We start from the raw sequence: 115,343 nt of genomic DNA on the forward strand, positions 1-115,343 counted from the left end.
TTGGGATCACCGACGCTGGTGGTGGTGATGGTATTGTACTGGCTGTCCCAGTTTTTCCGGTACCAGAGCTCGTAATCACCGGGCAGGAGGCTCGCGGTCCAGGTGGGGCCATTGAGCATGTAGCCGCTGCCGCTGTAGTTGAAGTAGGCGACGGAATGGAGGGCGCCGGTGTCCTTCGATTTGAGGTAGAAGGTCGCGCCGGCGTAGTAGCTCGTCGCGGGGAGCGGTTGTCCCTCGAGGGTGATCGTGCCCGAGACCTTGGCCATCGGGACATCGATGTTCAGCGTGTTGGCCCCGGGCGTGATGGTGACGTTTCCGCTCAAACGACGCATGCCGTTCGGGTTGGGATCACCGACGCTGGTGGTGGTGACGGTGTTGTACTGGCTGTCCCAGTTTTTGCGATACCAGAGCTCGTAATCACCGGGCAGGAGGCTCGCGGTCCAGGTGGGACCATTGAGCATGTAGCCGCTGCCGCTGTAGTTGAAGTAGGCGACGGAATGGAGCGCGCCGGAATCCTTCGCTTTGAGATAGAACGTGGCGCCGGCGTAATAACTCGTCGCGGGGAGCGGCTGTCCGCCGAGCGTGATGTTGCCCGAGACCGTGGCCGTCGGGACATCGATGTTCAGCGTGTTCGCCCCGGCGGCAATCGTCACGCTCTTGCTCAGGATGCGCATGCCGTTCGGATTGGGATCGCCGACGCTGGTGGTGGTGACGGTGTCGTACTGGCTGTCCCAGTTTTTGCGGTACCAGAGCTCGTAATCACCGGGCAGGAGGCTCGCGGTCCAGGTGGGGCCATTGAGCATGTAGCCGCTGCCGCTGTAGTTGAAGTAGGCGACGGAGTGGAGCGCGCCAGTGTCCTTCGCTTTGAGGTAGAACGTGGCGCCGGCGTAATAGCTCGTCGCGGGGAGCGGCTGTCCGCCGAGCGTGATGTTGCCCGAGACCGTGGCCGTCGGAACATCGATGTTCAGCGTGTTCGCCCCGGGGGCGATGGTGACGTTCTTGTTCAGGATCCGCATGCCGTTCGGATTGGGATCGCCGACGCTGGTGGCGGTGACCGTGTCGTACTGGCTGTCCCAGTTCTTGCGGTACCAGAGTTCGTAATCGCCGGGCAGGAGGCTCGCGGTCCAGGTGGGGCCATTGAGCATGTAGCCGCTGCCGCTGTAGTTGAAGTAGGCGACGGCATGGAGCGCGCCGGTGTCCTTCGCTTTGAGGTAGAACGTGGCGCCGGCGTAGTAGCTCGTCGCGGGGAGCGGCTGTCCGCCGAGCGTGATCGTGCCCGAGACCGTGGACCTCGGGACGTCGATGTTCAGCGTGTTCGCGCCTGCGCCGAGGACGAGGTTCGTCTGGAGGATCCGCATGCCGTTCGGATTGGGATCGCCGTCGCTGGTCGCTGAGACCGTATCGTACTGGCTGTCCCAGTTCTTTCGGTACCAGAGGTCGTAGACGCCGGGCAGGAAGCTCGCGGTCCAGGTGGGACCATTGAGCATGTAGCCGCTGCCGCTGTAGTTGAAATACGCCACGGAATGTTGCGCGCCCGTATCCCGGGCCTTGAGATAGAACGTGGCGCCGGCGTAGTAGCTCGTCGCGGGGAGCGGCTGGCCCGCGAGCGTGATCGTGCCGGAGACGGTGCCGACCGGGACGTCGATGCCGCTGGGCATCGGCGTGGTCGTCGCGCAATCGAGGTTCCCCGCGCAGCTCGCGGTCGCCGCGCCCTTGCAGAGGCCGGCGGCGTCGCAGGTGTCGCCTTGTGTGCAGGCGATGCCGTCGTTGCAGGAGCTCCCCGCGGGCTTCGGGATCAGCGGGAAGCCCTGCGTGGCCTCATTGCATGCGCCGTAGGAGGCGCAGGGGCCGGGCGCGGGCGGCGCCACGGGGACGTTCGTGTGGATGCAGCCGTTCGCGTCCGCGCTCGGGTTCGAGGGCGCGCAGCTCTCGGTGCCCGTGCAATAAAGGTTGTCGTTGCAGAGAGCGTTCGTCGCCGTGTGCTTGGGCGCGCCGTTCTGGCAGACGTCGGCGGTGCAGGAGATGCCGTCGTCGGGGATGATCGTGTTGTCGACCGTGTTCGCGCAGCCCGTGAGCGCATTGCAGGTGTCCACGGTGCAGGGGTTCGCGTCGTTGCACGTCACGGTCGTGCCGCCCGTGCAAGTGCCGGCCTGGCAGGTTTGTCCGGTCAAGCAGAGCGTGGTGGAGCAAGCCGAGCCGTTCGGCAGCGTCGTGTAGGTGCACGCGCCGTTGACGACGGTGTCGGTGGTGCAGGGGTTTCCGTCATTGCAGGCGGGCGTGTAACATTCGGCCACGCCGCCGTCGTTCTTGCACGCCTGGTTCAGCGCGAGGCAGGGGTTCGGCTTGCAAGGATCGTCGGTGCAGCCGCCCTGGCCGTCGTCGTGATAGCCGGGATCACAACCGCAGACCGCGAGCGAGCCGTTCGGCGTGCACACGGTCTCGTGAGGCTCGACGCACGGGTTCGGCAAGCAGGGGTCTTGCGTGCAGCCGCCCATGCCGTCGGGGTGATACCCGGCATTCGTGTCGCACTCCGCGCACGCGTCGCCGACATACCCCGCATCGCACGTGCATACGACGATACCGCCGGCGTCCGAGCAGGCGCCATGCCCGCTGCAGCTCGCGGGCGCGCAGACCTCGTCGACGACGCAGAGGCCGCCCTCGTCGTGATATCCGGGATCGCAGCCGCACACCGGCATTCCGCTCGGCGCGCTGCAGACGGTCTGGTGTGGGTCTTTGCAGGGGTTCGGCAAGCAAGGATCCTGCGTGCAGCCGCCCGCGCCGTCGGGGTGGTACCCCATCGCGTCGTCGCACGTCCCGCAGTTCGGCGGAGCCCAGCCCGGGTCACAGGTGCAGCTCAGGTTGCCGCCTCCCGCGTCGATGCAGGTGCCGTGTCCGCCGCAGGTCGTGGGCATGCACGTCGCGTCGGGCACGCAGAACCCGTTTTCCTCGTGGGTCCCGGCGCCGCAGCCGCACACGATCATGCCGCCTTCCACCGAACACGCGGGTTTGTCGGAGGAGCATGGGTTCGGCTCGCAAGGGGTATTCGTGCAGCCGCCCTGGCCGTCGGGGATGTACCCGCCTTGCGTGTCACAGTCCTCGCAATGGTCGCCCGCGAAGCCGGGATCGCAGGTGCAGACCGGCGTGCCGCTCGTCGCGTCGCAGGATCCGTGTCCGCCGCAGGTGGTGGGCGTGCAGGTGGTATCCGGGACGCACGCGCCACTCTCGTCGTGATGGCCCGGATCACACTGGCACGTGGCCACGCCGCCCTCGTCTTTGCACTGCGTGCGAAGAGGATCGGTGCACGGGTTCGGCGTGCATGGATCGGAGGTGCAGCCGCCGAGTCCATCGGGGTGCTGCGCGGGCGGACATTCGCCGCCGGCGTCGGTGCCGGCGTCCACGGTGGACGGGGGGGTCGGCGGCGTGTCGTCGCCGCAGCCGGCGGAGAACGTGACGAGGAAGAGGACCCCGAGCAGGGTCCCGAATGATCCCGAGCGTTTCATGAATTCGCCTCGAACGGGGAGGGAGGGACGTGCGGGCGGGATGGTACGGAAACGTCGGGTTCCGTTCAACCGCTTCGTCCGCGTTTCCGCGAGGCGAGCCGGCGCGGAAGAGGCGCCGGGAGAAAAGCGGCAGCTCCGCGCTGCGGGAGGGGCGCCGCGCGGAGCCGCAAAGGTTCGTCGATCAGGGCGCCGTGTAGGTCACGGAGATCTGATACTGGCCCCAGTTGTATCCGCGCACCGCGATGAACGCCTGGGTTTCGCCGGGCGGAACGGTCAGGCTGCAGGCCTCGTTCGGGCCGGTCTTGTACGGGCGGCACGTCCATTGACCGGGCGCGGGCTGCGCGCCGAAACGCACGTAGAGATCGGGGTCGCCCTTGCCGGTCATCGTGACGTCGAACGTCGTCCCTTCCAGCACGGAGACCGGGGCGAGCTGCACGACCTGCGCCTTGTTCACGGTGCCGTTGAAGCTCTTCGTGGACGGCGTGCCGCCGCCCGGAGCCGGGGGATTGCCGGGGTCGCTGGGATCGCCGGGGTCGCCGGGCTCCGGGGCCGGCGCGCCGCCGGGCGCGCCATACAGGGAGACCACGCCCTGCTTGTCCATCGCGGTGAGCGACAGGGTCTTGTCGCCCGTTCCATTGCATTGCGGGTAATGCATGACGGACTTGGAGTCGTAGGGGGTGAGCGCGCGCCACTCGTTGTCCTCGAAGCACGTGCCGGCCTCCGGGCGGGTGTGCTCGTGGCGGAAGCCGAGGGTGTGGCCGAGCTCGTGCCGCAGGATGCCGGTGAGCGTCGTCGGCCCGTTGTTGCCGAACGCGCCGCTGTCGATGAGCACGTTGCGGCTGCTGCGGCCGTCGCCGGGGAAGAACGCGCGCGCGAGGTACTGGCCGTTCGAATTCGTGGGACGCACGTCGAAGAGGACGTTCCCGTTCTGCGCGTTGCAGCTCCCATCCTGGGCGGACACGTGCTTGTATTTCACGTTCGCCACGGCCTCCCAGGCGGCCGTCGCGTCCTTCATGGCCTGGACCGCGGTGTCGTACCGAGTGCCGAAGGTCGTGCTCACGCAGTAGGTGAGGTCGAGCTTCTGCGTGTCGTTCCACTTCGCGTCCTGGCCGCCCGCGCGGTGGACGATGAGCGCGCCCTTCTGGACGTACGTCTCGTAAAACTCCTCCAGCTTCTTGATGTCGTCGACGGGCGTGTCGCCGTCGACGATGTAGATGCCCGTGTCAGGCTCACGATACGTAACGGCCTCGAATGCCTCGAAGCTCTCATACGTGTCGGCCACGGCTTCGTCGCCGCTCGGTGCTCCCACGCACCCGGCGCCGAGCGCGCCGGAGACGAGGGCGAAAGCAACCACGGATCGGCCCACGAGGCCGAGCTTCTTCGTACCAGCGCTCATCGTAATTCCTCCATGGCCCCCGCACCCGGGGTCGAGCCATCGGGGCATTGAATGTGGAAGTCGCAAGGAAGCAGGATCCGAGCTCGTGCGTCAATCCAAGCGCACGATTTCACCGGCCTGGGTGCCGATGCCAACGAAATTCCATTGAGCACCCCATGGTTCGTCGAAATCGTGTAGATCCCTGATAATGCGTAGAAGGCAGAAGGATCGTTGCCGGGTCCACGCCTCGGCGGTGCATGGTCCGGGTTTGCTTGATGTGCGTCTCGACAAACGCGCGACCGACGCGAGAATCATTGCGTCGGGTCACGACAAAGCAATCGTGAAGGTTTCCTCGGGCAGGATCCCCGATCGCCGCCGCGGGTGATGGCGAGCTTGCAGGGGCCGCGGAGGGAGGCTAGGGAAGGGCGCATGAAGCCCTGGTCCGTGATGCAGAGCCGTCCGATCGTCGAGCGTCGATGGCTCACCGTGCACGAGCAACGCATCGCCCTGCCGCATGGCGGCGAGATCTACGAGTTTCACGTGATCGAGGCGCCCGACTGGGCCTCGGTGCTGGCGGTGACGGAGGAAGGGCAGGTGGTGTTCGTCGATCAGTACCGGCACGGCGCGGCGCGCGTGAGCCGGGAGCTACCCGCAGGCGTGATCGACGCGGGCGAGACGGCCGAGCAGGCTGCGCGGCGCGAGCTCGAGGAGGAGACGGGGTTCGTCGCCGAGACGTGGCAGCCGCTCCTCTCGACGAACACGGAGCCGAGCCGGCACACGAATCGCGCCCATTTCTTTTTCGCCGCCGGCGCGCGCCGGGCCTCTGCGCAGCGGATGGATCCCACCGAGAACATTCACGTGGCGCTGATGGAGCCGAAGGAGATCGTGCCCGCGATCGAGCGCGGGCAGATCATCCACGGCGTGCACGTGGGCGCGATTCTGCTCGCGGTGCGGCGCGGGCTCTTGTCGCTCGATTGAGAGGAGGGGAGAGGGGCCGGATCACGCCGAAGGGAGCGTGATCCGGCGGGGGAGGGTCACTTCGCGAGGCAGGCGTCGAACTCGGTCTTGCAGACCTCCGTCGGATTCTGGCCCGGGCCGAGCCTGAAGAGGCAACGCAGGGCGGCGGACATCTCCTTCGCGACCGCGGCGTCGGAGTTCGTCACGCATTGCGTCATCGCCTCGAGGCCGCCCATGCCCGAGCCGAGGGCTTGCTGCACGCACGAGAAGGACTCGGCGCACGTCGCCTTGCCATTGCCCACCCACTCGGCGCCGAGGTAGTTCGGCTGGTTGGGGGTGGCGGGCTCGGCGAGGCAGTTCGCGGTCGCCGCTTCGGCCGGGTAATACGAGCCGATGAGCATGCACATCTCGTCGGTCGAGCGCGGCCCTTGGTAGACGTCGCGCATCTCGCCGTTCGAGTAGTCGCAATGATAATCGAACCACGAGCCGGCCTTGACCTCGAGGCCCGCGCCGAAATCCTTGACCGGGACCTTTTCCCACTCGGTGTTCGTGTAGAAGGGCTCCGCTTGTCCCACGAGCGACGCGGAATAGTCGACGCCACGCGCGTGCATGTGGGACTGCACGTTCACGATCGTGATGTCCTTGTGCACCGGACAGCGCATGCGCGCGCGGCCCTCGCCCATGGGACCGACGTGGATGAAGGGGTTGTAGAGGAAGAGGACGTCGCCCTCCGTCTTCACCTCCGCCTCGGGGACCGAGTAGAGGTTGATCCGGACCTCGGGCTCGATGACGTTCATCGTGGCGTTGATGTAATGCGCGTTCATGAGGAGCACCGCGCCGGGGCGCACCTTCATGGCCACCCCCTCGGGGAACTTCAAGAAGGCCTCGCCGTCGCCGTTCTGCGAGCCCCCGATGAGCTTCTCCACGGCCCAGCCATTCGTGGCGCCGTCGGAGCAGTCGAACACGCCGCTCGTGTCGACGACCGTGCCGTCTTCCTTCTTGGTCGGAATGTCCTCGTAGGTCGTCTGGTAGAGCAAGAAGTGGTGGCTGCCCTTCGTGAAGCGGACCTCGTCACGGTTGACGTAGAGCCCCTCGGCGGGCGCCTTCACGAACATGCAATGCTCGCCCTCGGTGCCGGGGTCGAGCTGCGTCACCATCTTGAACTGGATGCCCTTGCCCGCTTCCGGGGGCGCGAGCAGCTCTTCCTGCCCGGGCTGCCCGGGCTCGGCGGGCTCCGAGCCCCCACAGCCCACGAGGGCCGGCAGGGCGAGGGTGAGGGACGAGATGGCGGTCCTGAATAAGAAGTCGCGAAGATTCATGGCTGTCCGTGTTAGTGACCGGCGGTCACAAAGTCAACTCCCGGAACGCGAAGAATTGTTGCCCGAGACGGTGCTTGCCATCTGTGGCCGGTCGCGGTAAAAAGTTCATCGGTACTCGCAACATCGTACGTGGGCGTGGGGAGGGGCGACATGTCGGACCCGACGAGTGCGCTGCTCGGGCAGCTTCCTCCGGTGGTGGAGCTGCGCGACATTGGTTTGTCCTTCACGTTGCCCCGCGGCAAGAACCTCAGCCGGACGTGGATCCGCGAGCTCCGGACCGAGCTCGCGAGCCGCGTGCGGCTCAGGATCGCGCAGGATCGGCTGACCTTGCGCTGTGATCCGCCGATCGTGATCGACGCATTGTGGCCCGCGAAGAACATGCTGTTCGGGGGCGCGGACGTGCGGTTTTCGGACGCGCGCATCGAGGCGTGGGTCTCCCCGATCGACGGCCCCGGCGAGGGGCTCCTGGATTTCACGGGCGAGGCCAAAAAGCAGATCGTGGAGATCATCGCCGCGGGCCTCTCCGGCACGAAGATGGCGAGCCCAGGGTACGATCCCATGCGGGACGAGGCCGCGCTCGCGACGCTCGAGGCGATCGCCGACAATTTCCGCAAAGCGCCCTCGAGCGGCGCGTCGGACGTCTCCATCGCGGATCTCGGCGATCCCGCGGCCGAGGCGACGCTCGCGTTACGCGAGCCGTTCGTGCACGAACAGAACGGGACGGGGCTCTCGGTCGCGGCCGGCGGGGCGATCCACGTGGAAATCAAGGGGAGCGGAAACCTCGCGCGGATCGCCGCCGGGAGCTCGAACGCGGAGCGCGTCCGCGCCGCGAACCTGCAATCGATCACGATCACGAGCGAGGCGCTCTCGGTCGTCCAAAGCGGGAGCCCCCTCGTGGAGCTCGGGCACATTCGTATCGATCGTGGCGGCGTCGTGACGCTGTCGCGGCTCAGGTTGCGCGGGACACTCGAGGAGGTCGCGGGGCTCGAATCGCTGGTGCGCGTGGTCGCGGGGGTCGTGCGTTTCGCCGGGTACGAGGTGGCGCTCGACGCGGGGATCGCGCTCGCAGCCAAGGATCCGGCGTCCGAGGCTTCGATCGTCCCCGGGCTCGTGCGCGGCAAGATCGAGGAGGTGCTGGCCGAGGGCGTTCGGCGGCTCGTGCACGAGCACGCGGAGGTGATCCCGGGGCTCGATCTGCGGGACGTCCTCGCGGTCTGAGCGCTCCGGAATGTTTCGTGCGACCGGGGGGATGGTGTAGGCTTTCCCCTGAATGCAAGCGCGCCGCGCCTCGGCTCTGACGTTCCTCGGGCTCGTGCTCGCGGCGGCGTGGTTTTCGAGCGGCGCGTCGGGGGCGCCGGGGCGCCCCGTTCCCCTCGCGAGCGCGATGCCGCGGCCCGCGTCGCCGCCCGTGTCCGTCGAAGCGCCGCGCGCAGCGGAGATGCCGCGCGCGACCGTCGCTTTCGTGGGCGACGTGTCGATGGCGGGCGGGGTCGGGGCGGTGATCAAGAAAGGTCAGGAGCCGGCCTTTCCTTTCGCGCACGTGGCGGAGCGGCTGCGATCGTACGATCTTCTCGTGGGGAACCTCGAATGCGTGGTCACGTCGCAGGGGGAGGCCACGATTCCCGAGCCGCTGGTGGCGCCGCTTTCGGCGCCGCGCCTGCTCCTCACCGCGGGCTTCGATATGGTGTCGGTGGCGAACAACCACACGCTCGACATGTCGGAGGCGGGGTATTTCGAGATGCTCGAGCGCCTCGATTCCGCGGGTTTGGGCCATTTCGGGACGACGCAGGCGAGCCCCGCGCGTGAGGCGTTCGTGGTGCGCGAGGTCGCCGGGGTGCGAATCGCGCTGATCGGTCACGTGGATCGCGGCGGGCCCCGGTCGCAGCAGGACGTGGCGCGGGCGCGGGAGCGCGCCGACGTGGTGATCGTGTTCGTGCACTGGGGGATCGAATACGCGCTCACGCCCTCGAAATACCAGCGCGAGGCGAGCCGCGCGCTCATCGACGCCGGGGCGGACGCGGTCATCGCGGCGCACGCCCATGTGGTGCAGCCGGCGGAGCGATATCGCGGGCGGCTCATCGCGCACGGGATCGGGAATTTCGTGTTTTCGGGGATGACGCGGCCGGGGAGCCGCACAGGGACGCTCGTGGAGCTCGACGTGACCCGGGAAGGGATCACCGGGCATCGATTCGTGCGGGTCGCGATCGACGATCGAGGCGCGCCGCGTTTCGTGGGGGAGCCGAGCGAGGAGCCGTCGCTCGATCCGCCGGGTCCGCGGCCGCTGCCGCCGATGGCCGGAGAGTAGGCGTTACGTTCGCCGCCTGAGCCGCGCCGCGAATGCGAGGGCGCCGAGGATGGACAGGACAAACCCGGAGGCATCCGCGCGTCCGGGCGCGCCCATCGTGCACGCGCCGCTGGAAGGTTTGTCCAGCGTCGATTCGCCGCCCTCGCCACCTTCGCCGCCTTCGCCCCAATCGCCGCCGCCCGCGCCGCCGCCGCCCGACGACGAGCTCGCGCCGCCAGGGACGACGGGTTGCGGGTCGTCCACGAGATAAAGCGCGCCACGAAGGAAAAGCACGGGCCGCGGGCGGAGCGGCGTTCCCTCGACGAGGGCAACCACCTCGGCCGCGGGGCGCACGGATGCTTTGCCGAGGTCGAAGCGCCAGGTCGCCGCGGCGCCCGGCGAGACGAGCCGGCGCACGCCGCCGTCGACGAGCCAGGTTTGTCCGGTGCCGTCGTCGGCCTGGACGAGCTCGGGTTTGTCCGGGATATCCGGACCGTCCGGGAGGAGGTCGGCGTCCGCGGCGGGCAGGGGCAAGAGGTCCCAGAAGGAAGAGAATCGCCAGGCGTCGTACGTGGGGGCGCCGACGACCTTTCGCCGCACGCCGGATTGCGCGGCCGGCGGGCACTGGAGCGTGCGGGGGCTATTGCCGAGCACCGGATTGCCCTCGCCGCCGGTGTCGATGCCGTAGGCGTAGACGTCGCGGGCATTGCCATCGTGCAGGGCGAGCGGGGAGGGGGCGAAGAAGCCGTGCTCGCACGAGCCGATCGCAGCGCAGAGGTCGTCGCGGTGGACGTTCGCGCGGACGGCAATGGCAGGCGCGCCGGGGGTGCCCGCGGGGACGCCGTAATAGACGTGGACGTCGATCGGCTGGTTCGGGACGTCGGGATCCTGGGCCCAGCCCGCGATGGCATCGCATCCCGCGCTGTCGAGGTATCCCGTGGGCTGGGCGGCGACCGCCGCCCGCGGGGCGAGGAGGGAGCACGCGAGGAGCGACGCCGCGGCGCCGAGGGTTTGGAAAGACGAACGGTGATGGGAACGCAATGGCACGCGGCTCATACGAGGATGTCGCCGAAGGCTTCGGAGGTTTCCCCGCCGTTCCAGCCGAAGCTCGGCGTCTCCAGGCCGACGCCGCGCAGCATGGTGACGTGCGCCTTGCTGTAATTGCCGCCGGGGTCGCGGACGTGGACGTTGCGGCGGATCTTGCCATTGGCGCCGCCCGCGAGGACGCAGGGCATCTCGGCGACGCTGTGCTGGTAGCCCTCGCCGTATTCGGAGAGGCCAAAGACGAGCGCGCGATCGAGCAGCGTGCCGCCCGTCGGCTCGACGACGGCCTGGAGCCGGCCGAGGAACGCCGCGAAGGCCTGCATTTGATACATGATGCCCGCGCGCGCGTGCTCCCAGGTGCCCTCGTGGACCGTGGCGTGGAAATCGTTGGGCACGCCGAGGTTCGAGAAGACGTGGGTGGTCGCGGGGGAGCTCAACATGAACGAGAAGACACGCGTCATGTTGCAGGCGAGCGCCGAGGCGAGGAGCGAGCCCATGATCTCGGTCTTCGCGAGGAGGTCCTCGTTCGGGGCGGGTTTGCCCGGGGGCGCGCAAGCCTCGCCCGAGAAGTCGAGGCGGTTCTTGACGGCATTCAGGTGTTCGAGGTGCGCCTCGATGCGTTGCTTGTCGGCCGCGCCGACGCGGCTGGAGAGGCTCTTCGCGTCCTCCATGACCGCGTCGAGCAGGAGCGCGCGGCGCTTCAATCCGGCCGTGTCCGCCGCCACGCCGAACAGGAGATCATAGAGCTGGCCGGGATCGAGGATCGGCGGGTTCAGGTCGTCGGGGCCATTGTACGAGATCGCGTTCCAGTGGCCGTAATCGTGGAAGCGCGCGGTGCTCGCGCCGAGGATGAGGGAGCGGAAGCGCGGGCTCTCCGGGCCATAAAAAGCCGGGTGTTTCGCGACGTACTGGTCGAGCGTGGGGCGGAGCGCGGTGAGCGTGTGCGAGGGGTGATCGAATCCCTCGGGGCGTACACGATCGCCGGTCATCGAGACCATGAAGCCACGCATATGGCCGTCGCTCTGGCCCGGCGGGGTATCCGGCACGGCCGTGTGCGGGGTCAATCCCGTGACGACGCTCGGCTGGAAGGGCGCGAGGGGCGCGAGGAGCTCGCTCGGCGCGTAATCTTTGCCGGTCGTGGAGGGCGTCCAGAGGTCGGGGTGGCCAGCCTGGGGCGCGCCGTGGCCGTCGTGCCAGGGCAAACCGCCGCCCCAGAAGAAGATGCCGAAGATCGGCCCGGTCGACGCGGCCTCGGCGCCGCGCGCGCCGAGCATCGCTTCGAGGGTGGGCAAAGCGAGGGCGACGGCCGTGCCGCCCACGGCGCCCCGGAGAAAGGTTCGTCGGGAAAGGGGCGTGGTCTTCACGGGCTCTCCTCTTCGCCGATGTAACGGAACGCGTCGTGCGTGACGAGCTCGATCAAGAGGGTGCGGAAATCGAAGGATGCGCCGGCGAAGCGCGAGGCGAGGTCTTCGAGCGCGAGGCGCTCGCCCTTCGTCTCGATGCGGCCCTGCGCATGGCGATAAAGCTGCTGGACCATGCAACGGCCGACGCGGGGCTCGGTCTCGAGGACCGTCGCGAGCTCGCGCGCGTTCGCGAGGGGTTTGCCGTCGAGGTCGCCAGAGGAGTCGATCGGCAGGTTGCCCTCGAAGACGGTGCGGTAATACCCCGACGAGTCGAAATGCTCGAAGAGGAAGCCGGGCGGGTCCATGAAGGTGTGGCACGCGGCGCAGGCGGGGTTCGTGCGGTGCGCCTCCATTTGCTCGCGGACGGTTTTCGGCTCGCCCATCGGCGGATCGAGGGTCGTGTCGACGCCCGGGGGCGGAGCCGGGACCTCGAGGCAAAAGACACGCTCGCGGACGTATTTGCCACGCGCCGTGGGCGAGGTGCGGGTCTCGTGGGCATTCATGGTGAGGAACGCGCCGAGCGTGAGGATGCCCGCGCGCGGGCCATCCGCGGGCAGCTCCACCGGGACGAACGTGTCCACGGTCGCGCCGGGCGCCTCGATGCCGTACAGCGCCGCGAGGTCCGCATTCACGAAGGTCTTGCGGGTGCTGAAGATGCTGCGCGCGTCGCCGCGGCTCTCGAAGACGACGTCCTCGACGAGCATCTCGACCTCGCGGCGCATGGCGTCCTTGATGGTGGGCGTGAAGTACGGATACGCCGCCGGATCGCGCTGGATGCCGTCGAGGCGGCCGAGGTCGAGGTATTGCCGGAAAAACGCCTGCATGGCCGAGCGCGCGCGGGGATCGTCGAGCAGGCGCTCGGCCGCCGCGGCGATGCCCTCGGGTTTGTCGAGCTCGCCCTTTTCGGCGGCGTCGAGGAGCGCGTCGTCCGGGCCCTGGTTCCAGAGGAGGAACGAGAGGCGCGTGGCCATTTCGTAGCCCGTGAGCTTGCGCCGTTCAGGGGAAGCGTCGTCGGGCGCGCCGACCTCGACGCGATAAAGGAAATGCGGGGACTGGACGAGGCCCGAGACCGCGAGGCGCAGGCCCTCCCACGCGCTCGGATCCGCGAGCGTCTGCGAGACGGAGACCCAGCGGGAGACCTCCTCGTTCGTGAGCGGGCGCCGGAAGACGCGGCGGCCGAAGCGACGCAGGAATCCTTCGACGCAGGAATCGCCGGGCGCGGCGGGTTCGCAGCCGACGAAGGCCGCGCGCCGGGCCGGGTCGGCGAACGCGTGACGCGTGATGGCGTCGGCGGACTCCTCGTACTGCTGGACGCCGAACTCGGAGAGCGTCGTGCTGGATGCGCCGATGTTGTAGAAGAGGAACGGCTTCGTGTCGTCCTCGAGCGGCGCCTTGGGCATGCTCGCGCCGAACAGCTCGACGAGCGTATTGCGGTACTGCGCGGCCGTGAGGCGGGGGAGCGCGGGCGCGGCGAGGACGAGCGACTCTTGCTCGGTCGTGTCCTCGTCCGCGTCGCCGATGACGCCGACGCATGCGGTGAGCGAAGCGCCGAAGACGGCGATTGCGGCGGAAAACCCGAGCCACCGCGCTCGGGATCGCCCAGGATGCGGACGTCTTTGGACCATGGCCTTCCGCGAAGGGTACAGCGGAGCCGGCGGGCAGGGAAGAGACAAGGGAGGGCCTTTGTCCAGGCTCCCGGGCACAGGTACGCTCCGGATGAAGAAGTCCCGCGGGGCAGGAGGGACCTCCCGCGCGGCGCGGATTCGCGTATGGTGGCCAAGTGGTTTCCGTTCCCGTGACGTTCTTCTACCGGCCAGAGCGGCCCGTGGCGTTCGTTTCGCTCTGCGGGGAATGGTCGGCGTTTCGCCCGACGCCCATGGCGCGGCGCGACGGCGGGTCGTTCGAGGCGACGATCGAGGCGGCGATCGGGGTGTACGAGTACAAGCTGCACGTCGAGGGCGCGCGCTGGGAGCTCGATCCGGACAATCCGCGGACGCGGGCGCGGGGCGGGCTGCGGAACAACGTGCTCGTGGTGGGCGGCGCGGAGGAGCCGATCCTGCACGCGCCGGTGAGCCCGTTCGTGGCCGTGGAGGAGGACGGGCGGCTTTGCATTCGCGCGGCGCTGCGTCGTGGGCGCGGAGAGGGCCTCGTCGTGCGGTGGGACGAGGGTGCAGGGGCGCGCGAAGAGGCGATGCGGGTCGCGGCGGAGGAGGACGAGCACGTCGTGTTCGAGGCGCGGCTGCCGGCGTCGGCGCGGCGTGTTTCGTACGTGTTTCGATTGGAATCGGGGCGGCTCGTCGGGCGCGCGGGCGGGGCGGGACAATGGTTTTCGATTTCGCGGCCGGAGGCGCCGAGGGGCGCGGGGCGGAGCGAGGGCGCGGCGGGCATTTCGATCGAGGGGAATGCGGGGCCGGAAGCGTCCAGTGATGCGTTTCGCGCGGGGCGCGTGGTCGCGCCGCTCCCGGTGCGGCTTTACGTCACCGTGACCGAGCGGTGCAACCTGCGTTGCGCCCATTGCATCACGGATGCGCCGGAGAAGACGCGGAGCGGGAGCGCACGGACGATGCAGCCGTGGCTGCTCGACGCGCTGCGGGAGCCGTTCGCCGCGGCCGATTACGTGGGCTTCGTGCACGGCGGCGAGGCGATCGTGGCGCCGATCTTCCCGGAGGTGCTCGCGACGATCCAGAGGGCGCGCGCAGGTCGTCCGGGCCGCACGGACGTGCATTTGCTGTCGAATGGAATGATGCTCGACGAGGCGCGGTTCGACGCGCTCTGTGATCTCGGTCTGACGAGCCTCTCGATTTCGCTCGACGGCGCGACGCCGGCGACGAGCGACGGGCTCCGGATCGGCGGGCGGTTCGCGACGATCGTGAAGAACGTCGAGGGCATGCTGCGGCGCCGCGCGGCGCGCGGGGTCGACGTGCGGATCGGGATCTCGGCGGTCGTGACGGCTTCCAACGTGGACGAGTTGCCCGCGCTCGGGAGGCTTTCGGCTTCGCTCGGGGTCGATTGGCTGAAGGTCGAGGAGGTTTTTCCGTGCACGCCGCGGGCGCAGGTCGAATGGATCGATCCGCGGGGCGAGCGGATCTCGCGCGCCGTCCGTGAGCTCGGCTCGATCCTCGCGCCCACGGGGGTCGTGCTCGTGGACCATCTCGATCCCCGCGGCGATTGTCCTTGTGTCGCCGGCGACGACCCCGCGTTGCGTGGTTTCCGCGCGGCCGACGATTTTGCGAATCGCGCACGCTTCCTGACGTGTCGCATGGAATGGGAGCAGGCGTGCATCGACCCGGACGGCACGGTGCATCCCGTGGCGTACGAGGCGCCCGCGATCGGCTCCGTCGCGTCTTCGTCGTTCGTTTCGATCTGGAACGGAGAGGTGATGCAGGACCTGCGTCGCGTGGCGCTTTCCAGGACCCCCGCGCCGATTCGGTGCGCGTGTCCCGAGGTGGCTTGCGCCCCGGCGGCGCGGCGTGCAACGATCGGCCCATGAAGCGCTTTTCACCTTTCTATGGGCTCGTCTTCGTTTCTTTCCTCGTGGCGGCCGCGGGCTGCTCCGACGACGAAGGATCCGGCGACAGCGGGGGCAACACGAATGCCGGCGAGCCGGCCTCGATGCAAGGGATCACCGAGGCCCACAACGCGGCGCGCGCGTCCGTCGATCCGCCGGCCCCGGAGCCGCTGCCGCCCCTCGTCTGGTCGCCGGAGCTCGCCGCCGTCGCGCAGGCGTACGCGGAGAACTGCGTATGGGAGCACAGCTCGAACGACTACGGCGAGAACCTCTACGCCAGCTCCAATAGCTCGACCGCGGAGAAGGTCGTCTCGAACTGGGTGTCCGAGAAGGCCGATTACATCTACGAGTCGAACGAGTGTTCGGCCGTGTGCGGCCATTACACCCAGGTGGTCTGGGCGAAGACGACGAAGCTCGGCTGCGGCATGGCGAAATGCAGCAAGGGCTCGCCGCTCGGCGGGGGAGACTGGGAGTTCTGGGTCTGCAACTACGATCCGCCCGGGAACTTCATCGGGCAGAAGCCGTATTGATCAGGTCGCGGCGAGGACACGGGCGAAATCGAGGCCCGTGATCACGCCGACGAGCTCGCCGTTCTCGAGCACGAGCACGCGGCGCGCGCGCGACTCGAAGGCGTGCGCCGCCGCGCGGTAGAGCGGCGTCTTCACGTGCTGCGTGAGGATGCCGTAGTTCATCACGTCCTCGACCTTCGTCGAGGGATCGAGGCTGCGCGCCGCGAGGGCCTCGACCTGCGTGAAGACGCCGACCGGATGGCGATATTCGTCGACGATCACGAGGCCCGTCACGTGCGCGCGATCGAGCCGCGAGGTCGCCTCGGCAATCGTGGCCGTGAGGGGGAGCGAGATCACGGGCTTCGTCATCACGTCGCCGATCGATCCTTCGAGGCGGAGCGCGCGCACGGAGGAGAGCACCTCCTCGATGCTGAAGACGCCGACGAGCTTGCCCGCCTCTTCGACGTACACGCGATGCACGCGTTCGTCGGCCATGACACGCGCGGCCGCCGTCACGGGCGCGTTCGGCGAGACCGTGATGACGCCCTTGTGCATGTGATCCGAGACGGGCTCGGTGGGCAGGTCGATCGGCTGGATGCCCGCGAGCGAGGCCGGTTGCAGGCGGCCGATGCGCAGGAGGTCCGTGAGCGAGACGACGCCGATCGCCTTGCCCGTTTCATCGACGACGGGCGCCGACGAGATGCGTCGCGACGCGAGCAAGAGGTAAGCCTCATCCACGAGCGTGTCGGGCGTGACCGACAGCACGGGGGATTTCATCAGCGTCGAGACGAGAAGGGGCGTGGTCATGTGGGCGGCGCCTGGCAAGACGTTTGCCAAGTCATATACATGGCGCACGTCCCGCTTGTCGAGCCCCTTCGTGCAACCTTTGCGTGATGCGTGCAACGGTTGCGTTTCGCCGGCGGCGCCGAGGCCATCGAGGTCGCGCGGCGGTCGTGCCACGATCTTCATCGATTTCATCGCGGAGGAGTCGATCGAGGAGGTCTCCGCCTGCAACTTCCGCCTCACGCCGATGCTCATCTTGAAGGACGACGACTCCTGATCTCGAAAAGGTGTGTCCCGGTACCGCCCGGCGCCCAACAAAGCTTGACGAAACCCCGGGAATCTCGAACCGTCAGAGATTCGCCGCATCCCCGACCAGTCAATCGGGAACATTCTTACTGCGAATTCGCCGACGAACGCGTAACGTAGATAATCCTGGTGTGCTCTGCTATGCGGACCAGGGCGCCGCGTAACATATGGCAATGCCGCTGTGGGCTTCGGCACCACGGTGGCATTCAGGAGGAATGCCTTTGGAACGCGTTCGGGTCCTCGTCATCGATGACGACGCAGCTTTCGGTTTGGCCGCGGCTCGACAGCTGGAAGAAGCTGGATTCGCGGCGCGCTTCCACCGCGGACCGTTCGGTTGCCTGCAGGCCATTCGCGACATGCGATGTGATGCCGTCGTGCTCGACGTCAATATGCCGACGCTCGACGGGCCGCTCGTGCTACGGATGATCCGCGACGCGGTCGGAATGGGGACGACCCGCGTGCTCCTGTGCAGTAACATGGAGGCAGAGCCGCTCGCGCGGCTCGCGGCGATATCGGGCGCGCACGGCTCGTTGACGAAACGAGCCATCGATGCGGAGCTCGTACCGAGCATCCGCGCGATGCTCGGCACGACGCTCGCGAGATCGGCCCAAGCCGCGAGGCGAGCTCGAGAGCGGTCGGAGGATCGGACGCATGGCAGGGTCGAGGACCTGGACAGTAGGTAAGCAATTCGGCGCGGCCATCGCGCTTCCCCTGGTTTTTCTGGTTCTCATCGGTTCGTACGCCTATACGACCACGCAGCATCTGCTCGTGGCCACGGGCGCCGTCGCGCATACACGTGAGGTCCTGACCGCGCTCAGCCATACGCTCTCCGCATTCCAGGATCTGGAGACGGGTCAGCGTGGCTACATCATCACGGGCAACGAGACATTTCTCGAGCCGTACCAAAAGGCGAGCCAGGACGTCGACGCAGACGTCGCCGAGGTCGCGCGCCTGACCGGCGACAACCAGCGGCAGCAGCAGCGTCTCGGGGACTTCGCGCCGCTCGTGGAGCGGCAGAAACGTTATTTCGCGGGCACCATCGAGCTCCGCAGGCGCGAAGGGGTCGAGGCGGCGGTGAAGGTGGTCTCGACCGGCGACGGCAAACGCACGATGGACACCATTCGCCGGCACGTCGACGAGATGATCAACGAAGAGCAGGCGCTCCTGCTCACGCGGACCGCCGCGGTGGACGAGCTCGTGCGTTCGTTTTCAGCCGTGCTCGTGGGCGCGTGTCTCCTCGCATTCCTCGTGGTGAGCGGCGTGGGCGCGGGCCTCGGCCGGTCGCTGAGCCGAAGGATCGGGGCCGCCGCCGCGCGCATGCGCTTGGCCGCCCGCGAGCTCGAGGCCGCGGCGACCCAACAAGCGAGCTCGACGAACGAGCAGGTCGCGACCTCGCAGCAGGTGTCGGTGACGATCCGCGAGCTCACTGTCACGTCGCGTCAGATCGCCGAGAGCGCCGTCCAGGTGAGTCGTCTCGCCGAGGACACGTCCTCGGCCGCGCGGGGCGGTGACGAGACCGTGACGGCGGCGCGCGAGACCGTCGAGGGGACGCGCAAGCGGGTCGATCAGGTCGTCACGCACATGGTGGGCTTGAATCAGCGATCGCAGGAGATCGGGGGCATCGTGGACATCATCCGCGAGCTGGCCGAGCAGACGAACATCCTCGCCATCAACGCGACGATCGAGGCCGTGGGCGCGGGTGACGCGGGGCGGCGCTTCGGCGTGGTCGCGGACGAGATCCGGAAGCTCGCCGATCGCGTGGCCGGCGCGGCGCGGAACATCCAGCACCTGGTCGAGCAGGTGCGAGGCGCGACGAACGCGACCGTCATGGCCACGGAGGACGGCGCGAAGTCGGTGGAGGCGAGCACGCGCAGGTTCACGGACGTGGGCACGAGCTTCGAGCGCATCCGCACGTACGTGGTGGACACGGCGCGGTCGTCGCGCGAGATCGAGGCGAGCACGCGGCACCAGACGACGGCGATGGAGCAGGTGAACCAGGCGATGCTGTCCGTCTCGGAGGCGGCGCGCGAGGTGCAAACGAGCGCGAAGCAGACGCTGCAGACGGCCTCGGAGCTGTCGAACGTGTCCGAGGAGCTTCTGCGCCTCGTGCACGCGGACGAGGGCAGCCGGAGAGCGCTCGCGGAAGCTTAGCGAAGGCGGCGGAGGAGCTGATCTTCGTAGAGCGAGGGCGGGTCGAGCGTGTCGCCCTCGTCGAGGGCCTCGACCCAATCGACGGGCATCGTGCCTTCACCCATCGGCAGCGGCGACTCGGTGGTGACGAAGAGGCCCTCGGTCCCGATGACGTACCCCGTGCCGAACTGGAGCGAGCGGAGCGCGCCCTTGCCGCGGCTGTTCCAGAGCACGTTCTCGGTGCCCGTGTGCCCGGCGCCGGTGCTCTCGTCGCCGCGGTTCACGATGGAGAAGCCATCGTCGAAGGTCGAGGCGTCGATGAGGTTCGCGGTCGCGAGCGAGTGGTGGAACTCGGACAAACCCGTGAAGCCCGAGGCGTTCATGTCGGTGAGCGACTTGCCGTTGCGGCTCTGGATGCGCAGAAAGACGCAGCCCGTCGTACCGAAGCCCCAGTTCTGGATGAAGTTGTGCCGGCCGCCGTCGCCCTCGCTGTCCGCGACGAGGATCTCGTTCGAGCGCCGGATCTCCAGGAGATAGCCATTGCCGCCGCCGCCGCGGTTCTGGGCGAGGCCGAGCGAGACGCGCTCGACGGTGACGCGCGTGGCCTCTTCGAGGAGGATGCCGCCCGAGGCGAGGTGCGCGCCGCTGCCCGGTCCCTCGGCGGGCGCCGCGGGCGAGGGGAACGAGGCGACGTCCTTGATCCAGCAGTCGACGACGCGCCGGAGGTCGATCGCGTGCACCTGCGACTCGGCCCAGGCCTCGGCCCAGGAGACGGCGTTCGACACACCGAGCGACTCGACGCCGCACTCGCGGACGAGCCCCGTGACGCGGCGCAGACTCGCCCCGTCGCGGAGCTTCGCCGGATACCGGAGCGGCACGTCGAGCGTGATCCGGTGCGGCGTCTGGGCCTTGTCGACGGCGACGACGGTGCGGCGGAAGAAGGGCTGCCACGTGTCGTTGAAGGCCGTCCACGTGCCCGTCATGCCGTGCTCCTCGATGAAGGCGGGCGTGATGGAGAAGCCGAGGAGGACGTCGTCGCCGGGCGCGAGATCCTCGGCGTTTTCTACCTCGACGACGTCGGCGCGCGAGCTCGCGTCTGCGGCGAGCGGGAGCTCGAGGTTCGGCTCGGCCTTGCCCACGAAGGCGAGGTGCGCGTCGTAGCTCATGCCCGCCGATCGCGTGAAGTGGAGCCGCGACTTCGTGGGGCCCGCGCCGCGCAGGACGACGCCCGACGCGGCCACGACGAGCTTGTCGTCGATCCGATAAAGGCCCTCGGGGAACGTGACGATCCCGCCGCCTTGGGCCGCGGCCTCGTCGATGGCGGCTTGCACGGCCAGGGTCGCGTCGGTCTGTCCGGTGGGATCGGCGCCGCGCGTGACGACGTCGAAGGTCGGCGCGGCCGCGGGCGCGCCGGGCGGGGCTTCGGCGTGGTGGTAGCCCGCGTACGAGAAGTCGTGGAGGAAGTGGCCCTCGGCGTCCGTGAAGGAGGGCGCCCAGTCCTCGGGGTAGAGGGCGCTGCGAAAGGAGGACGGGCCGGCGTCGCTGCCCGCGTCGGGCGCGGGCGGCGCGGCGGCTCCGGGGGGCTCGTCGCTGCACGCGGCGAGGCAGGGGAGCAAGGCGAGCAAGCCGAGGAGCGGGCGCATGGACGCCCAGGATAGATCAGGACGCCGGGACGAACGCGCCCGCGATGGAGGCGGCGATCGCGACCGTGACGGGGATGGTGAAGTTATCGTCGAGGCGCGAGGAGACGAGCTCGGCGATCGCGCCCGCGGCTGCGCCGGCCGTGGCGATGAGCAGCATCGCGGGGAGCGGCAGGCCGTGGAAGGCGAGCGTCGCGAGCGCGGCGAGCGTGCCGACGGCGAAGAAGCCGAGCGTGCCTTCGAGCGAGCGGTTCGCGAGGATCTTCGTGCGCCCGATGCGCCGGCCGATGAAGCCCGCTGCCGGGTCGGCGAGGCCGAGGACCACGACCCCGAGCTCTGCCGCCTGGAAGGGCGCGAAGATCGACAGGCCGACGAGGGCCGTGAGGTACCAGGTGGACGAGTTGACCCGGTGCCGCTCCATCGGGTGGGCGACGCGCGAGAAGAACCGCATGAGCCGCTCGTTGACGGCCGGGCTCAGGCGCCTTGCGATTTCGCAGGACCAGGCCCACGTGGCCAGCGATGCGCTCGCGGCGATCAGCCAACCGCGGCTCGGCACGATGCGGAGCATGACGAGCGCGAGCAATGCCGAAGCGATGTGGAAGAGGCTGCGCGTCCAGTTTTCGGGCCGGGTGGGCGGCGCGGGCGCCGGCGCGGGCACCGAGGGAAAGGGTACCGCGGGAAGCTCGATGTCGAGCGCGGTCGGATCGACGGTGGACTTGGACAAGGCAAACGAAGGCTACCCGCCACCCTCGCCCACGAGTTTCAGCTTTCTGTCATTTCGGTGAGGGTGAACCCACGAATGGTTCAGGCGCCTCGCGCGAGTCGACGCACGGCGTCAATGGTGGCGATCGGAATTTTGCTGCTCGACGACACGGAAGACGGGGCGTCCTCGACCAGCCTGCGCATCATGACTTCGGCCACGGTGCCCGGCTCGATCGTGCGAGGCATGACCAGCGCGGAGGCGACGGCCGAATTGCGCTTCGCCGCCGCCACGGGGGGCCACGTGGCCGAGGGTGAATCGTCGAGCACGATCATCGGCACGCCGTTCGGTTGCTTCGAGCGGAGGAGGCCGAGCACACGGAGGAAACATCGCCGGTCGACCACGGCGCCGTCGACGTTCGCGCCTTCGAGGTCGAGGAACTGCGCGGCCTGGTCGACGCTCTCCAGCGCGACGACGTCGCAGCCGTGACCGATGCGCAGGACCTTCTCGAGCGCGTCGCGCAAACCGGGGTCGGCGTCGACGACGAGCACACGCCAGGCGCGCGGGGCCGACTCCGTCTGCGTGTTGCCGGTGAGGACGTGGGCGCGGCTTATCAGGAAGGATTTCGAGTGGGGTTTGCCCACGAAATCGTCGGCGCCCACGCCGAGGCCACGCAGTCGCGAGCCGAACCGCGCGTCGCTGGAGAGGAGCATGACGGGCAGGCGCTCGAGTGCCGGATCACGACGGATTTCGCGCAGAAGGTCGATCCCGTCCCCGTCGGGCAGGAGTAGGTCGAGGATGGCGAGGTGGAACGGGTCGCGCTCGCGGTACTGCGCGAACGCGCGGCGCGCGGCGTCCAGCGTGGGTACGGGCGTGACGCGGAAACCAGCCTCGCGGAGCTCCGCAGCGATGACCATGCGAACCGTGGTGCTGTCATCGACGAGAAGGACGTGCGGAGCCATTGACGCTGACCTCCCGGGGAATCGTACCCCAGCAAGCAGCCTACATGGTTTTTGACCCTTGCATAGTCTGTCTTGACACGTCTACGAAACAATGCGCAGGAAACCTACGCCATTCCATTGACAATCCCGTCGGGTAACCCCCTCATGCGCCGAAATGCTGCTGATTTGTGGCCCATGCTAGTGCGATGAAGCATGTCCCCGTCAGAAATTCGTCATCCGTAATGGCGGATGATCAGCCGAGCGGCGCCCAGGGCTTCGGCTGATAGAAGAGGTTCGGCTTGAGCATGACGTCGGGGTGGTGGTCTTCATCCATGTGGAACACCGACGTCGCGCTGCCGCCGATGGGCGGGACGATCCAGCTCCAGCGCATGTGCACGCAGCGGCCCTGGCCTTGTTCGGTCTGGGCAAACTGCACGAAATCCTCGGCCGCCGTGTGGTGGTCGACGATCTTGACGCCCGCGCGCTCGAACGAGTGAACGACGGCTCGCACGAGCTCGACCTGCGCGCGGTCGCGCCAGAGCGAGGAGGCGCGCTGCGTGTCGAGGCCGAGCCGCTCGGCGATCGCGGGCAGCATGTTGTAGCGATAGGGATCGCTGAAGTTGCGCGCGCCGATCTCGGTCGCCATGTACCAGCCGTTGAAAGGCGCGGCCGGGTACCTCACGCCGCCGATGTCGAGCAAGAGCTCGGAGACGGCCGGAAGCGCGTACCAGCGGAGCCCGAGCGAGGCGAACCACGGCAGATCGGGGTGCACGAGCGGCACCTCGCGCACGACGCGCCGAGGGATCTCCATCCAGCGCGGCTCGCGGCCGGGCAGTTGCAAGATGAGCGGGAGCAGGTCGAAGCGCGTGCGCGGCCCGCCTTTCCAGCCGAGCCCGAGCGCCTTCGTGGTGAGCTCGACATTCGCCGGATCGCCGGTGACGGTGCCGTCCGGGTTCGGGTAGCCCGCATATCGCAGGAGCTGACCGTTCCAGATGCGAGGACCCACGCCGGCGCGATTCGCCGGGGCGAGCACGGTCATCATGGCGCGCAGATTGCCGCCGTGCGTGGCGAGCTCGATGTGCTCGACGAGGGCCGAGAGGATCTCGTCCTCGTCCGTGAGATGGCGCATGTCGCGCACTTCGAGCCCGTTCCAGAAGAGGCGACCGATGCAACGGGTGGAGTTGCGCCAGGCGAGCTTCGCGCCGAAAGAGAGCTCGTCGTAGGTCTGGACGTAGGAGCCTGAGCGTTCGAGCTCGGCGGAGACCTGGGCCCATCGCACCTCGAAGGCCCGTGGCGCACCTTTCTCCCGGTAAAACTGGGCGAGATAGGCCCGCGCCTCCTCGGCGACGCCCGTGTCCTGCCCCGCGACGATCGGTGGAATGACGCCGATCCCGTCCTCCCGGTGGGTGCCGTGCGCGAAAGGACAAACGCCGTCCGTGCGTGATTTCGAGGAAGGCGCCGGCGTGGACGGGGGCGGCGGCGGGACGCTCGGCGGCGTCGAGGGAGGCGGCGCGGCGGGGTGCGCGGAGGAGCCCGGCGTATAGGAGATGTTGACGTCCGGCGGGGGTTTCGGCAGCAGGCTCACGGGAAAGGAAGGCGGCAGATGCAGCGGCGGCACGTGCACGGAGGGGGGCACGAGGGTCGCGGGCGCGAGCAAGGAGGGCCTGCGGCCAGGCTGCGCGACGACGACGCTGCCCGCGATGAACTCCTCGATGTGGAGGTGCGTATCGAGCACGCCCTGTTCGAGCAGGAGCTGGCTCATCGCGCGGAGGTAGGGGATCGGGCCGCAGAGGAACCATTCGGCGTCGGGATGGGCGTCGACGAGCGACGCGACCTCGGCGGCGCCGAGCCGGCCCCAGACCTCGGTGAAACGAATACGCGCCGTGACGTTCGGGCACGTGGCGGCGAGCGCGTGCAGCTCGTCGGCATAAGGCGCCGAGGCGGGGCTGTGCGCCGAGTAATCGACGTGCACGCGGCGCGAGCCTCCCTTCTCGCGGAGCGCGCGGCACGCGGCGATCGCGGGCGTCACGCCGATGCCGGCGACGAGATACACGACCGGGCGATCGTTCGGCGGCATCGTGAAATGGCCGCCGGGCGCGGAGACGCGGATGAGCGCGTCGTCGGGGCGGCGCTCGAAGAGCCAGGTGGAGAACACGCCGCCCGGGAGCCGCTTGACCGTGATCTCGTAATGGCCGCTCGAGGTGGGCGCCGAGAGCGTATAGGGCCGCTCGATGAAGCGGCCGTCGACCTCGGCCTGGATCACGATGTGCTGGCCCGGCTCGGCGGGCAGGACCTCGCCGTCGCGGGGGACGAGGCGGAAGGCGCGCACGCCCGGACAAACGTCGATGGCGGAGACGATCTCGGCCGAGGTCCAGGCGCTCTTGCCGAGCATGTCGGCGATGCGGGGCAGGCACGCGCCGCACGCGCTGCCGGCGCGGGTGCGGTCGCGGATGGCCTCGGGTGTATTGCAGCCGGCGAGGATGGCGCGGCGGAGGTCGCGCCGGCGCACGCGCATGCAGGTGCAGACGATCTCGTCGTCGGGGCGGAGCGAGGGCGGCGATTCGAGGTCGATGGAGCCCGTCTCGGTGAACGCGGCGCATTGCCACGGCGAAAGCGAGCCGCCTTCGAGGGCGAGCGCGAAGAGTTTTGGCAGATCGACCCAATCGCCGCGGGCGGTGAACGAGAGGATGCGGCCATCGTCGGGCGTGACCACGATTTCGCGTTCGAGGCCGCGGCGCGCGTCGACGAACCGATATTTGCCGCGCTCGTCGGGCGGACCCTCGAGCCCTGGCTCGCTGACGGCGAGGTGGTGCAGCTCCTCGCCCGGGACGTGGGAGGCGACGGCGTGGCGGCCGCGGGGCAGGTGATACAGCGACGTGATGCAGGGTTTGCCCAGGAACCGGCCCGCGAAGATGGTGACGAATCCGCGGTGGGGCAGCTCGTACACGCTCTCCAGGCTGTCGAAATACTCCCGCAGCTCGGCCGAGCGTTCGAGGATCGCGAGGAATCGATCGCCGGGGACGCGGAAGGCCGTGACGGGTTCGTCGGCGAGGGCGGTGGCCGCGCGGGCCTCGCGGCGCAGGAGGCCCCGCTCGCCGACGCAATGGCCGGCCTCGATGCGCGAAAGGAGCTGGGGGCGCCCGCCTTTCTCGGCATAGATGCCGACGGCCCCCGAGATGACGACGTATACGGCGTCGGCAGGCTCGCCTTGATAAAAAAGCGCCTCGCCGCGCTCGTACGTGACGAGCGTGGCGCCGAGGCCGTCTTGTTCGGGGCCCTCGGACCCGCCGAGGTCTTTCAGCGCTCGAAACAGGCTCGATTGCTGCACGAGCCGGTCGCGGAGCTGCTCCTCGCCGAGGCGCACGAGGGCCTCGCGGCGAGGGTGATCGGCCGGCAGGGCATTGCGGAAATCCTGGGCGGCGATGCGGGCCACGGCGACGGGGCCCGTCGCGCGCACGGTGGCCGCCCTTCGCCCGCCCGCCCGGCCGAGCAGGGCTTGCTCGCCGAAGAGCGCGCCGGGTTCGAGGCGCGCCAGCCGGATCACGCCGCCGCCCGGCCGCGCGCCGAAGACCTGGCAAATACCCTCGACAAGGACGAAGGCCGCGTCCCCGATTTCACCCTCCCGCACGATCTGTGCGCCGGATTCGTACCGCTGGACCACGATCCGCTCGAGCAGGGCGTTCGTCGCGTCCTGCCCGAGGCCTTCGAGCAGGCCGGCCTCGCGGATCAAGCCTTCGACTTCGTGGCTCATTATCGCGTCCCTTACCATCCATGCGCGCGGCCTCGCAAGACCGCCGAAAATGTGGGACAACACCGCGCCTTCGCGCGTCGCGAGTGTGTCCTGTTCGCGCGATCTCGATGACCTCATGTCCGAACCCAACGTTCATCTCCTCGGCCCGTTCCACGTCCCCGGCCTTTCGGCGCGCCACGTGCGCGTGTACGTCCCGCCGCGACGCACGCCGGGCAAGCCGCCCGTGCTCTACCTTTTCGACGGGCAGAACCTCTTTCACGACGAACCCTCGTTCGCCGGCGGCTGGCACCTGCACGACGTCGGGGCGCGGCTCGCGGCCCGCGGCGAGCGCGTGCCCGTGATCGTGGGCATCGACCACGGCGGGCACGAGCGCATCGAGGAGCTCTCGCCGTTCCCCACGAAAAGTGGCCCCGGGAGGCTCGAGCTTTTGCTCGACTGGATGCGCGAAGGGCTCGGGCCCCAGATCGAACATCATTTCGGCGTATCCACGGATCCGGCCGACACGGGCGTCGGCGGCTCCTCGATGGGCGGCCTCGCCGCGCTTTACGTGCACCTCCGCGCGCCCGATCGGTTCGGCCTGGCGATGAGCATGTCGCCTTCTCTCCAGATCGGGCAGGGCGCGATCTTCGACTGGATCGATTCGCAGCCGCGACCGCGCGTCTCGCGCATTTACCTCGACGCAGGCGCGCTCGAGGCGGGCGGCGGCCTCTTGCGGGCGGCCGAGCGCCTCGCGCACAGGCTCGTCCAGCGCGGCTACGATCCCCATTCGCTCAAGTTCGTCGCGGCAAAGCGCGGCGCCCACAACGAAAAGCACTGGCGGCGGCGGGCGCCCGGCGCGATTCGATTCCTCTTCGGCCGGAAGTGGCGCCGCTGATCGTATTTCCCCTTGCCGGAGGTGCCTTTCGCCGGTATCGGAGAGCCTCATGCGCTCCGCCTGCTTCGCCTCCATCCTCGTCGTCCTTGCCTTCGCGTCGCCCGCGTTTGCCCAGGCCATCCCGGGCCCGCCCGATGCGCCCGCGGCGCCGCCCGGCGCCCCGCCCACGCCGGGGCAGGACCCGGCGTCGCCCAAGGTGCCCGAGGCCGCCGAGCCCACGGCGCCGCCGTCCGGCATGGCCAAACCCGAAGAGCCGCCGCCTCCCGCGCCGCCGCCCGCGGCGGAGCCGGCCAAGGAGCCCGCGCAGGCGCCGGGGAAAGGCACGCCGCGCATTCACATCGAGGCGGATCGGCCGGGGGTGAAGCTCCTGCGCATCTCGGGGGTGGTCTCGGACCGGGCGGGCGAGGGGATCTTCGTGCGCACGGCGTGCGAGGCGCCTTGCGACCGCATCGTGGACGGGCGCAAGAATCAGGTCTTTTTCTTCGGCGCCGACGGAATGGTGCCGTCGCGAGGGTTTCTCCTGTCGAACGTGGGCGGCGACGTCGTGGCGCACGTCGACGGCGGGAGCTTCTTCGGCAGGCAGCTCGGGTTTCTTTTCGGCGGCTTCGGCGGCGCGGCCGTCCTCGGCGGCGTGATCATGCTGGGCATTGGGTACAGCGCCGACGGCGCGACGCTGAACAACGAGGGAAAGGTGACCCAGGGGGAAAACAGAGCGCTCACGACGGGCGGCTTCTTCACGCTCGGCGCGGGCGCGTTCATGGTGGCCACGGGGATCACGCTCGTCCTCTTGAACAAGACGGACATCAAGCTCGTGCAAGCGACGCCGAAATCGGCGGGCGTGCGGCTTCAAATGGGGCGCATCGTGTTCTGAGCGGGTGACGCCACGGGGGGGACGTGGAACATCTGATCGAGACGTACGGGTACGTCGCCGTGCTGATCGGCACGTTCTTCGAGGGGGAGACCGTGGCGATCCTCGGGGGCTTCGCGGCCCACCAGGGGCATCTCCGGTATTTGCTGGTCGTGCTGATGGCGTTCGTCGGGTCCGTCCTCGGGGACCAGTCCGCGTACTTGCTCGGCAGGCGTTATGGGCGATCCTTCGTCGATCGGCGTCCGAAGCTCGCGCCGCACATCGCGCGGGCGACGTCGCTCCTGGAGCGGCACCCGGTCTTGTTCATGTTCGGGTTCCGCTTCCTTTATGGTCTTCGCAACGTGGCGCCGGTCGCGATCGCCCTGAGCCGCATTTCGATGGCCCGTTTCCTCGTGCTGAACGTGCTCTCGGCGGCGGTGTGGGCCGTGCTCGTCACGGGGCTCGGGTATCTGTTCGGGCAGGGGGTCGAGGCGGCGTGGGGAAAGCTCCACGCGTGGGACGAGCGGCTGGCGATGGGCGCGGTGCTCGCGGCGATCTCGGTGTTCGGGTTCAATCTGCTGCGGGAGCGGGTGCAGAGGCGGCAGACGGCTTCGCGGGGGCGCTGAGGCGGGGCGGGAAGCGCAGGGCGAGGTAGACGACGCTGAAGAGCGCGAAGGCGAAGACGGGGAGGTTGCGGGAGAGGTAGGTGGGGGCGTACGCCGTGCCATAGGCGTCGCCGTAGAAGCTAGCGATCGTGAGCCGCGTGAAATTGTCGAATGCGACGAGCGTCGAGCCGACGAGGCTCAGCCATACGAAGAACGGCCACCTCTTCCATAGGCTCGCCACGAAGGCGCAGCCCAGCAAAACCACCACCAGCGCTTGGACGAGGAGCTCGGAGCATGAATGCGGGCACGGGTCATCCTCTGTCAAGTGTATCCAGAAGTCGGGCGCAATATCGATCGCGATGGCCGCGGCGACGAGGAGGACGCCGCCTTGAAGCAGGCGAAGCGCGAGGGGGACGGGCGCTCGGCCCGAACATTCGGGAACATCCGGCGGGTACCTGCGGGAGAGGTAGACCAGGATCGACGTCGAGAGCGTGACGCTCAGAAGATTCCAGGCATGATATTCCAGATGATTGCTCGAATAAAAATACGAACTTGGTAGAGCCCTCTCCAGAAAAAAACAGAGCGCGCCAAATGCACTGATGGCTCGGTTGACGATGACGAGCAAAACGAAGGTACGAAAGTGGCCGCGCCACCCCGCCACGCACGCGCCCCCGATGAGCGGCAGCAGGACGAGGTGGTAAAGCATGTGGAAGGGGGGGACCGGGTCCCATGCATCAGGCATTCGCCAGGTGCGGACCACGGAATAGACCCCGAGCGGGACGAAGACCGTGAAGAGCCGGCGCAGCCAGAGGAGGTCCCTCGGCGGTGATGTCCGGTTGTGATGGGTCATGAGCTTACCCCTGAAAAATGTGAGCAGGAAAGCCTAACGGCCTCCCGATCAGGTTGAAACCACTTTAGAACGCCCGATCGGCCTCCCTGCGTCCCCTTTCAGGCTCGCTCCGGAGACCTCCCGGCCTCCCGGGAACGCCCTCGAAGCTGCGCCACCCACCCGATCGGCCTCCTCGCGCCCCTTGCGGAGGCTTCCAGCAGACCGATCGGCCTCCGCGGCCGCCCTTCACCCGTTCCCGGCAGACCCCCCGGCCTCTTCGACCGCGCTTCCACCCGAAGGCCGCTTCTGCGTCGCCTCTCGGAACGCGTCGATCGGCCGCAGCGCCGTCCGGGCCCGCGCGATTGTCGCCGGCTCGTCTCGCTCCACCGTGGCGAGCACCTTCGTCGCGTAATCGACGAGCTCTTCCCCCATGGCGCGCACGTGCTCGCCGAGATCCTCGGTCAGCGTCGCTTCGCGCTGGAGCAGACCCGCGACCATTTTCCCATAAGCGACGTGCTGCGTCCGCACGTTGTCGAGGAACTCCTTGCCCGCGATCCGGTCGATATCGGTCGCGAATCCCTCGCCGTCGATGCGCCGGAGCACGGACTCCGCGATGGCATATTGCTCCGGGTAGGACTCCGTCAGGAACGAGAGGCCGCCCTCGCCGAACAGATTCGCGAGGATCTCGCTCGCGCGTCGCGCGTCCGGATACGTGGCCTCGGGCAGCAGCGCATAGGACTGGAGCCGCCCGCGCAGCGCGCTCCATGAATTGTCGCCCGCACGGTCGATGGGCCGCGAATCCTCGTCCGTTCCCTTGCCGAGCGCCTTCTTGCGCGCCGTATGCGCGACCTGCGCGGCCTCGGCCGTCTCGACGAGCCGCTTGGCGGCCTTTTTCACGGAGGAAGGCATACCCGCCGGGCACGCCTCCGCGAGGACGCGGGACAAGGTGATACCCCCCTCGACGGTCATGATCGGGGCGCGGGCGTAAAGAGCGGGATCCAGGGAGGAGGATTGGGACATGTGAGCCCGCTTAACACGGATGGCGGGCAGGGGGAAGGGGGTCAGAACGTCACGCCGAGCCCGAACGTCCCGAGGATCTGGATCGCGCCTTCCTTGTCGTAAAACGTCACCCCCACGCTCGGGAAGCGTGGATCCTTCGACTCCGCAATCACCGTGACCGGATCGGCCAGCGCCACGCCGATGCCGATGCCGCCGGACAGCGAGAATCCGCCGTCGCGCGAGAAGACCGTGGTGTTGCCGATCATGCCGCCCAGGATCATCGAGCTGACGTTTTGCGTTTTCGACACGTTCGTGAGCTGCGGGTGCGTCACCGTCGCGTCGAAGCTCTCGTAGCCGACGTGGCCCTTCAGCCAGAAGCCGCGCAGCGCCTTGCCCTCGAAATACACGCCGATGTCGCCGGCGAGGGCCCAGCCGCTCGCGTCGAGGTTTTCCGTCGGCGAACCCCAGATCCACGTCGGCGAGATCTGCAGCGCGATCGGGCCCCAGACGGCCACCTCCGCCTCGAAGCTCAGGCGCCGGAAGAGCAAATCGAACGGGTTCACGCGGGCCGACCAGCGACAACATTTCGGGGGCGGCGGCGGAGGCGGCGGCGTCGGGCCCGTGCCCGCGCCCGCGGCGTTCGGGTACCCGGCCGGCGGCGGATACCCTTGCGGATAGCCCTGCGGATAGCCTTGCGGGTACCCCTGCGGGTACCCTTGCTGCGGATATCCTGGTTGCTGTTGGGGATACCCCGGCTGCTGCTGCGGGTAGCCGGGTTGCTGCTGCGGGTAGCCGGGCTGCTGTTGGGGATATCCCGGTTGCTGCTGCGGGTAGCCCGGTTGCTGCTGCGGGTAGCCCGGCTGTTGCTGCGGATACCCCTGCGGATATTGTTGCGGATATCCCGGTTGCTGCTGCGGGTAGCCCGGCTGTTGCTGCGGATACCCTTGGGGATATTGCGGCGGATATCCCGGTTGCTGCGGAGGATACCCCGGCTGCTGCGGCGGGTAGCCCGGCTGCTGCGGCGGCGTGCCCTGCGGCGGTTGTCCTTGCTGCGGCGCGCCCTGCTGCGGCGCTTGTCCTTGCTGCGGCGCTTGTCCTTGCTGCGGCGGCGTGCCCTGCTGCGGCGGTTGCGCCTGCTGCGGCGGAGCTGTCGGGAGCGCGGTCGGGGCCGGCGCGGTGGGGGCGGGCTGCTGCGCCGACGCGGCCGCGGTCACGCTGAGCGCCGTTGCGACCGTCGCGAGCAAGATCCAGGGCGAAGAACGAAGTGCCATCGTCTGCGAATGTACCGGAGCCGCGCCCCGCGCGCCACGACACAAGCACCGCTCCAGCGCGTTCGGGTCGAATCCCTCCGCCGCCTGGGCTACCCTCGCCACCCCCATGAGCGTCAGCGTCGCCGAAGACCGCCCTCTGTCCCGCGTGGAGCCGAGCCACGCAGACCTCGACCGCGCCCTCGCCGAGCTCGGCGACAGCGCCCGCGCCTTCGCGCGTTTGCCCCCGCGGGACAAGGCCCGGCTCCTCCGCGAGGAGGTGCTGCCCCGCGTCGAGGCCTCCGCCCTGCGAATGGTCCAGGCGAGCTGCCACGAAAAAGGCATCGACGCCGCCGCCCCCATCGCCGGCGAGGAGTGGCTCGCCGGCCCCTGCACCATCGCGAGCAACGTCGCCGCGCTCGCCGACGCCCTCGACCAGATCGCCACGCGCGGCGCGCCCCGCCTGCCGTTCCGCGCCGTCCGCGAAGAGGACGGCCGCACGAAGGTCCGCGTCTTCCCCATGCGAGGCTCGGACGGCGCGCTGCTCTCCGGGTTCACCTGCGACGTGCACCTCGAGCGAGGCGTGCGCCGCGCCGATGTCCGCGCCGAGCAAGCCACGTTTTACCGGCAAGCGGATCCCGAGGGCGGCGTCTCCCTCGTGCTCGGGGCCGGCAACGTCGCGAGCATCGGGCCGATGGATACGCTGCACACCCTCTTCAACGAGGGTCGTGTCGTCGTCCTGAAGACGAGCCCGGTCAACGCCTACCTCGGCCCGATCCTCGAGGACATGCTCGCGCCCTTGATCTCGCGCGGGTTCGTGCGGATCGTGCACGGCGGGCCGGAGGTCGGCAGCTACCTCGCGTCGCACCGGCTGGTCTCGCACGTGCACATCACGGGCTCGCAGCACACGCACGACATCATCGTGTGGGGCAAACCCGGCTCGGAGCAGGACACGCGGCGCGCGGCGAACGATCCCGTGCTGAAGAAGCCGATCACCTCGGAGCTCGGCAACGTGAGCCCCGTCGTCGTCGTGCCCTACCTCTACGCCGAGGACGAGCTCTGGTTCCAGGCGCGCAGCGTCGCGACGCAGATCGTCAACAACGCCTCGTTCAACTGCAACGCCGCGAAGATGCTCGTCCTCGCCCGCGGCTGGGCGCAGCGCGATCTGTTCCTCGACAAACTCCAGCAGGCCCTCGGCGAGGTGCGCCCGCGGAAGGCGTATTACCCGGGCGCGGAGCAGCGCCACGCCTCGCTCGTGAAGGGGCACGACCGCGTGCGGTTCATCGGCGAGGCGAGCGCCGGCACGTTGCCCTGGACGATGATCACCGACCTCGACGCCGCGGATCCGCGCGAGCCCCTCTTCTCCACCGAGCCCTTCTGCGGCATCGTCAGCGAGGTCTCGGTCGGCTCCGACGACCCCGCCGAGTTCCTCGCGGCCGCGACGCGATTCTGCAACGACACCCTCTGGGGCACGCTCTCCGCGTCGATCGTTTGTCCAAGCATTCTGGAGGAAGATCCCGTCGTCGGCGCCGCGCTCGAGCGCGCCATCGACGAGCTCCGTTATGGCGCCGTCGCCGTGAATCACTGGCCCGGGCTCGTGTACGGGACCGTCACGGCCCCGTGGGGCGGTCATCCGAGCGTGACGCTCGCCGACGTGAAGAGCGGCATCGGCTTCGTTCACAACACGGTGATGCTCGGGCGTATCGAGAAGGCCGTCCTCCGCGGTCCGCTCAAGACGTTCCCGCGGCCGCCCTTCTTCTACGATCACCGCAACATGGCCGTCACGGCGGAGCGGCTGCTCCGGTATTACGCCCGGCCCGGATGGGGGCGTCTCCCGGCCGTCGCAATGGCAGCGCTGCGCGGTTGACGCGTTCCCGTCACGCACGATTTCTCCCAGGTTGGTCTTGACCCGGGCCGACCCCAGGGCTCTGATGGATCTCGGACCCGCCTGCGTTTTGCATGACGATGCACCGAGATCCCAGCGCCGAGCGTTTCTTCCGGTTCCAGTCCGCTCCTTGCATCGAGGTCGATTTCGACGGAGCGATCGTGGCCGCGAACCCGGCGTTTTGTCAGGTCGCCGGGCGGAGCCAGGACGAGCTCCAGGCGGCGGGCCTCGCCGCGCTCTTCGCGCCCGACGCCCGCGCGGAGGTATCGGGGGCGCTCACGCGCGGGGCGGCGCGGGATGTCGTCACGTTCGATTTGCCACTCGTGCGACCGGAGGGGGAGCTTCGCTGGCTCGAATGGCGCGGCGTCACCTTCCCCGAGCATCGGGTTTTTCGCATTGTCGCGCACGACGTGACCGCGCTCTGGCGCGCGGAGGCGGAGGCGCGGGAGCGAGAGCGGTTCCTCGGCACGCTCCTCGGCAACCTCCCGGGGATGGCCTACCGGTGTCGAAACGATCTGCATTGGAGCATGGAGTTCGTGAGCGCGGGCTGCGAGGCCGTCTGCGGGTACGGCGTCGACGAGATGGTCGACAATGCGACGATCTCCTGGGGCAACCTGATCCACGCGGAGGACCGGGGCGGCGTCTGGGAAGACGTGCAGGCCGCGCTCGACGCGGGCGCGCACTACCATCTCAAGTACCGGATCCGCACGAAATCGGGCGAGGAGCGGTGGGTGGAGGAGCAGGGGCGGGGCGTGTTCGACGCGTCGGGCGTGCTCCTCGCGCTCGAAGGGTTCGTCACGGATGTGACCGTGCGCATGCTGGCGAAGCGGGAGCTCGAGGACAAGCTCCGCGTGATCGCCGAGCAAAAGGAGCAGATCCAGCACCTCTCGCTGCCGATCATCGAGGTCTGGGACGGCGTGATCACGCTCCCCGTGGTGGGTATGCTCGACGATCCGCGCGCCGAGCGGATCATGCAGGGATTGCTCGATACCGTGGTGCGGACGCAGAGCCAGCAGGTGATCATCGATCTCACGGCCGTGGAGGAGGTCGACGGGGCCGTGGCCGAGCACATCGTGCGGATCCTGCGGGCCGTGCAGCTCCTCGGCGCCGAGGGCGCGCTCTCGGGCATTCAGCCGAAGGTGGCGCAGGCGCTCGTCTCGCTTTCGGCCGACCTCGGCGGCGCGCGCACGTGGCCGGACCTGCGCGCCGCGCTCCGCGCCAGCATGCGCGTGCCGGCGCGGAGTGCGGGCGCGAAGCGGTAACGAGCATCGTCAGCGCCCGCGATCGATCCGCACCCGCACCGTCGGAATGAAATGGCGCGACACGTCGCGCCCCGTGGTGAACGCGCCCGGCCGCTGGACGAGGATATTCGTGTACTGGACGCGGGCGAGCTGCGCGTAGGAGCCTCCCGGGCAATCGATTTCGGGGATGTGATCCTGGAGGCGCAGCGTGAGCGTCGTGCGCACGTTGCCGTCGAAATCGGCGCGCGCGAAGAGCTCGTCGTCGACCGCGATGATCGCGAGGCGCTGGCCGCGCGGTCCGCCGAGGGGCTGGCCGCGGTGATCGACGCAGACGAACGTGGCCAGCGCGCGGGCCGATCCGATGTAGCCGACCTCGGAGCGCTGAGGCAGGAAGATCTCGGAGATATCGAGCGAGAGGTCGCCGAGCTCGTCGATCGTCGCGTCGTCGATGGACAGGTTCATGGCTGCCGCCTGGCCGGCGCCGAGCGCGACGGCGGCGCCCGAGAGCACGGCGAGGGCCGCTCCCAGCGTACGTTTCATGATGCTTCCCCCTTGTCGAATGGAACGGAACCCCTGTTCCGTCCGGTGGCATTGCCCATCCGGCCATGCAAGAGGGCGGCCGTCCGCGCGGCCCGGGCAGATTCGAGGGAAACGCGAGAATCGCGGAATCAGCGACCGGAGAACGCCGGTTTTCTTTTCTCGCCGGCGGCGCGGAGACCTTCGCCGAGATCCTCGCTCGCGTAACTGACGGCCTGCTCGTAGGCCTCGAGGTCGAGGGCCTTGGCGAGCGCGCCGCGGTCGATGCCGAGGGAGCGCCTGAGCGCGCGCACCACGAGCGGGGCCGATTCGGCGATCTGGGCGGCGAGCTCGGCGGCGCGGGGGCGCACGCGATCGCCGGGGAGCGCTTCGAGGGCCATGCCCCAGGCCGCGGCGTCGCGGCCCGTGAAGCGGCGGCCGGTGAGCAGGAGCTCCGCGGCGCGCTCGGCGCCCACGCGGCGCGGCAGGAGGTACGTCGCGCCCATGCCGGGGTGCAGGCCGAGCGACGCGAAATTCACCGCGAGCCGGCTGTCCTCGTCGACGATCACGAGGTCGGCCGCGAGCGCGACGCAGAGCCCCGCGCCGATCGCCGGCCCTCGTACGGCCGCGACCACGGGCACGTCGAGCTCCGTGATCGACAGATACCGGTGGTAAAACCCGAGCATGAAGGCCCGCGCCTCCGCGAAGCTCGCGGCGCGCAGGCGCTCCAGCATGGAGAGGTCGCCGCCCGCGGAGAACGCGTCTCCCGCGCCCGCGAGCACGACGGCGCGGATGGAGGCGTCACGCGCGATCTCGCGCACGCGCGCGGCGAGCGCGTCCCCGAGCTCGGGGCTCATGGCGTTTTTTCGGCGTGCGTCGTCGAGGACGAGCGTGGCGACGGCGCCGTCGCGTTCGAGGTGGACGTCAGGCATGCGAGCCCTCTAACACGATAGAACATGCACCTGGTGTGCAAAAAACTACTTGCACTCGGAGTGCAGATAGGTAGAGTCGTCCTCGTGATGCACGCCAAGGAGCCCGCCGCGCAGACGCAGGCCGATGGGCGCCACGCGCGGGCCGAGCGCACGCGTGAGGCGATCGTGGAGGCTCTGCTCGCGCTGCTCGGGGAGGGGGTCCTGCGGCCTTCGGCCGAGCAAATCGCCGAGCGCGCGGGGGTGTCGCGGCGGGCGATCTGGAACCATTTCACCGACCTCGACGATCTGCTCGCGTGCGCGGCGCGGCGGCGGATGGAGACGGTCATGCCGCTCTGGCCGAAGCTCCCGCGAGACGGGACGGCGGCGGATCGGGCGCGGGCCGTCGCCGAGGGGGTGGGTCGGTTCCACGAGCACGTCGCGCCCGTGCGCCGCGCGGCCGTGCTGTTCGCGCCCGACGTGGCGTTCCTCGCGGGGCAGCTCCGCGAGGCGGCGCGCATGCACAGGGCCGCCATTCGCGCGGTGTTCGAGGCCGAGATCGAGGCGGCGTCCGAGGAGACGCGGGCGGTCTTGCTCGCGGGGCTCGCGGCGGCGGCGAGTTTTTCGATGTGGGAGGAGCTCCGGAGGAACCAGGAGCTCTCGGTGGACGAGGCTACCCGCGCCGTGCGGATCGAGCTCGAGGGAATGCTCGAGCGCGCGGCGGGGAATCAGGAGCGGTGAAGGAGGAGAACATGCTTGCTTTCGACGGTGTTCGGATCGCGTGTGTGCTCGTTTCGCTCGGTGCTCTGGCGGGCTGCACGAATGGCGGGAGCAGCGGCGGCCCAGGCACGCCCGCGGCGGGGGGACCGACCTACCATCGCGACATCAAGCCGCTCGTGGATACGAAATGCGGCAATTGCCACGCCGAGGGCGGCGTCGGCCCGTTCGCGCTCACGACGTACGAGGAGGTGCACGCGATGCGCGGCGCCGTCGAGGCCGCCGTCGTGGCGAAGACGATGCCGCCCTGGCCCGCGGACAACGATTGCAACGAGTACCTCGGCAACAGGTCGCTCACGGACGAGCAGATCGACACGATCTCGCGCTGGATCGCGGACGGGGCGCCCGAGGGCAACCCGGCGGACGCGCCGGTGGAGGTCGAGGATACCGCGCAGACGCTCTCCCGCGTCGACCTCGAATTGCCCATCCCCGAGGCGTACACGCCGAAGGTCTCGCCCGACGATTACCATTGCTTCTTCGTCGACTGGCCCGCGGACGAGACGACGTACATCACGGGCATGGGCGTCGAGCCGGGGGAGAGGTCGATCGTCCATCACGTGATCGCGTTCGTGGCGAAACCCGACAAGCTCGCGGATTTCCAGGCGCTCGACGATGCCGAGCCGGGCGTTGGCTGGACCTGCTACGGCGGCCCCGGCGGCGGTCCTTCGTCGGCGGGCTGGGTCGGCGCGTGGGTGCCCGGCAGCGTCGGCGCCGATTACCCGGCGGGCACGGGCATCGAGATTCCCCCGGGCTCGAAGCTCATCGTGCAGATGCATTACAACACCTCGGCGGCGGCGGCGGTGCCGGATCGGACGAAGCTCCTCGTGCGTACGGACAAGACCGTGGAGAAGAAGGCCGCGATCATGCCGTTCACGAAGATCTCCTGGGTCACGCAGCAGACCATGACGATCCCCGCGCACACGAGCGACGTCATGCACGAGTTCATGGCCGATCCGTCGGGGTACGTGAACATCGCCACGGGCGGCGCCCTGCCGTCGAACACGCCCGTCAACATCTACACGGGCGGCTTGCACATGCACACGCGCGGCAAGAGCGCCTCGCTCCGGGTCGTGCGGGGCGACGCGGAGGAGTGCCTGGTCGATATCCCGTCCTGGAATTTCCACTGGCAGGGGTCGTATGCGTTGAAGGCGCCCACTCGCTTCGAGCCGGGCGATCAACTTCATCTGAAGTGCACCTGGGACAACACCGAGATGTACGACATAAATTGGGGCGAGGGGACGAACGACGAGATGTGTCTCGGAACGGTCTACGTCAGCGAGTGACCGCACCCGGACGCGCGATGCCCTACGGGGAGCTACGGCGATCGCAGGCTCCCTGATCATCCCGAGCAGAAGACGGCCGCCATTGCCGGATGGTTCCGACCTCGGGGATCTCTATTCATTCGCTTGACTCCAAACGATTCTAAGGGATCCTCGAAGGGTTCGCGGCGTGCTTCGCGCCTAACTTCCGCCGCGAAATGGATTGTCACCTGGGGCCTCGAAGGGTGCTCGAGGTTCCACACAGGAGTCACGCCATGGGTTTTGCGAAGCTCGGGATGGTGTCGGTCGCTTGCTGTCTTTTTGCGATCGGCTGCGTGGCCGATCCCGACGACATCATGTCGATCGAATTCACCGGTTCGCAGTCGTTGAGCGCGGAAGACAACCCCGAGCTGCCCGAGCCGCCGACCATCCCGGCCGATGCGCGGTGCGGAAACAACCTCCAGAAGGTGCTCGTCTGCCACGTCCCGCAGGGCAATCCCGGCAATGCGCATACCATCTGTATCGGAGAGCCTGCCGTGGCACATCACCTGGCCAACCACGAAGGTGACAGCATTGGCCTCTGTCCAGGGGAGGAGCCGGGCGAAGAATACCCCGAGTACCCCGAGTACCCCCCGAAGCCGTAGCTCGGCGCGAGGTGGGCTTCGGCAGGGGGCACGTCGGCGCGTGACGCTCGCGGCTTCCGCGGCTCGCGGCGTGCCCCCTCGCCGACGCCATATATCCTAGCAAAAACATTCTTGTTTTCAAGTCTTGCTGGAACCGGGCCTAACCCGTAGTTTCCGCCGCGCCGGTGACCTTTTCGTCATCAGGCGGGAGGGAGCATGGAAGGTACGGGCGAAGGGCCCTTTTCCAGCGGACCCGGGCCTGTCGTCGCCGAGGAGCTTCGCCTCCTCGCGCGGACCCACGAGGCCCTCGCAGAGGCGCGAGGCCCTCGCCGCGGCGCACGGCCGGACGGGGAGGGCCTGCGCGCGCTCCGGGACGAATGGAACACGGCCGGCGAGGAGGACCGGCCCGCATTGCTCGCGCAAATGCACGAGGAGCGGGCTCGGCTGGAGAGGGCGCGCGAGGATCGTTTTCCGGATCCGGCGGCGCCTTATTTCGCGCATCTGCGCGTTCGTGTGGCAGGCCGCGTGCGGGACGTCATGCTCGGCACGGCTCCGCTGCTCGACGGCAAGCGCGGCGTCACCATCGTGGAATGGCGGAAATCGCCGATCGCCGAGGTGTTTTTCTCGTGCGAGGAGGGGGAGGACTACGAGATCGAGGTGGACGGCCGCGTCATCGAGGGCAAGGTCGAGGAGCGGCGGCTGCTCACGTTCGAGGGCGGCGCGCTCGCGAGCATCACCGTCCCGGGCGGCGTGCTGCGGCGCGAGGGCGATACGTGGCGCTTCGAGCCGGGCGCGTGGGCTCCGCGGCTCGTCGATCCCACGTCCCCGCGGCGGACGCCGGAGACGCGCAATCCGTTCATCACGCTCGACGCCGAACAGCAGGCCCTGGTCAATCGGGAGTCTCGCGCGCCGCTGCTCGTGCTCGGCTCGGCCGGCTCGGGGAAAACCACGGTGGCGCTCCACCGCGTGGCCGCGCTGCGCAAGCGTTTTCCGGACGTCTTTCCGGCCAAACGTATGCTCGTGCTCGTCCCCGAGCCGGGGCTCCGTCGTCTGTCCGAGCGGATCCTCGAAGGACTCGCGGTGGAGGGCGTCCTCGTCCGCACGTTCGAGGACTGGATCCGCGCCGAGGCGCGCCGCGTGTTCTCGTGGCTCCCGCACCGTGAGCCGCCGGATCCGCCGTTCGCCGCGTGCCGCTTGAAACGTCACCCGGCGCTCTTCGCGGCGATCGAGCGGCTGATCGACGAGGACACGGGCGCCATTGCGCGCAAGCTCGATCGTCTGCTCGGCTTCCGCGGCGCGCTGCGGAAGGCGCTCGAAGCGCGGAACGAGCCGATCCTGTGGGACCGGCTGCGGGCGATCGAGGCGGGTTTGGGGAAAGAAACGCCCGGCGAGAAGGGGCGGCTCCTCTGCGAGGCGCTCGCCGAGGAGCAGGACAAACTCGCGCGGGTGCGAGGCGATCACCGGAGGCTCGTGGGGGATCGGGCGTTGCTCGCGCGTGTGGTGGATGCGTCGGACGGCGATCTGCCGGCGGGGATCGTGGAGCAGGTCGCGGCGCACACGAAGCAGCAGCTCGCAATGACGAGCGAGGAGGCGTATGCGCATGTGGACGCGGACAGGCTCGCCACGCTCGACGGGCGGACGCTCGACGCCGGCACGCCCGAGGAGACGTCGGATACGGTGGACGTGGAGGATTATGCGATCCTCTTCGAATTGCTCCACCGCCGGACGGGCGCGAGCGCGACGAAGGCCGGGGCGCTGTCCCGGTACGCGCATATCGTGCTCGACGAGGCCCAGGAGCTCGCGCCGATCGAGCTCCGCGTGATTGGACGCGCGCTCGATCCCGAGGGCAGCGTGACCGTGGCCGGGGACGCGGCGCAACGAATCGATCGGTCGGGCCATTTCCGCTCGTGGGAGGCCGTGATGGCGGCGCTCTCCGTGCGGAGCGAGCCGGCGTTTCTGGAGACGTCGTACCGTTCGCCGCGGCCCGTCGTGGAGTTTGCCCACGTCATCCTCGGCGCGGACGCGCCCGCCGAGGTCCCGCATGCGCCGCGGGAGGGCGCGGACGTGCTGCGGACGATCGTGCCGGGCGAGGGGCACGCCGCGGCGGTCCTTTGCGAGGCGCTCCGGCAGTTGCGCGCCGACGATCCGTATGCGTCGGTGGCGATCATCGCCCGCGACGAGCCTTCCGCGCGGGCCGTGCACGAGGCCGTCTCCCGGGGCATGCCGTGCCGCCTCGTGCGGGACGGAGATTTTTCGTTCGGGCCAGGGATCGAGGTGACGGAGGTGGCCGAGGTGAAAGGCCTCGAGTTCGATTACGTGATCGTGCCGGACGCGAGCGCGAAAATTTGGCCAGACGCCCCGGATCATCGGCGCGCGCTCCATGTGGCCGTGACGCGCGCGATGCGGCGGGTGTGGATCGTGTCGCCCGGGGAGCCTTCGCCGATCCTGCCTCAGTGAAGGACGGGCGGCGCGACGGCGGGCTCTTCGGCGGCGCCGAGCCGGAGGTTCATCTGGAATCGGATCGGCCCGAGCACGACCTCGGGGGGCGGGACGCGGAGGAGGTGCTTTTCGAGCTCGTCGAGGCTCCCTGCCGCGTCCTCCGGCCGGACGCCGAAGCGGAATGAGGTCGTGCCGTCCGGCCGCACCTCGCATTGGATGTACATGTCGCCTGCGGTCTCGTCGTCCTCGAAGAAGGACGTGACCTCGTCGAGCAGCGCTTTCGTGTAGGTGGCGAGCGGCTCGGACTCGACGCGCCGTTCCATCACTTCGGAAACCGTCAAGAACGCCAGGTTCTTCACGAGCGGTGGCCCGTCCGCCGTCATTGGCTCGTCGCTCGGGCCGAAGGCCGCCCATCCCCCGGGCATGTGGGATTCGAGCGGATCGGCGAAATCCGGGTCGAGCTCGGGCGCCCAGACAATCGAGAGATCCATCTTCTCCTTGTCCGTCGCGCGCACGGAAAAGGACTCGCCGGCCGCGAGCGCCTTCCGCATTTGCTTCCACGTCTCGTCGCGCAGGAGAACCGCGAACCCGTCCTCGATCGTGGCGGCGCCATCTTCCGCTTGCTGGGGCACGAAGGCGAGGAAGTTCGCGGCGACGCACGATCCCGAGACGTTGGGCTTCCCGATGGCGGACGGCGCCGTTTGTCCAGGCACCCATTCGAAGCAAGCATCGGCGCTCGGATCCGGACCGACGAGCAGGGCCATCGGCGTCTCCGGGGGCAAGGTCTCGATCGCCTTGAGCGCCCTCGCCGCGCCTGGCCTGAGCTGCAGCACGATCCCACTCTCGCCGAGGGTGACCGTCTGATCGACCAGGCCGCCGGGCCCCTCGCGCTCCGTCCGCGACGCCGGCCGGCTGAGGCGACGCACCGAGGCGCCCATGACGCGTAGCCTCGGGAGCTTCGTCAGAAAGCTATCTTCCATCGTCTCCGGTGAGCAGAGCGCGGGACGGTCGCGGTCGACCCACGGGGCCGTGGGGAAATACCGATATCGTTTGCCCAGCGTCGTCATCAGCCGGACCACGCCGAACTCGCTGGCCACCGCTTGCTCCTCGCCCGTGACGATGAGGGCGGTGAGCGAGGGGGCCGGGATCCGGATGCCCGGGTAGATCTGCGGCTGCGTGTACACCACGCCCATGGTCTTGCCCCGGCCGACGAGCGGCGTGTCGGTACCGAGCAGGCTGTAATCGCCGACGTCGACGAGCCGTTTTTCCGAGGCGAGCTGATAGAAGGTGCCATACAGGCCGAGCAGCTCCGGCGGATAGGCGTCGTCCGCTTCGCCTTTTCGCCGCACGACGGTGAATACGATCTCTTTCTGACCGCGCGACCAGAGCCCGTCGCTGACGTACGTCCAGCAAGGCACGGGCCCCTCCGGCCCATCCATTTCGTGCGTGTAGATGCGGACGACGAGCTCGCCGGGGAGGACCTCCTCCACGAAGACCTTTCCTTGCCGGGTCGCCGTGCCCCTCGACGCAGCTTTCGGCGCCTTCTTTTTCGCCCTCGGTTCGTCCGGTGGCAGAGGCGGCGAATCCTCGGCCTTGGGACGCGTGACGAACCAGGCCATGCCGGCGACGACGAGGACGAGGAAAACGATGGTTTCGAATGTGGAGAGACCCATGGAACCACCCCCGCGAACGATGCCGTCAGTAGAGAAGCTTCGCCGCCTCGGCGAGCTCCGCCGGCGAGAGCACGCTGTTCGCCGGCACCGGCCCGTGGCCGAGCAGGTAATCCACGGCGCGCAGCCCCTTCGTATCGGCCGCGTATTTGTCGGCGCCTGCGTCGAGCAAGAGCCGGATCATCGGCAGCGACCCGCGCGCGGCCGCGTACATGAGCGCGGTGCGCGCGTCGTGCCCGAGCAGCGGCTCGGTCGTCTGGAACGTCGTCCGATCCACGGCCGCGCCGCGCTGGAGCAGGATGCGCGCGGACTCCACGCGGTTCTGCTGCGCGGCCGCCATGAGCGGGGTTTTTCCGAAATCGTTCGGCGCGTTCGGGTCGACCACGAGATCGAGCTCGCGCTCCTTTCCGGGCTCGACCGAGATCTCCCAGAGGACCGGCAGCGCCGCGGGATTCAGCACCGCCATGTGCACGAGCGGATCCATGCCCGTGATCTTCGCGCATGCTTGAAATGGCAAAAGGCTCGCGGCGTTCTTGGTTTCGCCGGCCGCGATGAACACGCGCAGGTCCGCGGCCGACGCGCCGTCCACGACACGCTTGCGCAAGGAGAGGGGCGGCGGTTTGTCGCCACATGAAGCGCCCCAGACGACCCGGAAGAGCCCCGTATGGGCGGCCCTCTCCGCCTCCTTTTCGTCGAGCCCGCGCGTCTTGTAATGCGCGACGAGCTTTGCCTTCAGCGGCTCCGCAATGCGCAGGAGATTCTGGTAGATGGCGCGGCTCTCGGGCGTCATGTACGACCACGTCTCGTAGGGCCAGGCCATCGGGGGCGCCTCGCCTTCGAGCAGCTTGCGCGGGTTCGTCCGCATCGTCTCCGCCTCGACGTTCTTCCCGCTCGCGAGCGCGAAGCGCATCGTGCCGCTGAAGTTCCAGAGGAACTTGCCGTCCGCCTCCTCGGCGGCGTCGATCCATTGCTCGAACTCGACGTCGGGAAACCCTCGCACGAATCCGCGCCCCCAGCCGCAGCCGGAGCGGGGGAGGAAGTTGTCGCGGCTGGTCCCGTAGAGCGGCTCGGTGGCGTCGACGAGCTTGGGCCGCGCCACGAGCACGGCGCAGGGGATCGCATAGAAGGACGAGGTCGTCTCCGCCGCGGTGGACGAGGAAGCGAATCGGAGGAGCCCGAGCAGGCTCTCGTCGGTCCCGTCGTAGTCGCGGCGCTCGAACAATGGCTCCTCGATGAGCAGCTCGTCGTTGTTTTTCTTCGCCGCGGCGGTGCTCGCTTTCACGACCTCGCCGAGGAGTTTTTTGATTTTTGCGTCGCGCGCGGCCGATTGCGGCCGGAACGTGTGCAAGAAGAGCGCGTAATCGAGCTTGCCCACGACGTCCTTCTTCGACGCCGCTTCGAGGGGTTTCTCCGCCGCGTCGGGGTTTTCCCCCATGAACACGATTGCCGCGTCGCGATCCCACGGCGGCGCCGGCGCGGCCGGCGTGGGCTCGATGGCCCTCGACCGGCGTGTCTCCGGCTTCCGCGGCTTCCGCACCGCGGCGGCGGACTCGCCTGGATCCTTCGCGAAGCGCTCCATCAGTTCGAAATCGAGCTCGTGTTTTTCGGGCGTGGGGCACGAGAGGAGCGGCCCCGCAGCCTGGCCGAGCCGCTTCGCGGCGGCCTCGACGAGCGCGCGACGGCCGAGGATCGTGCGGCAGGGCAGGCGGAGCCAGGTGTCGTCCCGGAAATGATCGAGCGACCTGAGGAGCATCAGGTCCGCCCGGTCGAACAGGTCGTAAGCGTCGTCGTAAACCTTGTGCCCGCTCTCCATGACGAGCGCTGCGTCGACGAGCCGCATCGTCGCCGCGAGCTGTAGCATCAAGCCGTCCGGGCCCTTGGGTTTCTCCAGGGCCAGCACCGAGACATGCTTCGTGTACGTCTCGATCTCGTGCCCCTTCGGGGTGGACGCCTTTTCACGCCCGCGCTCTCCCAGCGCCGAGCTGACCTTTTCGTCGAGCCGTGCCTTTGCCAGCGCCGCGACCTTCGCGAGCGCGTCCGCGGCGGCGGGATCGGAGGCGAGCACGACCTTGTACGCCCCGACGAGCGCTTCGAGCGGATCTGCCTCCACGCCGGCGGGCAATTTCACGGGCTCCTTTCCGTCGGCCACGCGTTCGAGATTGCCCTGAATGCGCGCGAGGACGCGGCGCGGCTGGTCGTATTCGCCGGGCCGCGGTTCCGGGGGCGCGGCGATGGGCGCGGGCGCGGGCGTGGACGTGGAGGCCGACGCGGACGCATCCGGGGACGGCGGGCCGGCTGCGGGTTTGTCGCAAGCGGCGACGAGCCCCGCCGCGAGGACGAGCGAAGACCACGAGGCGAACGCACGCGCGCGCTTGCCGAAGGCGAGCAACATGGGGGCATCCTACACGCCGCCGCGCGCGGATGTCAGCGTCCCACGACGAACGCGACGAGCGCGGCGAGCGCGACGGCGATCGTCGCGTACGTCGCGGCTCTCCACGTGTCGAGCGGCGAAGCGCCGACACGCGGCGGGGCGGGCTCGATGCGCGGCGCTTCGGTCACGGCGGGCTCGCACCACGTCACGCCCGCGCTCGCGGCGGCGCCCGCGCGCGCTTCGAGGTGCAGCTGCGCGATCCCCGCGCCGTCTTCGCCGAACGGCCGCAGGATCCGCAGCACGACGCCGCCCTCGAGCTCGCTCGGCAAGCGCAGGCGCACGAGGCGCGTCGTGGGATCTCCCGGGACGCGATGGCCGCCGCGCCGGCCGCACCCGTCGCAGCCGCCGCCGTCGCAGCGGGCGCAGGCGACACGCGCGGGGATCACGACCTCGATCACGGCGCCGGCCCAGCCGGCAGGCACCTCGATCACGAGCCGCCCGCGTGGCTTGTCGCAGGCGTCGAGCGCGGCAGGATCCAGGACGCGGGAGAGGGCCTCGCCCATCGCCCCCATTCATGCCTCGAACCGGTCCCCAGGGGAAGAAAGATCCTGCTGGCTCCCGGCGGAGCCGATGTATGCTGCGCGCGATGAAGCAAGCCGTCGCTCTTTCGATGGTCGCCCTCGGGCTCGCGCTCGCCGCGGGCTGTGGCGCCAAGGTCGTCGTGGACACGCCTGGCGAAGGAGCGGGCGGCGCCGGCGGGACGAGCCAGTCCTCGTCCGACGGCCCGGGGACCATTACGAGCGTGGGGCCCGGCTCCAGCGTGTCGAGCGTCGGCCCCGGCCCCGGCCCCGGCGGCCCGAGCGTGGTGAGCAGCATCTCGAGCGGCCCCATGACCTGCGACAACCAGGGCGATTGCGGGTTTTGTGTCGAGTGCGCGACGAGCACGATCTGCAACGGGCTCTGGACGAAGTGCCTCGCGCTCCCGGCGTGCGAGGGCCTCCTGAATTGCCTCCCGAGCTGCCAGGATCAGCTCTGCTTCGACAAGTGCCTGGAGACTTTCCCCGACGGGATCGCGCTCTACAACGAGACTGCGATCTGCCTCGTCTGCCAGGGCTGCTTCAACGATTGCGACGGCGCGAGCCAGGGCTGCCCCTGAGGGCGCCGTACACCTGAATTCCCTTGCAAGCCATGAGCCCCGAACCCCGGCAGCATATCCTGCAAATCCTCGGCGCGGGCGCGATCGGCATTGGCATCGGCGCGGCCGTGCTCCTGCTCTGCGCGATCGCCCTGCCGCGCGCCGAGCGAAAAGCCACGCTGCGCACCCCGCTCGTCCTCCTCGGCCTGCACGCCGTGACCGTGCTCGCCCGGCTGCCCCTGCCCGAAGGGAAGCTCGAACGCGGGCTGGAAGTCCTCGGTTTATTTTTCCTGCTTCTGTCGCTCGCCCGCGCGCTCTTCGTGCTGATCGTCGACGTGGTCGTCAGCGCGCGCCTGTCGAAGCCGCTGCCGCGGATCATCCGCGACATCGTGCAGGGGCTCGTCTTCCTCGGCGCGGTCGCCGTCGTGCTGCGCGAAGTGGGCGTCGAGCCCGGCTCCTTGCTCACGACGTCGGCGCTGCTCACGGCCGTGATCGGCTTGTCCTTGCAGGAGACCCTGGGCAACCTCTTCGCCGGGCTCGCGATCCAGGCGCAGACGCCGTTCGAAGTCGGCGACTGGATCGGGATCGACGGCGATCCGAAGCTCATCGGACGGGTGGTCGAGATCAACTGGCGCGCGACCACGGTGCTCACGCTGGAGCAAGTCGAGCTCATCATCCCGAACGGCGTGCTCGCGAAGACGACGATCCGCAATTTCACGAAACCGACGAACGTCGCGCGGCGCACCGTGACGGTGCAGGCGCCCTACGAGGTCTCCCCGCGTCGCGTCGAGGCGGCGTTGCTCGAGGCGGTGCATGAAGTCCCCGGGATCCTCACGCAACCGCCGCCCGCCGCGCAGACGCGCGACTTCGTCGACAGCGGCATCCAGTACGTGGTCAACTACTTCATCGAGGATTTCGCGCTGCGTGATCGGATCGACTCCATGGTCCGGCACCGGATCTGGTACGCGTTCAAGCGCGCCGGGATCTCGATTCCGTACCCGATGCGCACGGTGCACACGCACGCGGTGACGGCGGAGTCGCGCGCGGAGGAGACGAAGGAGGACACGGCGCGGCGCATGGCGGCGCTCGGGGCGGTCCATTTCCTCGCGCCGCTGCCCGCGGCATCCCTCGAGCGGCTCGCGGCGCTGTCGCGCACGTGCCATTTCATGCCCGGCGAGGCGGTCATCCGGCAGGGCGAGACCGGCAGCGAGCTCTTTCTCGTGCAGAAGGGCGAACTCGCGGTGATCGTGGGCCGCGGGGAGGGCGGGAGCGTCGCCGAGGTGGCGCGCCTCGGCCCCGGGCAATTCTTCGGTGAAATGTCGCTCATGACGGGCGAGAAGCGCGTCGCCACGGTGAAAGCGACGACGGACTGCGAGCTCGTCGAGGTGGGCAAAGCCGCCTTCCAGGAGGTGCTCGCCGCGGATCCCCGCCTCGTCGAGCAGATCACGCGCGCCCTCGTCGATCGCCAGATCGCCCTGGAAGAGAACCTCTCCGCGCGCGCCTCGCGGAGCACGCGGGCCGATGTCGACGCGAAGAGTTCGGCGCTGCTCGCCAAGATCCGGCAGTTCTTCCAGATATGACATTTCGCTGAACGTCGGGCCTGGTCGCCCGTTCGTCGCGGTACGCGGTTTGCCCTCATGAAAGCCAGGGAGGGAGCCGTGGCGCGATTTCTACACGGGCGCATGTCGCAAGTTTCCGCGCTGGCCGGATTGGCGGTGCTGGGTTTGTCGTTCGGCTGGCTCGCTCGTCGGGCGCGCGCCATCAGCCTGCGAGGCAAGGTCGCGGTCGTCACCGGCGGGTCGCGGGGGCTCGGGCTGCTCATGGCCGAGGAGCTCGTCCGGCAGGGGGCGCGCGTGGCCATCTGCGGGCGAGATGGGGACGCCGTGGACCGCGCCACGAAGCTTTTGCTCAGCCGGCACGGAGCGGACGTGCTCGGCGAGGCGCGGGACCTCGGGGATCCGGCCGAAGCGGCCGCGTTCGTCGACAGCGTGGTTTCGCGGTTCGGGCGGATCGACGTGCTCGTGAACAATGCGGGCGTGATCCAGGTGGCGCCGCTCGACATGATCGACGCGGCGAAGATCGATGAAGCGATGCGCTCGAATTTCTGGAGCGCGGCGCACATGACGTTCGCGGCGCTCCCGCACCTCGGGCCGGACGCGCGTATCGTGAACGTGACCTCGGTCGGCGGCCGCGTGCCGATGCCGCACATGCTCGGCTATACGGCCTCGAAATTCGCGATGGTGGGTTTTTCGGAGGCGATCGGCGCCGAGCTCCGCGCGCGCGGGACGAAGGTGACGACGGTGGTGCCGGGCCCGATGCGGACGGGCTCGTTCTACAATGCGGAGTTCCTCGGGCGGCAAAAGGAGGAGTTCGCCTGGTTCAGCGTGCTCTCGTCGCTGCCGCTGCTCTCGATCGACGCGAAGGTCGCGGCGAGCCGGATCATCCGCGCGGCGCGGGAGGGGCAGCGGGAGGTGCACCTCGGGCTCGTGGGGCGGATCTTGCCGGTGCTGCATGGCCTCGCGCCGCGGCTGTTCGGGCTGATCTCCACGGCGATCGCGCGCCTCTTGCCGCCGCCGGGGCATAGCGTGGAGCGGTGGAGGGGGCGGGAGATCGACTCGACGTTGCACGGGTCGCTCCTGCTCGAGCTCGGGAATCGCGCGGCGCGGGAGAACAACGAGGAGCCGCCGGTCTGAGTCATTTCGGTTGCGGCTTTGCCCGCGCCTTGCGGCGAGCCTCGCGGCGTTCGTGGCGCTCGCGAAGGGGCCGGACGAGCTCCTCTTCCTCGGACAGGATCTTTTTTTCGAGTCGTTGTTGAAACGCGCGCCCGTAGGTCCAAGGCACGCGCATGGAAAACCCGGTGACGTCTTCGTCGAACCCTTCCCATCGAACCGGAATCCCGCTCTGTTCGAGCTTGTAGTGAATGCCGTCAATGGCATTTTGGAGCGCCGCCATCGATTCGTCACTTTTTCCAAACAGAATCGAGTCGTCGCCCAATCCCAGGATGACGAAGGGGCATCTCCACACATTGTCGCCAGGGGGTAATTCAGGACAACCGATGCGGACCACGACGATGCCCCCGACGGCATCACGTCGCTCGAGACGGCGCTCGGCGACCCAGCGCGTTTGTTTGGTTTTTGATGTGGTTTTTTGCGGTTTGGCCATTGTTACTTTCCGAATTTTCACCTGCACCAGCCGCGCTTCTCTTCTTCACTCTTCAATGTTTTGGACCAGCAGTCTTGTCTGTCGAGTTTGTTCGTTATCGAATTGCACAGATTCTCCCAAAGCACACCGCCCCCCGCGGCGGCGTCGAGGCAGCGATTCAAGTTCGGCTTGGGCCGCTTCCGAGCCATCTCCGCAGCATCCTTGCTGACCTCCAGCGAAGCGGCCATCACGATGAGGATGGGCCCCGCTTCGATGACGAGGTCGGCGAGGGCGACCGCCACGACCACGAGCGCACCGGGGTGCCCGACGAGCCCACGCTCGGCCGCCGTCTGCCCGTTCGCAGGCGCCGGCGACGCGGACAGGCGCAGCTTGCGCACCCTGAGCAGGTCCTCCGGGACGGTCATGCCTCGCAGCGCGATCCGCGTGCACCCTGCGAGATCCGCGTGGGGCACGCCCTTCGCCTCCACGTCGACCACGCGGCCCTCTTCGTCCACCTTCACCGTGAAGTCGAACGTGTAGTACCCCCGGGGAAGGTCGCCACCGAACTCCTCGACGCATTCTCGCAGGCGCTCCGCGGTGGCGTCCGGCACACGCGGGCGGTCGTCCTGCTGCGCCAGTTGTCTGACCGTGGCCCCGCAGCCGAGGGGCACGAGCGCCGCCGTCGCGCAGCCGAGGAGCCCGAACGAGAGGAGGTTACGCAGGCGTGGAGGCGTCACCACCAAAGGCGATCAGACCTTTCGGCTTCTGTCAACGTGGCGCGTGTTTGCCCTCACGTCCGACGGGCTGGACATGGCCATCCGGAGCCCGTAGGCTGCGGCACCTATGTCTCGTACATTCACCCCTGTTGATCTCGTCCAGCTTCCCCGCGTTGATTCGAATGGCGCCATCGCTCTCGCGAGCGCCGTCGAATCGGCCGCATCCAAGTACAACGACCTTCCTGCGAGCGTGACGGAGGCCGTCGCTCAGATCGTCGCGGATCGCATTGTCGTCCATCAGGCATTAGCAAAGACACCCGGCGGCCTCGTCACGGTCAAGGAAGCGGATCGCCGCGTGGACAAGGTCGGCGGCGCCCTCCACGACATCTGCGCGGCGTGGGCTTCGCTCGCGGAGTTCTTGCCGCAGGGGGAGGACGCGCAGGTCCTCATGGATCGCGTCTTCGCCGATGGCCGGAAGTTCGTGAACCTGAAGGTGAAAGAGGAGTGGGCGGCGGTCGAGACCAAGCTCGCGACCATTGACCGCGAGGGGCTCGGCGCATCCATCGACGCCATTGGCGCGACGCCGGTCCTCGGGCTGCTCAGGCAGATGCAGGCCGTGTATGGAGCCGTCATCGGTACGACGGAGGTCCCGGAGGAGGCGCCGGAGGTACGCGAGAGCAAGGATACCCTGCTCGATTCGATTCGCGCGTACGTGATCCAGGTGGCAGGCACGATCAAGCGCGGCAAGCCCGAGACGGCCGCGCGCGCCGACGCCTTGCTCCGGCCTGTCCGCGAATGGGAGAGCACGAAGCCCAGCAAGGAAAAGGCGGGTAGCGAGGAGGCGCCCGCGGGCGGGGCGTCCGGTCCTGGTACGAGCGAAGGCTGAGGTTCTAAAGGGACTACGCGCCCGGCTCGTTACGCGTTGACACGCGTCCGTACCTGTGCTGGGGGGAGTTTCCCGTCCCCCATGCCCACCCCGCATACGCGCCCCCTCATCCTCGCTCTCTTCTGCGCCATCCTCTCCTGTGGCGGCCGCACCGATCTCCCCCTCACGATCACCTCGGGCGACGATGAGCCCACAGCCTGCGTCCCTTTCGTGCCGGTCTCCTGCTACACCGGGCCAGCGGGCACCGAAAACGTGGGCATCTGCGCGAGCGGTCTTCAATCCTGCGACGAGCATGGGAAGCCTACCGGCGTCTGCATCGGGCAGACGACCCCCATGGTCGAGCAGTGCGACGCCGAAGGGCGCGACGAGGACTGCGACGGCCAGATCAATGAACCGGACGCCCACTGCTGCGGCGACGGCGTCCTCGCCTTCGGCGAAACCTGCGACGACGGCAATGCCGATCCGACGGACGCCTGCACGCCGCTTTGCATGACGCCCTTCTGCGGCGATGGATTCCTCCAACGGGACCTCGGGGAAGAGTGCGATGGAGGCCCCTTGTGTTCGCCCTGGTGCAGGCACCGGAAGCTCGTGAGCTCGGGCGGCGGATTCACCTGCGCGGTCCTTTCGGATGAAAAAGCCCGCTGCTGGGGCAGCGCTTCGGATGGCGCGATCGGCAGCGAGGGGACCGAGAATCTGGGTGATGAACCCGGCGAGATGGGTCATCACCTGCGCGCCGTCGAGCTTGGGGAGGGGGCGCGGGTCGTCGAGGTGGTCACTGGCGGATCGTTCAGCTGCGCGTTGCTCCGCGATGGCCGTGTCAAATGCTGGGGCACCAAATCGCACGGCGTCCTCGGCCTTGGTCTCGGCAAAGCCGTGGGGAATGAGCCGGGCGACATGGGCGACGCGCTTCCCTTCGTGAATCTGGGGACCGGCGCGACGGTGAAATCCATCGCGGCGGGTAGCACGCACATCTGCGCACTGCTCGCGGACGGACGCGTCAAATGCTGGGGAGACGGGTTCCGTGGCGCGCTCGGCCTGGGTGACACGGAGGATCGCGGAGACGACCCGGCCGAGATGGGCGACGCGTTGCCGGCTGTCGACCTGGGTGCCAGCGCGGTCGTCCTCGCCATCAGCGCGGCCCAATATCACAGCTGCGCGCTGCTCACGTCTGGACACGTGAAATGCTGGGGGAGCGGTTCCCTGGGCCAGCTCGGAACCGGCAACAAAGAGACGCGGGGGGATGACCCCGGCGAGATGGGTGACGCGCTTCCTGCCATCGACCTCGGGAACGGCGCGAAGGCTCTGGCCGTTGCGGCCTGGGGCAACCACACCTGCGCGCTCCTCCACGATGGTCGTGTCAAATGCTGGGGCAGCGGCACCGACGGATCGACTGGGCAGGGGGATACCCTCCACAGGGGAGACGAGCCCGGGGAGATGGGCGACGCATTGCCAGCCGTGGACCTCGGAGTCGGCGCGACGGCGACCGCAATCTCAGGCGATTGCGTTCTCCTCGACGGCGGGCGCGTGAAGTGCTGGGGCTACAACGGGTATGGCACGCTTGGTCTCGGAGACACGAAGGCCCGTGGTGACGAGCCGGGGGAGATGGGCGATCACCTCCCATACGTCGATCTCGGTGCCGGCGCCGTGGCCGTAGCCGTCGTCCCACGCGGTTCCCACACGTGCGTGATCCTCCAGGAAGGTCGTATCAAGTGCTGGGGCGGAAATATACTTGGACAGCTCGGGCTCGGCGACCACGAGGACCGCGGTGACGAGCCCGGAGAGATGGGCGACGCGCTTCCCTTGGTGGATCTAGGTGCAAGCTTGTGGTGAAGCCGTCTGCTCGCGAGAGCGTGGCAGCGTCGGCGCGAAGCGTCGGTTGAACTTATCCACTTCCAGCGGAGAGCAAGATTTGGCCATCCGTCCACATTGACCGATGTAAGCGACCGACTATCCCTGCGCGCCATGGTCGCCCCCCGCGTCTCATGGCGTACTCCTGGAAAGCACATTCTCCCCTCTTGTTCTTTGTCGCGGCTGTATTGGCGACGGGCGCTTGCACGGGGCATGGCGAGCCCAGGCTCGAGGAAGCCCGCCTGGCCCAGGAGGGACCGAATGACCCGGGACCGACACCTGGCCCAACGCCGGATCCGAGCTGTCCCACGTCGGGACCGGCGTTCCCCGCGGACCTGACCTCGTCCACCGAGCCGTCCGACGCCGGCGCCATTGCGGGATCGTTCAGCGTTACGGCGACGGGGGACGCGCGATACGTATTGCCGCTCGAAGCCGCTCCTGGGCGCGCAGGGATGTCGCCCAGAATTGCGCTGGAGTACGACGGGTCCGGGGACGGGGCCGTGGGGTTCGGCATTTCATTGTCCGGATTTTCAAGGGTGACGCGTTGCCCGAAGAACCAGGCGGATGATGACGCGATCGCGCCGATTGCGTACGACGACAAGGACCCGTTGTGCATCGATGGGCGGCGGCTCGTGAAGGTCGGCGAGGGCGCAGGCATCATCGAATATCGTACGATCCCCGAGTCCTTCACGAAGATCCTCGCCTTCTTTCCGACGGGTTGGGATCCCGCGCTCGGACCGTCGAGCCTGCGCGCATACACGAAAGAGGGGCTCACGGTCGATTATGGAACGGCCGACGATAGCAAGGCAATTGCTTCGAATGGCGCGGTTCGGGCGTGGTGGGTGGCTCGATCGACGGATCGGAGCGGCAACTGGATCAAGTTCGCCTACCACAACCATAAAAATGTGGAAGATCCGGCGCACCCCTATACGACCGAGATCTTGCCCGATCGAATCTCGTACACGGGGCACCCGAATTTGCCTCCCGCGCGCTCGGTGGTGTTCGTGTACAACGAGCGCCCGGCGTCGCTCGTGCGGACCACGTTCACTGGCGGGATGAAGCTGCGAACATCGCGGCTGCTCTCCAAGATCGAAATGCGGGCACCGCTCGATACGATCGTCCGGCAGTACGAGCTCGCCTATACGCCTAGCTCGACGACGGGTCGGAGCCTGCTCACCTCGCTGAAAGAATGCACGGCGCAAGGCCTCTGCAAGCCGGCGACGCGGTTCGGATGGAACACGCCGCCAACCGGGTTCGACGATGTCCCGACGGAGCTCCCGGACCCCTTGTACGAGAGCACTTCCGTGATCACCACGGATCTTGAAGGAGACGGGCTCGACGACGTGGTCATGGCCGAGGCTGAGCCGGACACCGGAGTGCCGGTCACGTACTTCTACACAGCCAGCCCCTTCGCCGCTAAATTCAAGCGAGCGTTCTTCAGCGACATCGACGTGTACCCCACGCCGATCGTGGAGCGCGGCACCCCGATCGACATCGACCACGACGGGCGGCTCGATCTGTTCCTGCACGACATGAACGGGAATGCGACGACGTGGAAGGTGCTCCGCGCGCAGGCCGATGGCACCTTCGACCTTCATAATACCGGCGTCTCGCGGCCGTTCCCCGGTAGCCAACCCATCCCGACCGGCCTTCGGGGCCCCGAAGCCTCCGCGCACCTCGCGGACATGAATGGCGATGGGATGGCGGACCTCGTCACGTGCACGAAGGCGCCGGTTCTCTACGCGTGGACATATCGCCCGTGGGCGCCCACGCCGGGGGGCTTCGCCGCAGCGACCGAGGTCATTTCGACGCTGGAGATCCAGCCCTGCAACTCGGATCTCTACACGGTCGACGTAGATGGAGACGGAAAGAGCGAGCTCGTCGTACCCCGCGTGGAGATCCAACCGGACGGCTCGCCGCAATTCATCAATGAGTACGATGCCGTCACGAGGCGGGGGCCCGGGAACTTCGCGGCCACAGCGCAAGACCTCCCCACCGTGCCGCCGGGAGGCGGAATGTTTTTCCTCGACGTGAACGGAGACGGCTTGCCCGATGCGATCCAAACGGGCTTCTCGGAGGCCCAGCCCCGGACGTTCTTGAACACGGGCGCAGGGTATTTGCAAAGCGTGAGCGCGCTGCCGGGCGTCCTGCTCCCGTCGGATACATTCGCGCGGCTCGGAACGCCCATCGATTTCGATGGCGATGGGCTGCAGGATTTGCTGATCCCGTTGAACCATTCCGCGGGCGGAGTGCCCCACTGGTCGGTGTTGCGGTCGCGCGGGGATGGGACGTTCGAGATCATCGATGTCGCGAGCAGCATTCCGTTCGACGCGCTCCTCACCCCGGATGGGGTCACCATCGCACATCCGTCCGGGGCGCGGGTAATGGAGGCGAACGGAGACGGGGCCAACGACGTTCTCCTCCCGATTGAGGAGAATTTTCACGTGTTCTTGAATCGCGCAGCGCACGTGGACACGCTCGCATCGGTGACCGATGGAATGGCGCGCCACCAGCCCGGCGATCCGGATTTCGAGCCCGGCGTGGCGATCAAGTACGCGACGCTCGCGGATCCGAGCGTGTACGAGCGGGCGGAGGGCTGCGAGTACCCCGTGCGGTGCGTGGCGGGGCCCCGGCGGGTGGTCGCAGCGTACGAGGTGGATACGGCGGGGAAGGAACCGCGTCGCTACGAGCTGCATTACAAGGATGCGCGCTTCCATCGCCTCGGCCGTGGTTTCCTCGGCTTCGCCGAGCGGGTGGTGCGGGACGTGGCCAAGGATGCGGGGCGGATCGAGGTCTACGACAACAAGACGTACGATCCGAGTTTTCGCACCTTTCCCTTTGCCGGGCAGCCTACGCAGGTGATGCGGTGGGCGACGACGCGGAGGACGAACGACGTCACGGTCGAGCTTTCGTTCAGCTCGATCATGCATCAATTGATGCCGTCGAGCGGGGGTACCAGTTATTTCACGATGCCGGTGTATCGCCGGGAGCGAGTGGAGCAGGGGGAGCTCCATCTGCTGGTCCTGGCTGCGGACTTCCAGGGGAGCTTCGAGGTCTATACCAAGGCCGCGTCTGGAGGGACCGCAGATACGACGCGTCTCTCCGAGTCGATCCACATGCTCCTCGACACGGACGACTTCGGCAACGCGCTCGCGGAGAAGACGCTCGTCGCACGGGAGTTCAACCTCTTCAGCGGCACGCTCGAATCGCAGGCAGAAACGCTCGAGGAGGTGACGCGGACGTTCGAGAATGACACGGCGACATGGCAAATCGGACTCCTGGAGACCCAGGAGCATTGCAGCACGGCCGGTGGACGGACGCTTTGCCGTGCGGCGGCACGAACGTACGATGGAAGCGGTCGCCTGTCGGGGATGACCGTCAGTTCGCCCGGAGATCCAGACTCGAGGGTGGACGTTTCGTTCGGCCGGGATGTCTTCGGCAACATCACGAAGACCGTCGCTCGCGACGCGTTCGAGGGGCGACGTGCGACCTGTACAGCCTACGAGCCGGAAGGCATCTTTCCGTACGTGAGCGGTAACGCGAAGGGGCACCTGAGCTTCGCGAAGTTTCATCCGGGGTTCGGCGCTCCGCTCACGGTGATCGATCCGAATGGCCGCGCCACGCAATGGGCGCTCGATGGCTTCGGGCGGGTCGCGAAGGAGAAGAAACCGGGGGGAGTCGAGACGACGACGACGATCCTGCGCAACGCGGCCAACGTGATCCGCGTGCGCACGACCACGCCGGGGTGGGGGGCTGAAGAGGTCGAGCTCGATCGCCTGGGGCGCCCGATCCGGCAATGGACTCGGGGGTACACGCTGGCCGGCGTGCTCGGCCCAAGAACGCTACACGAAATCACATACGACTCGCTCGGGGAACACGTCGAGCGTGTCCTCGTGCCCACGGCGGAGACGACGCCCGAGGCCAATCGGCATTACCACCGGTTCGAGCGCGACGGCCTCGGCCGCGTCACGAAGCACTTCTCTCCCTGGGGGGGCGTGACGAGGACGCAGCACGAGGGCTCGCAGGTGTGGAGCTTCGATGCGCGTGGAGGGCACACGGTCACGCAGGTGGACGGTCTCGGCCGCATCGTGAAGGTCCTCGACGCCAAGGACCAGGAAACGACGTATGGATACGGACCGTTCGGTGGGCTGTGGACGGTCACGGAGCCCGGCGAAAGCAATAACAGGACGACGACCATGGAGCGTGACGCGTTCGGACGCGTTCGGACGCTCAACGAACCGGACCGCGGCACGACGGTGACGCGTTACAGCGGATTCGGCGAGTCCTGGTGGACGCAGGACGCGCTCGGGCGGGAGACACTCTCACAACGTGACGGCCTCGGGCGTGTGACGAGGCGCGTCGACGTCGACGGGGAGACGCTCTGGACGTGGGACACGGCGCAGAATGGGATCGGTGCGATTGACGAGGTCCAGAGCCCGAAGGGCCACACCAAGCGGTGGAGCTACGACGGGGCGGGGCGACCCATCGCGACCGAACTCGGCATCGGTGTGGAGACGTTCACGATCGGATTCGATTACGACGCCCAGAGCCGACTCTCGAAGGTCACGTACCCCGAGGCGGCCGGGGTGTCGTTCGAAATTCAAAACGTGTGGGACGACGCGGGGCACCTCGTCAAGGTACGCGAGGTCGGCAGCGTCGTGGATACGTGGGCGATCACGAGCGTGGACGGCGCCGGCCGGATCACCGGGGAGGTCTTCGGCAATGGTGCCGAGACGACGCGGGTCTACGATGAATCCCGGGACCGGATCGCCTCGATCCGAACGACCACCGCGACAACGCTCCAGCAGCTCTCGTTCGGGTACGACGAGGTGCAAAATGTCACGCGGCGCGAAGATTCGCGGAACCTCGTCCCACAGATCGAGACGTTCCAGTACGACGAGCTTCAGCGCCTCTCGTGCGCGGCATTCGACGGGGAAGCTCCCTGCGCGCGGTCGTGGACGTATCACGCCAACGGCAACCTTCTGTCGTCGCCCGGCGCAGGCGCGTACGACTACGACCCCGCCCGCCCGCACGTGCTCTTAACCACGCAGCTCGGTGCGTACGTGCACGATGCGGTGGGCAATCAAATCGGGCGGCCGGACGCGACGGTCGAGTACACGGCCTTCGACTTGCCGAAGCGCCTGATCTTGGCCAATGGCGCCGGGGATGTGCTGTTCGACTATGACGGGGACCAGCAAAGGATCCGGAAGACGGCCGGGGATCTCGTATCCGTCTACGTGAACGAGCTCTACGAGCGGGTGACGAACCTCGCCACGGGGGCTGTGGAGCACCGTTACCACGTCAAGTCGGGCGAGCGGACGGTCGCCGTCGTGACGCGCTCCGGAGCCGCGACGACCCGGCGGTATTTGCACGTCGATCACCTCGGCTCCGTGGATGTCGTCTCGAACGAGATGGGGACGGAGGTCGATCGGCGGAGCTATGATCCGTTCGGCGCGCGGCGGAACCCGCAATGGGGAACGCCGCCCGCGGGGCCCTTCTCGTCGGAGACGTCGCTCGGGTTCACCGGGCACCTCGGGGATGAGGAGCTCGGGCTCGTGTTCATGCGCGGTCGCATGTACGACCCGAAGATCGGGCGGTTCCTCACGCCGGATCCGCTGGTCGCGAACGCGTACTCTGGCCAGAGCTGGAATCCGTTTTCGTATGTCGAGAACAATCCGCTTACGTTCACGGATCCGAGCGGATTCAGACCGGAGGGCGCTGGGCGCCCCGACAAGCCGCCTACGGTCTGGATCATCGGACAGCCGCGCGCGACTCCGGTGACGCCCTTCCTCCTGCCGTCGATCGAGTCGGTCGCGTTACGAACGCCGTCGGATTTCGGCACGATCGGCACCACGACGGCCTTTCGCGCGGAGCCTGCGCCCGGGGGCGGAGAGCAGGACAGGAAGGACGGCTGGGACGTCGCCCTGGACGCGCTCGGCGGGTTCGCTTCGGAATGGGCGGAGGACATGACCGACACGGCGATCACCGGCGCGGCGATCCTCGCTGCCCCGAGCTTCTACTTCGCCTACAAGGGTTTCCAGCTCTGGACCGGCGTGATATCCACGGGCGTCGATGGCTACGAGGAGGGTGGCCTTGCAGGCGCAGCTAAGGCCCTGTTCGGGATGCTCAATCCGCTGCGGAGTGTGGGTGAGCTGAAGGACGCGGTCGATCGAGGAGATTATGGGGCGGCGGGGGCGCATGGGTATCACGCGATCAAGATGGTGGTGCAGACCGTTGCGGGCGGGGTGCTCGTGGGTGGAGCGCGGGGGCTCGCGAGGGGCGCAGCGGATAGTGCTCAGGCGCTCCGTCCGCGTCCCACCACGGTGGCGGCCCTCGAAACGCGCCAGGGGACGTTCACCGGAGTGAGTGGGTCAGCGCGGCCGTTGCACCGTAGGGTTCAGGATGCGCTTGACGCCATTCCTCAGTCCCAACGCTCGCCCTTCCATGGTCGTTGCGCTGAGCCTCAGTGCATTTCGGGAGCTCTCGAGGCTGGCGTCAATCCCGCTGGGGGTATCATGACGGCGGCTCGTGTGCGTGCGCCTGGAAATGCGAATCACGGAACTGCAATTCCGGCGTGTCCTAGCTGTGCGAAGCTTCAGGAGGCGTTCGGGATCAAGTCGGGGGAATAGAGGGCGATATGGTCGAGTCTCTGGAATGGTCTGCAGAAACCGAAGCACGACTGATGGCCGCCGGATGGCACAAAGATCGCAAAGATACGCAGCGCGTTGCACAGTGGCGGCGGAAGCTGGAAAAACCAAACGGGTTTCGAATGTCGGTTGCGGCCGAAAAAGCTCTGGAGGAGTTTGGCGGTATTCGTGTGGACTGCCAAGGGCCCGGTCTCGAGTGCGCCCGGGGGGGCTTCGACTTGGACCCGGAGCTTGCGAGCGGCGAAGAGGACCGGTTCGGCGCCTTCCAGGATCCGGTGGGGAGTGATCTCTTCCCACTGGGCGAGGCATACAATGGTGAGGTGTTTCTCGCAATCGATGGCGTCGGCCGCGTCTATCTTCTCGGTGACAGGATTCAACTGGCTGGGGCCAATATCTATAGCGCGCTGGACTCCATCTTGGTGGGGCGCTTGCCGAGGGATATCGCTGGGGCATAGCCTGTGTCATATGCGGCTTCACGGATGGCGGGTTTCCTTTGGGATGCTCCGGCCCATCCGCGAATGGGAGAGCACGAAGCCCAGCAAGGAAAAGGCGGGCAGCGAGGAGGCGCCCGCGGGTGCAGCGTCCGGCCCGACCACGAGCGAAGGCTGAGGTTCTGGAGGCGCCGCGCTGGAGATTGGAAAATGAATCACCGATATCCGGACGGCCTCGACTGCGCGTGGATCACCTCCGATCGAAATGGCAACATCGGCGCGTTCTTCACGGCGGGGGTCGGTCCGATCCCGACGCATGCCCTCGACCAGGCCGCTCTCGCCGTTGAAGACATCGAGGAGCGGCTTTGGGATCTCCCGAGCACCTCATCCGGTCGACTCCTGGTGACCGTGAAGCGCCCTGATGACTTCATCGCCATGGCCGAGCGTGGGTTCTTCGTTTACGACTGGAGCGACGTCCATCGCGTGTCGCGTGACATGCTCCATGCGTACGAGGCGATGGCTGTCCCCCTTCGTCCCATCACGACCCGCGCGTTGCCCGAGGACCTTGCGGTGCTTTCGGTGCACCTGAGGTTGAGCGAGGTGGTCTTCGCTCATGAACGGCTGGTGGATGTCCGCAAGTACCTTCCTTGTCGGGAGGTCGCATGAAGCAATACTTCAAGCACGAGGCCGAGTCCGAACTCGGCGTGTGATGGCAACGCCCCATCGAGCCCCTTCGAGGCTCCTCCCCCTCTCCCGACATCCACCGCCCACCCCGAACAGGGTCCTCTCTCCTAAACCCTCACCATGCCGAGGCCCCGCGTGGGGGTTTCCGTCAGGCTCCTCCGCCCCGAAGCCACCCTGTGCCTGCCGGCCCTCTTTCAATCGACAGCACATGACGGCCCCGGGGGTGCCTCCTGCTTCCAAGTTCGGAGAGCCGAGCCACCCAGGGGCGGGCGCCCGTCCCTCCCTGCATGACGTCTCCCCACCCTGAGGCAGGTCCTTCTCGCGAGACAGACAGAGCAAGAGCACCCCCTCCCAGGCTCCACGAGGTAAGTCCATAGCGGAGAGCCACCCTGAGGGTGGTCCTCCCGGCCGAGGCAAGAGAGGTCGCGGAGCCCCGGCCGGGGTGCGGACGCGAAATGCGGAGAGGCCCGCCACCCACCTCCTGCCTCGCCCACCTGAGGAGATTCAGACCAGCGCCCCCACGGCCGCATCCGCCTGCGCCTGCGCATGCATCCGCCGGATGCAGAGCCGGAGGCCCTCGCGCAGGTTCGCGCACGTGATCATGCGCGACAGGTCGAGACCCAGGCTCACCACGGTCTGCGCGACGTTCGGCCGGATGCCCGTGATGATGCCCTCGGCGCCGAGCAGGCGAAGCGCGGACACGAGGTTGAGGAGGTGGGCCGCGGTCGCCGTGTCCACGATGTCGACGCCCGTGAGGTCGAGGATCGCATAACGCGCCCCGAGCCGGCAGACCGCCGCGAGCAGGTCGTCCATCACCCGCGCCGCGCGCGCGCTGTCGACGACGCCCACCATGGGGAGCGTGACCACGCGGTCCCAGACCTCGAGGATCGGCGTCTCCAGGTTGCGAATGACCTCCTGCTGACGCTCGATCACATCGATCCGGTTTTGCAGCTCCTGCATGGCACGCTTCGATTCGCTCTTGTCGAGCGACAAGCAGATGGCGCCGCTGATGTCGCCGTCCCCGTTCTTGACCGGGACAAACCAGTTTTCCCAGAGGACGCCGTGCGCTTCGACGACGTAGTACTTGTTCTCGCCTCGAAGGGCGCCCTCGACGCCCTCCTTGATCACGGGATCGTTCGCGTACGCCTTGGGCAGGCATTTGCCGAGCTGGAAGTTCGGCCCGAGGCCGCTCGTGATCAGGCTCTTGCCCTCATTGAATGTGCAATAACCGTCCTGATCCACGGAGGTGACCGCGAGCTCCAGATTGTCGAGGAGCACGCGCAGGATCCGCGCCGGGTCCTTCTCGTTCGGCCGCATGGCCGCCGTGTCCGCGGGCGCGGCGGGGAGGAGCACCGCGTGGATCTCGGGGCCTTCCTTCACCCGGCGCGCGCTGAAGGAGTAGGCCTGGTATGGCCCGCCGGTCCCCCGGAGCCTGCTGACGCCGCGGAGCGATGCGCCGTCCTCCGGCAGGCGCGCCCAGAGCGCCTGGACGTAGTCCCGATCCTCGGGGTGGACGCTCTCCAGGAGCGAACGCCCCGCGGCGCCATGCTCGCCGAAGGCATGCGCGGCCTCCCGGTTCGACCGTGTTATGACACCCTCGGGGCTCGTCACGAAATAGATGCCCGGGCACGCGTCGAGGAACGACTGCAGCATGACCTCTCCCGCCATCATTCGTGCGTATCACCGAGCGTTGCCTCATTGCAATGTTGCAATGTGTATTTCTGGAGACGTCATCACGTTGACGGAAGAGCTGCCATTGGTAGGTGGTATCGCGAGTTTCCGTCATGAAAATGGCAGCCTGTCCGTCGGAATGGTCTCCCCGCGTCCCCGGGGCTCCGCCAGCGCCGGCTTGCAGGCCTCGCTCGCGGGCCCCTTCCCATGCGGCCGCCCTTTCGCTCTCATGTCGAGGTGCGTCCCCAAGCCCTCACCCTCCTCGCGCGTGTCACGGCCGGGATCCTGTTTCCCCTGGTGCTCGGGGCGTCGGGGTGCTGCGGCTGCCCGATGGGCCTGTGCTCGTCGCTGATGAAGGGCCTGCCGGGGCCGGGATCGTCGCCGCCCACGACGGGGCCCTCGCTCGGCGTGGGCGGGGGAGCGGGCGAGGCCGAGGAGGGCGAGCCAAGCGCGCCGCTCGCGCCCGAGGCGGCGCAAGGCGGGCTTGCGCCGAGCCACGAGGACCCGAAGCACCCGCGCCTGCACCCGAGCCGAGGTACGCCGATTCGCGGCGCGCTGAAGTACGAGACCGGCGGCAAGACGCGGTTCGTCCCCCATACGGCGGAGGCCGTGGCGCCGGTGGGCGACGGGTCGTCGTTCCTCGTGGCCGGGGTGACGGGGCTCTGGAGGCACGAAACGAAGAGCCTGTCGAAGCAGGACCGCGTGGTGGCGGAGCGCGTGCTCGACGTCGCGGCGTCGCCGGACGGCTCGCGCTTCGCGGTCGCGCTCGAGGGCGGCGTCGTGCGGGTCGTCGCGTTCCCCAGCCTGAAGCCGATCGAGTCAGCGAAGGTGGACGTGCCCGTGCGGATGCGTTTCTCCGCGGACGGGGCATCACTCGCGCTCGGATCGGAGCGCGACACGGTGACGCTCCTCGACGTCGCGACGGGGAAGCTCGCGGTGCACGACACGGACGAGGACGTGAACGACGTCTTCCCCCTGCCGGATCGGCCCGGGGAGGTCGCGTACGCGAGCGACGACGACGAGTTCGCGATCGTCGACGTGGCGAGGGGCCGCAAGGTGTTCGGCTCGGAGGCGCTCGTGGAGGGCTGGCGGCACAGCAACCGGCCGTTCTTCACGATGCGGGATCAGCAAGCGGTCGCCTTCGATCCAGTGACGAAGACGCTGCTCGGCGGCGGGGACGACAACATGCTGTGGCGGGTCGACGATCTGCGCGGATCCCCTTCGATCCGGCCGCCCATCGAGCTCGGGGGCAACGTCGTGGAGCTCGCCTGTTGCGCGGGGCAAACGGCGGCGGATCGGGCGGTGTACGTGGCCGTGGACGATCTGCGGGTGCGCGCCGTGGCGCTCGACGGGCGGCTCGGGCCGCAGTTCGGGCCGCTCATGAGCAGCGTGGGCTCGTTCAAGATCCGCATCGCGCTCTTGCCGTCGGGCGAGGTGCTGATCGCGGCGGCACAGGCGCTCTTCCGCTGGGATCCGCGCACGGGCGAGGCGCTGCGCGCGACCGATTACGCCGCGGTCTCGCGGCTCGGGGCGAGCGAGCTCGACGCGGACACGGTGCACGTCGTGTGCGACACGTCCGGCTGCGCCGTCCACCGCGTGGCGCACGGCGCGCCAGTCGCCGATGTGGCGACGACGATCCTCGGGGATCTGCCGGGCGAGGGCGCGGGCTCGATCTTCCCGTTCGACGACGGGACACGCGCCCTCTCGACCTCGAAGGGCGGCAAGCTCAGGCTCGTGTATCTGCCGCCCGGCGGTACGCTCGAGGCGCCGATCGACACGCCCGCCGGCGCCGGCGGGACGCACGCCAAGCGCGACGGCGAGACACACGGGTACCTGGACCCAGGGGGCGACGTGTACGAAATCACGAAGAGTCCGCGCGGCGCCCGCAAGGTGGGCGCGGCCCCGGGCAGCGGGTACGTGTCGTCGTTCGATTGGGACGTGGCCTCGAAGCGCTGGCGCGTCGCACGCGCAGGGCAGCCGATCGTGTACGTCCCGTGAAACGCTAGCCGCGCCGCTTGAAGAACGCGTCGAGCGCGGCCCGATGCGCGGGGCCGCCCCAGACTTCGGCGAAGATCGCCCGCTCGCGCTCGATCGCGTCGCCGCGCATCGCCGAGCGGACGGCCAGGAGCGCGCGCTTCTGCGCCGCGATCACGGCGCGGTCGCCGCCCGCGATGCGCCCGATGCGTTCGAGCGCCCGCTCGCGCGACGTTCCTTTCGGCACGACCTCGTTCACGAGCCCGATCCGCGCGGCCTCCTCGGCGGCGATCTTCTCGGCCGAGAACAAGAGCCGCGGGGCCTCGATCGGGCCCACACGCTCGACGAGCCGCGTGAGCCCGCCCCAGGCCGGCGAGAGGCCCATGCGGGCGTGCCGGAACGCGAGCGAGGCGTGGGCCTCGACGATCACCATGTCGCAGAGGAGCAAGAGCTCGCAGCCGCCGCCGTAGACGTCGCCTTGCACCGCGGCCACGACGGGCAGCTCGCTCGTCTCCAGGACCACGAGGTCCTCGTACATGTCGAGCACGCCGGACGGGCCGGTCCCTTCCCGCACGGCGCGGTTGATCTCGTGGAGATCCCCGCCCGAGACGAAGGTCTCTTCGCCCGTCGCCGTGAGCACGATGCCGCGGACCCGAGGGTCGGACGCGGCCGCGCGAATCGCCTCGGCGAGGCGGCGCGTGAGGTCCCGGTCGAGGGCGTTCTTGGTCTTCGGACGGTCGAGCGAGAGGACGAGCGCGTTCTCGGTGGGCTCGATCCGCAGGCTCAAGACGGCGCTCCGCGGACGCGGCCGTTCACGCGGCCGTTCACGCGGCCGTTCAAGCGGGCGGGGATGGGCGGCAGGCGCCGGGGCGGCATGCGCTCGTCGTGGATCACGTTCGTGATGCGCAGGTCGACCTCGCGCTGCGAGATGCGCCCGTGCGTCAGGGCGTACTTCTCGGCGTGCTCGATGATGGCCGAGGCGACGTCGATGCCGCTCGCGCGCTCGATGCCTTCGAGCCCGGGGGAGCTGTTGATCTCGAGGATCTTCGGCTTCTTCTTCGATTCGAGCATGTCGACGCCGGCGACCTCGAGGCCCATCACCTTGACCGCGCGGATGGCCGCGTTGCGGTAGGCGGGCTGGAGCTTGACCTTGTCGCCCTTGCCGCCGCGGTGCAGGTTCGAGCGGAACTCGCCGGGCTTGGCGACCCTGCGCATCGAGGCGACGACCTTGCCGCCGACCACGATGATGCGGATGTCGCGGCCCTTCGATTCGCGGACGTACTCCTGCAGCACGATGTCCTGGCCCATGGCCCAGAGCGTCTCGAGGAGCGAGTGCACGGCCTGGGGGGTCTCGGCGATCATGGTGCCGATGCCCTGCGTGCCTTGCTGGAGCTTGACGATGGCGGGACAGCCGACGAGGGCGAGGGCCGAATCGACGCCGGCGGGGCTCCGGGCGCAGATCGTCGCGGGGACGTCGATGTTCTTGCGGTTCAGGAGCTGAAGCGCGCGCAGCTTGTCGCGGCTCCGGGCGATGGAGACGGCGCTGTTCAGCACGGGCACGCCCATGAGGTCGAACTGGCGCACCACGGCGAGGCCGTAGTTCGTGATGCTCGCGCCGATACGGGGGATCACGAGGTCGAACCGGGGCACGGGGTTGCCCTCGTGGAGCAGGCTCGATCGGCCCTTGGAGACGACGATCTGCAGGTCGAGCGGGTCGATGACCGTGACCTCGTGCCCGCGCGCGCGGGCGGCCAGGACGATCCGGCTGGTCGAATAGAGATTGGCGTTACGCGAGAGGAGGAGGAACCGCATCCGGGGGGACCGAGGCTAGCAGAGCTTGGGGGCGGGGGCGCGCGGTTCCCTCGGCTTCGCAGGGCAGGGTACAGCCTCACATTTCTTCCTCTTGCGTTCGCGAATGTTTCGTGTACGAATCATTTGCGAAACGCCGGGAAATCGTGGGGTGGGAGCGCCCCTCTGGCCGGCAAAAACGAGGAGACCGTGGCCATGTGGCAGCCCTTCACCGAGGAGCACGAGCAGTTCCGGAAGACCGTCCGCGCGTTCGCCGAGAAGGAGCTCGCGCCGCACGCGGAGGAATGGGAGGCGGACGAGTGCTTCCCGAATTGGGTGTTCAAGCGCGCCGGTGAGCTCGGCATCCTGGGCGCCCATTTTCCCGAGGAGCACGGAGGGCAAGGCCTCGACTACTGGTTCAGCGCGGCGAAGGCCGAGGAGCTGCCGCGCTCGCGTCTGGCCGGCGTGACGATGGGCCTGCTCGTGCAGAGCGACATGGCGACCCCGGTGATCAGCGACCTCGGGACGAAGGAGCAGATCGAGGAGTTCCTGAAGCCCGTGCTCGCGGGCGACAAGGTGATCTCGCTCGGCGTGAGCGAGCCCGCGGCGGGCAGCGATGTGGCCGGCATCCTCACGACGGCGCGCAAGGACGGCGACGACTACGTGATCAGCGGGCAAAAGACGTTCATCACGAACGGGACGCGGGCCGATTTCGTGACGCTCCTGGCGAAGACGAGCCCCGACCGCGGCGCGCACGGCTGTTCGTTTTTCCTGGTCCCGACGAACCTGCCGGGCTTCAGCGTCTCGAAGAAGCTGAAGAAGATCGGCAACAAGTCCTCGGACACGGCGGAGCTCTTCCTCGACGAGGTGCGGGTGCCGAAGCGGTACCTGCTCGGCGAGGAGAACATGGGCTTCATGTATCTGATGCAGAACTTCCAGAGCGAGCGGCTGATCGGCTCGGTCAGCGCGCTCGCCGGCGCCTTCTACACGCTGGAGCAGGCGGTCGCGTACGGGCGTGAGCGGGTGGCGTTCGGCAAGCCGATCATCAAGCGCGAGGTCTGGCAGCACAAGTTCGTGGACCTCTACACGCGGGCGGAGGCGGCGAAGTCCTTCGTTTACAAGTGCGTCGACCATTACAACGACGAGCGATACGTCAAGAAGGGGCCGGTCAGCTTCGACACGGTGAAATACATCTCGATGTCGAAGGTGCTCGTCGGCGACGTGGTGGGCGACATCATGGACGCGTGCCTGCAATTCCACGGCGGCTGGGGCTACATCGAGGACTTCCCGATCGCCCGCGCCTGGCGCGACCAGCGGCTCTTCCGCATCGGCGGCGGGACGACCGAGACCATGAAGTACTACATCGCCAAATTGATGGGCTTCTGACCGTCCGGACCGACCCCCCGACCGGAAAAGTGCTCCGGTGTGGGGTAGGTTGCTAAAAAAACAGGAGACAAACGGGCTGGGAGGCTGTAGATACTGCGCCTCCCAAGCACGACGGGGCTGTAGCTCAGTTGGGAGAGCGCCTGACTGGCAGTCAGGAGGTCAGGGGTTCGATTCCCCTCAGCTCCACCGGCACGAAGGACGACGAGGGCGCCGCAGAACACGCGGCGCCCTTCGTCGTTTGTGGGCTCGAAGAGGGACACGAGGCGCTCGGTCCGCGCATGGCGGCTCGCCCTGGCCGGGTACGTGGTGCTGCTCGGGGTCATCTCGGGCCTCGCGTACGCGCGGGGGCTGCCGCTCGCGGTGCTGTCGACGCCGTACCTCGACAAGGTGCTGCACTTCGTGCTGCTCGGCGGAGCTTCGTTTCTCGCGCGGCGGGCCACGGACGACGCGCGCGTGCCGCGGCTCGGGCTGCCGACGGGGCCGGTCGTGGTGGGGCTCGTGGCGACGATCGAGGAGTGCGCGCAGGCGTTCTCGCCGACGCGGACCTTCAGCCTCGGCGATCTCGCGGCGAACCTGCTCGGCGTGATGGTCTTCGGCTGGGTCGGAAGACCACGTCCGCGGAGCTACCGCGGCGATTGACTGCTTTCTCGCGAGGCGTTTACGATCGAGAGGAGATCCAAGCGCGCTCGATCGCACGAGCGCGTGTTCGCGGATCGGCTTCTGGATCCTTTCGACTCGGCGGAGCGCTTGGCATGAGGACTCACTCGATCCGGCGGTGGATCACGGCTGCACTCCTCGCTGGCAGCGTGTCGGCGGCGGCAATGAGCGCGAGCGCGGCCGTGCCCGTGACGATCACCAACCAGGGGCGGCTCTTCGACGCGGACGACGCGCCGATCAACGGCGAGCTCACGGTGACGTTCGCGATCTACGACGCGGCGAACGCACAGACGCCGCTCTGGAGCGAGGAGCACAAGGTCGCCTTCGACGAGGGGTTCTACTCGGTCTCGCTCGGGTCGATCGTGCCGTTCGACAAACTCTTCGACGGTTCGGTGCGGTACCTGGGGATCACGATCGAGAGCGAGTCGGAGCTCCAGCCGCGCGCGCCCATCCAGAGTGTGCCGTACGCGCTGCTCGCGAACGACGTGAACGGGGACATCCACCCGACGAGCGTGACGATCAACGGGACCGAGGTCATCAACAACAACGGGGAGTGGGTCGGTCCGCCGACGGGGCTCGTAGGTCCGACGGGTGCGACGGGGCCGCAAGGTCCGGTAGGCGCGGATGGCGCGGTGGGTCCTGCGGGGCCGACGGGCGCGCTGGGTCCGGTCGGACCGATGGGTCCGACGGGTGCGGATGGCGCGGTGGGTCCTGCGGGTCCAATGGGTCCGATGGGTCCGACGGGCGCGATGGGTCCGGCGGGTCCGATCGGGCCGATGGGGCCAGCGGGCGTGACCGGCGCGACCGGTGCGACTGGCGCTGTGGGTCCGATGGGTCCGACGGGCGCGATGGGTCCGCAGGGGGACGTAGGCCCGACCGGCCCGGTAGGGCCGATGGGCCCGCAGGGTGTGACGGGTCCTCAAGGTGATATCGGACCGATGGGTCCGACGGGCGCGATGGGTCCGCAGGGTGGTGTAGGTCCGACCGGGCCTGTTGGACCGATGGGTCCCCAGGGTGCGACGGGTCCGCAAGGTGACGTGGGACCCATGGGACCGACAGGCGCAATGGGTCCGCAGGGTGGGGTAGGTCCCACCGGGCCCGTTGGACCCATCGGGCCGCAGGGTGCGACGGGTCCCGTGGGAGGGGTGGGACCCACCGGCGCGACAGGTGCAATGGGTCCGCAAGGTCCGATCGGCCCGGCCGGCGCGACGGGCGCCGTGGGTCCGCAGGGTCCGATCGGCCCAGCCGGCGCGACGGGCGCCGTGGGTCCGCAGGGTCCGATCGGCCCGACGGGCGCGATGGGCGCGCAGGGTCCGCAAGGCATCCAGGGTCCGCAGGGTCCGATCGGCGCGACGGGCGCGATGGGTCCGCAGGGTCCGCAAGGCATCCAGGGTCCACAGGGTCCAATCGGCCCGACGGGCGCGCAAGGTCCGCAAGGCATCCAGGGGCCGCAGGGCCCGGCGGGCTCGGCGAACATCAACGGCACGACGAACTTCATCATCAAGTTCACGAGCGCCACGACGGGCGGCAACTCGCAGCTCTTCGACAACGGCACCAACGTCGGCCTCGGCACCAGCGCCCCGAACTCCCCGTTCCACGTCACCTCGGCGAGCACGGTCCGCACGATCTTCTCCGAGAACACGACCACCACCGGCTCGGCGATCGTCGGCATGAACACGGCGGCGGCCGGCACCGGCGGTGGTGCCGGCGTGTACGGCGTGACGAACCAGAGCGGCCTCGCGGGCGTGTACGGCGACAACAACAACACGAGCGGCACCGCCATCCACGGCGCGGGCCAGAACGTCGGCGGCTTCATCCTCGTCGCCGGCTCCGGCGGCGCGTTCACCGGTCAGACGACGGGCACCTATTCGAGGAACCTCTCCTCGGGCGTCGCGCAAGCCGAGTACACCGACAACTTCGGCGACATCGTGCGCGTCAACTTCTGGGACGGCTTCACGAGCTTCAAGATCCAGGGCGTCGGCACCGTCTCGACCACCGTCCTCGACCCGACCGACGACGCAGGCCAGCGCCGCGTGACCCTCTACGCGCCCGAGGCGCCGGAGGTACTCTTCGAGGACTACGGCGAGGCACGGCTCGAAAACGGCTTCGTCCACGTCGAGCTCGACCCGATCTTCACGGCCAACGTCCAGGTCGACGAGCGGCACCCGCTGCGCGTGTTCATCCAGCTCGAGGAAAACGAGCAAACGCGCGGCGTGGTCGTGAAGAACAAGAGCGCGACAGGCTTCGACGTGGTGGAGCTCGGCGGCGGGACGTCCAACATGCCCTTCCAGTGGCACGTCGTCTGCAACCGCGCAGACGAGATCACGCCGAGCGGGCGCCTCTCCCACTACGCAGATCTACGCTTCGGAATCGCCCCGGAGCCGCTCGCGTCGAGCCCCGCGCGCGTTGATGTGCCGAGCACGCAGGGCCCGAGCACGCTCGCAGATCCGTCGCACACGTGGCTGCAAGCGCTCCTGCCACTCATGCGCAACGGGCGATAGCGCCGCGCCGGGGCTCTGCCCCGGGCCCCGCGGGGGCTGTTCGCCCCTCGACCCGAACCAGGGCAAGCCCTGGACCTTTGGTGGAAGAACTGCGCGATGCGCAGTTCTTCCAACGGGCCGGTGGCAAGACCATGGACAGCGTTGCCAGTCACGGCGGTCTTGGCTGGCAAGACCGCCGCCGGTCTTGCCACGGGCCTGTTCGATGAACTGCGCATCGCGCAGTTCATCGACCCCGGGTCCAGCGCTTGCGCTGGTCCGGGTCCAGGGGCGGACAGCCCCGGTGGGGCCTGGGGCAAAGCCCCAGCGCAGCGGCCACGGAGGGAATCAGGGCTCTTGCGTGGAGCCGGGCATGCCGCCGTTCAGGCGTTTGCCCTCGGGGAGCTTCTGCACGCTCTGCGGCGTCGGCTGGCCCATCGTGTAGATGAGCTTGTACTTGCTGTTTCGCGCTTGCGTGCCGGCGGCGACGATTTCTGTCCCGGGGTGGCCCTGGGCTGCGACGGGGGGCGTGTGGTCGTCCTTGTCTTCGACCTCGAGCAGCCCGCCTGCGTCGCAGCCCAGCGCGCCCAGCACCGCGAAGATCGCGAGGGATCCGACCGAGAGACGCGCGAGGGAAGCCATGCGTCGATTCTAGAGCTGGCCTCGGGCGAGGTTCAAGGCTCTCTTTTCTTGATGATCACGAAGTTCGCGCGGCGATTCTGCTGGCGGCCTTCCTTCGACTCGTTCGATTCGACGGGCACCGACGCGCCGTAGCCTTTGGCCACGAGCTTCTCGGGTGGGATGCCGCGCTTGATGAGCCAGGCGCGCACCGAGTCGGCGCGGCTCTGCGAGAGGATCATGTTGTACTCGTCGGCGCCCATTGCGTCGGCGTGGCCCTGGACCTCGATGAGCTCGATCTCGGGGTGCTGGAGGATCGCGTCGCGGACCTCGTGGAGGAGGTCGTCGCTCATCGGATCCACCGTCTGGTATTGGCTCGATTGCCCGAACCGGAAGCGGATCTGGCGCCGGATCACGATCTCTTTGTGCGTGACCTCGACCTTCGGGCAGCCGTTGAGCGAGGCTTCCTCGTCGGGTTTTCCAGGCACGTCGGGGCATGCGTCCGTCTTGTCGGGGACCGTGTCCGCGTCGCGATCGGGCGGGCAGCCGTTCTTCTTCGGATCCTCGTTCGGCACGCCGGGATCCTTGGGACAGGCGTCGACGACGTCGCGGATGCTGTCGTCGTCCGTGTCGGGCGGGCAGCCGTTTTTCTTGGGATCCGCGCTCTTCGGGCCGGGCTCGCTCGGGCAGGCGTCTTTCGGGTCGACGATGAAGTCGTTGTCGGTGTCGGGCGGGCAGCCGTTTTTCCTGGGATCCTCGTTCTTCGGGCCGGGCTCGCTCGGGCAGGCGTCCTGTTTGTCCGCGATGCGATCGCCGTCGGCGTCGGGCGGGCAGCCGTTTTTCTTCGGATCCTCGTTCGACGGGCCCGGCGTGTCGGGACAGGCGTCGTGTTTGTCCGGGATGTCGTCGCCGTCGGTGTCCTTGTCGGCCGGGGCCGCCTGCGGCTCGTAGCCGATGCTGCCGATCGCGGAGAAGACGGGCGTTCCGTAGCCCTGCGTGAGGCCCGGGCCCGCGGCGGCGCCGACGACCAGGAAGGGCAGCGGGCGGAGCTTGGCGCCGAGGAGGAGCTCGGCCGAGACCGGGGACGCGACGGAGATCCGCGTGTCCGGCGTGTCGAGGAGGACTTCGCGCGCGAAGGGCGTCGAGAGTGAGAACTCGGGGCCGATCTGGAAGAAGTCCTGGCCGAAGACCACAGCCGCGCCGGCGCGCGCGTCGAACGTGTGCGGGCGGGCCGAGGCGCGCAGGGTCGTGCCGAGCGAGACGCTGTAGAGGAACCGATCGACGCGGCCGCCCAGGACGACGTGGGGTTCGCCGCGGACCGCGCCTTCGGCCGCGTAGCCGCTCGGGCCGGTGGGCGCGACGAGATAGCCGCCGAGGCCGACCTGGAAGGCGCCGCGATCCGCGCCGAAGAGGCGCACGCGCGCGCCGATGCGCAGATCACCGACCTCGGCCGATTGCGGCGAGGCGAACGGCACGCCGAGGACCGTGGGGCTGTCGCCGCCTTGCGTGAGCGCGAAGGGCATGTCGAGCGAGACGAGCAGCCGATCCCAGAGCGCGAGCGAGGCGTTGACGTGCAGGAACGTCTGTTGCGAGACGATGGCGTAGCGGGTGTCGCCGTCCTGGATCGAGAGCGGGCGGAGGCCGAAGTCGACGACGGCCTTGGCGCGGGGGACGAGGTGTCCGCCCACGCCCGGGGAGGGGACGCCGAAGAGGGCATCGCCCGCGACGGAGGGCTGGAAGCGCTCGAGGGCGCCGGTCACGCTCGCTTCTTGCGCGAGCGTGGGGCGCGCGAGCAGAAGGAACGCGGCCCCGGCCAGGACCGACCGAGTCCGCCCCAGGCGGCGATCGAGGCGCATATCCGCAGAAAACCCTGACCACGCGTGAGCTGTCAAGCTGCGCGGCAGACGCGACGCTTCCGCGAGGGCGACCCGGCGGAGTACAACGGCATGCCGATGGATCGCCGAACCGCCGCTCGCGCCGCGGCTTGCCAAGCCGCCTTGCGGCCCCTCCTGCTGGTCGCGGCGCTCGCCGGGGGGTGCGACGCGCTCCCCGACCTCGCCGTGACGCACCTCGATCGGGGCGATCGCGCGCTCGCGGAGGGTCGGTACGGGGAGGCCCTCGCCGCGTACGCCCACGCGCACGAGCTCGCGCCGCACGATCCGCGCGTGCAACGGGCGCAAATGCGGGCGCGGGTCTCCCTCATGGCCGAGAGCCCCGCTCGGGTCGCCGCGGATGCGCTGGAAGACGTGGCGTACGAGGCGGAGTTCTTGCGGCGGACGGAGAAGGACGTCGACGCAGTTTGCCTGACCGCGCTCGGCAACGTGCTCGCGCGGCGCGGGGACCGGGAAGGCGCGCGGCTGAAGTTCGCCGAGGCCGTGAAGGCCGACCCGAATTCGTACGCGGCGCACGCGGCGCTCGGGGCGCTGCTCGTCGGGAGGCCCGAGGCCGCCGCGGAGGCGAAGGCCGCGCTGGAGCAGGCGCTCGCGCTCCGGCCAGGCGCGTCGGGGCCGCTCGCGGGGCTCGGGAAGATCAAGCTCGCCGAAGGGGACGTGCCCGGCGCGATCGAGCGGTTCGTCGCGGCTCTGAAGGCGGGGGACGACTTCGGAACGCGGCTCGCGCTGGGGAATGCGCGGCTTCAGCAGGGCAAACACGTCGAGGCCGCGGCGGACCTTTCGCGTGCGGTGCAGATGGATCCGCGGAGCCCGGAGGCGCTCGGTTTGCTCGGGCAGGCGCTGCTCGGCGCGGGGAAGCTCGACGAGGCGGAGCGGGCGCTGCGCGCGTCGCTCGAGCTCCGGCCGGAGGCGGGGACGTCGATCGCGCTCGGGTTCACGCTTTCGCGGCAGAAGAAGTCGCTCGAAGCGCTCGACGTGCTCGAAAGGGTGCTCGCGGCCGATCCGTTCGCGCCGCCGGCGCTCTTCGGCGTGGGCATGGCGAACCAGGACCTCGGGCGCACCGAGCAGGCGCTCGCCGCGTTTCGACGGCTGCTCGCGCTTCCGCTCGAAGGCCCGCAGAAGCAGGCCGTCGCCGACCTCCAGCGAGAGGCGAAAGGCCGCGTCGAGGTGCTCGTCGCGGCGCAGGAGAAGGCCGCGTCCGCCGAGGAGAAACCTTCGAAGGCGAAGCGATGACCGCGCGCTCGCTCGGGGCGGCGCTCGTGAAGTTCGTCCGGGCGTACGCGGTCCTCCTCGGGATCGTGGGGCTCGGGGCGGCGCTCCGGATCGGGTGGAACGACGTCGCGACGTATGCGCCCGCGGACGAGGCGTACTACGTATCCGCGACGCAGTTCCTGGAGCGCGAAGGGTTGTCCGCGTACCCGCGGCTCGTCGCGGCGCACCTCGAACGCGCGGATCTCGCGGCGTCCCCGACGCCGCTCCGGTGGGGCTACTTCGTGATGACCACGCTCGCGTGCGCCGGGGACGCGGCGTGCGGTGGCCGTACGCTCGCGTGGCTCTCGACGATCGCGGGCGTCGTGTCGATCGTCTTCACGTACCTCGTCGGCGCGCGCCTCTTGAGTCCACGCGCGGGGCTCGTCGCCGCTGCGCTCACGGTGACGTCGCCGCTCCAGCTCGCGCTTTCCCGACGCGCGCTGCAGGACGAGGTGTACTGCGCGGTCTTCCTGGCCGCGTCGTGGGCTCTCGTCCGGCTCGCGCAGGACGAACGCGAATCGCTCGGTGAGCGATGGCGACCGATGGCGCTCTTTGCCGGTCTCGCGACGCTCGCGTTCGCCGTGAAGGAAGCGTTCGCCTTTCCGTATGCGGCCCTCGCGGCTGCGACCGTGCTCGCCTTCCGCGCGCGCCTGCGCACCGCCGACGCGCTTCTCTTCCTGGTCCCGCCGGCCCTGTTCTTTGGGGGCTTCCTGTTCCTCGGCCGCGACGCCTCGGCCTTCTTCGAGCTCGTCCGCCTCACGCGGGCCTCGTTCCTCGACGCGTACGGCATCCAGTACCAGAGCGGCCCGCCGCATCGGCCCCTCGTAGACCTCTTCGTGCTCGCGCCGATCGTCTGCGTCCTCGGGGCCTTCGCGCTCGCGCGTCTGGCCGAGCGTCCGCGCGAGAACCGCGGCGCGCTCTGGCTCGCGTCCTTCCTGTTCGTCTCCCTCGCCGCGTTCGCGGGCCTGCCCAAGAACCTGCGGTTCCTCGTGGTCCTCGACCCGATCCTCCGCCTGCTCGCCGCGTGGGCGATCGTCTCGTTCCCCTGGGCCGGGCGCGCGCGCGGGGCCGGGTTCGCCGCGGTCTTTCTGATCCCGTCGGCCGTGCTCGAGCTCGCCCTGTTCCACGAGACGTTCGTCACCTTTCGCACCTATGATCCCACCACGTACGATGTCCTCCGCGCGCTCGGCGCCCTGCCCGGTCCCGCCGCGCGCGCGAGCTCGAGCGCCTTCCCGCTCGTCTTTTTCGCGGCGCTCGGGGCCCTCCTCGTGGGGCTCGTCGTCCGGAGGAAAGTCGCCGTGACGGAAACCCCGACCAACGAAGAAACCACGGACGAACAGGCCGCCGAGAAGACCGCCGCAAAACCCGCCGCACGCGCGCCGAAGCCGGCCGGCGGCTCGGGCTTCGCCGCCTTCTGGCTCGCGGCCGTCGTGGTCGCCGTCCTTTCGACCTTCATCGCCTGGAAGGCCTCGATCCCGATTCCAGGCGGAAAACCAGGCGGCGTGGGCCTTCCGGCCGCGGCGCCGAACCCGCGCGCCGCTGCGCCCACGCGGAGCCCAGGTGCGCCGGCGGATCCGATGACGCTCGGGCTCGACGCGCTCTACACGCGGAACGATCCCGTCCTCGCGGCGGCGCGGTTCCGCGAGGTGCTCGCGGAGAACCCCGATCATTACGGGGCGACGTACCAGCTCGCGACGGCGCTCGAGCAGGCCGGGGATCCGCGCGGGGCGCGGCCGCTCTGGGCGAAGATGGCGACGATGGCCGACGCGCTCGGCGACACGCAGACGGCCGAGCACGCCCGCGCGCGGATGGCCGCGATCGACGAGCGGCAGAACGGCTTGGCGCTCGACGATCCGACGGCCTCGATGCAGCTCGGCCTCGACGCGCTGTACAACAGGAAAAACCCCGAGGCCGCGGCGGCGCATTTCCGCGCCGTGCTCGCGCACCATCCGGATCACTACGGCGCGACGTTCCAGCTCGCGACGGCGCTCGATCAGGCCGGCAGGCCCGCCGAGGCGCGGCCGCTCTGGACGAAGATGCTCGGCATGGCCGAGGGCATCGGCGACACGAAGACGGCCGAGGCCGCGCGCGCGCGGCTGGCCAAGAACCCTTGAGCTCCCACTATTGGAGGCCCAACGATCGGGCGAGCTCGGCGCCGCGCGGGTCCGCCGGGTGCGCCTCGCGGAGCTTCTGCGCGTGGTGCTTGGCTTCGTCGACCACGCCGCGGCGGAACGTGAGGAGCGCGAGGTTGTAGCGCGCGTCCGCGAACGCGGGGTCCGCCCGCAGGGCCGCGAGGTAGGCCGAGCGCGCGGCGTTGTAGTCGCCGCGGCGATCGGCCACGAGCCCGAGGTCGTACTGCGCCTCGGCGTCGCCCGGATCGGCCGCGACGATCGGGCCGAGCACCCGAGCAGCCTCGTCGAGGTCGCCCTTCACGAGCGCGGAGGAGCCGACGAAGAGCGCGGCGCTCCGGCCGGCGCCGAGCTCGACGGCGCGCTTGGCCTCTCGCATCGCCTCGGCGTCCTTGCCCTGGCCGGCGAGCGCGAGGGCGAGCGCGTACCTGAGCCGCGCCTCCGGGCCGCCCAGGGCGAGGGCGCGATGAGCCTCCTCTTCGGCCCGCATCGCCTGACCGCTCGCGCCGAGCGCCTCGGCGTGGAGCGCGCGCAGAGCGCCATCCCCGGGGCATGTTGCGTGCGCGGCGCGCGCGAGCTCGAGGGCTTGCACGAAATCGTGCGCGCGGATGGCGATCTCGGCGCGCTCGCCCTGGCAGCGGCAGCTCCCGGGGTGCAGCCGCAAGCATTCGTCGGCGATGGCACGCGCAGCGAGGAAATCCCGTGATCCGAGCGGCTTTCGCGTGAGCTCGCCGATCGCGCGAGGGTGCTCGCCGTCGCGGCGCAGAGCTTCCCACCACATCTGCGCGGGAGAGGCGAGCCACGACGACGCGGACGCGAAGACGAGCGCAGACGCCGTGAGCACGGCGAGCGCCGCGAAGCGCCGCGCATGACGCGCGCGAGGGAGCTTCTTCGCCGCGAACGTCGAGGCCGCGAGCGTGATCGAGGCCCAGGCCGGGACCGCGACGAACACGACGCCCTGGCCGAGCGGCGCGCGGCCCTCGCGGAAGTAGAGCGCGGCGCCGAGCGAGGCCGCGACCGCGACCCACGCGAGCGACGCGCTCCACGCGAAACCACGCTCTCGCCCGCCCCACGCGCGAAGTCGTACGGCCCCGTAGAGCACGGCCGCGAGCAGAAGCACGGCCAGGATGGCCGCGACGATCGGGTTTCCGGGAGGGGAAGGCTCGGGCGACGAGAGCGGCGGCGCGAGCGCGAGCAAGAAGAGGCGCGCGGCGCGCGTCACCACGTCGAGCAGGAGGATCACGCGTGGAATTTACCCCGCCGCGCCGCTCGACACGTCACTCTTCGCGGCCTCGACGATCTCCTGGGCGTACCGGGCGATCAGCGCCTCGTCTTCGCCCTCGACCATCACGCGGAGCTTCGGCTCCGTGCCGCTCCAGCGCACGAGCACGCGGCCCTTGCCGCCGAGCGTCTTCTCCACGCGGTCGACGACGAGCCGCATCGTCTGCATCGACTCGAGCGGCATGCGCCGCACGAACGTGGCGTTCTCCAGCACCTGCGGCACGCGCTGCATCGCCCGCGAGGCGAGCTCCGAGAGGGGCTTGCCCGACTCGAGCATGATCGCGAGGACCTGCAGCGCGGCCACGATGCCGTCGCCCGTGGTCGCGTGGTCGAGGAAGATCAGGTGCCCCGACTGCTCGCCGCCGAAGCTGTAGCCGCCGGCGCGCATGGCCTCGACGACGTACCGGTCGCCGACCGCGGTGCGCTCGACGCGGCCACCCTCGCTCGCGAGCGCGCGCTCGAGGCCGAGGTTCGACATGACCGTGCTGACCACGGTGCCGCCCGGCAGCTTGCCCTGACGGAGCAGGCGCAGCGCGACGAGCGCCATGATCGCGTCGCCGTCGACGATCTGGCCCTTCTCGTCGACCATGATCACGCGGTCGGCGTCGCCGTCGAGCGCGATGCCGAGCGCCGCGCCCTTGCGCACGACCTCGGAGGCCACGTGGTCGGGGTGCAAGGCGCCGCAGTCGCGGTTGATGTTGCGGCCGTTCGGCTTCACGCCGAGCGGGACGACGTCCGCGCCGAGCTCGCTGAAGACGAGCGGCGCGACCTTGTACGCGGCGCCGTGCGCGGCGTCGCAGACGAGCTTGACGCCGTCGAGCGAGAGCTGCGCGGGGAAGGTGTTCTTGCAGAACACGACGTACCTGCCGCGCGCGTCTTCGAGCCGCATGGCGTCGCCGATCGCGGCGCCGGTCACGCGGAGCGCGTCGAGCTCGCCGCCCTCCATGAGCCGCTCGATCGCGGCCTCCTCGGCGTCGGGCAGCTTGAAGCCGTCGGGGCCGAAGATCTTGATGCCGTTGTCGCCGTACGGGTTGTGGCTGGCGCTGATCACGACGCCGGCGTCGGCGCGCATGCTGCGGGTGAGCTGCGCGACGGCCGGGGTGGGGATCGGACCGCTCAACATGACGTGACCGCCCATCGCGCAGATGCCCGAGGCGAGCGCGGTCTCGAACATGTAGCCGCTGAGGCGCGTGTCCTTGCCGATGACGACACGCACCTTGCGACCCTTGCCCCGGCGCGCGACGAACGCGATGGCGCGTCCGAGTCGCAACGCCATCTCGGGCGTCATCGGCGGTTCGTTTGCGGTCCCACGAATACCATCGGTCCCGAAGAGCTTGCGTCCGCTGCCCTTGGTCAAAGGCTCTTGCTCCTTTTTCCTGGTCGACTTCGTCCTGGCCACGCCGCCACGCTAGCCGCGGATGGGGCCGAACGTTAGCCCCTAGATGAGGCGTGCGTCGGTGAAATCCACCGGCCGGCGTGAGGCGGCGGGTTCGATGACGGCTCGGAGAAACGGGTTGTTCGGGAAAGGACGATTCTCAGGCGGGCGGACGGAGCGTTGGGCACGCACGCCTCGATCGGGTCGTCCGCGCGCCCCGTGCAGCAAGTCGACGCCCATCGCAATGAGGACGCGACAGTCGAGGCATACGTCGAGCAAAGAAGCGGTTACGTGACGGTCCTTCAGCGCGCCGCAATGCGTCGATACGCCACGCGACCCACGACGTAACCAATCGTGAAGACGTGCCACGGCCGAAGGCCGCTCGCCTCGCCGCGATACACGGGTTTCACGGGGACCTCGTGAATGCGATGCCCATGACGTGCGAGCGTGCCGAGCAGGTCGTTCGGGTATCCATACCGCGCCCACATTCCCTCGCGGAGCAGGCAATCCATCGCCGCCGCGCCGATCGCGGTGTAGCCGCACTGGCTATCCGATAGCGACGGTAATCCCGCCGCGTGTCGCGTCATCCAGGCGAGCGCCGAGGTCCCGAGGAGCCGGTGGAGCGGCATGTCTCTCCACACGGAAGGGTGGCGCAAGCGATCACCTTTGACGTAATCGGCCTCGCCCCGCGCGACGGGGCCGACGACGGAGGGGAGATCGAGCTGATCCATCTGCCCGTCGCCCGCCATCACGGCCGCGACGTCGGCCGCGAGCACCCGCGCCTCGCGATACCCGGTCAGGATGGCCGCGCCGACGCCGCGGTTCTCCGGGTGTCGCACGACCACGAGGCGTCCGTCCCCCGCGGCGCGCGCCGCGGCCGAGGTGGCGTCGTCGCTCGCGTCGTCCACGACCACGACATGGTCCACGAACGAAGGTACGGACCGCACCGTATCGGCAATTCGATCCTCTTCCCGGAAAGCCGGGATGACCACGACGATGCGCGCACCAGAGAACACGACGCGACGCCTTAGCGAAACGGAGCCGCACTTTCAACCCATCCGCGAAAACGTGCCCCGCTCCGACAAGAGACGCTCGCCGGGAGGAAACTCTGGTAAGGAGGTCCTCCCTTCCAAACGGGGGACCCCTGGCATGGCGAAAAATTCCAGCGTATCCAATCTCGTATTCAAAAACGCGACGCTCGCAGCGCTGCTCGCCGTGGGATCGGCAAGCGCGTGGGCCGGGTGCGCGACCAGCACCTCGGACATGTCGCCCGGCGGCGACGGGGGCAGCGGCGACGGCGCGTCCGGCGGGCAGGGCGGCTCCGCGGGGCAAGGCGGTATGCCGGGGCAGGGCGGCGCGGGGATGGGCGGCGCAGGGCAGGGCGGCGGCTCGGCCTGCGGGCCCGGCACGACGCTCTGCGGGGACGCCTGCACGGTCCTCGCGTTCGACCCGAAAAACTGCGGCGGTTGCGGAAATGCCTGCGCGGCCGGCGAGGTCTGCTCGGTCGGCCAGTGCGGGATCACCTGCCTCGGCGGCACGACCCAATGCAATGACACGTGCGTGGACCTCCAGAACGACCCGAACAACTGCGGCGCGTGCGGCACCACGTGCCCCGAGGGCCAGGTCTGTTCGGCGGGGCAATGCGGGACGTCGTGCGTGGGCGCGACGGTCTGCAATGGCTCCTGCGTGGACCTCGACACGGACCCGGCGAATTGCGGCGCGTGCGGGTATACGTGCCCCGCAGGCCAGGTCTGCTCGATCGGGCAATGCGCGGTGACCTGCCTCGGCGGCTCGGCCCTGTGCGGGTCGAATTGCGTGGATCTCGATACGGATCCGGCGAATTGCGGCGCGTGCGGGAATGCGTGCGCGTCGGGGCAGCTCTGCGCGGCGGGCATGTGCGTGAGCATCGGCGAATGCAATGCGCCGTTCCTCTTGTGCGGGCAGCTCTGCGTCTCGCCCACGACGGACCCGTCGAACTGCGGGTCGTGCGGCAACAAGTGCGCGGCCGGCTCGTCGTGCGTGGACGGGAGCTGCCAGGTCTGCGACAGCACGACGACGGACTGCGACAACGACGGCTGGCTCGCGAGCGAGGGGGATTGCTGCGACAAACCCGGCCTCTGCGGCGCCGAGCCCGAGAAGGTGAATCCGGGCGCGATCGAGGTCGTGGGCAACGGCATCGACGACAACTGCAACACGAAGACCGATCTCTTCGACCTGGAAGACACGGTCTCCTGCGACGACGGGCTGGCCTCCGATTCGTCGTCCGCGACCGATTACGCCAAGGCGCTCGGCATCTGCCGCACGACGACGGAAAACGCCCAGAAGCCGGAGAGGACGTGGGGCCTGCTCAGCGCCAAGCTCCTGCGCGCCGACGGTACGGAGCTCGGGGATCCGAGGGCGGCGTCGATCCGCCAGGGCTTCGGCGGCATCTCGCCGGCCGTGCTGGAGGGCAAGAGCGCCGTCGTGCTGTCGAGCGGCATCGCCTCGGACGCGACACAGACGAACCCCGGGCCGAACGGCGGCGCACCGAACGGCTTCAACGTGTCGACGTCGCACACGCCCATCAGCAACGTGCTGATCTCCGGCGGCGGTGATTTCTCGGTCAAGGATTGGTTTGCTACGCCAAACCTTCCGCTCAAGCCCGCGAACGGCCTGCCCGACTCGCCGGGCTGCAACGCGAGCAACACGCCGGAGGCCGAGGACTCGGTCATGCTCGTGCTGCGGCTGCGGGCGCCCACGAATGCACGGGCATTCTCGTTCAACTCGTACTTCATGTCGGCCGAGTACCCGGAGTTCGTCTGCACGAGCTACAACGATCAGTTCATCGCGCTCGTCGACACGCCGAGCGGCGTGCCCTCGCCGACGCCGAACCCGGTCGACAAGAACCTGATGACGTTCACGAAGGGCAACCAGAAATGGCCGATCGGCATCAACATCGCGCAGGGCACGGATCTCTTCGCCGTCTGCGACTCGCAAGCCGCGTCGCCGACCTGCTGGGATACGAGCGTCAGCGCGACCTCGTGCTCGCTCGGCTCGACGCAGCTCATGGGCACGGGATTCGAATCGGACGGTGATTGCCTGATCGGCGGCGGCACGTTCTGGCTGACGACCGCGGGTAACGTGGTCCCCGGGCAAATCGTGGAGATCCGCATCGCGCTCTGGGACGTGGGCGACTCGTCGTACGACTCGCTCGCGATTCTGGACGGCTTCCAGTGGCTCTCGGCGGCGACCCTGCCCGGCACCGGCGGTTGATGGGCCCAACGTGGGGGGCTCCGGTCCGGTCGGCCCCCCACGTCCCCCGCCGCTCGCCTTCACTTCGCTGGGTCGCCGGGGTTTTTCCGATGGATACAAAATGAAAACGGGCGGCCATTTGGCCGCCCGCTTTCGTTTGGCTGGGCGTTAGCCCAACATCAGACGAGGGGGGTCTCCCAGTCGTCCTCGGCCGTGATGCCGCCCTCGGTCCACGTCCAGATGATCTTCTGGTACGTGAACGCGATCTCCTCGTACTCGGCGTACTTCATGAGATCGGGGTTCCGGTTGTTCGGCATGCGGAAGTTGATCGACGCGATGTTCGCGTTGATCAGGCGCACCGTGTAGTGGTTCACCTCGGTGCCGACGCCCTGCTGCGCCTTCACCTGCGGCGTGTAGTGCTTGAGCTCCCACTCCGAGATGTTCTCGTTGTTGACGAGCGAGCTGTAGAGCAGCGGCGACGCCTTATCGAGCTCCTTCGTCACGATGAAGGGCTTGTGCATGCGCTTGCCGGTCGGCAGGCCGCTCGCCGGATCGCGGGGGCTCATGATCTCGTGCGAGACCGCGATGACCATGATGCTGTTCTCGCGACCCTTCTGGGTCACGGAGCCCTTGATCTCGCCCTGCTTCTGCCCCTTCAGACGGAGATACGCATTGAGAGCCATGGTGCTAACCTCTTCCGTTTGGTCGCGCCGTCCCCTGGACTCAGTCTACGCCTTATTGCGCGCTGGCAGATGACGGTCTCCCAGCCGAACCCGGAGATCCGAAAACCTCCGCGTACGGTCTTTCGGCTTTCCCTCGTTTCCGCGCCGGCGTCAAGCATCTTCGTGCCGGGCTTTCGAGGGGCGCCGACCAGACACCATTGCAGTCATCATGCCACCCCGCAGACGACAAAAAGACGCAGCCAGGCCGTACGGCTACCGTGTCATTGCGCGGATTCAGGGGGAGGGTGGGGCAAAAAGCCTGGATCTTCGATGCCCCACCATGGGGAAAAGAAGATCCAGGATGCGGCGCGTCAGGAGCGGTATTTGCGGCCGCCCGCGAGCTGATCGGCGTAAGCGACGAGATCCTGCTCTTTTTTGAGCAGCGCGCCGAGGAAGGGGAGCGCCTGTTCGAGCTTCACCTCGTCGATGCCCGCCTTGCGGAGCGCGGCGATCCAGTCGATGAGCTCGCTCGTCGACGGGCGCTTGCGCAGCCGCGACATGTTGCGGATCTCGTAGAACACCGAGAGGACCTGATCGATCAGCGCCCGCGCGAGCTCCGGGTGGTGCACGTTCACGATCTGCCGCATGAACTCGCGGTCGGGGAAATCGATGAAGTGAAAGACGCAGCGGCGCAGGAACGCGTCCGGCAGCTCTTTCTCGTTGTTGCTCGTGATGACGACCACGGGCCGCTCCTTCGCGACGTACTCGTCGCCCGTCTCGGTCACGCGAAAGCGCATGCGATCGAGCTCGTGGAGCAGGTCGTTCGGGAACTCGAGGTCGGCCTTGTCGATCTCGTCGATGAGGAGCACGACCCGTTTGTCCGAAGCGAGCGCGCGGCCGAGGGGGCCGAGCTTGATGTAACGGCGGATGTCGCGCACGTCGCCGTCGCCGAAGCGCGAGTCGTAGAGGCGCTGGACCGTGTCGTAGACGTAGAGCCCGTCCTGCGCACGCGTGGTGCTCTTGACGTGCCAGGGGATGAGCTCGGTCTCGAGCGTCTGGGCGATCGCCTCGGCGAGCAAGGTCTTGCCCGTGCCAGGCTCACCCTTCACGAGCAGGGGGCGTTCGAGCGCGAGGGCGCAGTTCACCGCGGCCTCGAGGGATTCGTTCGTCAGGTAACCAATCGTGCCGCGGAATCGACGAAACTCCGTCATGGACGGGAAGCTAAAACATCGTCTCGCCCGACGGAACGACGTTTTCCCCAATGCGTGCGGATTCCGCGAAGCGAAAGCGATCGCGGATCGCCAATGCACACATTCGCGCCCAGTGCAAGAAAATTCGGTAAATTAATGCTTGACTTCCCCTGGTGGGTTTGCTCTCTGTCTCGCACGGACCGTTGGGCCCGCTGCGAGGTTCGCCGCGGCACCCGGGGGTGCTTGTCGTGGCAGCCATGGTGGACGTGAAGAATCAGGCAGATGCGCTCCCCGAGGACGCGCCCGAGGACGGGCGTATCAGCGAACCCGGACCGAGCGCCGTGGACGAAGGGCCTTCCCCGGAGGTCGAGTCGTCCGAGCGCGACGCCGAGCGCGGCGATGCCTCTCGGGACGCAGATGCGCGCCCTCGGCGAGCGCCGATCGAGCGCGCGCTCCGTGCGCTCTTCGGTCTGACGATCGCCGCGTGCATCGGCGTGATCGCGCTGAAGGTGATCGCGCACTTCGATGTGCGCACGTTATGGGACGACGCGTACATCTTCCAGCGATATGCGCACAACGTGCTCCATGATGGGCGCATCGCCTGGAACCCGGGCGGCGCGCCGACGTATGGGCTGACATCGCTCGCGTTCCTGGTCGTGAACGTGCCGCTGCTCGTCGCGACGCGGGGAAACATGAGCCTCGCGGCGATCCTGTCGAGCCTCCTGCCGGGCGTCGCGCTCATCGTGCTGCTCGCGTGGCTCGCGAAAGAGGCGGCCGGACGCAGGATGGCGGGCGTGGCCATCGGGCTCGTCTTCGTTTGCCTCGCGCGGTCGACGTTCGCCGACCACTTCGTGAGCGGGATGGATACGACGTTCGGCCTGTGTTTTGGCGCGACGTACTTGATCGTCGCCCACCGGCTTTCGACCGCCCCTTCGAAGCGCCTCGTCTGGGCGCTCGGGGTGCTCGGAGGGATGTCGTTCCTGATCCGGCCCGAGCTCGCGACGATGGCCGTGCTCGTGCCGCTGTCTTTCGTGGTCTTTTCGAGGAGCCCGGAGGAGCGCCGCGGCGGGGTCGTCGCGCTCGGCGTGACGTTGCTCCTCCTCGCCGTGCATCTCGCGGCCTGCCGGTTGTATTTCGGGACGGCGCTGCCGCTGCCCTTCTGGGTGAAGGGGACCGAGCACTACGGCGCAGGGTTCGCGCGGGCGTATCGCGGCGACAACACGAAGCTCTTGATCCCGTGGCTCGGGTCTTTCTGGCCGCTCTTCGTCCCGACCGCGGTGGAGGTGCTCTCCTCGCCGCGCGCGTTCCTGAAGAAGGCCCCCGCGATCGACAAGGCGCTCGTCGTCGCGGTGATCTTTCTGCTCGGATACACGTGGCTGGTCATGACGCAGATCATGGCCCAGGCGCAGCGGTTTTATTATCCGCTCGTGCCGCTGCTCATCTACCTCGCGTCGAGCAGCCTCACCCGGCTTTGGGCGCTCGCACCCAGGCAGGCGGCGCCCTCGCACACGGGCGCGCTCGTCGCCGCGGGGGCGCTCGTGTTCGCGTTATGGGACGTCGCGCCCTCGTTCACGACGGCCGGCAAGGATCTGCTCGGCGCGGCGCTCGGCGGGTCGATCGGCCGGTTCGACATGCAAAAGCACGTGCTCGAGCAGGGGCCGCAGGGATACTGGTTCAAGCTCGATCGCTTCGCCGCCCTTCCGGACGACACCGTCATCGCGACGACCGAGGTCGGCTTGCTCGGCGCGCTGAATTCGACGAAGACCGTCGTCGATCTCGCGGGATTGAACGAGCCGCGGTTCGCGCATTCTCGATTCTCGGCCGAGACGCTGTTCACGGTCTGGAAGCCGGACATCATCTACATGCCTCATCCGGATTACGAGGAGATGACCGAGGGCATCCAGCGGCACCCCGCGCTCGCGGATTACGACGTGTACACGAAGGGGCAGATCCAGACGAGCTCGTTCGGCGTCGCCATTCGAAAGAGCAGCAAGTATCACGCCCAGATGGACGCGATCGTGAAGGAGAGACGCCGCCCGGGCGACGGCAAGCGGTGAGCGGCTCCGGAGGCGCGCGGTTTGCACCGGCGCGCAAGGCGTGCGTTCACGTGTCCGTCCGAAGGAGCTCCTTCGCGAAGGCCGGATAATCGAGCGGCTTCGTGAAGATTCGTGGCTCGGGATCGAATGCCTTGGCGCGGGCCGCGACGATCTCGGGATAACCCGTCACCATGAAAATGGGCAGCGTGGGGTTGCAGGAGCGCGCGTACTTCGCGACGGCGATGCCGTCGGCGTGCGGCATTTGAATGTCCGTGACCAGGACGTCGGGCGCGGGCGCGCGCGAGAGCCGCCCGATGGCGTGAGCGCCGTCGTGCGCCACCTCGACGTCGAAGCCGTCCTCGCGAAGCATCCGCACGAAGACACGCGCCGAGCGGATGTCGTCGTCCACCAGAAGGACCAGTCGCCGCGGCTTCGTTTTCACGTCCACGCGCGGGGCACCTACAAACGCCGTGCCACCCCGACCGCTTTCGTCCGCAGGATCAGCTCTTTTTCTCTTTTTCCTTCGCGGCGACGCCGTACTCGTGCAGGCGGTACTGGATGGTGCGCACGCTGATGTCGAGCATCTCGGCGGCCTTCGCCGTGGAGCCGTTCGTGGCGTCGAGCGTGGAGAGGATCGCGAAGCGCTCGATCTCGGCCATCGTGGCGCCCGGGATCCGCACGCCGCCCTTGGGCAGCGGGGCCACGTCGATCGGCAGGTCGCCCTCGTCGATCTGCGTGCCCTCGCAGAGCACCACGGCGCGCTCGATCGCATTCTCGAGCTCGCGCACGTTGCCCGGCCACCGGTGGGCGAGGAGCTTGGCGCGGGCGCGGTCGTGGAAGCCCTCGATGCGCTTCTTGTTCTCGAGCGCGAAGCGCTTCAGGAAATGCGCCGCGAGCAAGAGCACGTCGCCGCCGCGCAGGCGGAGCGCCGGCATCTCGATGTGCACGACGTTCAGGCGGTAGTAGAGATCCTCGCGGAATCGGCCGTCGTGCACGTCCTTCGCGAGGTCGCGGTTCGTCGCGGCGACGAGGCGCACGTCGACCTCGACGGGCTCGTTGCCGCCGACGCGCTCGAACGTGCGCTCCTGCAAGACGCGGAGGAGTTTGACCTGGGTCGCCGGCGGGATCTCGCCGACCTCGTCGAGGAACAAGGTGCCGCCGTTCGCCTGCTCGAAGCGGCCCACGCGGCGTTTGTCGGCGCCCGTGAAGGCGCCTCGCTCGTGGCCGAAGAGCTCGCTCTCGAGGAGGCTCTCGGCGAGGGCCGCGCAATGCAGCGTGATGAAGGGGCCGCTCGCGCGCGGGCTCTTCTTGTGGATGGCCCGCGCGAGCTCGCCCTTGCCCGTGCCGCTCTCACCGGTGATGAGGACCGTGGCGCGGGCCGGCGCGACCTGCTTGGCGACGCGGTAGACCTTCTGCAGCGCCGGGCTCGATCCGATGAGGCCCTCGAACCCCTCGCCCTCGCGCTCGCGGAGCTGGCGGCGAAGCTCTTCGGCCTCGGCCTTGAGGTTCGTCCGCTCGATCACGCGCTCGATCGAGAGCGTGAGCGCGTCGAAATCGACGGGCTTCGTGATGAAATCGTCGGCGCCGCTGCGCATCGCCTGGACGGCGGTCGAGACCTCGCCGAACGCGGTCACCATGATGACGGGGACGCTCGGGTACGTGGCGCGGAGCTTCTGCAAGAGCTCGAGGCCGTCCATGCGCGGCATCTTGAGGTCGGTCACGACGACGTCCGGCGGGCGCTCGGCCGCGATTTGCAGCGCGCTCGGCCCATCGGCCGCGGCGTCGACCGCGTAACCCTCCTGCCGGAGCAGCTTTTCGAGGCCGGAACGAGCGCTCGCCTCGTCGTCGACGACGAGCACGCGCGCCTTGGGTTTGCCCGCGATCTTCGTATCCGTCATGGGAGCCTCAAGCGAGAATCTTCCCCGTATTCGACTCGGCGCCGTGGGCGCCGAGGCGCACCGGGAGCGAGACACGGAATACCGTCCTGCCGGGGTGGCTGTCGACGTCGATCATGCCGCCGTGGTCGGTGACGATGCGGTGGACGATGGCGAGGCCGAGGCCCGTGCCCTCGGGCTTCGTCGAGAAAAACGGGTCGAAGATCGGGGCGTCGGGGCTCGAAAGGCCAGGCCCGTCGTCCTCGACCTCGATCACGACGTCGCGCGGCCTGCGCCGGGCCCGGAGCGTGACGGCGCCGCCGCCCGTCGGCTGGAGCGCCTCGACCGCGTTCTGCAGGAGGTTCAGGAGGACCTGCTGGATCTTGGGCGTGTCGAGGTCGAGGACGAGCTCGGTCGCGGGGAGCTCGAGGGCGAGCGTCACACCGGTCTGGATCGCGCGCGCCTCGACGAGCTTGCTCGCGCGCTCGCACACGGCGTGCACCGACGTGGGGCGCAGCTCGAGGGGTTTTGGGCGCGCGAAATCCAGGAACTCGCTGACGAGCTTGCCGAGGCGCTTGATCTCCTCGCCCACGATGTGGACGGCTTCGAGCTGATCGCCGTCGGCGCCGCTCTTGCGCAGGCCTCGTTCGAGGAAGGTGACGTGGAGCTGGGCGCCGTTCAGCGGGTTTCGGATCTCGTGCGCGAGGCCCGCGGCGAGCGTGCCCACGGCCGCGAGTTTTTCGTTTTGCCGGAGACGCACGGCGAGCGCGTTCTCGTCGGTCGTGTCGCGGCCGACGGCGAAGAGGACGATGTCGTCGTCGTCGCCCGGCGCATACGCGAATTGAAAGCGGACGTCGCGGATCTTGCCGGCGCGGGTGCGGACCGCGCTCTCGACGTCGTCGAGGGTGGCGCGGCTCTCGCGGCCCTCGAGGAGCGCGTGGAGGAGGCCGGCCTGTTCGTCGCGGAGGCCCTCGGGCAGGAGCGCCTCGTGGAAAGGCGCGCCGATGACCTCCTCGCGGCCGAGGCCCGTGACACGCTCGGCCTCGCGGTTGAAGAGGCGGATCTTGCCTTCGCGATCGAGGCCGACGACGAGCACGCGGGCGAGCTCCACGGCGCTGACGTAACGATGCTCGGTGCGGCGCAAGGCGAGGTCGACCTCGGCGCGTTCGAGGCGCTCGCGTTGCTGCGTGCGCGCGAGGAAATGATCGCGGTAGCCTTCGAGCATGAACGCGAGCTCGAGGTCGAGGGCACGATCGAGCGCCTCGCGGCAGGCGCGGGACTCTTCGCCCATCGTGTCGTCGACGACGCGGAGGAGCTCGACGCGGATGAGCGCCATCGCGGTGAACATGTAGCGCTGCGGGAGGCCGATCTGGACGTGGATCCGGCCGATTTCGAGGGTCTTCTTGAAGTACGCCTCGTCGTGCGGGCCCGCGCAGAGCCGATCCATCCAGCGGACCATGGAGCCCTGGAGGCGCTTGATCTGCTCCTCGCCCGTGAAGACGTCGTGCGCGTCGTCGTGCTCGCGGATGCGGTCGTAAAAGGCGGTGGCGATGCGCTCGAAATGCGGGGCGGCGAGGGGCCGGAGCGCGCGGAGCAGGCGCGCGTCCTCGTCGCTGAAGCGCACGTATCGAAGAAGCTCCTGGACCAGGGTTTCGTCGGTCGCTGCGCGGAGAGGTGCCAATCGGACCATGATCACGGGGGCTTCGGCGCCGAACGGTCGTTCACGTTGCCCTCGATCCCGCCCTCGATCAAGGGGAGGTCCGCGCCGAACCAGGCGACCCGGCAGCCGCCGCGGTGCAAAGCTTGCGCCTCGGCTGCAAGGGGTGCGCCGCCGTCCCCTGGAGGCTCGTTCCCCTCGGTCTCGCGCGCGGCCGGAGCGAGGGAGCAGACGAGGTATCGATCGCGGATGGAGAGGCCAGTGCACGCCGCGCAGAGAGCGCATCGATCGATGTGGACCTCCGCGGCGCGGCGAGGGCATTCGACGAGCATTCCTTTGCCGCCGGCGCCGAGGACGCGGATCGGGAGACGACGGACCCCAGGGAGCGTGTCACGAGGCGGAGGTTTCCGGTTCGGCATGATGATCGGCGACGTCATGCAACCGGCGGGCCCTTGCAGGCGCCTCGCGGGCGCGTGTCGTCGTTACAGCCAATCCCGGAACAGATACGCCGCCCAGGATGCCGCCCTCTCCCACGGCGGCCGTTTCCCCCAGCTCGTGGAGGTCACTTCCTCGCAATGGGGCAAATCCGCGAGGAACATGGCCTCCATCGCCAGGGCGAACCGCTCGTCCTCGATGAGCGCGTTCGCCTCCAGGTTCTGCCGCAGCGATTGCATGTCGAGGTTGCTCGACCCCACCGTCGACCAATGCCCGTCGATGACGGCCGTCTTCGCGTGGAGCACGCGGCCCTTCCATTCGTAGAGGCGCGCGCCCGATTCGAGGAGGCGCCCGTAGATCGAGCGCGACGCGTGGAGGACGGCCGGGACGTCCGTCGTGCCCGCGACCATGAGCCGTACGTCGACGCCGCGCTTCGCCGCCTCCGAGAGCGCGTGGAGGAGGCCGAGCGAGGGGAGGAAATAGGCGTTCGTGATCCAGATGCGCCGTGCGGCGTTCTTGATGGCCGTGCGGTAGGCGTCGCGGATGCCCGCGCGGCCGCGGTGCATGTCGCTCGTGATCACGCGGACGCGCGGATCGGGCCTTCGACCGGCGTGGCTGTAGCGCGGCTCGTCGACCGCCGGGCCCTTCGCTTTGCGCCAGGTGCGCAAAAAGAAGTATTGGAGCTCGATCGCCGCGGGGCCTTCGAGCTCGAGGTGCGTGTCGCGCCAGGGCGGGGGGCTGCCGATGTCCTTCGGCGCGTAATCGCCGCAGATGTTGATCCCGCCGGTGAACGCGATGCGCGAGTCGACGATGAGCGATTTGCGGTGGTTTCGCCGGACCACGTGGCGGAGGAGCTTCCGATTCTGGAGCGCGAGGAGCACGGGGCGGAACTCGACGACCCGCACGCCCGCTTCCTGCAAGTTCGCCACGTAGCTCCCCGAGACCGACGAACCCCAGGCGTCGTAGAGCAGGTTGACCTCGACGCCCGCGCGCGCGCGCTCCGCGAGGGCGCACGCGAAGGCCTGGCCGACGTGGTCGTCGCGCAGGATGTACGTCTCGAGGCAGATCGTGGAGTGAGCGCGCGCGATCGCTTCGAGCATCGCGGGGAAGGTCTGCGCGCCGTCGTGGAGGAGGCGCAGCCGGTGGTATCCCACGACCATGTCGCAGAAGGCCGGTGTGCGAAGGAGCGTCGTGGGCAGCGGCGGCACGGCGTCGACGGATGGAATGGCGTCGACGCTCGGAGAGAGCGGCAGACTGTCGCCTCGGCTCAAACGCTTGTCCTTTCGAGCCCCAGGGTAGCGCAGAATCAGCCTGGAGCCCCCTCACCGATGGGGGACGTCCGCGGCGGAGAGGACGCGGCGACCGCAGCACCTGGAAGATCCGTGCAGGCGTCGGGGCACGACGGTGCTTCGCGCATGGCACGGGTCGTGTTAGGCCCGTGCCGCGCAGAAGGAGAGCGACTGTATGCACCGGATTCTGGTTGGCCTCGATGCTTCCCCGCGATCGAAGGACGTGCTCGACGCGGCGATCGACCTGGCACGGCGAACGAACAGCAAGCTCATCCTGATGCGGGCGATCGGGATCCCGGTCGAGCTCCCGCCGGAAGCCTACGCATTGCCGCCGGCGTCGCTCGAAGGGCTGCTCGAACAAGAGGCGCTGCGGTACGTCGAGAGGGAGCTCGAGCGCGTGCCCGAGGAGCTGCGCGGGCCGGTGAAGGTGGCCGTCGGGACGCCGTGGCAGGCGATCTGCCAGGCGGCCAAGGACGAGAACGTGGACCTCATCGTGATCGGGTCACACGGCTATCAGGGGCTCGATCGGCTGATCGGGACGACGGCCGCGAAGGTCGTGAACCACGCGGATCGATCGGTGCTGGTCGTGCGGCACGCCGAGAAGCTCACGTCGTGATGCAAGGCGTGCGGCGCGGCGCAAGGGCTGCGCCGCACGCGTGACCCGGTCGACGCTCTAGGGCCCGAAGGTCTTCGACTGGATCGAAGCGATGCCCGTGTCGACGTAGCGGGCCTGGGCCTCGTCGCCGGTGAGGTAGGTGTTGTAGGCGATGTTGCCGCGCAGGTAGCGCTCGTAGAACGCGGTGACGTAGGCGCGCGAGAGCGCGTTCACCGTGGCGTTGTCGAGCGTGGGCATCTTGCACGCGCTGCAGGCGAACCCGCAGGTCTGCGTGTTGTCGACGAAGCCGACGTGGTTCGCGCCGTTGATCGTGACTGCGATGCTCGGCGCGGCGGCCTTCGCGTAGAACGTGATGAAGTTCTCCGCGGCGGGCGCGCACGCGGGCTGGAAGCCGCCGCTCATGCTGTCGAGCGTCTCGCCGAGGAAGCCCGTGGGTTTTTCGATCGGGAGCTCCGCGCTCACGTCGATGCACGCAGGCGCGTTGCACGTGGGGTTCGGTTGGAGCGGGTTACTGGGGGCGCCATCGACGGGATCGAGCACGATCGTGGCCTTGAAGCGCTCGTCGAGCTTGGCCGCGTAGACCGCGAGCTTGCCGCCGAGCGAGTGCCCCGTGGCGCCCGCGAGCTTCGTGTCGCCTTTGAGCTCGGGCTTCGACTCGACCCAATCGAGGCCGCTGATGATGTTCTGCGTGGCCTTCGTGTTGTCGGTGCCGGCGAGCGAGGTCGGATAGTCGGGCGTGACCGCGACGTACCCGAAGCTCGCGAGGCGCTTCAAGTAGCCGTGATACTGGCTCGCCGCGATCTGGAAACCGTGCGCCACGACGACGACCGGATACGGCCCGTTCGAAGGGCCCGCCGTGGGATAGGCCGCGTGCATGGGCACCGTGTCGCCCGTGGAGGCCTTCCACTGGTTGTCGTCGATCTCGGCGATCGTGTAGGGCCCGTCCTTGTCCGGATCGAACACGGCCATCGGCGCGCCGCCGCCCGCGCCCCCGCCGCCTTGCCCCGATCCGCCCGCGCCCCCGACGCCGCCCTGGCCACCGTCGCCGCCGGTTCCACCTGCGCCGCCGCCGCCCGGACCCGACGCGCCCGAGCCGCTCCCCGTCGGTCCGATGATCGTCCCCGAAAGACCGGTGTCATCCCCGCCCGTGCAAGCCGACGCGAACACGAGGCCTGCAATGCCCAAGACAATGCCGAATTTCTGCATGGGACGTGCGTAAGCCGACGCTGCCGAAGCGTCAACGCGGTCACCCGAGGATGCAGAAGCGATCAGGCCGTGAACTCGGTCGTCATCTGGATCCCCCAGTTCGTCGGGGGACGGACCGCGTAGCTCAGCGCGAGGACCTCGATCAGCACGATGCGATAAATCTCGTGTACGTCGTCGACGTCCACCTCGCTCGCGTTCGCCTCGAGCGCCGCGTCGACGTGCTCGTGGACGAACGAGAGCACATCGGGCTGCTCCATCGCGATGACGTCGTCGGAGTCGACCGCCTCGGCCGGATCGGCCATGCGGAGCTGTTCGTCGAGCTTGAGCGACTCCTCGACGCCGGCGAGCGCGAGCGGCGTGACCTCCGCGAGGTCTTCACCGAAGACGTTGTCGAAGGCGAGCCAGACGGCGAGCGTCAGGAAATATCCGAGCGCGAGCGCGGTTTCATCGAGAGGACCGCCGAGAACCTGCGCGATGCGATCGGCCATCGCAGGCTGGGTCTGCTCGAAGCGAGCGAACGCTTCGTCGAGCTTCTGCCGCGCTTCTTCGTCATCCTCCGCGAGCTGCTCCTCGACCTCCGAGAGGGCCCGCAGAGGGACCTGCGCGAAGGACGGTACCGGACGGATGGCAGCGCGGCGGACCCACACGGCGGAAACCTAGCACACGGCAACGTCACGTTCTCGCGACATCGTCCGCAGCCATCGGGCGGACGTCACGGCGAGAGCAGGCGGACGCTGCCGCTCGGAATCCAACCCTCCGTCGCGCCCCAGCGCACGTGAACGAGCCCGCCGCGGGCCTCGCCGACCTCGACGGCATGCGCCTCCGGGATCGGCTCGCCGCCGAGCGCCGTGCCGTGATCGTCGACGAGATGGACCTCGGGCACGACGACGACACCCGCGCGTGTCGTGAGCCGGAGCCTTCGCGCAGCGATCGTGAGCGGCAGGAAGACGCAGAGGAGCACGAGCGCGGTCGGCGCCATGATGCGGCCGGCGACGGAGAACGAAGAGGCGCGGCTCCGCCGGAGGAAGAGGCCGATCGAGAGGAGGATCGAAGACGCGAGCGCGAGCAGGCTCCAGGTGCGCTCGGACGCGAGGCCGATGACGGCGCGATCGAGCGTGGGCCGCACCGTGGTCGCGTCCTTGCCGCGCCGCGCGCGCCTTCGCACGACCTCGGCGCGGACGAGGTCGAGGGCGTGATCCGCCTCGATGTCGGAAGGGCGAAGGCGAAGCGTCTCCTCGAAGGCGGCCGCGGCGCGACCGAGATCGCCGGATCGATCCGCGCCGGCGCGCACGCGCGCGACGTAGGCGAGGCCGCGGCCGAAGCTCGCGTCGGGGTGCACGAAGCCCATGTCGGCGAGAGCCTCGAAGCGCTCGATCGCCGTGCCGTAGGCGCCGCGCGCGAGGGCCTCGGTGCCTTCGCGATGGAGCTCTTCGGGCGTCGCCGCCCGCGCGACGTTCGCGAACGCGAACACGAGCACGAGCGAGATCGCGACGGCCTGCCCGCGCCTCATCCCCGCGCCCTCCCGGATAAGGCGAGGAGATCACGCACGACGGCTCGCCCGCGCTTCGCAAGCTCTTCCAGGCTCGCGGCGCTCGCTCCCGGATCGAAGCGCAGCGCCGATGCCTCGTCGAGCAGGCCGCGCGTGCGCGCCGCGAGGTCCTCGGCGACGCTCGCGTCTTCGAGCTCCTTCGCGAGATTGTCGAGCAGGATGCCGCGCGATTCGAGATCGGTCGCGGCCTTGATCGCGTGGTGGATCGCGCGCTCGACGGCCGCCGAGAGGGCCTTCGTGTCGCCGCGCTCGCGCGCTTGATCGGCCTCGTCGAGGGCGACGTTCGCGAGGCGCTCCGGCGAGGATGCGCCCGCGGCCCTGCGGGATCGGAGGCGTCGCGCGCCCGCGCCCGCGGCCGCGAGCAGGCCGTACGCGAGGGGCGGCGCGGCGATCACGAGGTAGAGATTCGCGCCGTCGAAGAGGGGCGCGGTGGGCGCGACGAAGGCGCCGAGCGTACCGCGCGGCGCAGGGAGGGTCGCGAAAGGATCGGCCTCGCCTTTCGGAGCCGCGGGCTCGGCGCCGGGCGCGGCGCTCGGAGAGGCGCTCGCGGACGCTCGGGGATCGGGCGCGGCGGCGGGCGCGACGTCGACCTTGCCGAGCTCGACGCTCGCGACCTCGTACCGCTTCGACGAGGGATCCCAGTACGGCAGATCGATCTTGCCGAGATCGACCTGGCCCGTCTCCTGGATGCGCACGACGTAGCCGAACGAGCGATACCCCGAGATGATCGCGCCTTGCGGCCCGATCGACTCACGCTTCTCGGGATCGAGCCACTCGACGCCAGTGCGCGCCGGCACCGCGAGCGTCTGCGGGAAGTTGCCGCTGCCCTTCACCTGCGCGGTGACCGCGATCGATCCGCCCTGCGTGAGGCGGCGCGGCTCGACGGTGGCCGAGAGCGAGAAACGACCGACGTCGCCGAGGGCGTAGCCCGGCGGGCGACCCGCGCGCGGCGGCTCGGTCACGCGGATGACGAGGTCCTCGCTCGACCGATCGACCATGCGGCCGACGTGCTGGCCCGAGAACTTGATGGTCATCGGTCCGACGTGCAGATCGCCCGTGCGGACCGGGAAGAGCGCGACGCGATCGATGAGGCGCGCCATGTACGTCTTGCCGCCCGCGCGCGTGCGGAACGGCGGCTCGAAGCCCGGCGTCGAGATCATCGACATGCGGATGAAGTCGGTCATCGACGCGTCGCGCGCAGGCGCCATCTCCACGTTCACGCGCTGGTAGATGTAGAACGAGACGGTGACCTGCTCGCCGACGACGGCCTCTTTCTTGTCGGCGCGGGCGTGCAAGAACACGTACGGATCGGGCGCGGTCTTGAGCTCGAGCTTCTCGTCGAGCGCGGGCTGCGGCTCGTCGTCGTCATCGTCGTCGGCGAAGGGATCGCCGCCGCCGAAGATCCGCCCGAAGAGCCCAGGGCCGCCCGGCAAGAGGAACGGGCTCTGCGGCCTGCGTGAGCGGCCCGTCGCGGGGACGACCTCGACCTCGATGGCTTGTCCGGAAAAACGTTGCCCCGACCAGAGCACGCTCGGCGCGGGGATCTTCACGCGGCCGGGCGCGTTCGAGACGAGCTGCCAGCTCGCGTCGATGCCGACGCGCATGTTGCCGTTGATCGCGACCATCGAGGTGCCGATGGCCGGGCCGCCCTGGATCGTGGCGCCCGTGGGCGGCGCGAGGCGCGGATCACTCGGCATGGGCTCGCCGTTCGTGACGAGCGCGGAGAGCTGAACCGAGAAGGGCTCGCCGACCTCGACCTTGCGCGCGCTGACGCGGGTCGTGACCTGCGGCTCGGCGTGCGCGATGGTTGCTGCAGAAACGATCGCAGCCTGCGCGCCGAGGACCCACGCGAGCGCCCCGGCCCTCACTTGTCCTCCATCGCGCGACCGCGCCGCGTGCCGGCCTTCATCTTGGCCTCCTGCTCCTGGTAGGTCGGCGCCTCCTCGAAGCGATCGAGGATGCGATCTTCCTGGCCCGGCTGGGGCTCGGGCGAAGCGGGTTGCGGCGGCGGAGGCTGCGATGGTCCGCCGTCCTGGCCGCCCGCATCCTGACCCGCGTCCCCGTCGCCGCCGTCGCCCCCGCCGTCGTCGCCGGCATCTTTCCCGCCGTCGTCGCCGCCGTCCTCGCCTGCGTCCTCGCCGCCGTCGGACCCATCCGAGCCATCGGATCCATCGTCGCCGTCGGAGCCATCACTCGCGTCGTCGCCGCCGTCCTGGCCCGCATCCTGGTTCGCGTCTTGATCGGCGTCCTGGCCCGCGTCCTTCTGGTCCTCGATGCGCCGGAGCGCGATGGCGCGGTTCCACGCGGCGTCGCGCCCGATGCCGTCGGCGGCCGCGTCCTCGGGCAAACCCGGGATCAGCGCGAGCGCGTCGTCGTAGTGGCGCACGGCTTCCTCGTACTTCTTCCGCAAGAACTCGAGGTTGCCCGCGAGGTAGTGCGCGCGGGCACGGAGATCGATCGGGACCTTCGGATCCTCGGCGATTGCTCGCACGACGATGAGCGCGCAGTCGATCTCGAGCGAGCGCATCGCGGCGAGCTGCTCCTCCTCGGGGCCGCCGTCGCCTTGCTCCTCCTCGCCGAAGCGCCGGCCGTACTTCTCCGCGACCGAGAACAGCACGAGGCCGAGGTCGAACGAGCCGTTGTACTTCTGGCGAACCGCGTCCGGGAGGCCGAGGCCCGCGTCCGTGCACGGGCCCGTGCCGAGGTACGTCTCGAGCGCCTGCTCGGCCGATTCGAAGCGGCCCGCGTCGAGATCGGCGAGGGCCTGATCGACCGCGGGCGCGTTGCGTTCGAACGGCGAGCTTGGGTCCCATCCGGTGCACCCGGAGGCGAGCCAGGTCGCGCCGCCGGCGACGCAGGCGAGCGCGAAGAGGGCGATCGCCGCGGTCTTCGCGCGATCACGCATCGTGCTCGACCCACGAGCGGCGCGGGCGACGCGCTCTTTGCGATCAGGCCGGGACACGACGCGCCTCCTTTCGTTTGCGCTCGCCTGAGGGGGCGATCGGCTTCGGCGCGGCCCTGCGGCGGAGGATCCGGAGCGGCGCGTCCGTGATCAGCGCCTCGGCCACGAGCAAGAGGATCGCGAGCCCGAGCGGGTAGTAATAGACGTCGGCGTAGACCGTCTCGATCTTCTCGGCGAGCTCGCTCTTCATCTGCTTGCGCAGATCCGCGGCGATTCGATCGATCCCGGTCGTGCCCTTCTCCGCCACGATGATCTCGCCGCCGGGCGTCGACGTGGCGATCGACGCGAGCTGCTTCTCACCGTGCACGGTGAGCGCCGTCGTGAGGGGTTTTCCGTTCCGGTCCGTCCGGAAGCCGACCACGCGGCCGTCCTCGCCGACCTCGGGGATCCGCTCGGGCGTGCGGCCGCCGATCTGCACGACGTGCACCGTCGTCCCCTCGGCCCCGAGCTGGCGCGCGACGGAGGCCGGATCGCCCTCCAGATCCTCGCCGTCCGTGACGAGCAGGACGATCCGTTTGTGCTCCGACGATTTTGGATCCCGCTTCAAGAGATCACGCGCGAGCGTCAGGGCGCGGGCGATCGCGGTGCCGCCGATGGGCATGTCGTTCGGGTCGAGCTGGCGGAGGAACTGCGCGACCGCGGCGCCGTCGGCGGTGAGGGGAAAACCCATCGGCTCGCCGGCGAAGGCGACGGCGGCGAAGCGCGCGCCTTCGAGCTCCTTCACGAGCCGCGCGACCTCGACCTTCGCCCGGAAGATCCGCGAGGGCTCGACGTCCCGCGCGTACATGCTCTTCGAGTAGTCGAGCACGAGGACCACGTCGACGTTCGTCGCCGGCACGAGGCGCGTCCCCTTGCCGTACTGCGGGCGCGCCGCCGCGAAGAACGCGAGCGCCGTGGCCATCACGAGGAGGACGGCCTTCCACGCGCGGCGCACGGAAGGGTCACTCGTCCGCAGCGCTTCGACGCGTTCGAGATCACCGAAGGCCTGCGCCGCGCGCCGCCGATAGACCGCGCCGAGCGCGAGCAGGAGCGCGACGAGGGCCGCGAGGGCCGTGCAGAAGAGGAAGACGGGCGCGCCGAAGATCACGGGAACCTCCGGAGCAGCCACGCGCGGAGGAGCGCGTCGAGGCCCACGAGCACGACGCCGGGCACGAGCAGGAAGGGGAACAGATCCTCGAACGATCCGCGGCTCGCCTCGAACCGCGTCTTCTCGAGCTTGTCGAGCACCGCGTGCATGCTCTCGGCGAGCGCCTTCGCGTCGGTCGCGATGTACGCCTCGCCCTTCGTGGTCTTGGCGATCCACTTGAGCAGCTCGGGGTTCACCGGGTAACGACGGCGCACGTAGCGCGGCTGGCCGAGCAGATCGAAGCCGTCCTCGACGTCGACCTCGTCGTCGTTGCCGATCTGGATCGTGTTGACCTGGGCGCCCACGCTCGTCGCGAGGTGCGTCGCGTACTGCGGCGAGACCAGGCCTTCCTTGTTGTCGCCGTCCGTGAGCAGCACGATCACCTTCGACTGCGCATCGCTCTTGCGAAGGCGCGCGACGGCCGTGGCGAGGCCGTCGCCGATCGCCGTGCTCGACCCGTCGATCACGTCGAGCGTCATCTTGCCGACGAGCTCGCTCAGGAGGTGATAGTCGAGCGTGGGCGGCGAGAGGACATACGCGCTCTTGCCGAAGACGACGACGCCGATGCGGTCGGTCTTCCGGCGCGAGATGAAGTCCTGGAGCACGATCTTCGCCGTATCGAGCCGCGTGAGGCGCTTGCCGCGCGGCAGCGTGATCCGGCCCGGGAGATCACCCGGCTTGGCGTCGAGGATCGCGCGCATCGAACCCGAGAGGTCGAGCGCGACGACGATGTCGATGCCTTTGTCGTCGCTGCGCTCGTCGCGCAGGATCGAGATCGGGCGCGCGATGGCGGTGATGAGGAGCGCGACCGAGACGGCGCGGAGGACGCCCGGCAGATCCCGGAGCTTCGCGCGCACGCCACGCGGGCCGGTGGTGAAGGGGAAGATCGTTCCGACGCGCAGCCGCGGCGTTCGCCGGTCCTGACCCGCCGTGCCCCACCAGAGCAGGACGGGCACGATCGCGAGGCCGAGGAGCAGCCACGGCAGCTCGAAGCTCGCGCTCTCCCAGGCGTCGCGCCGCGCGATGAAAGGCCACGCGAGCGCGAGGGCAAGCACCACGAAGGTCTGCAGAAGGACGAGGGCAAACCGCTTCATGTCGGCCCTCCCGCCGCTTCCTTGCGCGCGGCGGTCTCGCTGGATCCCGCCTGGGGCGGCGTCGTGTTGCGCACGATCGTGATGCCGCGTTCGAGCGCGGCGAGGCAGTCGTTTTCGCTCGGCAAGACGCGCGCGAACTTCACGAGATCGGCCTCTTCGAGGAAACGCGTGATCGTGTCGAGCCCGCGCACCGGCGGCCGCACGCGCGCGAGCGTTCGTTGCATCTCGTCGGTCGTGCTCTCGAGACCGTCGAAGCCGTAGCGCGCGCCGAGGTACTTGCGCACGCAGTCGCTCACGCGGTCGAAGTACTGGTCGTTCTTGCCCTCGGCGATGAGGTTCGATGCGCGGATCGCTTCGAGCTCTTCGAGCGCCGCGAGCCACGGTAGCTTGGGCGCGACGTACGGGACGGGCTTCGGGCGGCGCGACCAGCGCACGAAGAGCCACGCGCCGATCGCCGTGAGGATCGCCCCCACGAGCGCGCCCACCGCGAGCTGCTTGGCGAGCACCCACTCCTCGCGTTGCGGCCTTCCCTCGGGGTTCGGTCGGACCTTCGGATCGAGCTCGTTCGCGATCGGATCCTCGATCAGGATCGGATGCGGCGCCGTGCAGACCGTGACGAGATCCCCGCTCGCGCGCGCCAGCGTGATCGGCACGGGCGGCAGCATCATCGCGCTTCGGCCTGGGTTCTTGGGCAGGGCCACGAACGGGATCGTCACCTTCGTCGTGGAGGACGTCTCGCCCGCCTCCGTGATCGCGACAGGGCCGGCGCCTCCATCCGGGTCGGGCAGGACGAACCCTGCCTCTTCGAGCGCCTTGTACTGATCGCTGCCTCGCTCGACCCGGAAACCGCCGGGCATCACGGTCTCGCCCTTGCCGTGCACGACCGTGATTTCGAGCGGCGCGGCCCAGCCGCTCGTCCCGCGCTCGGGGAACGTCTCCGTGATCTTCGGCCGGCTCGCGCCATCGGGCACGCGCTCCACGCACGACGCCCACACCCGCGCGCCCGCGTCCGCGTCCGTCTCCTCGGCCGACGCCGTGCGCGCCGCGGCGACGGCGACCAGGGCCACGGCGAACACGAGCGGGAGGCATGTCCTCGTCATCGCCGCGCCCTCCTCGCGCGCTTCGCGAAGAGCTGGCGCAGCGGCTCCACGTAGCTCTGATCCGTGCGGATCGTGACCGTGTCGACCGCGAGCTTCTTGAACAGCTTGTCCCGCTCGCGCCGCAGCTTCCGCATCTCGGCCGCGTATCGCTCCCGCACCTTCCGGTCCGACGTGTCGACGAGCACCTGCTCGCCCGTCTCCAGATCCTCGAACGTCGCCAAACCGACGTCCGGCAGCTCCGCGTCGCGCGGATCCTCGATCACCACCGGGATCACGTCGTGCTTGCTCGCCGCGAGCGCGAGGGCCCGCTCGTAGCCGTGATCGAAGAAGTCGCTCACGACGAACGCGACGCTCCTTCGTTTCTGCACCTTCGACAGCGTCTCCAGCGCGACCCGGAGGCTCGTCCCCGCGCTCTCCGGCTCGTGCCCGAGGATCTCGCGGATGACGCGCATCACGTGCTTGTCGCCCTTCTTCGGCGGGACGATCTTCTCCACACGATCGGTGGCCAGGACGAGGCCGACGCGGTCGTTGTTGCGGATCGCGCTGAACGCGCAGAGAGCGCAGATCTCCGCGGCGACCGCGGCCTTCGAGGCCCGCCGCGTCCCGAAGAGCTCGCTCTCCGACGCGTCGACCACGAGCATCACGGTCATCTCGCGCTCTTCGGTGAAGACCTTCACGAAGGCCTCGTTCATGCGCGCCGACACGTTCCAGTCGATCCAGCGCACGTCGTCGCCGGGGTGGTACGCGCGCACCTCGCGGAACGAGAGGCCCTGACCGCGGAACACCGACGAGTACGCCCCCGAGAGCTGCTCGTTCGCGAGGTGGCTCGTCTTGATCTCGATCACGCGCAGCCGCTTGAGCAGCTCCGCGGCGCCGGCCTTCGCGCCTTCCTTCTTGCTCGGCGCTTCGTCCGGCGGGGGCTCGTCGCCGAGCCCGAAGAACGCGCGCAGGCGCTCCCCGAAGCTCGGGCTCTTCGTCGCCCCCTTCTTCGTGCGGCCGGCGGCCTTCACGGCACCTCGACCACCTCGAACACGCGCCGCACGACCTGCTCGGTCGTCACCTCTTCGGCCTCGGCCTCGTACGTGAGCACCATGCGATGCCGCAAGACGTCTGGCCCCACGGCCTTCACGTCCTCGGGCGTCACGTACCCGCGGTGCCGCAGGAACGCGTGCGCGCGCGCCGCCAGCGCCAGCGCGATCGAGGCGCGCGGGCTCGCGCCGTACTCGATCATGCTCGCGAGCTCCTTCATGCCCTTCTGGTTCGGCTCGCGCGTCGCGAAGACCACGTCGACGATGTAGTCCTTCACGCGGTCATCCATGTACACGTCGCGCACGACCTTCCGCGCGCTGACCAGCGTCTCCGGCTCGATGATCTTGTTCGCGCTCGCCTCGACGAGCCCCGTCGTGCGGTCGATGATCTGCCGCTCCTCCGCGCGCGTCGGATACCCGACCTTCACCATCAGCATGAAGCGATCGACCTGCGCCTCGGGCAAACGGTACGTGCCCTCCTGCTCGATCGGGTTCTGCGTCGCCATGACCACGAAGGGATCGGGCAGCTTGTAGGTCGAGTCGCCGATCGTGACCTGCTTCTCCTGCATCGCCTCGAGCAGCGCGCTCTGCACCTTCGCCGGCGCGCGGTTGATCTCGTCGGCGAGCACGAGGTTCGCGAAGATCGGGCCGAGCTTCGAGGAGAACTCGCCCTTCTGGTGGTTGTAGATGACCGTGCCGATCACGTCGGCCGGCAGGAGATCGGGCGTGAACTGGATGCGCGAGAACTTCGCGTGGATCGCGTCGCAGAGCGTGCGGACCGTGAGCGTCTTGGCGAGCCCCGGCACGCCTTCGAGCAGGACGTGACCGCCCGTGAGCAGGCCGATCAGGATCCGCTCGAGCATGTAGGTTTGCCCGACGATCACCTTGCCGACCTCGGCGATCAGGTTGTCGACGAAGGCACTCTCTTTCGCGACGAGCTCATTCAGGGCGCGGACGTCGTGCATGGCATGAACCGGGGAGCGTGTCTGGGCGGCGTTGCCGCAAGGCCGTCGTGGCTCGATCCCGCGCTTCGCGTGGGATCGACGTGCGGCGTGCACATAGCAAGGCTCGCGGCGCCTGGACAGGCGCGGCGGCGCGTTTATTCCCGAAAGCGGCGCGGGGCGCTCGCTACATCGCCGAGATCACGTTGAGCACCGCGTTTCCGCGGATCTTGCCGTAGAGCTGCCAGATCTCGATCTTGTACGCCCCCGGGGCCGAGGCCGTGAACTCGATCGGCGGCGCGCTCTGGGGCTTGCCCGTGGGCAGATCGCGCAAAACCCGCTCGATGATCACCTTGCCCGAGGGTGATTTGATCCGAACGTTGAACGGCGGATCCGCGTCATCGTCCGAGCGAAAAACGAGCTTGACCAGGTCCCCCACGCGGGCAGGGTCGGTCTTGCAGATCGTCTCGATTTCTCCGACGTTGTCGGTGATGGTCCGGGACACGCCGTTGCTCGTTCAGGCCTTCACGCTCTGACACGCCGCGCGCTCCCGAGAGAGAGCGAGCGACCGACGGGCGACATTGTACGCACGGACAACTCCGGTTCGCGAATTTGGGGCGAACCGGAGCTCATGTTCAGCGCGCCTCGGGCCGCCACCGCAGCCGCGGCTGCCGCGCCGCGCGTGCTTCGTCGAGCCTCCCGACGACGGTGTTGTGAGGCGCACCTTTGACGAGGGCCGGGTCTTCCTGCGCCTCGCGGGCGATGGCCTTCATCGCGTCGATGAACTCGTCGAGCGTCTCCTTCGTCTCGGTCTCGGTCGGCTCGATCATGAGCGCGCCCGGGACGACGAGCGGGAAGTAGATCGTCGGCGCGTGGAAGCCGTAGTCGAGCAGGCGCTTGGCGACGTCGAGCGTCTTGACGCCCGTCGCCTTCTCCAGGTCGACGTCGCTCAGCACGACCTCGTGCATGCACGCCTCCGGCACCGGCGCCGCGTACGTGTCCTTCAGCATCGCCCAGAGGTAGCGAGCGTTCAGGACCGCGAGCGCGCTCGCCATCTTGAGGCCCTCGCCGCCCATCTCGCGCAGGTACGTGTAGGCGCGGATGAACATGCCGAAGTTGCCGTAGAAGGCGCGCAGGCGGCCGATCGACTGCGGGCGATCACGATCGAAGGCGAACGTGCCGTCGTCCTTGCGCACGAGCACGGGGCCGGGCTGGAAGGGCTCGAGGTGCTTCTTGAAGCAGACCGGACCCGAGCCAGGGCCGCCGCCGCCGTGCGGCGTGGTGAAGGTCTTGTGCAGGTTGATGTGGATGACGTCGACGCCGATGTCGCCGGGGCGCGCGTGCCCCATGATCGCGTTCGTGTTCGCGCCGTCGCCGTACACGAGGCCGCCCTTGCCGTGCACGACCTCGATGATCTCCGGCAGGTGCTTCTCGTAGACGCCGAGCGTGTTCGGGTTCGTGATCATGAGGCCGAAGACGTCGTCGCCGCCCTCACGCTCGATCGCGGCGAGGACCTCTTGCGGCGTGACGATGCCACCCGGGTTCTTCTCGATCTTCACCGCGACGAGGCCGTTCAGAGCGCAGGAGGCCGGGTTCGTGCCGTGCGCGCTCTCCGGGATGAAGACCTTCTTCGGGCTCCGCCCCTTCGACTCGTGGTAGGCGCGCATCATCATGAGGCCGGTGAGCTCGCCCTGCGCGCCCGCCGAGGGCTGCAGCGAGCAGGCGTCCATGCCGCTCACCGCGCTGAGCATCTGCTGCACGTGCCACATGACCTCGAGCGAGCCCTGCACGAGCTCGTCCGGCGTCTCCGGGTGCATCTTCAAGAAGCCCGGGATGCGCGCGGCCCACTCGTTGATCTTCGGGTTGTACTTCATCGTGCACGACCCGAGCGGATACAGCTGCGAGTCGATGCAGAAGTTCCACTGCGAGAGGCGCACGAAGTGTCGGAACGCCTCGGGCTCGCTCACCTCGGGCAGACCCGCGGCCTCCTTGCGCGCGAGCGCGCCGAAGTGCGCCGCCGGATCGATGTCCGGCACGTCGAGCGGGGAGAGCGAGGCGCCCGAGCGCCCCACGGTCCCCCGCTCGAAAATGGGGGGCTCGCGGAACTTGATTCCTTGCGGTTGAGGTCGTGCCATGGTCGCAATCTCGCTCGGGCGAGGGAACGTCCCCGAGCCTTGTTTCAGGGGTTCGCCGGCTCCTCGGGCGCACCCTGTTCCTTGTTCTCCGAATCCCAGTCGCCGCCGCCGAGGTCGGAGGCTCCCGTGCCGCCGATCGACGCGAGGTCCGGGTTCACGTTGCGCTGCTTGACCGCGTCCCACGGCTCGCCGACCTCGTCCTTGTCGAAGCCGATCTCGCCGGCGAACGTGTCGTCGACGTTGTCACCCGCGGGGCGCTTGTACTTGAAGTAGCCGCGTCCGCTCTTCGACGCGTTGGGGCCGACGAGGCCCTGGGTGTACTCGGTCCACTCGAACTTGATGACGTCGCCGGTGGCTTCGCCCTTGAGCTTGCCCCACCGGTCCTTGTGCGGGCGGATCCACTTGCCCTCGACCGCGTTGCCGTCCTGGACGAGGTGCAAGTAGCCGTAGAGCTCGCTGAAGTAGACGCCGGTCCAGCTCGCGCCGGACGGCATGTCACCGGGGTTCAGATCCGGGGCCTTCGCGCCGCCCGAGCCGCCCGAGCAGCCGACCGTCGAAATCGAAAGCGAAAGAGGAGCGCTCACGAGCGCCATCGCCGTCACGACCAACCTGAGCGAACGCATCCATTTCATGGGGCCGGGAGCCTAGCACAGGCAGGTACGCCCTCGCGCGAGCCTCGAAACGAGAGCCGAGCGAGGAGCGGGCCCACGTCGATCCGATGATCGAGGGCGAGGACCGGGGCACCGCCGAGCCGGGGCGGGAGCTTGGTAGCGCACCGAGCCGTGGTGAGCCAGGCGTCGAGGTGAAGGTCCCGGGCACGATCGAGGGTCCCGGGGTCGAAGCAGGCGTGGTCGGCCAAGCAGAGGGCCGCGCGAGGGTGGATGCGCTCACGATCGAGCGCGGTGAGCAGGCGATCGGGGCGCGCGATGGCCACGAGGAGGCCGACGCGCCGCGACGCGAGGGAAGCGAGGTCGTGGCGGCGACCGGACGCGTCGAGGGCGCCGTCGATCGTGGAGGCGAGCGGCACCATGGACGCAGGCAGAGCCGGCGAGCGCGCGCCGCCGAGCGCGACGACGTGATCGGCCGCTTCGACGAGCGCGGACGCGGGGGCGCGGAGATCGCCGAGCGGAGGGCAGACGCCGGCGCCGAAAGGAGATGCGCCGTCGAGCACGAGGACGGCGTCGTCGAGGCGGCGCGGCGATGCCTGGAGGAGGCCGTCGACGACGAGGAGGGTTTTTCCGGACCGCACTGCGAGGGCGAGGGCGCCTTCGCGTCGCTTCGCCACGAAGACGGGCGTGTCCGTCGCGGCGAGCGCGCGCGCTGCGCAGAGGGCGTCGTCGCCGACGAGATCGACGGGATCCGCCGGGAGGATGCGACGTGCGGAAGCGGCGCGCGCACGGTAGCCGTGTCCGATGAACGCGACGTCGTGACCTTCGAGCGCGAGCGCGCGCGCGAGCTCGATCGCCACCGGCGTCTTGCCCGCGCCGCCGAGGACCGCGCCGCCCACGCCGACGATCCGCGCGCCTTCGGGGAGCGTCACGGGGCGCGCGACGCGCGCGGCGGCGATCGCAGCCCAGGCGCCCGCGAGCGCGCGACCTGGCACGGAAGGCGCGATTCCACGCTCGAGACGTCGCGCGATGCGGGCGCGCAGAGAGTCCATGACGCTTGCCCCGAAGGTAGCGCGCGGCGCGCGGGGCTGCGACGCGGCTCGTTCGCTGTCGACGGCACGCGTGGGATCGCGTAGGGCAAGAGGCGTGGAGGTTCGCCGATGAAGCGTTCGCCTTTCTGGATCGCGGTCTTCGGGCTCTCGGCTCTCGCGTTCGTCACGTCCGCGCGCGCGGACGTGGTCGGGCCGCCGCCGGACGACTGCCCCGAGGGCACCGAGGGCGCGACCTGCCACGGCGGGCCCTACTGCAGCCCCATCGAGTGCACCTCCGACGCCGAATGCGGCAACGGCGAGACGTGCAAGGCTCAGCCGCTTTGTGTCTCCACGATCGGCTGCGCCGGCCTCCTGCCGCCCGACGCCAGCCCGATGGACTTCGAGCGTACGAAGATCGAAGCCCTCTGCCCGAACGGCAACGAGTGCACGCAGGGCGCGACCTGCAAGACGCAGAAGGTTTGCGTTCCCGCCGCGTCCTCCTCGGGCTCCTTGTCGTCCGCCGATGGCAGCGGATGCGGGTGTCGACTCGCGCCGTCCGGATCGTTCGAAGCCTCGCTCGGCGCGCTCGCGCTCGGGCTCGGGGCCGCGGCCTTTGCGCGCCGCCGTCAGCGCGTGGATGCCGCGTCCCGCGCTTCCCGGCAGCGCCGCGCGTAACCCGAGGCGAGCGCGTCGATGCCCGGCGCGCCGTCGGGGTGCGCGCGCAGATAGTCGAGCACGAGCCCCTCGCGTGCTTCCTCCGGCGCCGCCCAGAAATTTTCTTCGAACTCGTACCGTATGCGCGCCGATGCGCCGACCCCGAACGCGCGGCGCAGCCCGAGCTCCAGCGACAGCGCCGACGCTTCTTTCGCGAGCGCGCGCGCCGTGATCACCTCGCAGTCGTCCTCGTCGCTGCTCGGCTCCACGCGGAGCCCTTCGGCTACGTGCGTGAGCAGGTGCCCGACCCGCGCCGCGGCTTCCTCCGTACCGAGCGCCTCGTCGATCAGCACCGCGCCCGACGTCGTCACCGACGACACGCCGATGCGACCGAAGCAGAACGACACCCCGCCCTTCGCGAGCGCGTGGTCTCGTGCGCGCGCCCCCGCGGGCGCTTCACCGAGCTTCGCCAGGATCGCCTCGGCGCGCGCCGCGTCGGCGCGAAAGGGCGCGGGGCACGAGTTCGTGTGCGGCGTCTCCGAACGGCATCCGAGCGAGATGCATGGAGCAAGAACGAAGAGCGCGAAGAGCACGAGTGCAACGCGAAGGCTGCACACGTGTGGCGTGGCGCCCGCGTGCTTTTTCGGGCGAACCCGCGGGCAACCTGGGCCTTCGTGAGCTCCTGTAAAGAGAATCACCTTGGATCGCTGTCGTCTCCGGTTGCGGTCACCCGCGCTATCAGCCTACCGTAGGCAAGCGGTCGCGCGATGAACGGAAATCTGAAGAAGCTCGTTCACCACACCGAAGAGGCAGTCAGCTTCGGGCTTTCGACCGTCTGCAAGCGGCTCGGCGCCGGCGTGCTGATGCGCGTCAAGGCGCAAGACGTCTTCCGAACGGAAGGCAACGGACTCTCGGACGATCTCCTGCAATTCGTCGCACGTGCCACGTTCGACTACGTCGCGGTCGATACGGAGCGCACGCCGCTCTTCGTCGTCCAGTTCGACGGCACCTCGCACCCGACCGACGTGGCGAGCGTCAAGCAGCAGCAGGAGAACGAGATCTGCCGCAAGCTGCTCCTGCCGCTCGTGCGGGTGCACGCCTTCCACCTCTCGAAGAAGCACCACAGCGTAGAGCTCATGACGCTCATGCTGGAGAGCTGGTTCGCCTCGAAGGGCATGCCGAACGGCGGGGAGAAGTCACGCACGTTCCGCAGCGGCGAGATCGATCTCTTCGGCACCGCGGGCCCCGGCTCGACGGCGAGCCTCTCCGCCAGCGCCGTCACTTCGTCGGGGGAGTTCGATCCCACCGCGGGCGCGCTCGGCGACGTGCGCAGGAACATCCGCCGCATCTACGAGTCGGGCAAATGCAAGAGCCCCGTCGCTTCGTCCGTGATCGGCGTCGACGCGGCCGGCAACTTCCACGCCGTCGGGTTCGTCCGCGTGACGGACGAGGCCGTGGCGAGCTCGAAGATCGCCGTGCGCAACCAGCTCTTCCCCGCGACGACGAACACGCTCGTCGACGAGATGCTCCTCTACGAGCTGTATCAAGAGCTCCTCGAATGCATCCGCGGCCGCGGCCGTCTCGTCTCGCGCGCCGAGCTCGGCGCCACGATCGCGGCCTTCCGCATGCGTTACAAGGTCAAGGCCGTCCCGCCGAGCATGCCGCCCGGCTCTTTCTGAGCCCGCCTGCATTCTCGTCCGGCTGGGTTTTTCCCGTCGCAACGGCTTCCTTCCCGCCGCAAGCGTGACTCGGGTACCCTCGGCGTGTCCGAGGTGGCCATGCATTTCCGATCTCCTGCCCTATTTGCCTTCGCCGCGGTTCTCCTCGCGGGTTCGAGCGCGTTCGCGCACGCCGTGCTGATGAATCCGCCACCCCTCACGAACGACGACAACGCGAAGAGCGGCCCTTGCGGCTGTTATTTCGGCGCGAGTCCCGAGGATCCCGCCGAAGACGGCTCCGCCGCGGCGTGCCCGGCCTCCGGCTACAAGGTCACCGACCTCATGGTGGGGCAGCCCGTCCAGGTCACGTGGAAGGAGACGGTCAATCACAACGGCAAGTTCCGCGTGGCGATCTCGACGAAGTCGATCGACACGGTCAAGCGCGCGGATCTCGACGCCGCCGTGTTTTACGAGGCGAACGACGCGAACTCGCAGTCGGGCGGGCTCGTGAGCACGACCATCACCGTGCCCGATACGCCTTGCGAGAACTGCGTGATCCAGCTTCGCCAGTACATGGAGGGCGCTTCGAAGCCCTACTACTACTCGTGCGCCGCCGTGAACATCGTCGACCCGAACGCGAGCGGCAGCACGTCGAGCTCGACCGTGTCGTCGTCGTCGTCGTCGAGCTCGTCGGGCGCGGGCGGCGCGGGCGGCGAAGGCGGCGGCGGGATGGGCGGCTCGATCCCGGACGACGTCGGCCCTGGCCCCGCGCCGTTCCAGGAGAGCCCGACGTCCGGGGCTTGCAGCGCTTCGCCTGCGGCGTCCGGATCACCCGCCGCGCTCGCGCTCGTCCTCGCCGGCCTCGTGGCCCGCGTGGCGCGCAAGAAGGCGCGGCGGTGATCGTTTCGACGAGATCAGCCGAGTGACGCGCGCGCGGCTAAGGCCGTGCGCGTGATGTCCTCGTCGGTGTGCGCCGCCGAGAGGAACGCCGCCTCGTATTGCGACGGCGGCCAGTAAATGCCCCGCGAGAGCATCCCCGCGTGCCAGGTCGCGAAGCGCTTCGTGTCGCTCCGCGACGCGTCGGCCCACGACCGCACGGGTTTGTCATTGAAGAACAGCGTGATCATCGAGCCCACGCGCTGCACCGTGGCCGGCACGCCCGCCTTCGCGGTAGCGTCCTTCAAGCCCGCTTCGAGCGCGGCGCCGAGCCGTTCGAGCTTCTCGTACACCTCGGGCACGAGCCGCTCGATCGTCGCGAGCCCGGCCGCGACCGCGACGGGGTTTCCGCTCAGCGTGCCCGCCTGGTACACGGGCCCGAGCGGCGCGACCACGTTCATCACGTCCTCCCGTCCGCCGTAGGCTGCGAGCGGCATGCCGCCGCCGATGATCTTGCCGAGCGTCGTGAGATCCGCGCGCAGGCCGTAACGCTCCTGCGCGCCGCCGCGCGCGAGGCGGCAGCCCGTCATCACCTCGTCGAAGATCGAGAGCGCGCCGTGCTTGCGGCAGAGGGAGATGATCGCCTCGAGGAAGCCGGGCTCGGGCGGCACGCAGCCCATGTTGCCGACGACGGGCTCCACGATGACGGCCGCGATCTCGCTGCCGCGGGCCGCGAACAGCGCTTCGAGCGCGGGGATGTCGTTGTACGCGAGCGTCAACGTCGTCTGCGCGGTGCCCTCGGGCACGCCGGCCGAGTCGGGGACGCCGAACGTCGCGAGGCCGCTGCCTGCTTTGACCAGCAAGTGATCGGCGTGTCCGTGGTAACAGCCCTCGAACTTCACGATGAAGTCGCGGCGCGTGAAGCCGCGGGCCACGCGGATCGCGCTCATCGTCGCCTCGGTGCCGGAGGAGACGCAGCGGAGTTTTTCAATCTGCGGGTACAACGCGCGCACGGCCTCGGCGAAGCGCACTTCGCGGGACGTCGGCGCGCCGAACGAGAGCCCGCCCTCCGCGGCCTCCTGCACGGCGCGGATGACGTCGGGGTGCGCGTGGCCGAGGAGCGCCGGGCCCCAGGAGCCCACGTAGTCGACGTACTCCGAGCCATCTTCGCCGTAGACGCGCGCGCCCTTGGCGCGGGCGATGAACACGGGGTTCCCGCCGACGGCGCGGAAGGCGCGGACGGGGCTGTTGACACCGCCGGGGATGACGGCGCGGGCGCGTTCGAAGAGGGCCTGGGAGATCGTGTCGGACATGAGGCGGGTGACTATGCGCGCCTTGGGTTCGAGGGCAAGTCCGAGGTATCCTGCGGGGGGCTTTCTTCGCGCGGCGGCCTATCGCCGCTCGCGTTTTTCCCAGGGGAATCCATGGCGAGAACACCGCTGCTCCGTTCCTTGTCCCGCCTCCTCCAGATCAGCCGGGCCGCGCGCCAGACCGGCATCCCTGCCGACGAGCTCCTCGCGATGCAGCGCGAGCGCGCGACCTTGCCGCGCCGTCGCTTCCTCGAGATGAGCGCCGCGGCGCTCACCTTGCCGATCGCGGCGAGCGCGTGTGGCGGCGACCCCGCGAACCCACCGACCGAGGGTGAACCCACGATCGCGATCGTGGGCGGCGGCATCGCGGGCCTGCACTGCGCGTATCGACTGAAAAAGCTCGGCGTCTCCGCGACCGTGTACGAGGCCTCGAAGCGCATCGGCGGCCGCATGTACACCGATCGGATGACGTTCCCCGACGGCCAGCACTGCGAGCTCGGCGGCGAGCTCATCGACACCGGCCACCAGACGATGCACGACCTCGCGGCCGAGCTCGGCATCGACCTGCTCGATTACAAGAACGACGATCAGAGCCTCGAGCATCTCGTCGCCCACATCGGGGGCGCGAAGCTCACGGAGGCGGAGATCCTGATGGGATTCGAGCCCATCGCGACGAAGATCGACGAGGCCCTCGCGACGCTCACGGATCAGGAGGACCTCTTCGTTTATTACAACAAACCGAACGGCGGCGAGGCGCTCGACAAGCTCTCGCTCTCGGCGTGGCTCGATCAGATCGGCGCGAGCGGGCCGGTGCGGACGCTCCTCGAGGTCGCGTACAACATCGAGTACGGCCTCGAGCCCGACGTGACGAACGTGCTCAACATGATGTTCCTGATCTCGACGGACACCTCGTCCTTCCAGGTCTTCGGCGACAGCGACGAGCTCTTTCACACGAAGGACGGCAACGACACGTTCCCCACGCGCCTCGCCGAGGATCTCGACCCCGCGCAGATCGAGCTCGACGCGACGCTCGTCTCGCTCAAGGAGGCGGCGGACGGGCGGTACGTGCTCACGTTCTCGCGTGAGGCCGGCACGTTCGAGGTCACGGCGGATCACGTGGTGCTCGCGCTCCCGTTCACGAAGCTCCGCGAGGTCTCGATCGAGGTCGCGTTGCCCGACGTGAAGAAGCGCGCCATCGACGAGCTCGGGTACGGCACGAACGCGAAGCTCATGGTGGGTTTTTCCTCGAAGCCGTGGCGCGACGCGGGGTCGAATGGCGAGACGTTCTCGGATCTGCCGTATCAATCGACGTGGGAGACGAGCCGCCTGCAGCCGGGCGCGAGCGGCATCCTGACGAACTTCACGGGCGGCGACCGAGGCGTGGCGATCGGCATGGGCACCCCCGAGGAGCGCGCGGCCGAGTTCCTGGATCAATTCGAGCAGGTTTTCCCCGGAACGAAAGCGACCCACAACGACAAGGTCGTACGATTCCACTGGCCGACGCACCCGTTCACGAAGGGGAGCTATTCGGCCTACAAGGTCGGGCAATACACGACGATCACCGGGTCGGAGTCGGAGCGGGTCAAGAACCTCCATTTCGCCGGGGAACACACGAGCCTCGACGCGCAAGGGTACATGGAGGGCGGCGCGCTCTCGGGCGCGATCGTCGCCGACGAGATCGCGGCGGATCTGGGTATCTCGACGCAAATGCTCTCGCGCGGCCAGGCTGACGAGGAGCGACCGCGATCTCTGTGGCTGCCGGGCGACCGGATCCTCGCGCGCGCGCGGGCGGCGCGAATGCATCGACGCTGGAAGGCGGCCCCGCGGCGGGCCCGCTGATTCGATCCCTCACCCACCCCCGCACCGCGCCACCGCGGACAGCATCCTCAAAAGGGTAGCCCCTTCCCGCACGAGCGCCGGCACGTTCGTCGTCCCGGCGTTCGCCTTGTGCGTGTGCCCGTAGAGCCCCGTCACGTGAATGCCCCGACAAACCCCGGCGGGCAGGCGTTTGGCCAGGGCGAACGCCTGTTCGTACGGGATCACGTCGTCGTCCGCGCCGTGGATGAAATGCACCGGGCAGCGGATGTCCCGCAGGAACGGGCCCGGATCGAGCCACGCGAATGCGCCGCCCGATCGACCGAGCGCCGCGTCGACGAGCGCCTTCGTGTCGCCCGTGGCGCCCGTCGCGGCGAAGAACAACGGCCGCTCCTCCGGCGCGATCTCGTCCGCGACGGCCCGCGCGATGGCTTGCCATTTCCCGTCGACCTTCATTTCGGGCCGCCCCCACGTCGCCTCCACGTACCTTCGCAGCGCGGCGACGAGCGGCGCGGGATCGTCGGGTTTGTCCTCGAGCCATGGCAAGAGGTTCAGGAACACGACGGGCCGGTTCAGCGGGTCGTGCGCCGAGCCTGGGCGACCGTGGATACAAAATCGCAGCGTATCCCCGAAATCGGCATATCCGCCGAATACGATCAAGGAGCCCACCTCGGAGGCCAGGTCCGATCGCGCCGCGAGCCAGAGCGATGGAAGCGACCCGAACGAAATGCTGAAGACGCCGGGCCGACCCGGCGGCCGATCCGGCAGCGCGAGCAGGGCCGAAAAGGCGCGCGAGAGGTCGTCGAACACGCGTTCGCCGAGCACGAGCGACGTGAAATCGGGCAGCCGCGGCGCGAGCACCGTGAGGCCCGCGGCCGCGAGGATCCGCGCGAAACGATCCATCCGCGGGTCGAGCGGGCCGAGGTAATGCAGCCCCGGCACGAGCAAGAGCGAGCCTACCGGCGCACGACGGCGCGATCGGTAGACGAAGGCCGAAAACGATCGATCCTCGGCGCGGCGACCTTCGAGCGAAAGCTCCTCGCGGCTCACGTCACGTGGCGCTGCCTGCCCGTCTGTCCAGGGGCCGAGCCATCGCCCGAGCTCGATCATCGTCCGCAGGTCCACGAAGGGCCGTACGCGCGACATATTTCTCCTTTCGCGAGCCCGCGCCCGCGACGCCCACGACGATAACCTCGGTCACGGCCCTGGAAAACGCGCGTCCCACTTCGTGATGAGGTGTTTGGCATCACGATCTTGGGGTTTGCGAGAAATTTGTCGCGATGCAGCAATCGGGTCGGATCTTGCTCCCGGCGTCGGAAAGGAGCCCAACGGAGGGAGGTTTTGCTACCCTCGGGGGGCCATGGCCGGGAACCGAGACGCGGACATCGCCGTCCTCGCGACGGGCGCCATCTTTCATGGCGCCTACGAGGTCGTGCGCTGCATCAAGGCCGGCGGCATGGGCGCCGTGTACGAGGTCTTGCAGAACACCACCGAGCGACGCCGCGCGTTGAAGGTGATGCTGCCGAGCCTCGTGAGCGACCCCGAGATGCGGGCCCGCTTCGAGCTCGAAGCCAAGGTCGCCGCCGGGATCGAGAGCGATCACATCGTCGAGACGCTCGACGCCGGCGTGGACGAAACGACCGGCATGCCGTTCATCGTGATGGAGCTCCTCAAGGGCGAGGAGATCGGCGCCCTCTTGAAGGTGCGCAAGCGCCTGCCGCCCGAGGAAGTCGTCACCCTCCTGCACCAGGCCGCGCTCGCGCTCGATCGGACGCACGCCGCCGGCATCGTCCACCGCGATCTCAAGCCGGAGAACCTGTTCCTCACGCGAAGGGACGATGGTTCGCCGCGGCTCAAGATCCTGGATTTCGGCGTGGCGAAAATCGTGGCCGACGGAACGGCGAGCTCGAACACGACAAAAAGCGTCGGTTCGCCGCTCTACATGGCCCCCGAGCAGATCGCCGGCGACGCGATCGGACCGCACGTCGACAGGTACTCGCTCGCCCACATCGCGTTCACGATGCTCGTGGGCA

General features: G+C 68.9%; 92 protein-coding genes and 1 tRNA gene (2 of these 93 cut by a window edge). 40 read left to right on the top strand and 53 right to left on the bottom strand.

Features of this window, described 5'->3' with window-relative positions; all coding sequences use genetic code 11:
- Positions 1 to 3,500: the 5' portion of a hypothetical protein gene (locus QHF83_RS04815; RefSeq protein WP_282416575.1), read on the bottom strand. Its footprint begins 388 nt before the window's first position; only the first 3,500 of its 3,888 coding nucleotides appear in the window; the start codon lies at positions 3,498 to 3,500; the stop codon falls past the left edge of the window.
- Positions 3,501 to 3,681: 181 nt separating this feature from the next.
- Positions 3,682 to 4,896 carry a M57 family metalloprotease gene (locus tag QHF83_RS04820; protein WP_282416576.1) on the bottom strand — a complete coding sequence of 405 codons (1,215 nt, stop codon included), beginning with the start codon at positions 4,894 to 4,896 and terminating at the stop codon, positions 3,682 to 3,684.
- A gap of 408 nt (positions 4,897 to 5,304) precedes the next feature.
- Between QHF83_RS04820 and QHF83_RS04825 the strand changes: the two genes are divergently transcribed.
- The gene (locus tag QHF83_RS04825) at positions 5,305 to 5,853 is read left to right on the top strand and encodes an NUDIX hydrolase (protein ID WP_282416577.1); all 549 of its coding nucleotides are present in this window, start codon (positions 5,305 to 5,307) and stop codon (positions 5,851 to 5,853) included.
- 56 nt (positions 5,854 to 5,909) lie between these two features.
- On the opposite strand, the gene QHF83_RS04830 is transcribed toward QHF83_RS04825, so the two are convergent.
- Positions 5,910 to 7,151, bottom strand: a complete 1,242-nt coding sequence (locus QHF83_RS04830) for a hypothetical protein (RefSeq protein ID WP_282416578.1) — start codon at positions 7,149 to 7,151, stop codon at positions 5,910 to 5,912.
- Between the two features lie 150 nt (positions 7,152 to 7,301).
- Here QHF83_RS04830 and QHF83_RS04835 point away from each other — a divergent pair, with 150 nt between their 5' ends.
- A complete protein-coding gene (locus tag QHF83_RS04835) occupies positions 7,302 to 8,369 on the top strand; it encodes a hypothetical protein (RefSeq protein ID WP_282416579.1) in 1,068 nt (355 codons plus the stop codon).
- A gap of 52 nt (positions 8,370 to 8,421) precedes the next feature.
- Positions 8,422 to 9,456: a CapA family protein gene (locus tag QHF83_RS04840; RefSeq protein WP_282416580.1), complete on the top strand. Its 1,035-nt coding sequence runs from the start codon at positions 8,422 to 8,424 to the stop codon at positions 9,454 to 9,456.
- 3 nt (positions 9,457 to 9,459) lie between these two features.
- Here QHF83_RS04840 and QHF83_RS04845 read toward each other — a convergent pair whose 3' ends face one another.
- Genes QHF83_RS04845 through QHF83_RS04855 form a run of 3 tightly spaced genes read right to left on the bottom strand, consistent with a single transcriptional unit; the run spans position 9,460 to position 13,507 of the window.
- Positions 9,460 to 10,482, bottom strand: a complete 1,023-nt coding sequence (locus QHF83_RS04845; RefSeq protein WP_282416581.1) for a hypothetical protein — start codon at positions 10,480 to 10,482, stop codon at positions 9,460 to 9,462.
- Between the two features lie 5 nt (positions 10,483 to 10,487).
- Positions 10,488 to 11,843: a DUF1552 domain-containing protein gene (locus QHF83_RS04850; protein ID WP_282416582.1), complete on the bottom strand. Its 1,356-nt coding sequence runs from the start codon at positions 11,841 to 11,843 to the stop codon at positions 10,488 to 10,490.
- Complete coding sequence (locus QHF83_RS04855; RefSeq protein WP_282416583.1) at positions 11,840 to 13,507, bottom strand: DUF1592 domain-containing protein; 1,668 nt, start codon at positions 13,505 to 13,507, stop codon at positions 11,840 to 11,842. The genes QHF83_RS04850 and QHF83_RS04855 overlap by 4 nt, the downstream gene beginning before the upstream one ends.
- 155 nt (positions 13,508 to 13,662) lie before the next feature.
- Here QHF83_RS04855 and QHF83_RS04860 point away from each other — a divergent pair, with 155 nt between their 5' ends.
- Both QHF83_RS04860 and QHF83_RS04865 read left to right on the top strand, forming a co-directional pair.
- A complete protein-coding gene (locus tag QHF83_RS04860; protein ID WP_282416584.1) occupies positions 13,663 to 15,372 on the top strand; it encodes a radical SAM protein in 1,710 nt (569 codons plus the stop codon).
- Positions 15,369 to 15,920, top strand: coding sequence for a CAP domain-containing protein (locus tag QHF83_RS04865; protein ID WP_282416585.1), 552 nt, complete (start codon positions 15,369 to 15,371; stop codon positions 15,918 to 15,920). The genes QHF83_RS04860 and QHF83_RS04865 overlap by 4 nt, the downstream gene beginning before the upstream one ends.
- Here the strand turns inward: QHF83_RS04865 and QHF83_RS04870 are convergent, their stop codons facing one another.
- A complete protein-coding gene (locus QHF83_RS04870; RefSeq protein ID WP_282416586.1) occupies positions 15,921 to 16,706 on the bottom strand; it encodes a CBS domain-containing protein in 786 nt (261 codons plus the stop codon).
- Positions 16,707 to 16,776: 70 nt separating this feature from the next.
- Here QHF83_RS04870 and QHF83_RS04875 point away from each other — a divergent pair, with 70 nt between their 5' ends.
- The 3 genes from QHF83_RS04875 (at position 16,777) to QHF83_RS04885 (ending at position 19,139) form a co-directional block, all read left to right on the top strand.
- Positions 16,777 to 16,959 (top strand): hypothetical protein, encoded by a 183-nt coding sequence (locus QHF83_RS04875; RefSeq protein ID WP_282416587.1) that lies wholly within the window; start codon positions 16,777 to 16,779, stop codon positions 16,957 to 16,959.
- 250 nt (positions 16,960 to 17,209) lie between these two features.
- Entirely contained in the window at positions 17,210 to 17,671 is a 462-nt protein-coding gene (locus QHF83_RS04880; protein WP_282416588.1) for a response regulator, read from the top strand.
- On the top strand, positions 17,640 to 19,139 hold the full coding sequence (locus tag QHF83_RS04885) for a CHASE3 domain-containing protein (RefSeq protein WP_282416589.1): 1,500 nt from the start codon (positions 17,640 to 17,642) through the stop codon (positions 19,137 to 19,139). Before QHF83_RS04880 ends, QHF83_RS04885 begins: the two co-directional genes overlap by 32 nt.
- Here the strand turns inward: QHF83_RS04885 and QHF83_RS04890 are convergent.
- From QHF83_RS04890 to QHF83_RS04905, 4 genes are all read right to left on the bottom strand, one after another.
- Entirely contained in the window at positions 19,136 to 20,761 is a 1,626-nt protein-coding gene (locus QHF83_RS04890; RefSeq protein ID WP_282416590.1) for a glycosyl hydrolase family 28-related protein, read from the bottom strand. The two genes, QHF83_RS04885 and QHF83_RS04890, sit on opposite strands and share 4 nt — an antisense overlap.
- A 16-nt stretch (positions 20,762 to 20,777) precedes the next feature.
- A complete protein-coding gene (locus QHF83_RS04895) occupies positions 20,778 to 21,482 on the bottom strand; it encodes a hypothetical protein (RefSeq protein ID WP_282416591.1) in 705 nt (234 codons plus the stop codon).
- 80 nt (positions 21,483 to 21,562) lie between these two features.
- Positions 21,563 to 22,420, bottom strand: coding sequence for a response regulator (locus tag QHF83_RS04900; protein ID WP_282416592.1), 858 nt, complete (start codon positions 22,418 to 22,420; stop codon positions 21,563 to 21,565).
- A gap of 232 nt (positions 22,421 to 22,652) precedes the next feature.
- Positions 22,653 to 26,150, bottom strand: a complete 3,498-nt coding sequence (locus QHF83_RS04905) for a nitric oxide synthase oxygenase (protein WP_282416593.1) — start codon at positions 26,148 to 26,150, stop codon at positions 22,653 to 22,655.
- 115 nt (positions 26,151 to 26,265) lie between these two features.
- Here QHF83_RS04905 and QHF83_RS04910 point away from each other — a divergent pair, with 115 nt between their 5' ends.
- From QHF83_RS04910 to QHF83_RS04920, 3 genes are read left to right on the top strand one after another with little or no spacing between them, the layout of a single operon-like run.
- The gene (locus QHF83_RS04910) at positions 26,266 to 27,024 is read left to right on the top strand and encodes an alpha/beta hydrolase-fold protein (RefSeq protein ID WP_282416594.1); all 759 of its coding nucleotides are present in this window, start codon (positions 26,266 to 26,268) and stop codon (positions 27,022 to 27,024) included.
- Positions 27,025 to 27,073: 49 nt separating this feature from the next.
- A complete protein-coding gene (locus QHF83_RS04915) occupies positions 27,074 to 27,895 on the top strand; it encodes a hypothetical protein (RefSeq protein WP_282416595.1) in 822 nt (273 codons plus the stop codon).
- A 23-nt stretch (positions 27,896 to 27,918) separates the two neighbouring features.
- Positions 27,919 to 28,497, top strand: a complete 579-nt coding sequence (locus tag QHF83_RS04920; protein ID WP_282416596.1) for a DedA family protein — start codon at positions 27,919 to 27,921, stop codon at positions 28,495 to 28,497.
- Here QHF83_RS04920 and QHF83_RS04925 read toward each other — a convergent pair.
- The 3 genes from QHF83_RS04925 to QHF83_RS04935 form a co-directional block, all read right to left on the bottom strand.
- The gene (locus QHF83_RS04925; RefSeq protein ID WP_282416597.1) at positions 28,442 to 29,326 is read right to left on the bottom strand and encodes a hypothetical protein; all 885 of its coding nucleotides are present in this window, start codon (positions 29,324 to 29,326) and stop codon (positions 28,442 to 28,444) included. The two genes, QHF83_RS04920 and QHF83_RS04925, sit on opposite strands and share 56 nt — an antisense overlap.
- A 225-nt stretch (positions 29,327 to 29,551) precedes the next feature.
- On the bottom strand, positions 29,552 to 30,325 hold the full coding sequence (locus QHF83_RS04930; RefSeq protein ID WP_282416598.1) for a hypothetical protein: 774 nt from the start codon (positions 30,323 to 30,325) through the stop codon (positions 29,552 to 29,554).
- A 41-nt stretch (positions 30,326 to 30,366) separates the two neighbouring features.
- Positions 30,367 to 31,575 (bottom strand): hypothetical protein, encoded by a 1,209-nt coding sequence (locus QHF83_RS04935; protein WP_282416599.1) that lies wholly within the window; start codon positions 31,573 to 31,575, stop codon positions 30,367 to 30,369.
- A gap of 106 nt (positions 31,576 to 31,681) precedes the next feature.
- On the opposite strand from QHF83_RS04935, the gene QHF83_RS04940 reads away from it, so the two are divergent.
- Together QHF83_RS04940 and QHF83_RS04945 are read left to right on the top strand one after the other, a co-directional pair.
- Complete coding sequence (locus QHF83_RS04940) at positions 31,682 to 33,418, top strand: aldehyde dehydrogenase family protein (RefSeq protein WP_282416600.1); 1,737 nt, start codon at positions 31,682 to 31,684, stop codon at positions 33,416 to 33,418.
- 92 nt (positions 33,419 to 33,510) lie between these two features.
- Positions 33,511 to 34,698 (top strand): PAS domain-containing protein, encoded by a 1,188-nt coding sequence (locus tag QHF83_RS04945; RefSeq protein ID WP_282416601.1) that lies wholly within the window; start codon positions 33,511 to 33,513, stop codon positions 34,696 to 34,698.
- Positions 34,699 to 34,707: 9 nt separating this feature from the next.
- Here QHF83_RS04945 and QHF83_RS04950 read toward each other — a convergent pair whose 3' ends face one another.
- Together QHF83_RS04950 and QHF83_RS04955 are read right to left on the bottom strand one after the other, a co-directional pair.
- On the bottom strand, positions 34,708 to 35,217 hold the full coding sequence (locus QHF83_RS04950) for a hypothetical protein (protein ID WP_282416602.1): 510 nt from the start codon (positions 35,215 to 35,217) through the stop codon (positions 34,708 to 34,710).
- Between the two features lie 128 nt (positions 35,218 to 35,345).
- Positions 35,346 to 36,125: an enoyl-CoA hydratase/isomerase family protein gene (locus QHF83_RS04955; RefSeq protein WP_282416603.1), complete on the bottom strand. Its 780-nt coding sequence runs from the start codon at positions 36,123 to 36,125 to the stop codon at positions 35,346 to 35,348.
- An 87-nt stretch (positions 36,126 to 36,212) separates the two neighbouring features.
- On the opposite strand from QHF83_RS04955, the gene QHF83_RS04960 reads away from it, so the two are divergent.
- From QHF83_RS04960 to QHF83_RS04975, 4 genes are all read left to right on the top strand, one after another.
- A complete protein-coding gene (locus QHF83_RS04960; protein WP_282416708.1) occupies positions 36,213 to 36,842 on the top strand; it encodes an HTH domain-containing protein in 630 nt (209 codons plus the stop codon).
- An 11-nt stretch (positions 36,843 to 36,853) separates the two neighbouring features.
- The gene (locus QHF83_RS04965; protein ID WP_282416604.1) at positions 36,854 to 38,161 is read left to right on the top strand and encodes a monooxygenase; all 1,308 of its coding nucleotides are present in this window, start codon (positions 36,854 to 36,856) and stop codon (positions 38,159 to 38,161) included.
- A gap of 251 nt (positions 38,162 to 38,412) precedes the next feature.
- A complete protein-coding gene (locus QHF83_RS04970) occupies positions 38,413 to 38,781 on the top strand; it encodes a hypothetical protein (RefSeq protein WP_282416605.1) in 369 nt (122 codons plus the stop codon).
- 195 nt (positions 38,782 to 38,976) lie between these two features.
- Entirely contained in the window at positions 38,977 to 41,217 is a 2,241-nt protein-coding gene (locus QHF83_RS04975) for a UvrD-helicase domain-containing protein (RefSeq protein WP_282416606.1), read from the top strand.
- Here QHF83_RS04975 and QHF83_RS04980 read toward each other — a convergent pair.
- The 3 genes from QHF83_RS04980 to QHF83_RS04990 are packed head-to-tail and all read right to left on the bottom strand — an operon-like array spanning position 41,211 to position 45,803.
- Positions 41,211 to 42,872 carry a hypothetical protein gene (locus QHF83_RS04980; RefSeq protein WP_282416607.1) on the bottom strand — a complete coding sequence of 554 codons (1,662 nt, stop codon included), beginning with the start codon at positions 42,870 to 42,872 and terminating at the stop codon, positions 41,211 to 41,213. The genes QHF83_RS04975 and QHF83_RS04980 overlap by 7 nt on opposite strands.
- A 25-nt stretch (positions 42,873 to 42,897) precedes the next feature.
- The gene (locus QHF83_RS04985; protein ID WP_282416608.1) at positions 42,898 to 45,261 is read right to left on the bottom strand and encodes an ankyrin repeat domain-containing protein; all 2,364 of its coding nucleotides are present in this window, start codon (positions 45,259 to 45,261) and stop codon (positions 42,898 to 42,900) included.
- 32 nt (positions 45,262 to 45,293) lie between these two features.
- Positions 45,294 to 45,803 carry a hypothetical protein gene (locus QHF83_RS04990; protein ID WP_282416609.1) on the bottom strand — a complete coding sequence of 170 codons (510 nt, stop codon included), beginning with the start codon at positions 45,801 to 45,803 and terminating at the stop codon, positions 45,294 to 45,296.
- Between the two features lie 83 nt (positions 45,804 to 45,886).
- Here QHF83_RS04990 and QHF83_RS04995 point away from each other — a divergent pair, with 83 nt between their 5' ends.
- The 3 genes from QHF83_RS04995 (at position 45,887) to QHF83_RS05005 (ending at position 49,068) form a co-directional block, all read left to right on the top strand.
- Complete coding sequence (locus tag QHF83_RS04995; RefSeq protein WP_282416610.1) at positions 45,887 to 46,396, top strand: hypothetical protein; 510 nt, start codon at positions 45,887 to 45,889, stop codon at positions 46,394 to 46,396.
- A 32-nt stretch (positions 46,397 to 46,428) separates the two neighbouring features.
- The gene (locus QHF83_RS05000) at positions 46,429 to 47,955 is read left to right on the top strand and encodes a mechanosensitive ion channel family protein (RefSeq protein WP_282416611.1); all 1,527 of its coding nucleotides are present in this window, start codon (positions 46,429 to 46,431) and stop codon (positions 47,953 to 47,955) included.
- 102 nt (positions 47,956 to 48,057) lie between these two features.
- Positions 48,058 to 49,068, top strand: coding sequence for an SDR family oxidoreductase (locus QHF83_RS05005; protein WP_282416612.1), 1,011 nt, complete (start codon positions 48,058 to 48,060; stop codon positions 49,066 to 49,068).
- Between the two features lies 1 nt (position 49,069).
- Here the strand turns inward: QHF83_RS05005 and QHF83_RS05010 are convergent, their stop codons facing one another.
- Together QHF83_RS05010 and QHF83_RS05015 are read right to left on the bottom strand one after the other, a co-directional pair.
- Positions 49,070 to 49,564 carry a hypothetical protein gene (locus QHF83_RS05010; RefSeq protein WP_282416613.1) on the bottom strand — a complete coding sequence of 165 codons (495 nt, stop codon included), beginning with the start codon at positions 49,562 to 49,564 and terminating at the stop codon, positions 49,070 to 49,072.
- Positions 49,555 to 50,253: a hypothetical protein gene (locus QHF83_RS05015; RefSeq protein WP_282416614.1), complete on the bottom strand. Its 699-nt coding sequence runs from the start codon at positions 50,251 to 50,253 to the stop codon at positions 49,555 to 49,557. Before QHF83_RS05015 ends, QHF83_RS05010 begins: the two co-directional genes overlap by 10 nt.
- A 106-nt stretch (positions 50,254 to 50,359) precedes the next feature.
- Between QHF83_RS05015 and QHF83_RS05020 the strand changes: the two genes are divergently transcribed.
- The 5 genes from QHF83_RS05020 (at position 50,360) to QHF83_RS05040 (ending at position 60,710) form a co-directional block, all read left to right on the top strand.
- The gene (locus tag QHF83_RS05020; protein WP_282416615.1) at positions 50,360 to 51,118 is read left to right on the top strand and encodes a hypothetical protein; all 759 of its coding nucleotides are present in this window, start codon (positions 50,360 to 50,362) and stop codon (positions 51,116 to 51,118) included.
- A gap of 81 nt (positions 51,119 to 51,199) precedes the next feature.
- Positions 51,200 to 52,948 carry a hypothetical protein gene (locus QHF83_RS05025; protein ID WP_282416616.1) on the top strand — a complete coding sequence of 583 codons (1,749 nt, stop codon included), beginning with the start codon at positions 51,200 to 51,202 and terminating at the stop codon, positions 52,946 to 52,948.
- A gap of 152 nt (positions 52,949 to 53,100) precedes the next feature.
- Positions 53,101 to 59,595: an RHS repeat-associated core domain-containing protein gene (locus tag QHF83_RS05030; RefSeq protein WP_282416617.1), complete on the top strand. Its 6,495-nt coding sequence runs from the start codon at positions 53,101 to 53,103 to the stop codon at positions 59,593 to 59,595.
- A gap of 8 nt (positions 59,596 to 59,603) precedes the next feature.
- The gene (locus QHF83_RS05035) at positions 59,604 to 60,068 is read left to right on the top strand and encodes an SUKH-3 domain-containing protein (RefSeq protein WP_282416618.1); all 465 of its coding nucleotides are present in this window, start codon (positions 59,604 to 59,606) and stop codon (positions 60,066 to 60,068) included.
- A 186-nt stretch (positions 60,069 to 60,254) separates the two neighbouring features.
- Positions 60,255 to 60,710, top strand: coding sequence for a hypothetical protein (locus QHF83_RS05040; protein ID WP_282416619.1), 456 nt, complete (start codon positions 60,255 to 60,257; stop codon positions 60,708 to 60,710).
- A gap of 522 nt (positions 60,711 to 61,232) precedes the next feature.
- Here QHF83_RS05040 and QHF83_RS05045 read toward each other — a convergent pair.
- A complete protein-coding gene (locus QHF83_RS05045; protein ID WP_282416620.1) occupies positions 61,233 to 62,381 on the bottom strand; it encodes an STAS domain-containing protein in 1,149 nt (382 codons plus the stop codon).
- Between the two features lie 255 nt (positions 62,382 to 62,636).
- Here QHF83_RS05045 and QHF83_RS05050 point away from each other — a divergent pair, with 255 nt between their 5' ends.
- Entirely contained in the window at positions 62,637 to 64,397 is a 1,761-nt protein-coding gene (locus QHF83_RS05050) for a hypothetical protein (RefSeq protein ID WP_282416621.1), read from the top strand.
- Positions 64,398 to 64,401: 4 nt separating this feature from the next.
- Here QHF83_RS05050 and QHF83_RS05055 read toward each other — a convergent pair whose 3' ends face one another.
- Positions 64,402 to 65,160 carry an enoyl-CoA hydratase/isomerase family protein gene (locus QHF83_RS05055; RefSeq protein WP_282416622.1) on the bottom strand — a complete coding sequence of 253 codons (759 nt, stop codon included), beginning with the start codon at positions 65,158 to 65,160 and terminating at the stop codon, positions 64,402 to 64,404.
- Positions 65,157 to 66,185 (bottom strand): RimK family alpha-L-glutamate ligase, encoded by a 1,029-nt coding sequence (locus QHF83_RS05060; protein WP_282416623.1) that lies wholly within the window; start codon positions 66,183 to 66,185, stop codon positions 65,157 to 65,159. Before QHF83_RS05060 ends, QHF83_RS05055 begins: the two co-directional genes overlap by 4 nt.
- 192 nt (positions 66,186 to 66,377) lie before the next feature.
- Between QHF83_RS05060 and QHF83_RS05065 the strand changes: the two genes are divergently transcribed.
- The 4 genes from QHF83_RS05065 to QHF83_RS05080 all read left to right on the top strand — a co-directional run bounded on the left by QHF83_RS05065 (position 66,378) and on the right by QHF83_RS05080 (position 70,705).
- On the top strand, positions 66,378 to 67,547 hold the full coding sequence (locus QHF83_RS05065) for an acyl-CoA dehydrogenase family protein (protein ID WP_282416624.1): 1,170 nt from the start codon (positions 66,378 to 66,380) through the stop codon (positions 67,545 to 67,547).
- A 113-nt stretch (positions 67,548 to 67,660) separates the two neighbouring features.
- Positions 67,661 to 67,733: transfer RNA gene (locus QHF83_RS05070), tRNA-Ala, on the top strand.
- 54 nt (positions 67,734 to 67,787) lie between these two features.
- Positions 67,788 to 68,186, top strand: a complete 399-nt coding sequence (locus QHF83_RS05075; RefSeq protein ID WP_282416625.1) for a hypothetical protein — start codon at positions 67,788 to 67,790, stop codon at positions 68,184 to 68,186.
- Positions 68,187 to 68,299: 113 nt separating this feature from the next.
- Positions 68,300 to 70,705 (top strand): hypothetical protein, encoded by a 2,406-nt coding sequence (locus tag QHF83_RS05080; protein ID WP_282416626.1) that lies wholly within the window; start codon positions 68,300 to 68,302, stop codon positions 70,703 to 70,705.
- Positions 70,706 to 71,029: 324 nt separating this feature from the next.
- On the opposite strand, the gene QHF83_RS05085 is transcribed toward QHF83_RS05080, so the two are convergent.
- Positions 71,030 to 71,323 (bottom strand): hypothetical protein, encoded by a 294-nt coding sequence (locus QHF83_RS05085; RefSeq protein WP_282416627.1) that lies wholly within the window; start codon positions 71,321 to 71,323, stop codon positions 71,030 to 71,032.
- Positions 71,324 to 71,355: 32 nt separating this feature from the next.
- On the bottom strand, positions 71,356 to 73,155 hold the full coding sequence (locus QHF83_RS05090) for an OmpA family protein (RefSeq protein ID WP_282416628.1): 1,800 nt from the start codon (positions 73,153 to 73,155) through the stop codon (positions 71,356 to 71,358).
- 96 nt (positions 73,156 to 73,251) lie between these two features.
- On the opposite strand from QHF83_RS05090, the gene QHF83_RS05095 reads away from it, so the two are divergent.
- Positions 73,252 to 74,424, top strand: a complete 1,173-nt coding sequence (locus QHF83_RS05095; protein WP_282416629.1) for a tetratricopeptide repeat protein — start codon at positions 73,252 to 73,254, stop codon at positions 74,422 to 74,424.
- The gene (locus tag QHF83_RS05100) at positions 74,421 to 76,556 is read left to right on the top strand and encodes a tetratricopeptide repeat protein (RefSeq protein ID WP_282416630.1); all 2,136 of its coding nucleotides are present in this window, start codon (positions 74,421 to 74,423) and stop codon (positions 76,554 to 76,556) included. The genes QHF83_RS05095 and QHF83_RS05100 overlap by 4 nt, the downstream gene beginning before the upstream one ends.
- 7 nt (positions 76,557 to 76,563) lie before the next feature.
- Here QHF83_RS05100 and QHF83_RS05105 read toward each other — a convergent pair whose 3' ends face one another.
- The 3 genes from QHF83_RS05105 to QHF83_RS05115 form a co-directional block, all read right to left on the bottom strand.
- On the bottom strand, positions 76,564 to 77,814 hold the full coding sequence (locus QHF83_RS05105) for a tetratricopeptide repeat protein (protein WP_282416631.1): 1,251 nt from the start codon (positions 77,812 to 77,814) through the stop codon (positions 76,564 to 76,566).
- Between the two features lie 9 nt (positions 77,815 to 77,823).
- Positions 77,824 to 79,251, bottom strand: coding sequence for a phosphoglucosamine mutase (gene glmM / locus QHF83_RS05110; RefSeq protein WP_282416632.1), 1,428 nt, complete (start codon positions 79,249 to 79,251; stop codon positions 77,824 to 77,826).
- Between the two features lie 278 nt (positions 79,252 to 79,529).
- Positions 79,530 to 80,243: a glycosyltransferase family 2 protein gene (locus QHF83_RS05115; RefSeq protein WP_282416633.1), complete on the bottom strand. Its 714-nt coding sequence runs from the start codon at positions 80,241 to 80,243 to the stop codon at positions 79,530 to 79,532.
- Between the two features lie 133 nt (positions 80,244 to 80,376).
- On the opposite strand from QHF83_RS05115, the gene QHF83_RS05120 reads away from it, so the two are divergent.
- Entirely contained in the window at positions 80,377 to 82,479 is a 2,103-nt protein-coding gene (locus QHF83_RS05120; protein WP_282416634.1) for an MXAN_6577-like cysteine-rich protein, read from the top strand.
- Positions 82,480 to 82,637: 158 nt separating this feature from the next.
- Here the strand turns inward: QHF83_RS05120 and tssD are convergent, their stop codons facing one another.
- The gene (gene tssD / locus QHF83_RS05125; protein ID WP_281313448.1) at positions 82,638 to 83,141 is read right to left on the bottom strand and encodes a type VI secretion system tube protein TssD; all 504 of its coding nucleotides are present in this window, start codon (positions 83,139 to 83,141) and stop codon (positions 82,638 to 82,640) included.
- A gap of 350 nt (positions 83,142 to 83,491) precedes the next feature.
- Positions 83,492 to 84,331 (bottom strand): MoxR family ATPase, encoded by an 840-nt coding sequence (locus tag QHF83_RS05130; RefSeq protein WP_282416635.1) that lies wholly within the window; start codon positions 84,329 to 84,331, stop codon positions 83,492 to 83,494.
- A gap of 245 nt (positions 84,332 to 84,576) precedes the next feature.
- Between QHF83_RS05130 and QHF83_RS05135 the strand changes: the two genes are divergently transcribed.
- A complete protein-coding gene (locus QHF83_RS05135; protein ID WP_282416636.1) occupies positions 84,577 to 86,367 on the top strand; it encodes a hypothetical protein in 1,791 nt (596 codons plus the stop codon).
- 46 nt (positions 86,368 to 86,413) lie between these two features.
- Here the strand turns inward: QHF83_RS05135 and QHF83_RS05140 are convergent, their stop codons facing one another.
- From QHF83_RS05140 to clsB, 5 genes are read right to left on the bottom strand one after another with little or no spacing between them, the layout of a single operon-like run.
- Entirely contained in the window at positions 86,414 to 86,794 is a 381-nt protein-coding gene (locus QHF83_RS05140; RefSeq protein ID WP_282416637.1) for a response regulator, read from the bottom strand.
- A 52-nt stretch (positions 86,795 to 86,846) separates the two neighbouring features.
- Positions 86,847 to 88,244: a sigma-54 dependent transcriptional regulator gene (locus tag QHF83_RS05145; RefSeq protein WP_282416638.1), complete on the bottom strand. Its 1,398-nt coding sequence runs from the start codon at positions 88,242 to 88,244 to the stop codon at positions 86,847 to 86,849.
- Between the two features lie 7 nt (positions 88,245 to 88,251).
- The gene (locus tag QHF83_RS05150; RefSeq protein ID WP_282416639.1) at positions 88,252 to 89,910 is read right to left on the bottom strand and encodes a protoglobin domain-containing protein; all 1,659 of its coding nucleotides are present in this window, start codon (positions 89,908 to 89,910) and stop codon (positions 88,252 to 88,254) included.
- A 2-nt stretch (positions 89,911 to 89,912) separates the two neighbouring features.
- On the bottom strand, positions 89,913 to 90,314 hold the full coding sequence (locus QHF83_RS05155) for a hypothetical protein (protein ID WP_282416640.1): 402 nt from the start codon (positions 90,312 to 90,314) through the stop codon (positions 89,913 to 89,915).
- A 45-nt stretch (positions 90,315 to 90,359) separates the two neighbouring features.
- Complete coding sequence (clsB, locus tag QHF83_RS05160; protein WP_282416641.1) at positions 90,360 to 91,583, bottom strand: cardiolipin synthase ClsB; 1,224 nt, start codon at positions 91,581 to 91,583, stop codon at positions 90,360 to 90,362.
- 193 nt (positions 91,584 to 91,776) lie between these two features.
- Here clsB and QHF83_RS05165 point away from each other — a divergent pair, with 193 nt between their 5' ends.
- Positions 91,777 to 92,217 carry a universal stress protein gene (locus QHF83_RS05165; RefSeq protein WP_282416642.1) on the top strand — a complete coding sequence of 147 codons (441 nt, stop codon included), beginning with the start codon at positions 91,777 to 91,779 and terminating at the stop codon, positions 92,215 to 92,217.
- A 57-nt stretch (positions 92,218 to 92,274) separates the two neighbouring features.
- Here QHF83_RS05165 and QHF83_RS05170 read toward each other — a convergent pair whose 3' ends face one another.
- The 14 genes from QHF83_RS05170 to QHF83_RS05235 all read right to left on the bottom strand — a co-directional run bounded on the left by QHF83_RS05170 (position 92,275) and on the right by QHF83_RS05235 (position 107,018).
- On the bottom strand, positions 92,275 to 93,423 hold the full coding sequence (locus QHF83_RS05170) for a dienelactone hydrolase family protein (RefSeq protein WP_282416643.1): 1,149 nt from the start codon (positions 93,421 to 93,423) through the stop codon (positions 92,275 to 92,277).
- Between the two features lie 62 nt (positions 93,424 to 93,485).
- Positions 93,486 to 94,070, bottom strand: a complete 585-nt coding sequence (locus tag QHF83_RS05175; RefSeq protein WP_272419903.1) for a hypothetical protein — start codon at positions 94,068 to 94,070, stop codon at positions 93,486 to 93,488.
- A 65-nt stretch (positions 94,071 to 94,135) separates the two neighbouring features.
- Positions 94,136 to 94,933 (bottom strand): hypothetical protein, encoded by a 798-nt coding sequence (locus QHF83_RS05180; protein WP_282416644.1) that lies wholly within the window; start codon positions 94,931 to 94,933, stop codon positions 94,136 to 94,138.
- Positions 94,930 to 96,840, bottom strand: coding sequence for a BatD family protein (locus tag QHF83_RS05185; RefSeq protein WP_282416645.1), 1,911 nt, complete (start codon positions 96,838 to 96,840; stop codon positions 94,930 to 94,932). Before QHF83_RS05185 ends, QHF83_RS05180 begins: the two co-directional genes overlap by 4 nt.
- Positions 96,837 to 97,934, bottom strand: coding sequence for a tetratricopeptide repeat protein (locus tag QHF83_RS05190; RefSeq protein ID WP_282416646.1), 1,098 nt, complete (start codon positions 97,932 to 97,934; stop codon positions 96,837 to 96,839). Before QHF83_RS05190 ends, QHF83_RS05185 begins: the two co-directional genes overlap by 4 nt.
- Positions 97,921 to 99,021, bottom strand: coding sequence for a VWA domain-containing protein (locus tag QHF83_RS05195; RefSeq protein ID WP_282416647.1), 1,101 nt, complete (start codon positions 99,019 to 99,021; stop codon positions 97,921 to 97,923). Before QHF83_RS05195 ends, QHF83_RS05190 begins: the two co-directional genes overlap by 14 nt.
- Positions 99,018 to 100,154 carry a VWA domain-containing protein gene (locus QHF83_RS05200; RefSeq protein ID WP_282416648.1) on the bottom strand — a complete coding sequence of 379 codons (1,137 nt, stop codon included), beginning with the start codon at positions 100,152 to 100,154 and terminating at the stop codon, positions 99,018 to 99,020. The genes QHF83_RS05195 and QHF83_RS05200 overlap by 4 nt, the downstream gene beginning before the upstream one ends.
- On the bottom strand, positions 100,151 to 101,254 hold the full coding sequence (locus QHF83_RS05205; protein ID WP_282416649.1) for a hypothetical protein: 1,104 nt from the start codon (positions 101,252 to 101,254) through the stop codon (positions 100,151 to 100,153). The genes QHF83_RS05200 and QHF83_RS05205 overlap by 4 nt, the downstream gene beginning before the upstream one ends.
- The gene (locus tag QHF83_RS05210; RefSeq protein WP_282416650.1) at positions 101,251 to 102,264 is read right to left on the bottom strand and encodes a DUF58 domain-containing protein; all 1,014 of its coding nucleotides are present in this window, start codon (positions 102,262 to 102,264) and stop codon (positions 101,251 to 101,253) included. Before QHF83_RS05210 ends, QHF83_RS05205 begins: the two co-directional genes overlap by 4 nt.
- The gene (locus tag QHF83_RS05215) at positions 102,261 to 103,247 is read right to left on the bottom strand and encodes an AAA family ATPase (RefSeq protein WP_282416651.1); all 987 of its coding nucleotides are present in this window, start codon (positions 103,245 to 103,247) and stop codon (positions 102,261 to 102,263) included. Before QHF83_RS05215 ends, QHF83_RS05210 begins: the two co-directional genes overlap by 4 nt.
- Before the next feature lie 163 nt (positions 103,248 to 103,410).
- Positions 103,411 to 103,728 (bottom strand): emp24/gp25L/p24 family protein, encoded by a 318-nt coding sequence (locus QHF83_RS05220; protein WP_136929413.1) that lies wholly within the window; start codon positions 103,726 to 103,728, stop codon positions 103,411 to 103,413.
- Positions 103,729 to 103,858: 130 nt separating this feature from the next.
- Positions 103,859 to 105,358, bottom strand: coding sequence for an aminomethyl-transferring glycine dehydrogenase subunit GcvPB (gcvPB, locus tag QHF83_RS05225; RefSeq protein WP_282416652.1), 1,500 nt, complete (start codon positions 105,356 to 105,358; stop codon positions 103,859 to 103,861).
- A gap of 44 nt (positions 105,359 to 105,402) precedes the next feature.
- Positions 105,403 to 105,990 carry a hypothetical protein gene (locus QHF83_RS05230; RefSeq protein ID WP_282416653.1) on the bottom strand — a complete coding sequence of 196 codons (588 nt, stop codon included), beginning with the start codon at positions 105,988 to 105,990 and terminating at the stop codon, positions 105,403 to 105,405.
- The gene (locus QHF83_RS05235; RefSeq protein ID WP_282416654.1) at positions 105,987 to 107,018 is read right to left on the bottom strand and encodes a tetraacyldisaccharide 4'-kinase; all 1,032 of its coding nucleotides are present in this window, start codon (positions 107,016 to 107,018) and stop codon (positions 105,987 to 105,989) included. Before QHF83_RS05235 ends, QHF83_RS05230 begins: the two co-directional genes overlap by 4 nt.
- 108 nt (positions 107,019 to 107,126) lie before the next feature.
- Between QHF83_RS05235 and QHF83_RS05240 the strand changes: the two genes are divergently transcribed.
- The gene (locus QHF83_RS05240; RefSeq protein WP_282416655.1) at positions 107,127 to 107,672 is read left to right on the top strand and encodes a hypothetical protein; all 546 of its coding nucleotides are present in this window, start codon (positions 107,127 to 107,129) and stop codon (positions 107,670 to 107,672) included.
- Here QHF83_RS05240 and QHF83_RS05245 read toward each other — a convergent pair.
- Complete coding sequence (locus tag QHF83_RS05245; RefSeq protein WP_282416656.1) at positions 107,624 to 108,268, bottom strand: hypothetical protein; 645 nt, start codon at positions 108,266 to 108,268, stop codon at positions 107,624 to 107,626. The genes QHF83_RS05240 and QHF83_RS05245 overlap by 49 nt on opposite strands.
- A gap of 150 nt (positions 108,269 to 108,418) precedes the next feature.
- Here QHF83_RS05245 and QHF83_RS05250 point away from each other — a divergent pair, with 150 nt between their 5' ends.
- A complete protein-coding gene (locus QHF83_RS05250; RefSeq protein WP_282416657.1) occupies positions 108,419 to 109,330 on the top strand; it encodes a DUF2726 domain-containing protein in 912 nt (303 codons plus the stop codon).
- Between the two features lie 99 nt (positions 109,331 to 109,429).
- On the top strand, positions 109,430 to 110,209 hold the full coding sequence (locus QHF83_RS05255) for an SCE4755 family polysaccharide monooxygenase-like protein (protein ID WP_282416658.1): 780 nt from the start codon (positions 109,430 to 109,432) through the stop codon (positions 110,207 to 110,209).
- A gap of 14 nt (positions 110,210 to 110,223) precedes the next feature.
- On the opposite strand, the gene hemL is transcribed toward QHF83_RS05255, so the two are convergent.
- Positions 110,224 to 111,498 carry a glutamate-1-semialdehyde 2,1-aminomutase gene (gene hemL / locus QHF83_RS05260; protein ID WP_282416659.1) on the bottom strand — a complete coding sequence of 425 codons (1,275 nt, stop codon included), beginning with the start codon at positions 111,496 to 111,498 and terminating at the stop codon, positions 110,224 to 110,226.
- 111 nt (positions 111,499 to 111,609) lie between these two features.
- Here hemL and QHF83_RS05265 point away from each other — a divergent pair, with 111 nt between their 5' ends.
- The gene (locus QHF83_RS05265) at positions 111,610 to 113,334 is read left to right on the top strand and encodes an NAD(P)/FAD-dependent oxidoreductase (protein WP_282416660.1); all 1,725 of its coding nucleotides are present in this window, start codon (positions 111,610 to 111,612) and stop codon (positions 113,332 to 113,334) included.
- A gap of 9 nt (positions 113,335 to 113,343) precedes the next feature.
- On the opposite strand, the gene QHF83_RS05270 is transcribed toward QHF83_RS05265, so the two are convergent.
- Positions 113,344 to 114,456 carry an alpha/beta hydrolase gene (locus QHF83_RS05270; RefSeq protein ID WP_282416661.1) on the bottom strand — a complete coding sequence of 371 codons (1,113 nt, stop codon included), beginning with the start codon at positions 114,454 to 114,456 and terminating at the stop codon, positions 113,344 to 113,346.
- 214 nt (positions 114,457 to 114,670) lie between these two features.
- On the opposite strand from QHF83_RS05270, the gene QHF83_RS05275 reads away from it, so the two are divergent.
- Positions 114,671 to 115,343 carry the beginning of a protein kinase gene (locus tag QHF83_RS05275; RefSeq protein ID WP_282416662.1) on the top strand. The gene runs 956 nt beyond the window's last position, so 673 of the gene's 1,629 nt are visible here — the first part of the coding sequence; its start codon is at positions 114,671 to 114,673; the stop codon falls past the right edge of the window.

This window comes from Polyangium sp. 15x6 (genome assembly GCF_029960785.1).
Lineage (GTDB): Bacteria > Myxococcota_A > Polyangia > Polyangiales > Polyangiaceae > Polyangium.

Excerpts from the sequence above, each read along its gene's own strand:
- QHF83_RS05030 (WP_282416617.1), top strand. The coding sequence starts at position 53,101 with ATGGCGTACTCCTGGAAAGCACATTCTCCCCTCTTGTTCTTTGTCGCG.
- QHF83_RS04950 (WP_282416602.1), bottom strand. The coding sequence starts at position 35,217 with ATGAAACGTACGCTGGGAGCGGCCCTCGCCGTGCTCTCGGGCGCCGCC.
- QHF83_RS04910 (WP_282416594.1), top strand. The coding sequence starts at position 26,266 with ATGTCCGAACCCAACGTTCATCTCCTCGGCCCGTTCCACGTCCCCGGC.
- QHF83_RS04830 (WP_282416578.1), bottom strand. The coding sequence starts at position 7,151 with ATGAATCTTCGCGACTTCTTATTCAGGACCGCCATCTCGTCCCTCACC.
- QHF83_RS04975 (WP_282416606.1), top strand. The coding sequence starts at position 38,977 with ATGGAAGGTACGGGCGAAGGGCCCTTTTCCAGCGGACCCGGGCCTGTC.
- QHF83_RS05205 (WP_282416649.1), bottom strand. The coding sequence starts at position 101,254 with ATGACGAGGACATGCCTCCCGCTCGTGTTCGCCGTGGCCCTGGTCGCC.
- QHF83_RS05130 (WP_282416635.1), bottom strand. The coding sequence starts at position 84,331 with ATGACGGAGTTTCGTCGATTCCGCGGCACGATTGGTTACCTGACGAAC.
- QHF83_RS04840 (WP_282416580.1), top strand. The coding sequence starts at position 8,422 with ATGCAAGCGCGCCGCGCCTCGGCTCTGACGTTCCTCGGGCTCGTGCTC.
- QHF83_RS04925 (WP_282416597.1), bottom strand. The coding sequence starts at position 29,326 with ATGACCCATCACAACCGGACATCACCGCCGAGGGACCTCCTCTGGCTG.
- QHF83_RS04985 (WP_282416608.1), bottom strand. The coding sequence starts at position 45,261 with ATGTTGCTCGCCTTCGGCAAGCGCGCGCGTGCGTTCGCCTCGTGGTCT.
- QHF83_RS05170 (WP_282416643.1), bottom strand. The coding sequence starts at position 93,423 with ATGCAGAAATTCGGCATTGTCTTGGGCATTGCAGGCCTCGTGTTCGCG.
- QHF83_RS04955 (WP_282416603.1), bottom strand. The coding sequence starts at position 36,125 with ATGCCTGACGTCCACCTCGAACGCGACGGCGCCGTCGCCACGCTCGTC.
- QHF83_RS04835 (WP_282416579.1), top strand. The coding sequence starts at position 7,302 with ATGTCGGACCCGACGAGTGCGCTGCTCGGGCAGCTTCCTCCGGTGGTG.
- QHF83_RS04965 (WP_282416604.1), top strand. The coding sequence starts at position 36,854 with ATGCTTGCTTTCGACGGTGTTCGGATCGCGTGTGTGCTCGTTTCGCTC.
- QHF83_RS05265 (WP_282416660.1), top strand. The coding sequence starts at position 111,610 with ATGGCGAGAACACCGCTGCTCCGTTCCTTGTCCCGCCTCCTCCAGATC.
- QHF83_RS04885 (WP_282416589.1), top strand. The coding sequence starts at position 17,640 with ATGGCAGGGTCGAGGACCTGGACAGTAGGTAAGCAATTCGGCGCGGCC.
- QHF83_RS04870 (WP_282416586.1), bottom strand. The coding sequence starts at position 16,706 with ATGACCACGCCCCTTCTCGTCTCGACGCTGATGAAATCCCCCGTGCTG.
- QHF83_RS05020 (WP_282416615.1), top strand. The coding sequence starts at position 50,360 with ATGTCTCGTACATTCACCCCTGTTGATCTCGTCCAGCTTCCCCGCGTT.
- QHF83_RS05180 (WP_282416644.1), bottom strand. The coding sequence starts at position 94,933 with ATGAGGCGCGGGCAGGCCGTCGCGATCTCGCTCGTGCTCGTGTTCGCG.
- QHF83_RS05250 (WP_282416657.1), top strand. The coding sequence starts at position 108,419 with ATGAACGGAAATCTGAAGAAGCTCGTTCACCACACCGAAGAGGCAGTC.
- QHF83_RS05095 (WP_282416629.1), top strand. The coding sequence starts at position 73,252 with ATGGATCGCCGAACCGCCGCTCGCGCCGCGGCTTGCCAAGCCGCCTTG.
- QHF83_RS05060 (WP_282416623.1), bottom strand. The coding sequence starts at position 66,185 with ATGCGGTTCCTCCTCCTCTCGCGTAACGCCAATCTCTATTCGACCAGC.
- QHF83_RS04930 (WP_282416598.1), bottom strand. The coding sequence starts at position 30,325 with ATGTCCCAATCCTCCTCCCTGGATCCCGCTCTTTACGCCCGCGCCCCG.
- QHF83_RS04960 (WP_282416708.1), top strand. The coding sequence starts at position 36,213 with ATGCACGCCAAGGAGCCCGCCGCGCAGACGCAGGCCGATGGGCGCCAC.
- QHF83_RS05045 (WP_282416620.1), bottom strand. The coding sequence starts at position 62,381 with ATGCTGCAGTCGTTCCTCGACGCGTGCCCGGGCATCTATTTCGTGACG.
- tssD (WP_281313448.1), bottom strand. The coding sequence starts at position 83,141 with ATGGCTCTCAATGCGTATCTCCGTCTGAAGGGGCAGAAGCAGGGCGAG.
- QHF83_RS05145 (WP_282416638.1), bottom strand. The coding sequence starts at position 88,244 with ATGACGGATACGAAGATCGCGGGCAAACCCAAGGCGCGCGTGCTCGTC.
- QHF83_RS05090 (WP_282416628.1), bottom strand. The coding sequence starts at position 73,155 with ATGCGCCTCGATCGCCGCCTGGGGCGGACTCGGTCGGTCCTGGCCGGG.
- QHF83_RS05085 (WP_282416627.1), bottom strand. The coding sequence starts at position 71,323 with ATGGCTTCCCTCGCGCGTCTCTCGGTCGGATCCCTCGCGATCTTCGCG.
- QHF83_RS05150 (WP_282416639.1), bottom strand. The coding sequence starts at position 89,910 with ATGGTCCGATTGGCACCTCTCCGCGCAGCGACCGACGAAACCCTGGTC.
- QHF83_RS04865 (WP_282416585.1), top strand. The coding sequence starts at position 15,369 with ATGAAGCGCTTTTCACCTTTCTATGGGCTCGTCTTCGTTTCTTTCCTC.
- QHF83_RS04900 (WP_282416592.1), bottom strand. The coding sequence starts at position 22,420 with ATGGCTCCGCACGTCCTTCTCGTCGATGACAGCACCACGGTTCGCATG.
- QHF83_RS04890 (WP_282416590.1), bottom strand. The coding sequence starts at position 20,761 with ATGCGCCCGCTCCTCGGCTTGCTCGCCTTGCTCCCCTGCCTCGCCGCG.
- QHF83_RS05120 (WP_282416634.1), top strand. The coding sequence starts at position 80,377 with ATGGCGAAAAATTCCAGCGTATCCAATCTCGTATTCAAAAACGCGACG.
- QHF83_RS04940 (WP_282416600.1), top strand. The coding sequence starts at position 31,682 with ATGAGCGTCAGCGTCGCCGAAGACCGCCCTCTGTCCCGCGTGGAGCCG.
- QHF83_RS04820 (WP_282416576.1), bottom strand. The coding sequence starts at position 4,896 with ATGAGCGCTGGTACGAAGAAGCTCGGCCTCGTGGGCCGATCCGTGGTT.
- QHF83_RS05040 (WP_282416619.1), top strand. The coding sequence starts at position 60,255 with ATGAATCACCGATATCCGGACGGCCTCGACTGCGCGTGGATCACCTCC.
- QHF83_RS04825 (WP_282416577.1), top strand. The coding sequence starts at position 5,305 with ATGAAGCCCTGGTCCGTGATGCAGAGCCGTCCGATCGTCGAGCGTCGA.
- QHF83_RS04980 (WP_282416607.1), bottom strand. The coding sequence starts at position 42,872 with ATGGGTCTCTCCACATTCGAAACCATCGTTTTCCTCGTCCTCGTCGTC.
- QHF83_RS05155 (WP_282416640.1), bottom strand. The coding sequence starts at position 90,314 with ATGACGTCGCCGATCATCATGCCGAACCGGAAACCTCCGCCTCGTGAC.
- QHF83_RS04970 (WP_282416605.1), top strand. The coding sequence starts at position 38,413 with ATGGGTTTTGCGAAGCTCGGGATGGTGTCGGTCGCTTGCTGTCTTTTT.
- QHF83_RS05235 (WP_282416654.1), bottom strand. The coding sequence starts at position 107,018 with ATGGACTCTCTGCGCGCCCGCATCGCGCGACGTCTCGAGCGTGGAATC.
- QHF83_RS05240 (WP_282416655.1), top strand. The coding sequence starts at position 107,127 with ATGAAGCGTTCGCCTTTCTGGATCGCGGTCTTCGGGCTCTCGGCTCTC.
- QHF83_RS05165 (WP_282416642.1), top strand. The coding sequence starts at position 91,777 with ATGCACCGGATTCTGGTTGGCCTCGATGCTTCCCCGCGATCGAAGGAC.
- QHF83_RS05270 (WP_282416661.1), bottom strand. The coding sequence starts at position 114,456 with ATGTCGCGCGTACGGCCCTTCGTGGACCTGCGGACGATGATCGAGCTC.
- QHF83_RS04935 (WP_282416599.1), bottom strand. The coding sequence starts at position 31,575 with ATGGCACTTCGTTCTTCGCCCTGGATCTTGCTCGCGACGGTCGCAACG.
- QHF83_RS05215 (WP_282416651.1), bottom strand. The coding sequence starts at position 103,247 with ATGCACGACGTCCGCGCCCTGAATGAGCTCGTCGCGAAAGAGAGTGCC.
- QHF83_RS05035 (WP_282416618.1), top strand. The coding sequence starts at position 59,604 with ATGGTCGAGTCTCTGGAATGGTCTGCAGAAACCGAAGCACGACTGATG.
- QHF83_RS04855 (WP_282416583.1), bottom strand. The coding sequence starts at position 13,507 with ATGGTCCAAAGACGTCCGCATCCTGGGCGATCCCGAGCGCGGTGGCTC.
- QHF83_RS05255 (WP_282416658.1), top strand. The coding sequence starts at position 109,430 with ATGCATTTCCGATCTCCTGCCCTATTTGCCTTCGCCGCGGTTCTCCTC.
- QHF83_RS04990 (WP_282416609.1), bottom strand. The coding sequence starts at position 45,803 with ATGGGCGAGGCCCTCTCCCGCGTCCTGGATCCTGCCGCGCTCGACGCC.
- gcvPB (WP_282416652.1), bottom strand. The coding sequence starts at position 105,358 with ATGGCACGACCTCAACCGCAAGGAATCAAGTTCCGCGAGCCCCCCATT.
- QHF83_RS05025 (WP_282416616.1), top strand. The coding sequence starts at position 51,200 with ATGCCCACCCCGCATACGCGCCCCCTCATCCTCGCTCTCTTCTGCGCC.
- QHF83_RS05000 (WP_282416611.1), top strand. The coding sequence starts at position 46,429 with ATGAGCCCCGAACCCCGGCAGCATATCCTGCAAATCCTCGGCGCGGGC.
- QHF83_RS04915 (WP_282416595.1), top strand. The coding sequence starts at position 27,074 with ATGCGCTCCGCCTGCTTCGCCTCCATCCTCGTCGTCCTTGCCTTCGCG.
- hemL (WP_282416659.1), bottom strand. The coding sequence starts at position 111,498 with ATGTCCGACACGATCTCCCAGGCCCTCTTCGAACGCGCCCGCGCCGTC.
- QHF83_RS05005 (WP_282416612.1), top strand. The coding sequence starts at position 48,058 with ATGTCGCAAGTTTCCGCGCTGGCCGGATTGGCGGTGCTGGGTTTGTCG.
- QHF83_RS04945 (WP_282416601.1), top strand. The coding sequence starts at position 33,511 with ATGACGATGCACCGAGATCCCAGCGCCGAGCGTTTCTTCCGGTTCCAG.
- QHF83_RS05100 (WP_282416630.1), top strand. The coding sequence starts at position 74,421 with ATGACCGCGCGCTCGCTCGGGGCGGCGCTCGTGAAGTTCGTCCGGGCG.
- QHF83_RS04995 (WP_282416610.1), top strand. The coding sequence starts at position 45,887 with ATGAAGCAAGCCGTCGCTCTTTCGATGGTCGCCCTCGGGCTCGCGCTC.
- QHF83_RS04905 (WP_282416593.1), bottom strand. The coding sequence starts at position 26,150 with ATGAGCCACGAAGTCGAAGGCTTGATCCGCGAGGCCGGCCTGCTCGAA.
- QHF83_RS05200 (WP_282416648.1), bottom strand. The coding sequence starts at position 100,154 with ATGAAGCGGTTTGCCCTCGTCCTTCTGCAGACCTTCGTGGTGCTTGCC.
- QHF83_RS05065 (WP_282416624.1), top strand. The coding sequence starts at position 66,378 with ATGTGGCAGCCCTTCACCGAGGAGCACGAGCAGTTCCGGAAGACCGTC.
- QHF83_RS05230 (WP_282416653.1), bottom strand. The coding sequence starts at position 105,990 with ATGAAATGGATGCGTTCGCTCAGGTTGGTCGTGACGGCGATGGCGCTC.
- QHF83_RS05080 (WP_282416626.1), top strand. The coding sequence starts at position 68,300 with ATGAGGACTCACTCGATCCGGCGGTGGATCACGGCTGCACTCCTCGCT.